The organism is Streptomyces sp. BPTC-684 (assembly GCF_030028635.1).
In the GTDB taxonomy this organism is placed as follows: Bacteria; Actinomycetota; Actinomycetes; order Streptomycetales; family Streptomycetaceae; genus Streptomyces; species Streptomyces noboritoensis.
This window is the reverse complement of record NZ_CP124863.1, coordinates 2,765,343-2,879,767: the sequence shown is the minus strand read 5'-3', so window position 1 is coordinate 2,879,767 and position 114,425 is coordinate 2,765,343. Positions and strand designations below refer to the sequence as shown.

Below are 114,425 nucleotides of genomic sequence, written 5' to 3'. Positions count from 1 at the left end.
AGCCGGCGGGCGGAGCGCTCGGCCTCGGTCAGCAGGTACGTCTGCGCCTCCAGCGGGGTGAGGAGGCCGAGGAAGAAGACGCGCAGCAGGGAGTCGCTGCGGCGGGTGCGGGAGGGCTCGGTCTCGATGAGCCAGTGGCGCAGCTCGGCCCGGCCCGGGTCGGTGATGGCGTACTCCTTGCGGCCCCGGGGGCCCTCGGCCGCCACCTCGACCAGGCCGGAGTCGGCGAGCTTGCCCAGCTCGCCGTAGACCTGGCTCTGGGTCGCCGACCAGACGTGGGAGAGCGAGGTCTCGAACAGTTTCATCAGGTCATAGCCGCTGGCCGGACGTTCGGCCAGCAGGCCCAGGACCGCGTGACGAAGGCTCATGACCCTCACTTTACATTCCACTCTTGACACATCAATGCAGGAACCTCTATTTTTGACATGTCGAAGTTGGAATGTGGAGCGGGTGAGAGCCCGGTGAAGGGGGACTCCCATGAACTACCTGCGCGGATTCATCCCGTGGATCGTCTTCGCCGCCGTCGGCAGCGAGCACTGGCAGTGGGGCGCGGTCGCCGCACTCGCCGTGGGAGCCTGGCTGTTCTCCATCGACCGCAAGCGCGGCGCGGCGGCCGACTCGCTGATTCTGGAGCAGTCCACCATCGCCTTCTTCGCCGCGCTGAGCGTGGTGGCCTTCGCGGCGCCGGACAGCGGACTGCGGGAGTACGGCGGGGCGCTGGCCACCGGGTGGCTCGCCCTCACCGCCTGGGCGACGCTGGCCGTCCGGCGGCCCTTCACCACCGGGATAGCCAAGCGGCAGGCGCCGCGCGAGGTGTGGGACAACCCGGTGTTCCTGCGCATCAACGTGGTGCTGACCGCGGCCTGGGCCACCGCCTTCACCGCCACCGCCGCCGGGCTCGCCGTCGTCCATGCCGAGTCGCTGGGCAGCGCCGCCGCGATAGCCGTGCAGGTCGCCGGGTTCGCGGTGCCCGCGCTCTTCACCGCCGAGTACCCCGAGCGTGCCCAGCGCGCCGCTCAGGCCGCCAAAGTGACCGCAATCACGCAGTGATGACGATCAGTTAGGTTTGATCCACAGGCAAGTGCGGTTATCCACAGGGCTTGTGGCTAATCTGTGGACAACGGCCGGGTCGAGAGAACGTCCAACGTACGGGACTGGACCTCCCGTTCGGCCGCTGCGGAGATGAACGCGGCGACGTTCTCCGGGCCGACCAGGGCCTGTACGGCCCGGACCGTGTGCGCGGGCAGGGTGACCGGCCCGGGGTCGGGATCGGCCGGGGCGGCCGGGGTCGTGGCGCCGAGGTGCTGCTGGAGGTGCCGGGTGGCGAACAGGCGCATGGCCCGGGCCAGTTCGGCGTCCACGGTCTGCTGGGCGAGCGGGCGCAGCCGACGCACCAGACCGGCGGCCTCCGCGGCCTCCGCGTCGGTGGGCGGACGGTGGCCCAGATAGCGGGCGAAGACGTGCTCGGTGGTGAAGTCGAGGAAGCGGGCGGCGATGTGCTCCACCTGGCCGCGCAGCTCGCGCAGATGCCCGGAGATGGCGTCCAGGGGGACCCCGGCCGCGTGCAGCTCGGCGGCGACCGCCAGCTCCTGCGGGCTGGGGACCAGGAACTCGCGGTCGTTGCCGGGGATGCGCTCCAGGATGCCCAGTTCGACCGCTTCGGCGACGGCCTCGTCGTCGGGCTCGCCGCCGAAGGTGGCATCGAGATCGTCCCGGGAGATCCGGGCGGCCTCCTCGTCGGTCCAGGGCCCGTTGACCTCGGCGACCAGGCCGAGGACACCGCCCAGGCCGCGGCCCGCGTCCCAGGCCTCCAGGAGTTCCTTGATGGAGGCCAGGGTGTAACCGCGGTCGAGCAGATCGGCGATCTGGCGCAGCCGGGCCAGATGGGTCTCGCCGTACACATTGGACCGGCCGCGCCGCTCCGGCCTGGGCAGCAGGCCCCGGTCCTGGTAGGCGCGGATCGTACGGACCGTGGCGCCGCTCGCATGGGCCAGGTCCTCGATGCGGTACTCGCAGGAGGGGAGGGAGTGTGGAGCCGCTTGCTGCGGCGCAGGCGGGACCGCCTGCTGAGCCGGTGACCGGACCGGCGCCGCCGATGGCTGTGTTGCTGGCTGCCCGGACAAACCGTCTCCCTCTACCCCAGGGCGGCGCGGCCGACCGCACCCGCTGCCACACGGGCCGCCGGCGAGGTCGCGAGATATTCGACGGCCTTGCGCAGGGAGCCCTCCTGCGAGGGATGGTACGACCGCCGGAAGTAGCGGGGTATGGCCGCGCCGAGCTCCTTCCAGCTGGGCAGCAGCCCGCGCCGTACCGCCCGGTTGTGCTCGCGCAGCGAGTAGCGCAGCCGGCCGGCGAGCTGGGGGTCGTGGCGGATCAGATAGGAGGCGCCCCAACCCCACAGCCAGAGCAGCACCGGGGCGACCACGACCATGCCCTCCACCCGGCGGGCATAGCGGGGCAGGCCCTCGCCGCCGCAGTGCTGGTACATGTCAAAGGCGACGGCGCGGTGTTCGACCTCCTCGGCACCGTGCCAGCGCAGCAGGTCGAGCATGATCGGGTCCGAGCCGGCCCGGTCGAGGGCCTCGGCGTGCAGCACCCAGTCCCCCAGGACCGCGGTGAACTGTTCGATCGCGGCGATCAGCGAGAGCCGGAAGCGCAACCACTCCTGGGTCGGTATCGGCGCGCCGAACGGGGGCCGCTCACCGAGGAGTTTGTCGAAGAGGAAGTCGACGTGGCGGGTGTAGGCGGCGGTGTCGAGGCGCTGCTCGGCGAGGTGGTCGAGGACGTAGGCGTGCTGGACGCTGTGGGTGGCCTCCTGGCCCATGAAGCCCTTGACGTCCTTGAGCAGCACCGGGTCGGTGACCAGCGGAAGGGCTTCCTTGAAGACCTTCACGAACCACCGCTCGCCCGCCGGCAGGAGCAGGTGGAGGACGTTGATGACATGGGTGGCGGTGGGCTCGTCCGGTATCCAGTGCAGGGGGGTCTCGTGCCAGTCGAACGAGACCCGCCGCGGGGTGATCCTGTAGTGCTCCGGGCCCGCGCCCTCCAGGCGCTCCGTGCTCACAGCGGCGGCTCCAATCGGGCGATCGCGCGCAGGGTGCGGGGCGCGAAGCGGGACATGAGGTGGGCGCCGCGGGCCTCGGGCGTCACCGGCACCACGGCCTGGTTCTTCACGACCGCGCGCAGGATCGCCGTGGCGACCTTCTCCGGCGGGTAGTTGCGCAGGCCGTACAGCCGGGCGGACTTCTTCTGGCGGCGCTTCTCCTCGGTCTCGTCGACCCCGGCGAAGCGGGCGGTGGAGGTGATGTTGGTGTTGACGAAGCCGGGGCAGATGGCGCTGACGCCGATGCCCTGCCCGGCCAGTTCGGCGCGCAGGCACTCGCTGAGCATCAGCACCGCCGCCTTGGTGGTGGAGTAGGCGGGCAGCGCCTTGGAGGGCTGGTAGGCGGCGGCCGAGGCGGTGTTGACGATGTGGCCGCCCTGGCCGCGGTCGGCCATCTGCTTGCCGAAGATCCGGCAGCCGTGGATGACGCCCCACAGATTGACGTCGAGGACCTTCTTCCAGTCCTCGGTGGTGGTGTCGAAGAACGAGCCGGAGAGGCCGATCCCGGCGTTGTTCACCAGGACGTCCACGATGCCGTACTCGGCGGCGACCTTCTCGGCGAGCTTCTCCATGGCCTGCTCGTCGCTGACGTCGACCGTCTCGGCCCAGGCCTGGGGGGCGCCGATGAGCCGGGACATGTCGGCGGTCCGGGCCGCCCCCTCCGCGTCCCGGTCCACGGCCACGATCCGCGCCCCGGCCTCCGCGAACGCGAAGGCGGTGGCCCGGCCGATGCCGCTGGCCGCGCCGGTGACCAGGACCAGCTGGCCGCCGAAGCGGTCCGCGTACGGGCCGGTGGCCACGGCGTCCTGGGCCGGGACGCCGTCCTCGTTGGCGGTGACGAACTCGGTGATCCAGGCGGCCAGGCGGTCGGGCCGGGTGCGCGGGATCCAGTGCTTGGCGGGCAGGGTGCGGCGGACCAACTGGGGCGCCCAGAGCTCCAGTTCGTCGTAGAGCCGCTCGGAGAGGAACGCGTCGCCGGTCGGCGTGATCAGCTGCACCGGCACGTGCGCGTACGCGTCGGCGCGCGGGCGGCGCAGCCGGGCCCGGACGTTGTCCCGGTAGAGCCAGGCGCCGTGCGCCGCGTCCTGGGACAGGGACGACGTGGGGTAGTCGCCGGAGGGGACCTTCTCCACCCGTTCGAGGATCTTCGGCCACCGCTTGCCGAGCGGGCCGCGCCAGGCGAGCTCGGGGAGGACCGGGGTGTGCAGCATGTACACGTACCAGGACTTGGCGCCCTGGCCGAGCAGCTGGCCCACCCGGCGCGGGGTCGGGCGGGTCATCCGGTTCTTGATCCAGTGCCCGAAGTGGTCGAGGGACGGGCCGGACATCGAGGTGAAGGAGGCGATCCTGCCCTCGGTGCGCTTGACGGTGGCGAACTCCCAGGCCTGTACGGACCCCCAGTCGTGGCCGACCAGGTGCACCGGCCTGTCGGGGCTCACCGCGTCGACGACCGCCAGGAAGTCGTCGGTCAGCTTCTCCAGGGTGAAGCCGCCGCGCAGCGGGGCCGGAGCGGTCGAGCGGCCGTGGCCCCGTACGTCGTACAGCACGACGTGGAAGCGCTCGGCCAGCCGACCGGCGACCTCCGACCAGACCTCCTTGCTGTCCGGATAGCCGTGCACGAGCACCACGGTCGGCTGCTGCGGGTCGCCGAGTTCGGCGACGCACAGCTCGATCCCTCCCGTGCGCACCCAGCGCTCGCGCGCGCCCTCCATGCCGTTGCCCGCCGGCTCTCCCACGCTCACGCCGTCTTCTCCTCGGCCCAGCGCCGCACATGCGGCAGATCGTCGTCCAGCCAGAACGCGCTCTGCTCGGGGTCCTTGGAGTCGGTGACGACCAGGACCTCCTCGAACTTCGCGCCCGTACCCCGGAACCCGAGGTGCGGCTCGACCGCCCACAGCCCCGGCCGGGGCGGGTGGTCGGAGAACTTGTAGGGGCTCCACAGCGGCGACCAGCCGTCGCGGTGGCCGTGCAGCGCGTCGCTCGCCAGGCCCTTGAGGGACTGGGTGCCGAACCCGAACACATTCGGCGACCAGCGGCGCTCCTTGACCTGGTCGACCTTGTGGGCGATCACGCCGAACGGGTACGCGCGGTGCCGGTTGGCGTAGCCCTGGCGGACCATGAGCCGGTCCACGTCCTCGTAGATCTCGCGCAGCGGGCGCCGCTCGCGGACCTCGCGCAGGATCAGCTCGCGGTGCGCCTCCAGATCGGCGAGGAGCCGGTCGTGCACGGGGTTGAGGCCCAGACAGCCCGAATAGCCGATGTCGGCCGTGAAGCCCTTGTAGACCGGGGCCATGTCGAGGATGAACGGCATCCCCGCCTCCAGCCTCCGGTTGGTGGGGAAGAACTGGAGCGGGATGCGGAAGTTCACGAACGCCGTACGGTCCCCGAACCACGCGAACGGCAGGTGGAACCAGTCCCGCACACCGCGCTCGCGCAGCCACTCCCGCTGCATACGGGCCGCCTCGCGCTCCGTCACGCCCGGCTTGAGCTGGGCCGCGACGGCCTCCGCGCACTCATAGGCGAGCCGCTGCACTTCCCTGAACCCGCTGAGCCGCGCGTCGAGTTCCGTCTTGACCGCCGTTGGCATCGCGCCCACACCCCTGTCGCCGTACGCGTGCGTAACTTGACACTGATGAATGTGACAATGCCCGGCGGCTACGTCAAGGGTTCCGGGCCCACCTGTGGACGACGAGCCCGTTGTGGAAAACCCGATCCCCCTACGGCGGGCGTTTCTCAGGGTCCCGTCACTCTTCCGTAGGGGGCATCCAAGGGTCCGTACCTCTGGAGTCGGACACGGATACAGCCGCCTGGTCTGACGATCGATGTGGTCTGCGCCACTACCTTCGAAGGGTGAATGTGATCGCGACCGAAAGCCTGAGCAAGCGGTTCCCCCGGGTGACCGCGCTTGACCGGCTCTCCTTGGACATCGGGCCCGGTGTGACCGGCCTGGTGGGTGCCAACGGAGCCGGCAAGTCGACGTTGATCAAGATCCTCCTCGGCCTCTCCCCGGCCACGGAGGGCACTGCCGCGGTGCTCGGCCTCGACGTCGCCACCAGCGGCGGCGCGATCCGTGAACGCGTCGGCTACATGCCGGAGCACGACTGCCTGCCGCCCGACGTCTCGGCCACCGAGTTCGTCGTGCACATGGCGCGCATGTCGGGCCTCCCGGTGACCGCCGCCCGCGAGCGCACCGCCGACACCCTGCGCCACGTGGGCCTCTACGAGGAGCGGTACCGCCCGATCGGCGGCTACTCGACCGGGATGAAGCAGCGCGTCAAGCTCGCCCAGGCGCTCGTCCACGACCCCCAGCTGGTCCTGCTCGACGAGCCGACCAACGGGCTCGACCCGGTCGGCCGCGACGAGATGCTCGGCTTGATCCGCCGCATCCACACCGACTTCGGCATCTCCGTCCTGGTCACCTCGCACCTGCTCGGCGAGCTGGAGCGCACCTGTGACCACGTAGTGGTCATCGACGGCGGCAAGCTGCTGCGGTCCAGCTCCACCAGCGACTTCACCCAGACCACCACCACACTCGCGGTCGAGGTCACCGACTCCGACGCGCACCCGGACGGCACCGAGGCCGTGCGCGGCGCGCTTCTCGCGGCCGGCATCACGCTCCACGCGGGCGTGGAGGAAGGCCTGCCGGGCGCCGGGCACATCCTGCTCGTGGAGGCGGCGGGCGAGGAGACCTACGACGTGGTGCGCGACACCGTCGCCGGGCTCGGCCTCGGGCTCGTACGGATGGAGCAGCGCCGCCATCACATCGCGGAGGTCTTCAAGACCCCGGCGCAGGCCCCGGAGCCGGTCTCCGAGCGTGCCGCCGCCGCTGTGTTCGATCAGCGACCTCCGGCCGCGGGCGCGACCGCCGCCGCACAGCAGAACGGAGGCGGCAGCCATGGCAGCTGAGGCCGCAGGGACTCGGATGACGCAGAACCAGATCGCCCAGACCCAGATCCACAACATCGGCTACCGCAACTACGACGGCCCGCGCCTGGGCCGGGCGTACGCACGGCGCTCGCTCTTCTCGCAGTCGCTGCGCGGGGCGTACGGACTGGGCCGCAGCGCCAAGTCCAAGGTGCTGCCGATGCTGCTCTTCGCGGTGATGTGCCTGCCCGCGGCCATCATGGTCGCGGTCGCCGTCGCCACCAAGGCCAACGACCTGCCGGTGGACTACACGCGCAACGCGATCCTGATGCAGGCCGTCATCGGCCTCTTCATCGCGGCGCAGGCCCCCCAGACCGTCTCGCGCGACCTGCGGTTCCGCACCGTGCCGCTGTACTTCTCGCGGCCCATCGAGCGCGTGGACTACGTCCTCGCCAAGTTCGCGGCGATGGCCTCGGCGCTCTTCATCCTCACGGCGGCGCCGCTCGTCGTGCTCTACGTGGGCGCGCTGCTCGCCAAACTCGACTTCGCGGACCAGACCAAGGGGTTCGCACAGGGACTGGTCTCCGTGGCGCTGCTCTCGCTCCTGTTCGCCGGCATCGGCCTGGTGGTCTCGGCGCTCACCCCGCGCCGCGGCTTCGGTGTCGCGGCCGTCATCGCCGTCCTGACCATCTCCTACGGGGCGGTCTCCGCGGTCCAGGGCGTCGCCTTCGACCAGCAGTCCACCGGGTCCATCAAGTGGTTCGGGCTCTTCTCCCCCATCACGCTCGTCGACGGGGTGCAGACCGCCTTCCTCGGCGCGACCTCGGCCTTCCCGGGCCGTGAGGGGCCGGGCGCCGGAGCCGGCGCGGTGTATCTGCTCGTCGTCCTCGCGCTGATCGCCGGCTCGTACGCCGTCCTGATGCGCCGCTACCGGAAGGTCGGACTGTGACGACCATCGACATCGACCACACCTCCCGCTGGTTCGGCAACGTGGTGGCCGTCAACGACGTCACCATGTCGATCGGCCCCGGGGTGACCGGACTGCTCGGCCCCAACGGCGCCGGAAAGTCCACGCTCATCAACATGATGGGTGGTTTCCTCGCCCCCTCGACGGGAAGCGTGACGCTCGACGGGCGCCCCATCTGGCGCAACGAGGACGTCTACCGGCAGATCGGCATCGTCCCCGAGCGGGAGGCGATGTACGACTTCCTGACCGGCCGCGAGTTCGTCGTCGCCAACGCCGAGCTGCACGGACTCGGGGCCAAGGAGGCCCAGCGGGCGCTCGCCACGGTCGAGATGGAGTACGCGCAGGACCGCAAGATCCAGACGTACAGCAAGGGCATGCGCCAGCGCGTGAAGATGGCGTCCGCGCTGGTCCACGACCCCTCGGTGCTGCTGCTCGACGAGCCGTTCAACGGCATGGACCCGCGCCAGCGCATGCAGCTGATGGAGCTGCTGCGGCGGATGGGCGCCGAGGGCCGCACCGTCCTGTTCTCCTCGCACATCCTCGAAGAGGTCGAGCAGCTCGCCGCGCACATCGAGGTGATCGTGGCCGGGCGGCACGCGGCGAGCGGTGACTTCCGCAAGATCCGCCGGCTGATGACCGACCGCCCGCACCGCTATCTGATCCGCTCCAGTGACGACCGCGCGCTCGCCGCCGCGCTGATCGCCGACCCCTCGACGGCCGGGATCGAGGTCGACCTCAAGGAGGGCGCGCTGCGCATCCAGGCGGTCGACTTCGGGCGGTTCACGACACTGCTCCCGCAGGTCGCGAAGGCGCACGGGATCCGTCTGCTCACCGTCTCGCCGTCCGACGAGTCGCTCGAATCCGTCTTCTCCTACCTCGTAGCGGCCTGAAAGGAGCTGTGAGCGTCATGTACAACCCCACAGTCGCCCGGCTCACCTACCGGGCCCTGCTCGGCCGCCGCCGGGCCGCCATCCTCTGCGTGCTGCCGGTCCTGCTGATCGTCATCTCGGCGGCGGTACGGTCCTTCAGCGGCGCCGACGACCAGGTCGCGGCCGATCTGCTCGGCGGGTTCGCGCTCGCCACGATGGTCCCGCTGATCGGTGTCATCGCGGGCACCGGAGCCATCGGCCCCGAGATCGACGACGGCTCGATCGTCTATCTGCTGGCCAAGCCGGTGAAACGCCCGACGATCATCTTCACCAAACTGATCGTGGCGATCGCGGTGACCATGGCCTTCTCGGCTGTCCCCACCTTCATCGCCGGAATGATCCTCAACGGCAACGGCCAGCAGATCGCGATCGCCTACACGGTCGCGGCCCTGGTCGCCTCGATCGCGTACGCGGCGGTCTTCCTGCTCCTGGGCACGGTCACCCGGCACGCGGTGGTCTTCGGCCTGGTCTACGCGCTGGTCTGGGAGAGCCTGTTCGGCAACCTGGTCCCGGGCGCGCGCACGCTGAGCGTCCAACAGTGGTCGCTCGCCCTCGCCGAGCGGATCGGCACGAACGGCTTCATCACCTCGGACGTCGGCCTGCCCGTCGCCGTCGTCCTGCTGACGGCGGTCACGGTCCTGGCGACCTGGTACGCGGGCCAGAAGCTGCGGACGCTGAAGCTGGCCGGGGAGGAGTGACCCCGGGAGCGGGCGTCACCCTCCCGCGACCCGGGCGGCGGTCCTCGGGCCCCGCCCGGGTCATCATCGAGGGATGACGACGCTTCACGGTCCGGGCACGCGCCGGACCCCCGAACCGGCCCGGCCGGTGCGGGCCTGGGTGCGCTCCTCGCCGGGGACGCACATCTGGCTGCTGGTCATCGCGATCACCAGCATCGTCATCGAACTGTCCAGCCAGGGCCTTGAGCACTATCTGCTGCACCGCAACAGCAGCAACATCCACGAGCTCACCAGGCACCCCGCCCAGTCGCTGTTCACCAGCGCCTTCTGGATCGAGAACCCGTCCTCGTTCCTGCTGTACCTGGTGCTCTTCGAGCTCGTCCACGCGCCGGTGGAGCGCTGGATCGGCACCGTGCGGTGGCTGGTCGCGGTCGCCGCCGCCCATGTCGCGGCCACGCTGGTCAGCCAGGAAGTGGTGCTGTGGAGCATCAAGAACCACGAGGTGCCCAAGCGGATGGCGCACGTCGTGGACATCGGGGTCAGCTACGGGCTCGCCGCTTCGGCGGGTCTCCTCGTGTACCGGCTGCCGCGGCCGTGGCGGTGGCTCTACCTCGCCTGTGTGGTCGCGTTCTTCGGGATCCCGCTGCTGACGGGTGGCACCTTCACGGACATCGGGCATGGGGTCGCGCTGGCCATCGGGCTGGCCTGCTGGCCGCTGACCAGGGGTAAATCAGTGGCTTCGAACGGACGTGCGGTGCACAGTGGTTGAGGGCCCCAGGGCCGACCGCTTCGAGCGCGCTACGGCGCGGGTCACCTTGGGGTACGGGATCGGTAAGGGGCGTCCACCCATGGCGGACGCCCCTTACATCACAGCTTTTCGCGGGCCACATCACAGCTCGCGCGGACGCGCTCACGCGCCCAGCAACTGCTCCAGGACCACCGCGATCCCGTCGTCCTCGTTGGACGCCGTGATCTCGTGGGCGACGGCCTTCAGCTCGTCGTGGGCGTTGGCCATGGCCACGCCGTGCTCGGCCCAGCCGAACATCGGGATGTCGTTGGGCATGTCGCCGAAAGCGATCGTGTCCGTCGACCGGCAGCCGAGCCGGCGCGCGGCCAGCGACAGGCCCGTCGCCTTGCTCAGGCCCAGCGGAAGCAGCTCCACCACGCCCTCGCCCGCCATCACCACGTCGACCAGGCTGCCGACGACCTGGCGCGCGATCCGCGCCAGCGCGTCGTCACCGAGCTCCGGGTGCTGGATGTAGACCTTGTTCAGCGGCGCCGACCACAACTCGGCGACCTGGTCGAAGGCGACGACCGGCAGCGAGCCCTCCTGGACCCGGTAGCCGGGGCCGACCAGCACCTCGCCGTCGAGCCCGTCCCGGCTCGCGGCCAGCGCCAGCGGGCCGACCTCGGCCTCTATCTTCGACAGAGCGAGCCCGGCCAGCTGGCGGTCCAGCGTCACCGAGGTCAGCAGCCGGTGCTCGCCCGCGTGGTAGACCTGTGCGCCCTGGCCGCACACCGCGAGCCCCTGGTACCCCAGGTCGTCCAGGATGTGCCGGGTCCAGGGGACCGCGCGGCCGGTCACCACGATGTGGGCCGCGCCCGCCGCGGTGGCCGCGGCGAGCGCTTCACGGGTGCGCTCCGAGACGGTCTCGTCGGAGCGCAGCAGCGTCCCGTCCAGATCGGTCGCGATCAGCTTGTACGGGAACGGCTTTCCCGGGGCGGTGCTCACTTGGCGATGGGCTCCAGCACCTCGCGGCCGCCCAGGTACGGGCGGAGCACGGCCGGGACGTGCACGGAGCCGTCGGCCTGCTGGTGGTTCTCCAGGATCGCCACGATGGTGCGCGGCACCGCGCACAGCGTGCCGTTCAGCGTCGCCAGCGGCTGGACCTTGCTCTTGCCGTCGGCGTTGTCGCGCATGCGCACGGACAGCCGGCGCGCCTGGAAGCCGTCGCAGTTGGAGGCGGAGGTCAGCTCGCGGTACTTGCCCTGCGTCGGGATCCACGCCTCGCAGTCGTACTTGCGCGAGGCCGAGGCGCCCAGGTCACCGGTGGCCACGTCGATCACCTGGAAGGGCAGTTCGAGGCCGGTCAGCCACTGCTTCTCCCAGTCCAGGAGCCGCTTGTGCTCGTTCTCGGCGTCGTCCGGGTGGACGTACGAGAACATCTCGACCTTGTCGAACTGGTGGACCCGGAAGATGCCCCGGGTGTCCTTGCCGTACGTACCGGCCTCGCGGCGGAAGCACGGCGAGAAGCCCGCGTAGCGCAGCGGCAGCTTCTCCGCGTCGATGATCTCGTCCATGTGGTACGCGGCGAGCGGGACCTCGGAGGTGCCGACCAGGTAGTAGTCGTCCTTCTCCAGGTGGTACACGTTCTCCGCGGCCTGGCCGAGGAAGCCGGTGCCCTCCATGGCGCGCGGGCGGACCAGCGCGGGGGTGAGCATCGGGATGAAGCCGGCCTCGGTGGCCTGCGCGATCGCCGCGTTGACCAGGGCGAGCTCCAGGAGCGCGCCGACGCCCGTCAGGTAGTAGAAGCGCGAGCCGGAGACCTTGGCGCCGCGCTCGACGTCGATGGCGCCCAGCGCCTCGCCGAGCTCCAGGTGGTCCTTGGGCTCGAAGCCCTCGGCCCCGAAGTCGCGGATGGTGCCGTGCGTCTCCAGGACGACGAAGTCCTCCTCGCCGCCGACCGGCACGTCCTCGTGGACGATGTTGCCGAGCTGGAGCAGGAGGTGCTTGGCCGCCTCGTCCGCCTCGTTCTGCTCGGCCTCGGCGCTCTTGACGTCGGCCTTGAGCTGCTCGGCCTTCTGCAGGAGCTCGGCGCGCTCCTCGGGCGAGGCCTTGGGGATGAGCTTGCCGAGCGCCTTCTGCTCGGAGCGCAGCTCGTCGAAGCGGACGCCGGACGACCTGCGCCGCTCGTCGGCTGAGAGCAGGGCGTCGACGAGCGCGACGTCCTCTCCACGGGCGCGCTGGGAGGCGCGAACACGGTCGGGGTCCTCACGGAGCAGGCGAAGGTCAATCACCCCTCCAGGCTACCGGTGCGGATCCCTGGCACCCCACCGGATATCCCCGCCGCGCCCGTTCCGCGTGTCGGTTTGCCCGAATTGACCGTATTGAGAAATGTGGTGGAGAAATTCCGGGGCGGGCGTCAATAAAGCCCGCCCTTTTCCCTGAAAAGAGGTGCTTTCCGGACTTCGGTTGACCGGACTCCCTTGCACCCCAAGGGACTTGTCCACAGAAGCGCACAGGCCGGGAAAGTTATCCACAGGGTGTGGGGAGTTCTTGTGGACCGCCCGGAAGATCCCTTCCCTGACGCGGTGCGGGGCCGAGGATTCCCAGTTCAAGCCTCTCCCACACACTCATTCGGGTGGGAATTGCTCGCTCTAAAGAGTTCATCAAGGGAATTGGGGTGACATCGCCCGTGCTGATCTCCTGTGGATGGATGCGTCGTCACTAGAGGTATTTGTCGACTCTGTCCAGTTGCGTTGTCGACTTACCCACAGGTCGAGAAGAGAGCCTGTGGATAACTTTGTGGACAGTGAAAATCAGCAGGTAGGACTGCGGGAGGGTCGGTGGAAAACCCGCCCGGGCATGACTCGCCCCGGGCGCGGCTCACCTCTGGCCCCGGCCCGCCGGGGCAGCGCTCAGGCCCGGCCGTCCTGGCTGCGCGCCAGCCACTCCGCCGCCGCCACGAACTCGGCGTCCGAGGTCCCCGGCCGCGCGGTGCGCACTTCGTCGGCCGTCACACCCGCGCGCGGGTACGAGCCGAGGAAGCGCACCTTCGGGCAGATCCGCTTCAGCCCCATCAGTGCCTCGCCGACGCGCCGGTCAGAGATGTGGCCCTCGGCATCTACCGCGAAGCAGTAGTTGCCGATGCCCGCACCCGTCGGCCGGGACTGGATGAGCATCAGGTTGACCCCGCGTACGGCGAACTCCTGGAGCAGTTCGAGCAGCGCGCCGGGGTGGTCGTCGCCCAGCCAGATCACCACGGACGTCTTGTCCGCACCGGTCGGCGCGGCCGGCCGGGCCGGGCGTCCCACCAGCACGAACCGCGTCTCCGCGTTCTCCGCGTCGTGGATCTCGGTGACCAGCGGTTCGAGCCCGTACGTCGCCGCCGCGAACTCGCCCGCGAACGCCGCGTCGAACCGGCCCTCCTGGACGAGGCGGGCGCCGTCCGCGTTGGACGCGGCCGACTCCCACAGCGCCTCGGGCAGATGCGTGCGCAGCCAGTTGCGCACCTGCGGCTGGGCCACCGGGTGCCCGGTCACCGTCTTGATGTCCGACAGCTTCGTCCCCGGCCGCACGAGCAGCGCGAAGGCGATCGGCAGCAGCACCTCGCGGTAGATCATCAGCGGCTCGCCGGAGGCCAGCTCGTCCAGGGTCGCGGTGACCCCGCCCTCCACCGAGTTCTCGATGGGCACGAGCGCGGCCGCGGCCTCCCCGTTGCGTACCGCGTCGAGCGCGGCGGGCACGGACACCATCGGCACCAGCTCACGGGTCGCCGCCTCCGGCAGCGTGCGCAGCGCGGCCTCGGTGAAGGTGCCTTCGGGACCCAGATAGGTGTATCGCGTGGCGGACATACCCGTCACCCTAATGGCCTGCCGTCACGGGCGAGGGCCGTCTCGAACGGTCAGGACCCACCGGCCACGGCTCACGACTCCAGCAGCAGCTGACCCACGTACTCGCCCGCGCGCGGGCCGCCGGGCACCGCGAACAGGCCGCTCGACTCGTGCCGGATGAACGCCGAAAGGGCGTCGCCCCGGTCGAGCTTGCGCTGCACCGGCACGAAGCCCCGCAGCGGGTCGGCCTGCCAGGCGACGAACAGCAGGCCCGCGTCCGGCACCCCGTCCGCCGAGATCCCGTCGTGGTACGAGAAGGCGCGCCGCAGCATCGCCGCGCCGCCGTTCTGCTCGGGCGCGGAGATCCGGGCGTGCGCGTTGTCCGGGATGACCAGCTTGCCGTCCGGGCCGAACTTGTCGAGCTGCATCGCGGTCGTCTCGGTACCCCCCGAAAGAGGGGCGCCGTTCGCCTTCTTGCGGCCGATCACCTGCTCCTGCTGGGCGAGGGGCACCTTCTCCCAGTCGTCGAGCAGCATCCTGATCCGGCGCACCACCGCGTACGAGCCGTTGGCCATCCACGCCGGCTTGCCGCTGTCCGGGACGAAGATCCGCTTCTCGAAGTCGCGGTCGGCGGGCTTGGGGTTGCCGGTGCCGTCGATCTGGCCCATCAGATTGCGGGCCGTCATCGGCTTCTTCGTGGCGCCGGGCGTCCGGTTGAAGCCGTTCATCTGCCAGCGCACCCGGGCCGCCGCGCCCGCGTCCTTCTGGAGCGCGCGCAGCGCGTGGAAGGCCACCAGGGCGTCGTCCGCGCCGATCTGCACCCACAGATCGCCGTTGGAGCGCTTGGGGTCCAGCCGGTCCGAGGAGAAGTCCGGCAGCGGGTCCAGCTCGACCGGGCGCTGCGCCACCAGGCCCGTACGGTCGAAGAAGGTGCGGCCGAAGCCGAAGGTGACGGTGAGCGAGGACGGGCCCGCGTCCAGCGCGACCCCGGTGTCCGCGCCCGTCGGCTCGCCCGCCATCAGCGCCTTCGCCGTCGCCGACCAGCGCCGCAGCAGCGCCGCCGCCTCCTTGCGCCCGGCGCCGGGTGCGAGGTCGAAGGCGATCAGATGGCCGCAGGCCTGAAGCGGAGTGGAGATCCCCGCTTGGTGTTTCACGTGAAACGCGACCTCGGTGGCGCCGACCGAGGACAGCTCGGGAGCCCCCGACCCGTCCGACTCGACGGCGGCGTGGATGAGCGCGCCGCCCGTCGCACCCAGCGCGACACCGGCCGCGCCCGCCGCTCCCACCGTGCCGAGCAGGCGCCGACGGGTCATGTCGACGGGCGCGTCGGTGCCGTCGGTGCTCTGGTTGATCTCGTTGATCTGGTCGGTCATGGGGTCCGTACTCAGCCGATCTTGATGTTCTTGTCGACGGTGACCTGGTCGATGTCGGAGGTCCGCACGGTCACGGACACCTGCCAGTCGCCCGGCATCGGGAGCTGGACGCCGGTCGCGCTCCAGTGTCCCCGGGTGATGCGCTCGGGCGCGACGGGCAGCGGGCCGATCGCCTTGGCGGTCAGCGTGAACGCGACCTTCACCTCCGGCGCGTCCAGCGGCTTGGCCGCCGCGTCGTCCGTCCACACGTGCATCTCGTTGGCGCCGGTGCGGCCCGGGTCCAGGGTGAGGCGGACGGTGCCCTTGCCGTTCTTGCCGCCGGTGTCGAAGGGGATGCGGATGCTGATCGGCCGGTCCGGCACGGCCACCTGGGTGGTCGACTGGGCGGCGGCCGCGGCCTCCTGCGTACGCCCCGGTTCGGTCGACGACAGGATCGTCGCCACGGCGAGCACCGCCACCGCGACCCCGGCCTCGGTGAGCACCGAGCGCCGCAGCCCCGACCGCTGCGGGTCGGCGTCGCGGATGCGCTTCTCGCGGGCGATCGTCATGGCGGCCTGCTGGCGGGCCAGCTGCTGGGCGCGCTTGCGGTCGGCCGGGCTCTTGGCGTCGTCCGGCACGGTCACCGGCTCCGGCTCCTCGGAGAGCTCCGGCTCGGCCGCCCGCCGCTCCACGATGGAGGCCGCCTCGGCCTCGGGGGCCGCGTGCTCGGAGAGCTGCCCGGTCCAGCGGCGCGAGATGTACGCGGCGGAGAGCAGCACCGCGATCAGCCCGACCTTCACGAGCAGGATCTGCCCGTAACCGGTCCCGGTCAGCGCGGACCAGGAGCCGACCTGGCGCCAGGCCTGGTAGACGCCGGTCGACGCCAGGACGGCCACGCTCCAGAAGGCGATCCGGGAGAACCGCCGCACCGCCGCCCGCTCCACCGAGGGCGTCAGGTGCAGCGCCACGAGCAGGGTCGCGAGCCCGCCCAGCCAGGTCGCCACGGACAGCAGGTGCACCACCGCGACGGGCATCGCGAGCGCCGTCTGGATGCCGGTCGAGGCGTGCTCGGCGAGTGCCCAGGTGGCGGCGATGCCCGCGGCCACCACGAAGCCGCCGATGGCGAGCCCGTAGGTGAGGTCCTTCTTCTCCTCGTTCTCGCGCTTGGCGTACGCGCCGAACAGTACGGAGATGAACAGCGCGGCGGCGCTGAGCAGCAGCAGCCGGGAGCTGAGCGCGGCACCGGACTTGGTCTGCAGGACCGCCTTGAGCCCGTCGAGGTCGAAGGCGTCCGCGAGCTCCCCGGAGCCGGTGTAGGGGGTCCGCAGGAGCAGCAGCGCGATGGTGGCCGCGGTCATCGTCAGCCAGCCGCCGACGACGAGCCGCTGCACCGGGCGCACCGAGGCGCCCCGCTGCCAGCAGGCAAGGACGAAGGCGCCGCCGCCGGTGAAGAGGATGAAGCCGGCGTACGCGGCGTAGCGCATGGTGTCGTAGAGGGCGCCGACCAGACCGCCGCCGACGTCCGGGGCGGACAGCGAGACGGTGGTCTTGGAGGGGGCTCCGATGGAGAACGTGAAGGCGCCCGCGACCGGGTGGCTGTCGGCCGAGACGGCCTGCCAGGCCACGGTGTAGGTGCCCTTGGGCAGTCCGTCGCGCAGGCTCACTCCGTACTTCACGATGGAGCCGCTGCACAGGTTGAGCAGTTCGCCGGTGTCGGCGCGCTTGCCGTTCGGGTCGAGGACCCGGATGGACTTGTCGTCCATGGCGACCTGCTCGGAGAAGGTGAGGTCGACGTCCTTGGGGGCGGAGGCGACCACCGCCCCGTCCTTCGGGTTGGTCGCGGTGACCGCGGCGTGCGCCGAGGCGGGGGAAGCGGTCGCGAACACCGCGCCGAGCAGGGCGGCCGCGACGAGCAGCAGCCGGGCCAGGGCGGTTCCGAAGCGTGGGGCGGTGGCCGTCATCGTCTGTTCAGTCCCTCATCCCTCAGTGGTGCTTCGGGTTGTAGGTGGATTCCTTGACCGGCAGTTCGACCCGGACCGTGCCGACCTTCTCGAAGTGCAGGTCGACGGCGACCTTGTCGCCCTGCTTCGGCTTCTTCTTCAGGCCCATGAACATGATGTGGTTGCCACCGCGTTCGAGGTCGAGCTCGCCGCCCGCCGGTATGTCGAAGGTCTTCACCTCCCGCATCTTCTGGTCCTTGGTCGCGTGCATCGTGACGTCGTCGGAGACGTCGCTGGTGACCTTGGTCAGCTTGTCCGCGGTCTTGCTGTCGTTCTTCACGACCAGGAAGCCGCCGGCCATGTCCGCGCTCACCGGTTCCGGCATGAACGCCTGGTCGATCTTCAGGTCGGGCTTGCCGTCGGAGCTGTCGGACGAGCAGCCCGCCAGCGCCAGTCCGGCGGTCAGGGCGATGACGGAGGTGAGGGTGGTGCGGCGGTTCACGGGTTTTCTCCAAGAATGATCTTCGGCAGGTCCTTCGTGTAGTCCTCTGCGGTGGCGGTGTCGCCGTACAGGACGTACCCCTGGTCGGTCTTCGGCGAGAAGGCGATGACCTGGGCGCCGTGCATGGACACGACCTTCCCGTCCTTGTCCTTCGTCGCCGGGTCGATACCGATGCCGATCGAGCGGGCCCCGGCCTGGATGGTCGGGAAGTCACCGGTCAGGCCGATGAACGACGGGTCCTGCGCCTTGAGCCACTTGCCGAGCGACTCGGGGGTGTCCCGGTCGGGGTCGGTGGTCACGAAGACGACCTGGAGCTTGTCCTGGTCGGCCTTGGGCAGGTGCTTCTTGGCGATGGCGATGTTGCTCATCGTCAGGGGGCACACGTCGGGGCAGTTGGTGTAGCCGAAGTAGATGAGGGTCGGCTTGCCCTTGGTCCGCTCACGGAAGTCGAACTTCTTGCCCTGGGTGTCGGTCAGGACGAAGTCAGGCTTGGTGAACGGCCGGTCGAGGACGGTGCCGGCCTTGTTGCTGGTGTCGGCGGAGACATCGGTGACGGGGCTCTTGGCCTTGTCGTCGCTGTCACCGCACGCGGTCAGTGTGAGCGCCGCCGCCACCGCGAAAGCGATGGCAGCAGGCACGTACTTGGTGCGCATGGGAAAAGTTTCCGGTCGGGGGGAGGGGCCTGGCGGGATTACGCGTCCCGGCGGCGTCCGGCGAGCACGCCGAAGGCCACACCGGCGACGCCGACGACGATGCCCACGACGCCGAGTGCGCGCGCGGTGTTGTCGTTGTCCTTGGAGTCCGAGGCGGCCTCGGTCTTCTTGTCGTCGTGCCCGGCCATGTCGTCGTCCTTCTTGTCGTCGGACGCGGGCGCGGCACCGCCGTGGTGGTCAGCGGTGGCGGCGGACAGCGCGAGAACCGGCGCCGGGTTCTCCGGCTCCTCGGCGCCCTTCTTCTGCTCCTCGATCCAGCGGGAGACATCGCCGTTGTCGTACGTCTGGACGGCCTTGAAGACCAGCTGGTCGGTGTCGGTGGGGAGCGCGCCGATGGAGAGCGGGAACTTCTGGAAGTAGCCGGGGGCGATCTTGCCGCCGCTCCAGGTCACCTTGGTGACGGCCTCGTTGATCTGCTTGCCGTGCATGGTCAGCGGCTTGTCGAGCTTGGACTTGGTGACCTCGATGTTCCAGCCCGGCAGCGCCTCCGGCTGGACGGACGCCAGCGGGTGGTCGGCCGGGAAGCTGACCTCGAGCTTGATCGTCGAGGCGTTGTCGCGCTCGTTGGGCACCTTGAAGTTGACGACGGCGTAGCCGCCCTTCGCGGCCGTTCCCTCGGGCTGTACGCCGACGTGCGCGAGGGCAGGGCCGGCCAGCATCAGGACGGACGAGCCGGCGACGGCACCGACGACGGCGATACGGCGGGAAACGTTCATGGCGGAGACACTCCAGTCAGCAGGAAGGTCAGTGGTGACGGTCCGGAGCGCGGATGCGCGCGGACTCCACGGACCACTCCTGGGACGGGTGTCGTCTGGCTTCTTACGGAGTGGGCCGCGTCAGGCTGCGAGGGCGTATACGGCGGGCGGCCCGCGCCTGATCACCGAGTGCTGGAGTGCTTCCCCGGCCGGCGGCAGGGGAGTGGCGAGCCGGCCGAGCGGAAGGCGCGGGCCGTGCCCGGGCGCCCCCGGCAGACCGGCGAGCAGAGCTCGTACGAACCCGAGAGCGGCGCGCAGCGAACGTGCGCACGCCCCTTCGGCGGCGGTGGTGGCGGCCTGGGCGGAGAGCCGCACCAGACGGAAGAGCGCGGCCTCGCCGCGGCGCAGCAGCCAGCCGGTCAGCAGCGCGGCAAGCAGATGGCCGAGAAGCATGGGGAGCGACGGGAACAGTCCGGCCAGGACGCTGTGCGTCGAGGCGGAACCGGTCATCCCGGGCATTCCGGCCATGGGGCCGTGTGCGGCGGAGGTGGCACCGGAGGGCGGGCGCAGGCCCGCGTCGGTGACGATCCGTCGCGCGTCCGAGGCCGTCAGCTGGGCCGACGCGGCCGGGCCGCAGACCAGCTTGGCGGCGAGCCGCAGCAGCGAGGTGTCGCCGGTGGCCCCGTTGCCGGAGGCGGCGGCCGTGTGCTGGCCGATGCCGAACAGGGAGTGCAGCCCGAGCTGCCCGGCGGCCAGGGCGCCCGCGATGGACGGCAGCGTGCGCTCCCGTCCGGCGAGCGGCGCGGCGACCGCGAACACCCCGAGGAACCCGGCGAGCAGCGTCCACCAGGGGACCGTCGCACAGGCGGCCAGGACGTGCCCGAGCGCGGACAGCACGACGCAGACCGCGGCGAAGACCGCGGCCCTCAGCAGCCGGAGACCGGCTCCTGCGTCGGTGTGTCGGGCGTGTCGGGCAGACATGGCGGGGCCATCATCGCACCAGCCTTACCCGTCCCATACGGCAGGTCCACAAGGTGCCGTATTCCTGTGATGATCACATTCTTCCCCGGCTGTCCGAAACCGGACGGGTGGCCGGTCGCCGCGCCCATACACCGGTACGGGGAGCGCCCACATCCGCCGAATGAGCGCTATCACGTCAAGTCCGTGCTTACGAACCACGGGTTGCGGCAATACGTAGGGGTATGTCGAGCCGCAGCCAGGAGGCCGGAGCATGAGCATCTGGTGGTCACTCCATTTGCGGCGCGAGGCCGCGAGCGTTCCGCTCGCACGTCGTCTACTGCTCGGCACCATGGAGACCGCGGGCGTCGATCCGGACATCTCCTACGACCTGTCGGTCGCACTCGGCGAAGCGTGTGCGAACGCGGTCGAGCACGGTGGGGACGAAGGGTCCGGCACCTCGGCGGCGTACCGGGTGACCGCGTATCTGGACGGCGAGAAATGCCGTATCGAGGTCGCCGACTCGGGGCCGGGCTTTCCCGTACGACGAGGCCGTCGCACCGCAGCACGGATGAACAGCACATTGGGCTCCGCCATGGCGGAGCACGGCAGAGGACTCTGTCTGATCGAGCAGCTCGCCGACCACGTCCACTTCGGCAACCGGCCGGGCAGAGGCGCCGTGGTGAGCTTCGACAAGATCCTGAAGTGGCGGGAGGGCGCCCTCCTCAACGTCTCGTGACCACGACGCGGGCGTGAGCGGCGGTACGAGAAGAGCCCGGCCACCCCGAGGGGCGACCGGGCTCCGGCACTCGCGGCGGCGTCAGCCCTGCTTGACCCGCGCCATCCACGCCTCGACCTCGTCGGCCCGGCGCGGCAGCGAGGCCGACAGGTTCTCGTTGCCGTCCTCGGTCACCAGGATGTCGTCCTCGATCCGGACGCCGATGCCCCGGTACTCCTCGGGCACGGTCAGGTCGTCGGCCTGGAAGTACAGACCGGGCTCGACGGTCAGGCACATGCCCGGCTCCAGGTCGCCCGCTACGTACGTCTCGGTGCGCGCGGCGGCGCAGTCGTGGACGTCCATGCCGAGCATGTGGCCGGTGCCGTGCAGGGTCCAGCGGCGCTGGAGGCCGAGCTCCAGGACCTTCTCCACGTCCAGGTCGCCGAACAGGCCCCACTCGACGAGCTTCTCGGCGAGGACGCGCTGGGCGGCGTCGTGGAAGGCGCGGTAGGGGGCGCCCGGCTTCACCGCGGCGATACCGGCCTCCTGGGCCTCGTACACCGCGTCGTAGATCTTCCGCTGGAGCGGCGAGAACGTGCCGTTGATCGGCAGCGTGCGCGTGACGTCCGCGGTGTACAGCTCGTTGGTCTCGACGCCGGCGTCGAGCAGGAGCAGCTCGCCCGGGCGCACGGCGCCGTCGTTGCGCACCCAGTGCAGGGTGGTGGCGTGCGGGCCGGCCGCGCAGATCGAGCCGTAGCCGATGTCGTTGCCCTCGACGCGGGCGCGCAGGAAGAACGTTCCTTCGATGTAGCGCTCGCTGGTCGCCTCGGCCTTGTCGAGCACCTTGACGACGTCCTCGAAGCCGCGCGCGGTGGCGTCGCAGGCCTTGCGCAGCTCGGAGACCTCGAAGGCGTCCTTCACCAGGCGCGCCTCGGACAGGTACTCCCGCAGCTCCTCGTCGCGCTCGGCGGTGACCTTGTCGGTGAGCGCCGCCTCGATGCCGGCGTCGTGGCCGCGCACGTTGCGGACCGGGCCGGTGGCCTCCTTGAGCGCGGCGGCCAGCTCGCGGACGTCCTTGGCCGGGATCCCGAGGAGCTGCTCGGCCTCGCCCAGCGAGTGGCGCCGGCCGACCCACAGCTCGCCCTGGCCGTCCAGCCAGAACTCGCCGTTCTCCCGGTCGGAGCGGGGCAGCAGGTAGATCGTCGCCCGGTGGCCGTCGCCCTTGGGCTCCAGGACCAGCACGCCGTCCTGCGTCTGGTCGCCGGTGAGGTACGCGTACTCGGTGGAGGCGCGGAAGCTGTACTCGGTGTCGTTCGAGCGGGTCTTCAGATTGCCCGCGGGGATCACCAGGCGCTCGCCGGGGAAGCGCTCGGACAGCGCGGCGCGGCGGTCGGCGGTGTGCGCGGCCTGGGCGATCGGCTCAAGGCCGTGCAGCTCGGTGTCGGCCCAGCCGGACTTCATGTTCTCGGCCAGCTCGTCGGACACGCCCGGGTACAGGCCGTTCTTGCGCTGCTTGATCGGCTGCTCTTCCGACTCTTCCGGGGTCTCCGGGGTGAGCTGCTCGGCCACGGTCTGCCTCCACTTAGTACGACATTGGACCTCCGTCCATCGTACGGGCGGGTGGAAAAGGGTCCAGGGCCGTAGGGCCTGTTACACCCCGTAGGCGACCGCTACCGGGGCCGAGGCCGTCCGCGGCCTGCGCCACGGCCCCTTCCAGGCCCGCGGAGCCGCCCGGGCCGCTACCCGAAGCGGGCCGCGAGCAGCACCACGTCCTCGCCGCAGCCCGACGCGTCGAGCCCGTCCGGCAGCACGGTCCGCAGGACGTGGTCGGCGATCGCGCCCGGGTCGTCGCGGGCGGCCCTCGGAACGCTCGCGGCCGCCGCGTGGAGGCGGGCGAAGGCCCGGTCCATCGGGTCGCCGGTGCGGTGGAGCAGCCCGTCGGTGTACAGCAGCACCGTTTCTCCGGCCGCGGGCCGGATCTCCACGCTGGGCGCCTCCCAGCACGCCAGCATCCCCAGCGGCGCGGAGAGCGAGGTCTCCACGTACTCGGTGCGGCGCTCGCCGACGATCAGCGGCGGCGCGTGCCCGGCCCCGGCGAGGACGATCTTGCCGCGCGTGGGCTCGCAGTACGCGAAGAGCGCGGTCGCCGAGCGGGCAGGCTCGGTCAGCCGCAGCAGCAGTTCGAGGTCGGAGAGGACGGCGACCGGGTCCTCGCCCTCCATCACCGCGTACGCCCGCAGGCTGGCGCGCAGCCGGCCCATCGCGGCGACGGCGCTCGGCCCGGACCCGGTGACGGACCCGACCGCGAGGCCGAGCGCGCCCTCGGGCAGCGGCAGCGCGTCGTACCAGTCGCCGCCGCCGCGCGGCCCGGTGCGGTGGCGGGCGGCGAGCTGCACCCGGGCCACCCGGGGCAGTCTGCTGGGCAGCAGCTCCTCGGTGACGGTGGCGAGCCGGGTGCGCGCGCGGTCCAGCTCGACCAGCCGGGCCACGTGCTCGGCGGCCTGGCGCAGATAGAGCCCGACGAGGTGGCGGCGGCGCTCGGGCGGCTCGGCGGGCTCGTCGTAGAGCCAGACCGCCGCGCCCATGCGGTCGCCCGCGTCGGTGGTGAGGGGCAGCGCGTAGCTGGCGGCGTAGCCGAGCCGGGCGGCGACCTCGCGGTGGCGCGGGTCGGGGCCGGGGCCGCTGCCCGCCTCGCCGACCAGGTCGGAGCCGCCGTCGGCGTCGGGGAGGCCGTCGAGGATCCTGCCGTACGGGGTGGCGCTGCGCGGGACCGTCTCGATGTGGCCGAGGTCGGCGTGGGCGAGGCCGAGGCCGGTGGTGACGGCGGGGCCCAGACCGTCGGCGGGCTCCAGGACGACCAGGCCGCGCCGGGCACCGACCAGCGCGGCACCGGCCCGCAGCAGCTCGTTGAGGGCGTCGTCGAGCACGTAGGTGCGGGAGAGGCGCTCGGTGAGTTCGTGCAGCGTGGTGAGGTCGGAGACCCAGCCGGCCAGCCGGTCCTGGATCACTGCTCCGGGGCCCGTGGGAGAGGCGGGGGTGGATGTGGGCAGAGGCGCAGAAGTGTGCGCGGGGGGCGGGACGGCTGGATCGATTCCAGCCACTTTCGGCAGGTGTGGGGCGCTCATGGCAGTCGGCTTTCCGACCGGTCGATTCCGCTCAATAGCATCGCAAACCCCCATGTCAATCTGCGCCGCCATCAATGCATCCAGATGTACACGCACAAGTAAGGGGATGTCCAGCATTGTCATAGCGGGATTGTTGGTGTCCGGGGGGTGTTCAACTTGGCGGAAAAATGCCCCCTGTGGCCCATCTCTGGGGTCGACTGAGGGCGTTCAAGAGCGCGTCATATCGAGCGGGTTGGGTACGTACTCGGTGATGGCCAGGGGCAGTTGACGGTGTCCCGGAACCCGGCGGCGGGCCAGGGCGTCTTAACAGCCGACGGCCGCGCCCCATCCCCGAGTGGCGGGGTTTTTGCACAAGGGACGGCAAGCGCCACGCGCACGCCACCCCTCGCCATGCGTTTAATGGTCACAGCCCACGCTCGGTCCTGACGGGTTACCCGTACCGCAGGCTCGCAGAGCTCATAGAGCATGTACGCGCAGTGAAGTGATGCACACATGGTGTGATGTGGACCTCGGCGTTCAACGGAAAGGAACGAGCGCTCATGCGCGAGATCCTCGGAAGGCGACGCAGGCTCCGGTTCCGGCGCAGTGAAAGGGCTGCTCAGCTTGGCGCCGCGCTGACCTGCGCGACCGAGTGGAAATGGCCCGTACTCCCAGGTGTGGGACTCAAGGCGGCCGGCGGCCGCGGTGACCGGGGCCGCGGCTGTGCCTGTCCCGACCCCGATTGCGCCGTCCCGGGGGCGCACCCCTTCGACCCGGGGCTCCTCGCGGCCTCGACCGACGAACGCCTGGTGCGCTGGTGGTGGACCAACCGCCCGGCCGCCCCCGTGCTCCTTGCGACGGGCGGCACGGCCCCGTGCGCGGTGAGCCTCCCGGCTGTCGCCGGGGCGCGGGCGCTCGTGGTCCTCGACGAGATGGGCATCCGGCTCGGCCCGGTGGTGGCGACGCCCACCCGGTGGTCGCTGCTTGTGGCTCCGTACTCGATGGAACGTCTGGGTGACCTCCTCTACTCCAAGGACTGGGTGCCGAGTTCGCTCCGCTTCCACGGAGAGGGCGGATATCTGGTGCTGCCCCCGTCCGAGACGGGCAAGGGGCAGGTGCGCTGGGAGCGGGCTCCGCTGCCGGGGTCGGCCAGGCCCTGGCTGCCGGACGTGGAGGCGGTGGTGGACGCGCTGGTCGCGGCGTCGACCAGCGCACCGGACGGCGGGTCCCGGCTCGCGTACTGACAGCGCGGGGGCGGGTGGTGTTCGCGCGTGGGGTCGGTACGTCGGCCGGCTCGCGCACCGAGCCGGTGACCCGGTCCGCGTACTGGGCGTACTGGGTCAGCGAACGGGACGGGCGCTGAGTTCCCGCCGGAGCCCGGTGTCACTCGTTCGGGTGTGAGAGCGCCCCACTTGTACGGGAAACGGGCGCTCGGATCACCGGGCGCCCGGTTTCCGTCGCTATCTTCGGCCCACCGCAGGAATTCCATGGGATGGGTGGGCCGCCGTGAACCTCCGCATGATCGGTATCGGGGCCGTGGTGGTGTTCACGGTGCTGCTGCCGCTGGCGGCTTCGGCCGGACCGGCCGAAGAGCCGGAGCCGACGGGGGCCGAGTCCGCGGGCGGCGATCCCGCCCGGACGGATCCCACCCGTGCCGAGGCGGCCGACTCCGTGGGGGCGGACTCCGTGAGGCCTGACTCCGATGGGCCCGATTCCGTTCGGTCCGGTGGCTCCGGCTACGTAACGGACGACTCCGTACCGGACGATGCGAAGCGGGTTCCTCACGCGCGCGTGGGCGATGCGTCCCCCGAGCCGGCCGCCCACTGCGGGCCCGAACTCGTCTCGCCCGACGGCGTCGAGGCGCAGACCTGTGTGCTGACCGAGGGCCACGACGCCTGGGCGCGCACCTACTACCGCAATGCCACGGGCGGACGGTTGCGCTCGGTGCTCACCCTGATGGGGCCGGGCGGCCACACCGTACAGACGAACTGTGCCGTCGGTGCGGGAGATCAACCGGGGGTGTGCGAGACGCCGAGGGGGCCCGTGAGGGGAAAACCTGGCGCGTACTCGGCGGTCGCGGAGTTCGCCGGAACGGGCGATGACGCGCCTCTGCTGCTGCGCTCCGGGTCCAATGCGGCCGACGGTGCGGCGCTCAACTCGGCGGCGGGCGCGGCTCGTTGAGAGGCAAACGGCCACGTGGGCGCGTGCGGCGAACCGGAAGAGGAAATGGAAGGGCCCGATCGCTGGCGACGGGGGATGCACCAGCGACCGGGCTCTTAGAACGGTAACAAGAGATCTGTCATTCGCAAATTCGATCTCGGTTATTCGGACACCGATTTATCTGCGACCACCGGGAGTTGTGACGCGGGTCACCTGTCCCGTGACAGGAATGGTCACGCTCAGCTCAAGGTCACCTGGCGGTTGGTGAGGCCGCCTCGCGCCCTGCGCTCCTCCGGCGTGAGCGGCGACTCGTCCGCCAGCGCCGCCGCCAGACGCTCCGCGAACGCGGCGGCGGGCTTCTCGCACTCCTCGGCCGTCATCGAGCTCGGCAGGTCCCAGACCGGCACGGTCAGACCGTGCGCCCGGAACGAGCCGACGAGCCGGGTGCCCTCGCCGAGCGAGGAGGTGCCGGCCGCGTGCAGCCGGGCGAGCGCGTCCAGAAGGCGCTCCTCCGCGTGCGGCATGACCCACCGCAGGTGGTTCTTCTCGGGCGTCTCGCACCAGTAGGACGAGTCGACCGACGTGAGCCGTACGGTCGGGATCGCGGCCGCGTTGGCGCGCTCCAGGGAGGCGGACACCTCGGGGGTGGCGTTCTCCGAGTCCGGCACCCAGAACTCGAACCCGCTGTGCACGGCGGGCTCGAACGCGGCGGCCGGGTCCAGCAGGTCCTGGAGGCGGGGACCCTGCGGGTCGACGCGCTGGGCGGCGACCGGCGTACCCGGCTCCGCCGTCAACGCGCGCGTGAGCGTGTCCGCCAGGTCGCGGCTGATGTCGCCGGACGGCGTGTCGTTCTGCAGGCCGAGCAGCACCGAGCCGTCGTCGCGGCGCAGCGCGGGCCACGCCATCGGCAGGACGGTCGCGAGCGTCACGGACGGCACACCCTCGGGCAGCCCGCCCTTGAGGGTGAGTTCGACGGTCGCGGCGGGGACCAGCTCGCGCAGCGCGACCCAGTCGCACTCGCCCGCCAGGCCCTCGAACGGGCGCTGGACCAGCTCGGTCACGGCGTGCGAGGCGGCCCGGCCGTGGCAGGCCTTGTAGCGGCGGCCGGAGCCGCACGGACAGGGCTCACGGGCCCCGACGACCGGCACCTCCCCGTCCTTGAGCTGCGGCGCGGCGGCCTTCGTCTGGGGGCGCTTCTTGGCCATGGTGTGGCTCTCTCCCGACTGCGGTGGTGCGGTGTCGCTGTGTCGGGCGCGAGCCTAGCCGTACGGGTCGGCACACGGCGTGCGGCTCGGTGCAAGTCGTACGGCGCGGTCCGCGTACGGGGGTGGGTGCGGGCCTCACGGGTGGGCCCGGGCGCGGCGCGCGGGGTTCGTGGTGCGAGGCGGCCCGGCGAGCGGGGTCCGGCCGTGTGAGGTGCGCGGCTGCTCGGCCCGGCGGTGGGCGCGCGGCCAGGTCCCCGACGGCGTCCTGGGCTCAGTCCAGGTCGTCGAAGGCGTCCGCGAATTCCAGTCCCGGCATCGCCACGCGCGCGACGAAGTCGTCCGGGGCGGGCCCGCGGCCGTTCTCGCGCCCCTGCGCCAGGTCGTACCCGGCGGTGATGATCACCCAGACGGTCACCTCGCCGGACGCGCTGTCCCGTACGCCCCAGTCCTGGGCGAGCGCGCTGATGATGTTCAGACCGCGGCCCCCGCGCGCGGTGACCGAGGGTGTGGCCGGAATCGGCCGGGTCGGGCCGCCGCCGTCGGTCACTTCGACCGTCAGCCGGCCCGCCTTGTCGATGCGCCAGGCGGCCCGCACGTCCCCGTCGCCCACGTCCGCGCGCCCCAGCGGTCTGCCGTGCCGACAGGCATTGCTGAGCAGTTCGGAAAGGACCAGTACGGCATCGTCCACGACCGGCTCGGACACCCCGCTGCCGAGCAGTTGCTCACGCATCCGGTGTCTTGCCTTGCCCACGCCCGCAGGGCCGTGGGGCACGGCCATGCTCGACGACGTGGGCACCTCCTGTGCCACCACCAACGCCACCCCCGAGACCTCCTTCACCCCCACGCCACGGTGTGGATGCCCCAATGGACTGGACCGGAAACCGGCCAACCGGTGTCCGGTGACGCACTCGTAACGATCGAATACGGACCGAACGCGCCGGTGCACTCCCTGTCACCAGTATTACTGGTGACACGAGTGGGGAGGACGACTACGTAGGCGGCGCTCCCAGGGCGCTTTTGCGGCGCTTCGAGAGGTCCCGGGGGTGCCCCGCGTACGTGTCTCAGAGGCGGCCCAACTGACGCAGGACCTGCTTCGGGCGGTTGGTGATGATGGCCTCGACCCCGAGGCGTACGCACAGTTCGACATCCTCCGGCTCGTTCACCGTCCAGACGTGGACCTGGTGGCCCGCCGCGTGCAACCGGTCGATGTAGCCGGGGTGATTGCGGACGATCCGCATGCCGGGGCCCGCGATCCGCGCACCCGCGGGCAGCCGTCCGTCGCGCAGCCGGGGCGACAGGAACTGCATCAGGTAGACGGTCGGGATGTCCGGCGCGGCCGCGGCGACGCGGTGCAGGGAGCGCGCGGAGAAGCTCATGATGCGTACGGGCGAGGTCTCCCCGGCCGGCGGCGGCTCGGTCAGACCGAACCGCTTGAGCAGTTGGAGCAGCCGGTCCTCGACCTGCCCGGCCCAGCGGGTGGGGTGCTTGGTCTCGATGGCCAGCTCGATGCGGCGGCCCGCGTCGGCGACGAGCTCCAGGAGCCGTTCGAGGGTGAGGACGGAGGTGAAGGACGGGTCGCCCCAGTCCGGGCTCTCCTCGCTGTCCTTCCAGGAGCCGAAGTCGAGCGCCGAGAGCTCGGAGAGCTCCAGGGCGGAGACGGCGCCGCGGCCGTTGGAGGTCCGGTTGACGCGGCGGTCGTGGACGCAGACGAGATGGCCGTCGGCGGTGAGCCGGACGTCGCACTCGAGGGCGTCCGCGCCGTCCTCGATGGCCTTCACGTATGCGGCGAGGGTGTGCTCGGGCGCGTCCTCGGAGGCGCCGCGGTGGGCGACCACCTGGACGGAGGCCCGGTGGGGCGTATGACTGTCGTGCTGCCGTGCTTGGGTCACCGCGTCATCGTGCCACTGCGACGGGGGTGAGGGGCGGCTTGAGGGCGGGCGCCCTGCTGCCGGGAGCACGAATACACAGCTCCTGCTTACAGTGGCCTGACAGCTTGTGGGAAAAACTGAGCGCTGACATGTCCACACGTCCGCACCGTGCGGTACGCGATTGTCGGACCCCTGGCGCACCATGGTCGGTGTCGCGTCCCCAAGCCGAAATCTACCGACCCCGAGACTGAGTGGAACCGAGGAGAGAGAGCTGTGAGCACCGAGAACGAGGGCACCGCGGTCCCGGCCGTCCCGCCTGCCCCGTCGTCAGCACCGCCCGCGCCTCCCGCCCCTCCCGTGACGTCCCAGGAGGCCGCGGCGCCGTCCCCGGCGACCGAGCCCGCGGCCACGCACGCGACGCCGGAGCCGGCGGCCGCGCCGGAGACGGCGAGCGTGCAGGGGTCGACCTCCGTACAAGCGCCGACCTCCGTACAGGAGACGGCCCCCGCGCAGGAGTCCGCGCACCAGGCGCATGAGCCCGTCACGGCGCAGCTGCCCGGCCCGGTGCCGGCCGAGCCGTACGGCGGGGCGCCCGCCACGCACGCGCAGGGGCCCGCCGGCGGCTGGCCGACGCCCCCGCCCGCGCTGCCCGCGTACGGCGGCGGAGGCGGCGGCCCGGTCTGGGGCGCGCCCGTGCCCGAGCCGCAGGGTCCGCGCCGCCGCGGCGGACTGGTCGCGGCCGTCCTGGCGGCCGCGCTGGTCGCGGGCGGCGTCGGCGGTGCCATCGGCTACTGGGCGGCGGACCGCGAGGACGGCTCCGGCGGCTCGACCACGGTCTCCGCGTCCGACACCCCGAAGGACTTCAAGCGCGACCCGGGCACGGTCGCGGCGGTCGCCGCGAAGGCGCTGCCGAGCGTCGTGACGATCCAGGCGGAGGGCAGCGACGGCGAGGGCGGCACCGGCACCGGATTCGTCTACGACCGGGAGGGCCACATCGTCACCAACAACCACGTGGTGGCCTCCGCCGCCAACAGCGGCAAGCTGTCGGCGACGTTCTCCAACGGCAAGAAGTACGACGCCGAGGTGGTCGGCCGGGCGCAGGGCTACGACGTGGCCGTCATCAAGCTCAAGAACGCCCCGTCCAACCTGGTTCCGCTCGCCCTCGGCAACTCGGACCAGGTGGCCGTCGGCGACTCGACCATCGCGATCGGCGCGCCCTTCGGCCTCTCCAACACGGTCACCACGGGCATCATCAGCGCCAAGAACCGCCCGGTGGCGTCCAGCGACGGCGCCAACTCCAGGGCGTCGTACATGAGCGCCCTGCAGACCGACGCCTCCATCAACCCGGGCAACTCGGGCGGCCCGCTGCTCGATTCGCGCGGCGCGGTCATCGGCATCAACTCGGCCATCCAGTCGGCCGGCAGCGGCGGCTTCGGCCAGTCGCAGGCGGGCTCGATCGGCCTGGGCTTCGCGATCCCTGTCAACCAGGCGAAGAACGTGGCGGAGCAGCTGATCAAGACCGGCAAGCCGGTCTACCCGGTGATCGGCGCGACCGTCACCATGGAGGAGAAGGGTCAGGGCGCCAAGATCTCCGCGCAGGCGTCCGGTGGCACCCCGGCCGTGGTGTCCGGCGGCCCGGCGGACAAGGTGGGCCTCAAGCCCGGCGACGTCATCACCAAGTTCGGCGACACGGTGATCGACAGCGGCCCGACCCTGATCAGCGAGATCTGGACGCACAAGCCGGGCGACCAGGTCCAGCTGACGTACAAGCGCGACGGCAAGGAGTCGACGGTCACGGTCACGCTGGGCGAGCGCACGGGCGACAGCTGACCACCACCGACGCGGCAACTGCCATGGAGGCCCGGCCGTCCCCCGGCCGGGCCTCCGCACCAGGATGCCCCCTCCGCTAGGCTGTAGCAGCCCCGCCGCCGGTCGGCCCGGGGCAAGGGTGGGTTGCCCGAGCGGCCTAAGGGAACGGTCTTGAAAACCGTCGTGGCGCGAGTCACCGTGGGTTCAAATCCCACACCCACCGCGTGTATGGGCCGTATGGCCCGTGAAAAAAAGAGGTGCCCCGGAAGTCCGGGGCACCTCTCTTTCGGTCCTGGGTGTGATCCGTGGCGCCTCTCTCCGCCGAGTCTCTACGGCGAGGCACTCGGCCCGTACGGATCAGACGCGGCCCGCGGCGCGGCGGCGGCGCAGCAGGGTGAAGCCGGCGGCGCCGAGGGCCGCGGCGCCCGTGCCGCCCGCGTACAGCGCGGTCCTGTCACCGCCCTGCTCCTTGACCTCGGCACCGGCGGCGACGCCGCCCTTGGGGACGGTCTGGCTGCCCGCCGTGTGGGCGGACGGGGCCGGGGCGGGCGTGGTGGTCGTCTTGGCCGGGGTCGCCGTCGCGCAGCCCTTGGGCAGGGACGGGAACGCGCTCATCCGGTAAGGGGTGTTGCCGCCCTGGGTGCGCTGGCCCAGCTGCGGCGCCGCGGTGTTCGCGTCGACGATCTTGACGCCCATGTCGGGGCTGGCGGGGTGGGCGCGGTCCGCGGTGGCGAGCACCTTGCTGCCGTACCGCAGCTGGGCCTTCGGGCCGGTCGGGCCGTTGGTCAGCTTCACCGAGGAGCCCGCGCCGAAGACGCTGGGGACGATCCGGGTCACGGTGCAGCCGGAGCGCGTGCTGATGAACTCCGAGGAGAGCTTGCCGGTCGAGCCGCTGAGGACCACGTACATCCCGTGGACGTACGCGTCGAGGAGCTCGCCGCCGGCCTCGGTCTCCAGGATCTTGACCGCGTGGCCCTTGGTGGTGAACTCAGCGCGGTAGTGCCCCGGGGCGAACTTGTGCACGTGGACCGTCTCGCCGTTGACCAGCTTGTACGAGGTGTCGCCGCCCAGGTCGGTGCCGCAGCCCGCGGGAAGCTTGGGGAACGGGGTGTTCTTCGCCGCGTGCTCACCGCCCTTGGCCCACTGGGAGAACGTCGGAACGGCCAGGCTCGTTCCCGTGACGGCGATACCGGCCGCCGCGTCCTTCGTGCGGGCCTTGTCGACCATGGCGACGACCTTGCCCTTGCCGTCCTTGAGCTCGGCCTTCGGGCCCGACTCGGCGCGGTTGGTCAGCGTCACCGACATGCCCGTGCGCACCGAGGGGACGGTCGCGACCGACGTGCACTTCTCGGGGGCGGAGGCCGCGGCGCCGGCCGGCGTGGCGGCGAGTGCGGCGGACGGGGTGAGGAGGGCCCCGGCGAGTGCGACGGTGGCGATCGCGGCGTGGACGGTGACGCGGCGGGAGGTGTAGGTCGACATGAACGACTCCATGAAGCTGGACGGCCATCTGGGCCGGAGTGAGTGAGGAGGCGGAGAGTCGCAATGCCGCCCCCTCTGTCGGGTGGGGCCGTTGAGGCTGGGCGGTGGCTGCGGAAGAAAATCTATGCAGCGGCTGTGAGGGAACCGTACGGGCCATGTCACGGGCGTGTGACAGAGGATCAGCCCGCTGACCTGCTTCGATGCCGTGTGAACACGAGGTGCCGACAGCTGGACGGGTAAGGGACTCGCCCTATGGGCAACGCCCCTTACAGGCATACCTACTTGTGCGACACCCGCACTCCTGCGTACGCCTTCGCTTCGTATCTCTACGTACGTACGACTGCCCTCAGTACGCCGTCGTCAGCCGTGCCGCCGACGCGATCGTCGCCCGTGCCTCCCGCTCGGTGAGGCCGGTGCGGATCGCGGCGGCGGTGAGGCGGTCGGCCAGGGCGTCGCCGATGCCGTTCTCGTAGGCGCGGCAGGCGGCCCAGAAGAGGCGGGTGTTGCGCTGGCCCTCGTGGGCGGCGAGGACGAACTGCACCAGGCCGTGGCCCCGGTCCGTGCCGTACGCCCGGGAGTGCTGGGCACGTGCCGGGGGCGTGAGCAGATCGAGGAGCGCGTCGGGGCAGGGAGCGGGCGCCAGATGGGCCGTGCCCGGGGCGAGCCGGTAGACGCCGTTGCCGGTCAGCGAGCCGGGGCCGACCAGATAGCCGCCCGCGCCCCGGACGTCGATCCCGGGCGCGAGGCGGCTCGCGGAGTTCGGGACGACCCGGTCGGGCGGACCCGTCAGCCAGATGTGCCGCCCGCCGCTCGGAGTGATCACCACGACGGTCTCGGGGATCGTGAACAGATGCCGCAGCGCCAGGTGTTGGAGGGCCGCCACGGACTCGGGCGGCGGGTCGGCGGCGAGCGGCATGAAGGGCGACGGCGGCGACGGCCGCAGCGCCCCCGGCTCGCGCTGGGGCGGGACCGATGCCCCTGCCGCCGTCCCTGTCGGCGAAACCGGCTTCATCGTGTCCAGGTCGATCCCGATGAGGTGGTGCGGCGGCCGCCCGCAGGCGATGCCGTACCCGGTGGCCCAGGGCGCGGCCGCGAACAGCGCGCGTACGGCCGCCGGGTCCGTGGTCGCGTCGTGCACCCCGTGGCCCGGCAGCCCGCACTCGCCCCGGCAGAGCGCGGGCTGCGGCTCGTCGTGGTGCGGCGAGCGCAGCGCGGGGAGCTTCGAACGGGACAGCGGAATGACGGGGAGCCCGCGCTCGGCGACGGAGAGAGCGTGGGCGAGGGCCAGGGTGGAGGCATGCCGGTCGATGGTGGCCATGCCTTCCATGTTCGTACGAGTGTTCGAAAAAGGGAAGCGGGAAACGGCTCGGGTTCGAGCGGGGGCGGGGAGCACGAGAGGGGCGGGTGCGACCGGACGGATGTGGGGCGCGGGCTGACCGGCTGTGAGGGCTCGGTCCGGGCGAATACGGGCTCGGACGGGGCGGGAGATGGGTGTGTGCCAGGTGGGGTACGGGCGTCCGTCACCCGGGTGACAGGAGAGTGGCGCGGAAGATTGGCCGAAAATGCGCTGAAACGGTTCTCCTCCCTTGAGGGCCGGTGTGTGGCGCGGTGCACCTGGGTCGGCGGGAGGGCTCTGGGGTTTTGGAGGCGCGTTGGTGGTTTATCGACATGTCCTCACGCTTGCGGGCGAAACGCGTCGACTGGGCTGGTTCGACGGGGATTCGGTGGGCAACTCTGATCTCGCGACGTCGCAACAGCGTCCGGGGCGGTCGGCCAACTTCCCTGGAACAAGCCGTACTTCTGGTTCCTGGAGGAATAGACATGGCACACATCCGTACCGCCCGCGTCATCGCCGCCGTTGCCGCCCTGCCTCTCGCAGTGGGGCTCTTCACGGGGGTGGCCGCCGCGGACAACGGCGCCTTCTCGGACCACGGATCGAATGCGGCGGTGGCGACCGTCAGTGGGAGCGGCGTCGGGCACGACAACAACGGGAACTCGTCCACCACGCAGCAGCAGGCGGTGGGTTCCGGCGCCTCGAACCAGAGCAACACCGCCCAGGTGAACGGCTCCGCCTTCACGGCGATCCGTCAGGACAACGTGGCGGTCAACTTCACCAACCTCTGGTGAGCCGGGGCCCCTCGGGGTCGGGGTCAGTGGGGTGAACGACTGCCCGGGTGGCGGCGCTGCGGCGCGGCTACCCGGGCGGTTGTGTGTCCGGGTGGCACGGGCGCGGGCACAGGTGAGGCCGTACGCATGGGCACCGGCATGAGCATTGACAGGGCAGCCGCATCTGACGGACAGTCAGAAACCCTGATCCGTATCGTACGTCCGGACTCCGGAGGCCGCCGCCGTGCACCTCGCCCCGACCGAACGCCAGCAGCGCCTGCGCGCCGAACTCCGCGCGTACTTCCGCGCCTTGATGCCGGACGGCGCGGGCAGCGCGGGCGGCGCCTCACATGGTGGCGATCCGGAGGGCGGAGGTCAGGACGGCGACGATCCGGCAGCGCAGCGCGCCCTGCTCCGGCGCATCGGTGCCGACGGGATGCTGGGGCTCGGCTGGCCCGTCGAGTACGGCGGTCAGGGGCGCGGCCCCGACGAGCAGTTCGTCTTCTTCGACGAGGCGTACCGCGCGGGCGCCCCCGTCTCGATGGTCACGCTGAACACCGTGGGACCGACCCTGATGCGGTACGGGACCGAGGAGCAGAAGGCGTACTTCCTGCCCCGGATCCTCGCCGGCGAGCTCGTCTTCGCCATCGGCTACAGCGAGCCGGAGGCCGGGACCGACCTCGCCTCGCTGCGGACCCGGGCCGTACGGGACGGCCGGGACTGGCTGATCGACGGCCAGAAGACCTTCACCTCCAACGCTCAGAACGCCGACTGGATCTGGCTCGCCTGCCGCACGGACCCGTCGGCGCCGAAGCACCGGGGCATCTCGATCATCCTGGTCCCGACCGACGCGCCGGGCTTCTCGTGGACCCCGATCGGCACCGTGGGCGGCCTGACCACGACGGCCACGTACTACGACGGGATCCGCGTCCCGACCGGGAACCTGGTCGGCGAGGAGAACTGCGGATGGGGGCTGATCACCAACCAGCTCAACCACGAGCGGGTCGCGCTCGCCGCGATCGGCATGCAGGCCGAGGATTTCTACGAGGCGGCGCTCGCCCGCGCCCGTACCCCCGATCCGGTGACCGGGCGGCGCAGGGTTGACGAGCCGTGGGTGCGTTCCAGGATCGCCGAGACGCATGCCCGGCTGGCGGCGAATCGCCTGCTCAACTGGCGTTTGGTGGGGGATGTGGGGACGGGTTCGCTGGCCCCCGGCGACGCGAGCGGCGTGAAGTTCATGGGAACCGAATCGGCCGTCGAGGTGTATCGAATGTGCCAGGAGATCACGGGGGAAGCGGCGCTGGTGCGGCGGGGTTCGCCGGGCGCCGTGGGGGACGGGGAGCTGGAGCGGATGAACAGGGCGGCACAGATCAATACGTTCGGGGGCGGGGTGAGCGAGGTGCAGCGGGAGATCGTCGCGACGATGCGGCTCGGGATGAAGAGGGGGCGTAGGTAGGTGAGCGAGAAGGTGTCCGCGAGCCCGGAGGCGCGAACCGCAGGTTCGGAAGGGCGACTTATGGATCCGGAGGCGCCCCCTACAGGTCTGGAGGGGCGACCTGCAGGTCCGGAGGGGCGGAATGCGCGCGGGGAGGCGCCGTCCGTGCGCCCCGACCCGGGCGGCCTGTACGGGCGCCTGAAGGCGTACGAGGGGAGGTCGGCGGCGAACGAGGGCGTCGGCAAGGACCTGGTCAACGAGCCGATGATCAGGCACTGGTGCGAGGCGATGGGCGACACCAACCCGGCCTACCGGGGGCCGGACGCGATCGCGCCGCCGACCATGCTCCAGGCCTGGACGATGGGCGGCCTCTCGGGGCACTCGGACCGCTCGGGGGCCCACGACGAACTGTTCGCGCTGCTCGACGGCGCGGGCTTCACCTCGGTGGTCGCGACCGACTGCGAGCAGGAGTACGTACGGGAGCTGCGCCCGGGCGACCGGATCACCTATGACTCGGTGATCGAGACGGTCTCGGAGCGGAAGACCACCAAGCTGGGGACGGGCCACTTCATCACCACGCGGATGGACGTGCGGGCGAACGGCAAGCTCGCGGGCAGGCACCGCTTCCGGATCCTCAAGTACGCCCCGGCGCGCCGCAAACCGCAGGGGCGGCGGCCGAGACCGGTCGTCAACCGGGACAACGCGGGGTTCTGGGACGGAGTGGCCGCGCACAAGCTGCTGATCCAGCGCTGCACCGGCTGCGGTGAGCTGCGCTTCCCCTGGCTGCCGGGGTGCAACGGATGCGGGGCGGCCGAGTGGGGCACGGTGGAGGCGAGCGGCGTCGGGACGGTGTTCTCGTACGTGGTGATGCACCACCCTCGATTCCCGGGGTTCGCCGTTCCCGAGGGCACCGAAGCCGCCGCCGGGGAGACCGGCCCCGACGGCGACGGTTCGGGGCCGTACGCGGTGGGGCTGATCGAGCTGGCCGAGGGCGTGCGGATGATCAGCAATGTGGTGGGGGTCCCGTACGACAAGGTGCGGATCGGGATGCCCGTGCGGCTCGAATTCCTGCGGGTGGACGAGGAGTTGGAGCTGCCGGTGTTCCGAGGGGGTGAGGGTGGCTGATGGACTTCACCCCCACCGAGGAGCAGTCGGCCGTCCGTGAGCTGGCCGGGGAGATCTTCGGGGACCTCTCCACCCATGAGCGCCTCACCGCCGCCGGGACGAGGACGGACACCGAGCTGTGGAAGGCGCTGTGCGGCGCGGGGCTGCCCGCGGCGGTCGAGGAGACGGGGCTGCTCGGGCTTGTCCTCGCCCTGGAGGAGCAGGGCCGGACCACTGCCCAGGTGCCCTTCGCGGTGAGCTGTGTCTACGGAGTCCTGGCGCTGGCCGCCCACGGCTCCGGCGAACAGCGCGACCGGCTGCTCCCGGCCCTGCGGGACGGCACCGCGGTGGCGACCGGCGCTTTCCCCGCGCACAGCGGCGTACGGGCCTCGGCGGACGGGGGGCCGACGGGGAAGCTGACCGGAGTGGTGCCGGTGGTCCCCTGGCTGCGGGATGCCACGCACGTCCTGGTGCCGGACGCGGACCGGGCGCTGTGGTGGATACGGACGGGAGCGCCCGGGACGGGGACGGAACCGGTCGAGACGACCGCGCCCTGGTCGGCCGGGCGGCTCACGCTCTCGGGAGCGCGGGGCGAGCGGGTCGGCGGGCCCGGGCCGGGCGCGTACGAGGACGTGCTGGCGACCGCCCGTACCGCCTTCGCCGGATTGCAGACGGGGGTGTGCGCGGGGTCGCTGGCCCGGGCGGTGGAGCACACCGGCACCCGTGAGCAGTTCGGGCGGCCGCTCTCGACCAACCAGGCGGTCCTGCTGCGGGCGGCCGACGCGTACATGGAGACCGAGGCGATACGAGTGACCTCGTACGAGGCGGCCTGGCGGCGCGACCGGGCGCTGCCGTACCGCACGCACGCGCTGACGGCGGCCTGGTGGGCATCCGAGGCGGGCCGAAGGGTCGTCCACACCGGCCAGCATCTGCACGGCGGACTCGGCGCCGACCTGGAGCACCCGGTGCACCGGCACTTCCTCTGGGGACGCCAGATCGACGCGTATCTGGGGTGCGGCGCGGAACTGCTGGACGAACTGGGCGGATTGATCGTCGACGGGCAGGACCGGCAGGACGGACAGGACCGAGAGGAGGGCGCGGCATGAAGGCGGGCGACGAGCTGCCACCGCTGGAGATCCCGATCACCCGGACGCTGATAGTCGCCGGGGCCGTGGCCTCCCGCGACTACCAGGACGTGCACCACGACGCGGTGCTCGCCCAGGAGAAGGGGTCCCCGGACATCTTCATGAACATCCTGACCACCAACGGCCTGGTCGGGCGGTACATCACCGACCACTTCGGTCCCGAGGCGCGGCTGCGCTCGGTGCGGATACGGCTGGGGGTGCCCAACCATCCCGGCGACACGATGACCTTGACGGGCACGGTCACCGCGGTGGATGCGGGCACGGCCGAGGTGCGGGTGGTGGGGGCGAACGGGCTGGGCCACCACGTCACCGGGACCGTGACGGTCGCCCTCCCCCGGGCCGGGGCGAGCGGTGCCGGGGAGGCGGCGGTATGAGCGTCCGGCGGGCCGACTCGCTCGGCGGGAAGGCGGCGATCGTCGGGATAGGGGCGACCGAGTTCTCCAAGGACTCGGGCCGCAGCGAGCTGAAGCTGGCCGTGGAGGCGGTGCGGGCCGCGCTCGACGACGCCGGGCTCACCCCCGACGACGTCGACGGCATGGTCACCTTCAGCATGGACACCAGCCCGGAGATCACCGTGGCGCAGGCGGCCGGCATCGGCGAGCTGTCGTTCTTCTCGCGGATCCACTACGGCGGCGGCGCCGCGTGCGCGACCGTCCAGCAGGCGGCGCTCGCGGTGGCCTCGGGGGTGGCGGAAGTGGTCGTCTGCTACCGGGCGTTCAACGAGCGCTCGGGGCGGCGGTTCGGGTCCGGGGTGCAGCAGCGGGAGCCGTCCGCCGAGGGGGCGGCGCTCGGCTGGTCGCTGCCGTTCGGGCTGCTCACCCCGGCCTCCTGGGTCGCCATGGCCGCGCAGCGGTATCTGCACGCGTACGGTCTGACGCCCGAGGCGTTCGGGCACGTGGCCGTCGTCGACCGGCGCCATGCGGCGACCAACCCGGCGGCGTACTTCTACGGCAGGCCGATCACGCTCGCCGAGCACGCCGCCTCGCGGTGGATAGTCGAGCCGCTGCGGCTCCTCGACTGCTGCCAGGAGACGGACGGCGGCCAGGCGATCGTCGTCACGACGGCCGAGCGGGCGCGGGATCTGCGCCGCCCGCCCGCCGTGATCACCGCGGCCGCGCAGGGGGCGGGCCGCAGACAGGAGGGGATGACGAGTTTCTACCGGGACGGTCTGACCGGGCTGCCCGAGATGGAGGTGGTCGCACGCCAGCTCTGGCGGACGTCCGGGCTCACTCCGGCCGAGATCGACGTGGCGATCCTGTACGACCACTTCACCCCGTTCGTGCTGATGCAGCTGGAGGAGTTCGGGTTCTGCGGGCCGGGGGAGGCGGCCGATTTTGTGGCGGCGGACGCGTTGGCACTGAACACGCACGGGGGGCAGCTGGGGGAGGCGTATCTGCACGGGATGAACGGGATAGCGGAAGCGGTCCGGCAGGTCCGGGGGCTGGCGGTCAATCAGATACCGGGCGCCGGGCGGGTGCTGGTGACGGCGGGTACGGGCGTTCCGACGTCGGGGCTCGTGCTGAGCGCGGACGGCTGAAACCTCCTTACACGGAAGGATGATCCTGTCCACGGACGGCTGAGGCGCGGGGCCGAGCGGTGGCCGGGAGAACCTGACGGCCTTTCACTCGCCGTATGCGCAGCCTTACATCGATCCGGCCCTGGTACCTGGGCATCGTCACGCCACCGCTCGCCGTGGCCACCACGCTCGCCGCTCTGCTCACGCTGAGCCCACCCGCGTCGGCCGCGCCGGCGCCCGACGGCCCGGCCGTGGCCGCCGCGCCGGAAGCGGCCTCGGACGTCGTCTCGGGCGTCGCCTCGGACGCCGACGCTGCCGCCGCGCCCGACGCCGCTCCGGCGGACGCGGTGGACAGCCCTGCGGTGCTGGCGCGGGCCGTGCAGTTCAAGGGGGCGGCGTTCGACACCTGCCAGGCGCCGCCGCTGGCGACGATGAAGGCCTGGCGGTCCTCGTCGTACCGAGGGGTCGGCGTCTACTTCGGGGGGCGCGGGCGCGGCTGTCCGAACCAGCAGCACCTCAGCCGGAGCTGGCTGGCGAGTGTGGACGGGATGGGCTGGCGGGTGCTGCCGATCTTCGTCGGCTCGCAGTCGCCGTGCGTGCGGTCGGCGGCGAAGCGGAAGGTGCGGATGGGCAGCCGTTCGGCGGCCCAGGGGCGGACAGAGGGGAGGCAGGCGGCCGACGCGGCCGGGAAGCTGGGCATCCGGCAGGGCAGCGCGCTCTATCTGGACATGGAGGCGTACGACGCGGGCAACGCGGGGTGCGCGCGGACCACGCTGGAGTTCGTCCGTGCCTGGAACCGCGAGGTGCGCGGGCAGGGCTTTCTGCCCGGGTTCTACAGCAGCGCCGCGTCGGGGGTGCGGCACATGGAGCAGGCCAGACGGGCAGGGCAGTCCGACCTGCCGTCGGTGATGTGGTTCGCGCGGTGGGGCTCCGGGTCGTCCCTGCACGGGGAACCGACCCTGCACGCGGACGCGTGGCGGCCGCACCGGCGCATCCACCAGTACGCGGGAAACGTGACCGAGACGCACGGCGGGCGCCGGCTCGTGGTGGACCGGAACACGGTGGACGCACCGGTCGCGCGGTTCCGACCCTGACGAGCCCCGGGGCGTCCTCCACCTTCAGGAGGTGCAGCGACCCCTACCCGTACAACCTGAGAGGGATCCAGCTTCGCGACCTGGGGCCGATCCGTGGCGTAGCGGGCGCTCCTAGCGTGGAGGTATGACCACGCCTGTCTGCAACAGCGCCTCCCGGGCGGCGACGCCGTACCCGTCGTTCGCCTCGTACATGCGGGCCCGAGGCCCCGTGCTGCTGCGCACCGCACGCTCGCTGACCGCGAACCCGAGCGACGCCGAGGACCTGCTGCAGACGGCCCTCACCAAGACGTACGTCGCCTGGGACCGGATCGAGGACCACCGCGCCCTCGACGGCTATGTGCGCCGTGCGCTCCTCAACACCCGGACCTCGCAGTGGCGCAAGCGCAAGGTGGACGAGTTCGCCTGCGACGAGCTGCCCGAGCCGGAGACGGTGCCGGAGCCGGACCCGGCCGACCAGCAGGTGCTGCACGACGCGATGTGGCGCGCCGTGATGAAGCTGCCGGACCGCCAGCGGGCGATGGTCGTGCTGCGGTACTACGAGGACCTGAGCGAGGCGCAGACCGCCGAGGTGCTGGGGGTCTCCGTCGGCACGGTGAAGAGTGCGGTCTCCCGGGCGCTGGGCAAGCTCCGCGAGGACCCGGAGCTCGCCCCCGTCCGCTGACCGGATGCCTGGTGGCCGATACCGGGCGGCCGATAACCGGTGCGGGGGCCCCGCGCACCGCGTGACCTTGGTCTCGTGGGTGATTCATTACCTCCGGGTAGTGACATACCGCGTGGTACGTGAGCAGAATCGGCACACCCCTATCGCCACGTGGCGCACCGTAGCGCCCACCGGGAGGCCGCCGTGCTGAGCACCATGCAGGACGTACCGCTGCTGATCTCGCGGATCCTGACCCACGGGTCCACGATCCACGGCAAGTCGCAGGTCACGACCTGGACCGGCGAGCCGGAGCCACGGCGCCGCAGTTTCGCCGAGATCGGCGGGCGGGCCGCACAGCTGGCACACGCCCTGCGCGAGCTCGGCGTCGAGGACGGCCAGGCGACCGCCACCCTGATGTGGAACAACGCCGAGCACGTCGAGGCGTACTTCGCGATCCCCTCCATGGGCGCGGTGCTCCACACGCTCAACCTGCGGCTCCCGGCCGAGCAGCTGATCTGGATCGTCAACCACGCGGCCGACCGCGTGATCATCGTCAACGGTTCGCTGCTGCCGCTGCTCGCCCCGCTGCTGCCGCATCTGCCGACCGTCGAGCACATCGTGGTCTCCGGACCCGGCGACCGTTCGCTGCTCGACGACATCGACGGCGCGGGACCGCAGGTGCACGAGTACGAGGAGCTGCTCGCGGGCCGCCCGACCTCGTACGACTGGCCGCAGCTGGACGAGCGCACCGCCGCTGCCATGTGCTACACCTCCGGCACCACGGGCGACCCCAAGGGCGTCGTCTACTCGCACCGTTCGGTCTATCTGCATTCGATGCAGGTCAACATGGCCGAGTCGATGGGGCTCACGGACAAGGACACCACCCTGGTCGTGGTGCCGCAGTTCCATGTGAACGCCTGGGGGCTGCCGCACGCGACCTTCATGGCCGGCGTCGACATGCTGATGCCGGACCGCTTCCTGCAGCCCGCGCCGCTCGCCGAGATGATCGAGCGCGAGAAGCCCACGCACGCCGCCGCCGTGCCGACCATCTGGCAGGGGCTGCTCGCCGAGGTCACCGCGCGCCCCCGGGACCTCTCCTCGATGGTGAGGGTCACCATCGGCGGCGCGGCCTGTCCGCCCTCGCTGATGGAGGCGTACGACAAGCTGGGCGTCCGGCTCTGCCACGCGTGGGGCATGACGGAGACGTCGCCGCTGGGCACCATGGCCAACCCGCCGGCCGGGCTCACGGCCGACGAGGAGTGGCCGTACCGGGTCACCCAGGGCCGCTTCCCGGCGGGCGTCGAGGCACGGCTGGTCGGTCCCGGCGGGGAACTCCTGCCCTGGGACAACGAGTCGGCGGGCGAGCTGGAGGTCAAGGGCACCTGGATCGCGGGCGCGTACTACGGTGGCGCGGGCGGCGAGGACTTCCGCCCCGCCGACAAGTTCAGCGAGGACGGCTGGCTGAAGACCGGCGACGTCGGTGTGATCAGCCCCGACGGCTTCCTGACGCTCACCGACCGCGCCAAGGACGTCATCAAGTCGGGCGGGGAGTGGATCTCCTCGGTCGACCTGGAGAACGCCCTGATGGCGCACCCCGAGGTCGCCGAGGCCGCGGTCGTCGCCGTCCCCGACGAGAAGTGGGGCGAACGCCCGCTCGCCACGGTCGTACTGAAGCCGGGCGCGACCGCCGACTACGCGGCCCTGAAGGACTTCCTCTCCCGGTCGGTCGCGAAGTGGCAGCTGCCGGAGCGGTGGACGATCGTCGAGTCGGTGCCGAAGACGAGCGTCGGGAAGTTCGACAAGAAGGTGATCCGCAAGCAGTACGCGGACGGGGAACTGGACGTCACGGAGCTGCGCTGACGAGTGGCCCGGTGAGGTCGGCCACGTTTCACGTGAAACATGGCCGACAGGGTGGGCTGGGGTGTGTTTCACGTGAAACACACCCCAGCCCACTCCTCGTTGGCGTCGGTCAGGGCGCCACCGCTCCCGACGGCGCCGGTCAGTTCGCGCCGGTCAGTTCGTGCCGATCTTCGCGAGCAGGTCGACGATCCGGCCCTGGACCTCGGCACTCGTCGAGCGCTCGGCCAGGAACAGCACCGTCTCCCCCGCCGACAGCTTCGGCAGCTCCGGCTGGTTGAGGCCCGCCGAGGTGTAGACGACGAGCGGGGTGTGGTTCAACTGCCCGTTCGCGCGCAGCCAGTCGACGATCCCGGCGCGCCGACGGCGTACCTGCATCAGGTCCATCACGACCAGGTTCGGCCGCATCTGGCCCGCCAGCGTCACGGCCTCGGTGTCGGTGGCGGCGCGGGCGACCTGCATGCCGCGCCGCTCCAGGGTGGCCGTCAGGGCGAGGGCGATCTCCTCGTGCTCCTCGATCAGCAGGACCCGCGGCGGGTGCTGCTCGCTGTCGCGGGGCGCGAGGGCCTTGAGGAGTACGGCGGGGTCGGCGCCGTACGCCGCCTCGCGCGTCGCCTGGCCGAGCCCGGCCGTCACCAGCACCGGCACCTCGGCGGCGACGGCCGCCTGGCGCAGCGACTGGAGCGCGGTACGGGTGATCGGCCCGGTCAGCGGGTCGACGAAGAGCGCGGCGGGGAACGCCGCGATCTGGGCGTCGACCTCCTCGCGGGAGTGCACGACCACGGGCCGGTAGCCGCGGTCGCTCAGCGCCTGCGAGGTGGAGACGTCGGGCGCGGGCCAGACGAGCAGCCTGCGCGGATTGTCGAGCGGCTCCGGCGGCAGCTCGTCGTCGACGGGCCGCGGGTGCGGGCGGTTGGCGACCTCGACGGCGCCTCCGGGCCCGTCCAGCGGCTCGGGCCCCTCGGCGCCCTCGTCCGGCGCTCCTATGGCGTACGCGCGCCCCTGGCCCTCCGAGGGGGGCGAGAGCAGCGACGTGGGGGACGGGCCGGGGCGCTCGGCCTCGGCGGCTCCGGCCGGGCGTTCGCCCTCGGAGGGCGTACCGAGCTTGCGGCGCCGCCCTGAGCCGGAGGAGCCGGTCTGCTGGGCGAAGGGCACGCCCTGGCCGAGCGTGCGCACGCTGATGGAACGGCCCTGGGAGGCGTCGTCGGGCGCGGGGGCCGCCTCGGCGGGCAGCGGCTGCCGGGCGGGCTGCGGTACGGCGCCGGGGCCGCCCGCCGTCTCCGGCCCGTTCGCCGGAACCGCGCCGCCCACCGCCCACGCGGGCGGCTGCTCCACGGGGTGCGGCTGCGGCGGGGTGTGCTCGTCGGCGGCCTCGTTGCGTACGGCGTCGTGGCGCCCGCGACCGGCGGCCGGGCGGGGCTGACCGGCCTGGGAGGCCTGCGCGGGCCCGTTCGCGAGCGGGCGGTGGGCCGGGGCCGGGGTGGCAGGGCCACCGCTCTGGCCGGGGCCGTTCGCCAAGGGGCGATGAGTCGGGGCCGAAGGGGCCGGGAGGGGCTGGTGGGGGTCGGGGACCCCGGGGCGGTTCGGGTCCACGGGGATGCCGGTGCCCTGGCCGGGCGCCGCTCCAGGGAGCCCGAGGGGCCTGCCGGGCCCGCTTGCCGGGGGCCGCTCGGCGTCGGCCGGGCCGGAAGCAGGGCCGGACGCCGGGCCGGTGGCGGGGAAGCCCTCGGGCCTGGCCTGGCGGTCGGCCTCGGCGGGCGGGAGCGCGAACGCCGTGCGCACGGCCCCCTCCTCGGCCTCCGGGGCGGCCGCGAGAGCCCTGCGGGCCCGACGGCCGCCGGGCTCCGCGTCGGCGGTGTGTGCGTCACCGGTGGGGGCGTCGCCGCTGCTGGCGGGCAGGGCCCGGCGGGCGCGGCGGCCCGAGGGAGCGGCCGGGTCGGCCGCCATGCCCTGGGGCGGAACGGTCTCGCTCAGCGCGGCCGGCCGTCCGGCGCCGGGCTGGCGGGCGCTCTCGGCTGCGGTGACGACAGAACCCTCAGAGGGCAGGGCGGGCGCGGCGCCGTCCTCGGCCGGGCTGGGCCGCCCGCGCCGCCGCCCCGTGCCCGAGGAGCCACCGGTGTCGCCGGACGGTCCGGTACCCGGGCCGCCTGAAGTCCCGTCGCCCGGGCGGCTGATGGGGCCTGAGGGTCCGGCGCCGGGGGCGTAGGGGTGCGCGCCGCCCGTGGAGCCCTCGGGCCCCGGCATACCGGTGGCCGGGCCGTTCGGGGTCCCGCCGGACGGGCCGCCGGGGCCGAAGGGGTGAGCTCCGGGGGAGCCTCCGGGCGTACCGCTCGAAGGGCCTTGGGGTGCGCCGCCGGACGGACCGGCGCCGGGCGCACCCAGCACTCCGCCGGGCCCCGGGCCGCCGGAGGGTCCCGCACCCGGGACGCCCTGCCCCGTACGGGAAATCCCGCCGGAACTCCCAGCGGAGCCCGCGCTCCCGCCGGAACCCGCGCCGCCGCCCCCGCTCTCGCCCGCCTGCTGCGCGGGGATGCGTTCAAGGGCCGCCGGGGACGCGGCGGACGGGTCGGTCCGCTGGTCCTCCTGGGCGCGTGCCCGGCGGCGGCCGGTCGGGGACTTCTCCTCCTCGACGGGGCTCTCCAGGAACGCGTCCGTGGAGGCCCGCCGGGCGCGGCGGCGCCCCGAGCCGGTCGGCTGCTGGGCGGGAACCACCGCGACCTCGGCCGCGGCGGGCTCCGGAACCGAGCCCGCGCCCTCCCCCAGCGGCACCTCCAGGACGTAAGCGCTGCCGCTCATGCCCGGCACCTCGACCGTCTGGAGCACACCGCCGTGGGCCCGCACGATGCCCTGGACGATGGGCTCGTGGACGGGGTCGCCCCCGGCGTACGGCCCGCGCACCTCGATGCGGACGACCTCGCCGCGCACCGCCGCCGCGACGACGACCGTGGAGTCCATGTAGCCGCCGGCGGCGACCGGCGCGTTGCCCGTGGCGTCGACGCCCGCGACGTCCGCCACCAAGTGGGCGAGGGCCGTGGAGAGCCGCGCGGGGTCGATCTCGGCCTCGATCGGGGGCGCGTGGACGGCGAATTGGGCCCGGCCGGGCCCGATCAGCTCGACTGCGCCCTCGACGCCCGCCGCGACCACGGTCCCGACCAGCACCTTCGCCTTCTTCAGCTCCTCCGTACCGGAGTCGAGCCGCTGGAAGGCCAGCACGTTGTCGACGAGGGTGGTCATCCGGGCGTAACCGGCGGCCAGATGGTGCAGGACCTGGTTGGCCTCGGGCCACAGCTGGCCCGCGTCGTCCGCCGCCAGCGTGGACAGCTCGCGGCGCAGCTCGTCCAGCGGCCCGCGCAGCGAGCCGCCGAGCACCGAGAGCAGCTGCTGGTGGCGCGCGGCCAGCGCGTCGTAGCGGGCGGTCTCGCGCTCCAGGACCTCCGCGTGCTTCTTGGCCTGGTCCTCGTACGGGCGGCGGTCGGTGAACGTCATCACCGCGCCGACCAGCAGGTCCCCGTCCCGTACCGGCGCGGTCGTCAGGTCGACGGGCACGCCCGCGCCGCTCTTCGTCCACAGCATCTGGCCGCGTACGCGGTGCTTGCGGCCGGACTTCAGCGTGTCGGCGAGCGGGCTCTCCTCGTACGGGAACGCCTCGCCGTCGGCGCGCGAGTGCAGCACCAGCGGGTGCAGCTCCTGGCCGCCGAGGTCGCTGGCGCGGTAGCCGAGGATCTGCGCGGCGGCCGGGTTGACCAGGACGACGCGGCCCTCGGTGTCGGTGCCGACGACGCCCTCCGCCGCCGCGCGCAGGATCATCTCGGTCTGCCGCTGCGAACGGGCCAGCTCGGCCTCGGTGTCGACGGTTCCGGAGAGGTCGCGGACGACGATCATGAGGAGTTCGTCGCCGGAGTAGTGCGCGCCGCTGCTTCCGTAGGAGGAGGACGGCGAGGCGTACGCGTCGCGTCCGTCCTCCAGGTTGGCGCTGGTCACCTCGACGGGGAACTCGCTGCCGTCGGTGCGCCGGGCCACCATCCGGGTCGGCTTGGTGCGGCCCTGCTCGTCCTCGGTTTCGGGGCGGCGCATCGAGCCCGGGATGAGCTTGGAGTCGAACGAGGGCAGCAGGTCGAGCACGCCCCGCCCCACGAGCCCGGTCCCCGGAGACTCGAACATCTCCAGGGCGATGGTGTTCGCGTTGACGACCGTGCCGTTGCAGTTGACGAGCACCAGCCCGTCCGGAAGGGCGTCAAGTATGGCTGCGAGGCGAGCAGCGCCTCGGGATGGCCTGCTGCTCACGACGACGCTTCCTCCCTGAACCACTGCACCTTGCGGCCTGTCACTGGGAGGGAGTCTAAAGGCAGGGGATGTGCGAGCGGCGGCGGATGAGGGGGAGCTCTCACCAATGTTCTGTGACCACGGCGTATGCCGGGAGATTGCGCCGACGGGGTGGGGCGCACCCGGCGCCCCTGCCGGGGCCGCGTGCTTCGGGCGCCCCGTCGGCGCGCTCACCGTGTGACCGTCCGAGCCCTCACCGAACCTTCACCCGACGCTCACCTGGCTCCGGGGAGGACCGGCACGAACGCGTCCCACCGCGCCATCTCGCAGCCGTTGCGCCGGTTGTACGTGGCGTCGACGGGCCGGCCGGCCCAGGTGCCGGTGACCCGGGCGGTGGAGTCGCCGCCGTAGATCATCGTGCACTTGGCCCTCGGCGAGACGGGCGCGAAGGGGTCCTTGCCCCAGGTGGTGAGCCGGTCGAGCCGGTCGCACGCCTGCAGGACCTGCGGGTGGTTGCCGCCGGCCGGGTGGCACTCCAGCTCGTACGTGCCGTCGGTCTCGCCGTTGTGGGCGACGGTGACCGTGAGGTGGTCGTGGCCGCCGCCACCGCCGCCGTCGAGGAGGGGGAGCGGGGGCAGCGGCAGGGGGGCGGCTAAGGCCGTGGGCGAGGCGGCGAGGGCGGCCGTGGCGGTGGTGGCGAGCGCGGTGACGACGAGGCGACGCAGCATGCGGGGCTCCACGAAGTGGACGGGGTGGGTCCGGCCCCACCGAGGTGAACGGATTCGCCATGCCTAACGCGCGGGGGCGCCGGGCGTTGCGCACGGGCTCGGGGGCCCGCCCCTGGAGTCCTCCGCGTCCTGCGCCGAGTCGGCCCCGGAGTCGGCCCCGGAGCCGGTCGCCGAGCCGGTCCATGAGTCCGTCTCCGAGTCGGTCCCGAGCCGTCTCCGGCGGCCGGAAATCGCGGGTCGCCTAACGCTTTGCTCTGGCCCCCACCTGCCTAGTACCGTGGGGTGCGATTGGTGACGCGGAGCAAGGCTGTGTCATCATCTGCACGCACCACTCGCGCACGCGGGGGGTTGTGCTGGAGGCGTCGCCTAGTCCGGTCTATGGCGCCGCACTGCTAATGCGGTTTGGGTCTTAAAGCCCATCGAGGGTTCAAATCCCTCCGCCTCCGCCAGCTGAACCCGAAGCCCCGGCCCCACGGCCGGGGCTTCGGCCGTTTCCGGGCGGGCCCGGTCGTTCCTGGGCGGGCTGCGCCTTCCCCGGCGCCGGTCCGCGCCGCGCGGCCCCGCGAGGCCGACTCCGGCCGCCGATTCGGTGACCCCGGTCACATTTCCCCTGTTACGGGCACGTCGCGCCCGCCGGGCCCTCTCCCCCGCCCCAGCCCCCTCAGGGGCGTTTTCGCAGGTCAGATGGGGTGCGGTCAATGGATTTCGCGTCACGGCGCAGGTCATGTAATGTTGTTCCCGCAACGCCGACCGGGAAGAAAAAAACCGGGAAGCAACGCAACAAGCACTCGTAGCTTAACGGATAGAGCATCTGACTACGGATCAGAAGGTTGCAGGTTCGAATCCTGCCGAGTGCACAGCCGAAAGGCCCCCCGGAGAGATCCGGGGGGCCTTTCTCGTATGTCCGGCCCCGGCCCGTCCCCCGGCCCCGGCCCGTTGTCAGTGCCCCCCGCTACCGTCGTAGACATGGCTGGGGTGTGGCGCAGTGGTGGGGTTCGGTGGGGGGAGGACGGGCCTGGGCTGGTGTGGGTGGGGGAGCGGGGGGAGCGGCGGGGCAGTCGGATCGCGTTCGGGGGTGAGGTCGGGTTCCGGGTCGTGGGGGAGCGGAGATGTGTGGGGGCGCGGGGGAATCCCTGCCCCGGGGACGTCGTCGTGGCGCGGGGGAGTGCTCAGGCGCGGTGCGGCGAGTGTGCCCGGCTCGATCGGGTGCATTCCGTCGCCGCCGACGGGGTGCCTGATGATCCTCGGGTCTACCGGGTCTATCTGGCGTGGTTCGGGCCCGGGCTCGTCAAGGTCGGGATCACCGCCGAGGAGCGGGAGGGCGCGCGGCTGAGGGAGCAGGGGGCCGTCTGCTTCTCCTGGCTGGGGCGCGGGCCGCTGATGGCCGCCCGACGGTGCGAGGAACTGCTGCGGGCCGCGCTGGGGGTGCCCGATCGCGTCTCGTACGAGCAGAAGCGGGTCATCCGGGCCTCGCTTCCCGGTCCCGGCGAGCGTGGTGACGAGATACGGGACATGCACGCGCGGGCCGTCGGGCTCGGCGGGTGGCCCGAGTCCCTGGAGGCCGTGGCGTGCCGGGTCGTCGACCACGGGCGGCTGTTCGGGCTCGACGGCCTCGTGCCCGCGCACGGGGTGGTGCGCGAGCTGGTGCCCGACGGGGTCGTCGGCGGGCGCGTTCTCGCCGCCGCCGGGCCCGATCTCCACCTGGAGACGGCAGGGCGCGTCGTCGTCCTGGACACGCGGCTCATGAGCGGGTGGGGGCTCGGGGCCGCGCCCGCCGGTGGGGGGATCACCGTGCCCGTCCGGGCACTGCGGCCTCCCGACGTGCAGGATCAGCTCTTCTGAACCCCGGGGAACCCTGTCGTATCCCCCCGGCGGTCCCTTTGGTCAAGACTTGGATCCCCTTTGGATCCCTTCGAGTAAGGGGTATGGACACGTTCACCGATGACAGCGGAGGGTGGGGCGCATGAGCGATCAACTTGTGGCCGGTATCGAACCGCCTTACTACGCCGTCGTGTTCACCTCCCTGCGCACCGAAGGCGACCGGGGGTACGGCGAGACGGCCGACCTCATGAAGCAGCTCGTCGAGGAGATACCGGGCTACCTCGGATACGAGAGCGCGCGCACCCCGGGCGGCATCGGCATCACCGTCGGGTACTTCCGCGACGAGGACGCCATCGCCGCCTGGCGCTCCCGCCTGGAGCACCAGAGCGCGCAGAAGCGGGGGCGTGCCGAGTGGTACGAGAGCTACAGCGTCCACGTCGCCAAGGTCGAGCGGAGCTACGGCTTCCAGCGCCCGGCCGGCCCGGACACCGCCCATGCCGACAGCTGAGGCCGAGGCTGAGGCCGAGGCCACCCTCGTGCGGGCCTTCTGGGCCCGCCTGGGGCTGCCCGGGCTCGTCGACGTGCACACGCACTTCATGCCCGAGCGCGTGCTGAAGAAGGTCTGGGCGTACTTCGACTCGGCCGGGCCGCTCACCGGGGTGGAGTGGCCCATCGCGTACCGGGAGGAGGAGGCGCGGCGCATCGAGCTGCTCGCCGACTTCGGCGTCACCGCCTTCACCTCGATGCTGTACCCGCACAAGGCGGACATGGCGCGCTGGCTCAACGGGTGGGCCGTCGACTTCGCGCGCCGCACCCCCGGCTGTCTGCACACCGCCACCTTCTTCCCGGAGGAGGGAGCGGGCGCGTACGTCGGGGAGGCGCTCGACGCCGGGGCCCGGGTCTTCAAGGCGCACGTCCAGGTGGGGGGTTACGACCCCAACGACCCCCTCCTGGACGCCGTGTGGGGCGCGCTCGCCGAGGCAGCCGTGCCCGTCGTCGTCCACTGCGGCTCCGGGCCCGCGCCCGGCAAGCACACCGGGCCCGAGCCCATCGCGCGGCTCCTTGCCCGGCACCCCCGGCTGCGGCTGATCGTGGCGCACCTGGGGATGCCGGAGTACGCCGACTTCATGGCGCTCGCCGACGCGTACGAGGGGGTCATGCTCGATACGACCATGGCGTTCACGGACTTCAGCGAGCGGTTCGCGCCCTTCCCGAAGGACGCGCTGCCCCGGCTGCGCGACCTGGGCGACCGGGTGCTGCTCGGGTCGGACTTCCCCAACATCCCGTACGGCTATCTCCACCAGCTCGAAGCGCTCGAACGGCTCGGGCTCGGCGACGACTGGCTGCGGGGCGTCTGCCACGGGAACGGCACCCGGCTGTTCGGTCTCCCGGGCGCCGGCCGATAAGCGGGTCACCGCCCTTTCTCAGGAAATTCACAGGAACGCGCAAGGACGTTCTCAGGGGACGCTCACAGGGTGGTGGGCATGACCACCACCTCCCCGCAGGGGCGTACCGAATTGCTGAGGCCGGACGGGACCGCCGTCCGGGTGCTCGTCGTGGACGACGAGGCGGCGCTCAGCGAGCTGCTGTCCATGGCGCTGCGTTACGAAGGGTGGGAGGTGCGCAGCGCCGGGGACGGGGCCGGTGCGGTGCGGACCGCCCGGGAGTTCCGGCCCGACGCGGTCGTCCTCGACATCATGCTGCCCGACATGGACGGGCTCGCGGTGCTCGGGCGGCTGCGCCGCGAACTGCCGGACGTGCCCGTGCTGTTCCTCACCGCCAAGGACGCGGTCGAGGACCGGATCGCGGGGCTCACCGCCGGCGGCGACGACTACGTCACCAAGCCGTTCTCGCTGGAAGAGGTCGTGGCCCGGCTGCGCGGGCTGATCCGCCGCTCCGGCAGCGCGACCGTACGGAGCGAGTCGCAGCTCGTCGTCGGCGACCTCACGCTCGACGAGGACAGCCACGACGTGACCCGGGGAGGGGTGAACATCCACCTGACGGCCACCGAGTTCGAGCTGCTGCGCTATCTGATGCGCAACCCGCGCCGGGTGCTCAGCAAGGCGCAGATCCTCGACCGGGTCTGGTCGTACGACTTCGGCGGCCAGGCCAACGTCGTGGAGCTGTACATCTCGTATCTGCGGCGGAAGATCGACGCGGGCCGGTCGCCGATGATCCACACCCGGCGCGGGGCCGGGTACCTCATCAAGCCCGGCGAGTGAGCCGGATGCGTTCGCCGCGCGCCCCGAGGCGGCCGCGCCGGTGGACGCTGCGGACCCGGCTCGTCGTCTCGGCCGTCGCCCTGATCGCCGTCGTCGCGGCCGTGATCGGTACGGTCACGGTCATCGGGATGCGCTCCAACCTCCAGCGGCAGCTGGACGACTCGCTGCGGCCCGCCGTGGGGCACGCCGCCCAGCGCGGCCCCTCGCCCTCGTCCTCCCTCCTGGCCGACGGCGGCCTGCCGCCGGTGTTCGTGGCCGGGCCGGGGCAGCCGCTCGGTACGGTCGGGGCGCGCACCGGGCCCGACGGGCAGCTGGTCAGCGGCGCCCGGAGCATCCGGGGCGAGCCTGGCGAGCCGCGCTCGAACGTCACCTCGCTCACCGCCGAGCAGGTGCGCGCGCTCGGCTCGGTGCCCAAGGACGGGCAGGTGCACACGTTCTCCGTGCCCGGCCTCGGCTCGTACCGGGCGGCCTGGTCGAGGGACGGCTCCGCCGTCCTCGGCTTCCCGCTCAAGGACGTCGAGTCGACCGTCGACAACCTGGTCCTCGTCATCGTGTGGGTGACCGCCGCAGGGCTCGTCGCCGCCGGGATCGCGGGCGCCGCCATCGTCGGCGTCGCCCTGCGCCCGCTGCGCCGGGTCGCCGCGACCGCCACCCGGGTCTCCGAACTGCCGCTCCACAGCGGCGAGGTGGCCCTGCACGAGCGCGTCCCGGACGCCGAGGCCGACCCGCGTACCGAGGTCGGACAGGTGGGCGCGGCGCTCAACCGGATGCTGGGGCACGTCGGTTCCGCGCTGGCCGCGCGGCAGGAGAGCGAGACGCGCGTACGGCAGTTCGTCGCCGACGCCAGCCATGAGCTGCGCACCCCGCTCGCGTCGATTCGCGGGTACGCCGAGCTCACCCGGCGCGGTACGGAGGAGGTCGGGCCCGCGACCCGCCACGCGCTCGGGCGCGTCGAGGCGGAGGCCCAGCGGATGACCGGGCTCGTGGAGGACCTGCTGCTGCTCGCACGGCTGGACGCCGGACGCCCGCTCTCGTACGAGAGCACTGATCTCTCACCGTTGGTCGTGGACGCGGTGAGCGACGCGCGGGCGGCCGGGCAGGGGCACCAGTGGCGCCTGGAGCTGCCGGAGGTGCCCGACGACCCGGTCTCCGTCCTCGGCGACGGCGCCCGCCTCCACCAGGTCCTGGTCAATCTGCTCGGCAACGCGCGTACCCACACGCCGGACGGCACCACCGTCACCGCGCGCGTGGCGCGCCGGGGCGCGTGGGCGGTGCTCGAAGTCGAGGACGACGGGCCGGGCATCCCGCCCGCGCTGCTGCCGCACGTCTTCGAGCGGTTCGCGCGCGGCGACGCCTCCCGGTCCCGGGCGCACGGCTCGACCGGCCTCGGCCTCGCCATCGTGCAGGCGGTGGTGGCCGCGCACGGCGGTGGCGTCTCGGTGCGCTCGGCCCCGGGCAGCACGGTCTTCAGCGTCCACCTGCCGGTCCCGAGCACCTCGGCCACCCGGCCCGCGAAGACCCCCGCTCCCGTACCCGTCCCCCACTCACAGCCTGCCCACAGTCGCACCACACAGGTGTGACAGCGGTCCTCGCGAGGGTCGGTGGCATGCGAACCGACATCTCCGTGGGGACCCTGCCGGCACGGGAGCACCTGCCCGTCGGTGCGGCGGGCGGGCCCGTACTCGACGTGGTGGTCCCCGTCCACAACGAGGAGCGGGACCTGGAGCCGTGCGTGCGCCGGCTCAGCGAGCACCTCGCACGCACCTTCCCGTACGCGTTCCGGATCACCGTCGCCGACAACGCCTCCACCGACCGCACGCCCGAGGTCGCGGCGCGCCTGGCCCGCGAGATCGAGGGCGTACGTCACGTCCGGCTGGAGGCGAAGGGGCGCGGGCGGGCGCTGCGGACCGTGTGGTCGGCCTCGGACGCGCCCGTGCTCGCGTACATGGACGTCGACCTCTCGACCGATCTGAACGCGCTGCTCCCGCTGGTCGCCCCGCTGATCTCGGGCCACTCCGACCTCGCGATCGGCTCCCGCCTCAGCCGGGCGTCCCGCGTGGTGCGCGGGCCCAAGCGCGAGTTCGTCTCCCGCGCGTACAACCTGATCCTCAAGTCCTCGCTCGCGGCCCGCTTCTCGGACGCCCAGTGCGGGTTCAAGGCGATACGCCGCGATGTGGCCGAGCGGCTGCTGCCGATGGTCGAGGACACCGGCTGGTTCTTCGACACCGAGTTGCTCGTGCTCGCCGAGCGGGCCGGGCTGCGCATCCACGAGGTGCCGGTGGACTGGGTCGACGACCCGGACTCGACCGTCCACATCGTGCGGACGGCGACCGACGACCTCAAGGGCGTGTGGCGGGTCGGGCGCGCCCTCGCCGTCGGCGCGCTCCCTCTCGACCGGCTCGCGCGCCCGTTCGGCGACGACCCGCGCGACCGGGCGATCAGCGGCGTACCGGGCGGGCTCGCCCGCCAGCTCGTCGGCTTCTGCGTGATCGGCGCGCTCTCCACCCTCTTCTACCTCGGCCTCTACTCCCTCTTCCGGACCGGCACCGGGCCCCAAGCGGCCAACGCCGCCGCCCTGTTGGTGTCGGCCGTCGCCAACACCGCCGCGAACCGGAGGCTCACCTTCGGCGTACGGGGACGGGACCGCGCGATGCGCCACCAGGCGCAGGGGCTCGTCGTGTTCGCCATCGGGCTCGCCCTCACCAGTGGCTCGCTGGCGGCCCTGGGCGCCGCGAACAGCGACCCCTCGCACTCCACCGAGGTGGCGGTCCTGGTGGCGGCGAACCTGGCGGCCACCGTGCTGCGCTTCCTGCTCTTCCGCGCCTGGGTCTTCCCGGACCGCGCCACCACGTCGACCTCCCATGCGAAGGACGCCACCCGATGACCACGACCTCCTACCCGGCCGGCGCGCACGAGGGGGTCGCCGCGGCCCGGCACAAGGCCGCCGCGGGCCGCCTGTGGCGCGGCCGCACCACCGACCCGGCCTGGGTGCGCCCCGCCTTCCTCGGCCTCCTCCTGCTCACCCTCCTCACATACCTCTGGAACCTCAGCGCTTCCGGATACGCCAACTCCTTCTACTCGGCGGCCGTCCAGGCGGGCGGCGAGAGCTGGAAGGCGATGTTCTTCGGCTCGCTGGACTCCGCCAACGCCATCACCGTCGACAAGCCACCGGCCGTGCTGTGGCCGATGGCGCTGTCGGTGCGGCTCTTCGGCCTCGGCTCCTGGCAGATCCTGCTGCCCGAGGTGCTGATGGGGGTCGGCACGGTGGCGGTCCTTTACGCGGCCGTACGGCGCCGGTTCAGCCCGGCGGCGGGGCTGATCGCGGGCGCGGTGCTCGCGCTCACCCCGGTCGCCGCGCTGATGTTCCGCTTCAACAACCCGGACGCGCTGCTCGCCCTGCTGATGACCGTGACCGTCTACTGCGTGCTGCGCGCGCTGGAGGGCGCGCGGACGAAGTGGCTGGTGTGGGCGGGGGTGGCCGTCGGCTTCGCCTTCCTGACGAAGACCCTCCAGGCCTTCCTGATCCTGCCGCCGCTCGCCGTGCTGTACGCGGTGTGCGCGCCCACGACCGTACGCAGGCGCCTCGGCCAGCTCGCCCTGTCCGGGCTCGCGACGGTGGTATCCGGCGGCTGGTGGGTGGCGGTCGTGGAGCTGTGGCCCGCGTCCTCGCGCCCGTACATCGGCGGCTCGCAGCACAACTCCTTCCTTGAGCTGACCTTCGGCTACAACGGCCTCGGCCGGATCAACGGCGACGAGACCGGCAGCGTGGGCGGCGGTGGCGGCGGCCGGGGAGGCGGCGGCTGGGGCACGACCGGCCTCGACCGGATGTTCGGCGCCGAGGTGGGCGGCCAGATCTCCTGGCTGCTGCCCGCCGCGCTGCTGCTGCTCGTCGCGGGCCTGGTGGTCACCTGGCGGGGCGAGCGGACCGACACGGCCCGGGCGGCGTTCCTGGCCTGGGGCGGGGCGCTGCTGATGACCGCCGGGATCTTCAGCTTCATGGCGGGGATCTTCCACCAGTACTACACGGTCGCCCTCGCCCCCTACATCGCCGCGCTGGTCGGCATGGGCGCGACCGTGCTGTGGGAGGAGCGGACCCGGCTCGCGGCGGCCGCGACGCTGGGCGCGTCGGTGGCACTGACGGCCTGGTGGTCGTACGTGCTCCTCGGCCGCACGCCCGACTATCTGCCGTGGCTGCGGTGGGCGGCGCTGATCGGCGGCCTGGCGGCGGCGGTCGGGCTCGCGCTCGCGGGGCGGCTCGACCGCAGGCTGGCGCTCGGCGCGGCCGGGGTGGGGCTCGCGGCGTCGCTGGCCGGGCCGTTCGCGTACACGGTGAGCACGCTCCAGACCGGCCACACCGGCTCGATCGTCACGGCGGGTCCGGCGGGCGCGTCGATGGGCGGGCGGCCCGGTGGCGGGAGGCTGGGGATGGGCCCGGGCGGCGAGTTCGCGGCTCCGGGCGGCCCCGCGCAGGCAGGCCAGGGCCAGGGGCCGCAGGGCGGCGGGATGGTTCCGCCGGGCGGCCGGAACGGTATGCCGTCCCGGCTTCCCGGCGGCGTCGGGCAGATGCCCGGCATGGGCGGCGAGCGCGGCGGGCCCGGCGGCATGGGCGGGCTGCTCAACGGCGCCCAGGTGAGCGCCAAGGCGAAGTCCCTGCTCAAGACGGATGCCGACCGGTTCACCTGGGTCGCGGCGGCCGTCGGCTCGCAGAACGCGGCCAGCTACCAACTGGCCACCGAGAAGCCGGTGATGGCGATCGGCGGCTTCAACGGCAGCGACCCGTCGCCCACGCTCGCGCAGTTCAAGAAGTACGTGGCCGAAGGGAAGATCCACTACTTCATCGCCGGGGGCGGGGGCGGGGGCAGCTCCATCGCCACCTGGGTGGCGGCCACCTTCACCAAGGTGACCGTCGGCAGCGCCACCTTCTACGACCTGACGGCCCCCGCCAAGTAGTGGCCGTCGCTGGGGCGGTGGTCCGGGAACGACCCGGACCACCGCCCTTCCGCATGCGCCGGGGAAATGCGCTTTACACCGTACAAGAGTCTCCTTTACGGTGTACGGCAACGTCCCCATACGCTGTACAACTCCTCAAGGAGCCCGCATGACGGCCACGGCCGCCGACACATCGGCCACCCCCACAGGGCACCCGCAGCGCTGGCTGATCCTGGGTGTCATCTGCCTGGCCCAGCTCACCGTGCTGCTCGACAACACCGTGCTGAACGTCGCGATCCCCTCCCTGACCACGTCGGTCGACGCCTCGACCGCGGACATCCAGTGGATGATCAACGCGTACTCGCTCGTCCAGTCCGGACTGCTGCTCACCGCGGGCAGCGCGTCCGACCGCTACGGCCGCAAGAAGATGCTGGCGGCCGGGCTCGCGCTGTTCGGCATCGGCTCGCTGGCGGCCGGACTCTCCCAGAGCGCCGGGCAGTTGATCGCCGCCCGCGCCGGAATGGGCGTCGGCGGTGCGCTCCTGATGACCACCACGCTCGCCGTCGTCGTGCAGATATTCGACAACGAGGAGCGGGTGAAGGCCATCGGCCTGTGGGCCACGGTCAACTCCCTCGGCTTCGCCGCCGGGCCGCTGATCGGCGGGCTCATGCTCGACCACTTCTGGTGGGGCTCGATCTTCCTGATCAACATCCCGGTCGCGGCGATCGGCCTGGTGGCCGTCCTTGTCCTGGTCCCCGAGTCGAAGAACCCGCTGGGCGACCGGCCGGACCTGCTCGGCGCGCTGCTCTCGACGGTCGGCATGGCCGGAGTGGTGTACGCGATCATCTCGGGCCCGGGCCACGGCTGGACGTCGGCGCACGTGCTGGCCTCGGCCGGGGTGGGCCTGGTGTTCCTGGTCGCGTTCGCCCGCTGGGAGCTGTCCATCCCGTACCCGATGCTGGACATGCACTTCTTCCGCAACCAGAAGTTCACCGGTGCGGTCGCGGGCTCGATCCTGGTCGCGTTCGGCATGGGCGGCTCGCTGTTCCTGCTGACCCAGCACCTCCAGTTCGTGCTCGGATACGGGCCGTTGGAGGCGGGTCTGCGCATCGCGCCGCTGGCGCTGAGCGTGATCGTGCTGAACGTGGCGGGTGTGGGCGCGCGGCTGATGCCCAAGCTGGGCACGCCGAGGACGATCGCGGTCGGCATGGCGGCGAACGCGGCCGGACTCGCGGCGATAGCGCTGCTCGGCGGCGAGCACTACAGCGGCATGCTGCTCGGCCTCGTGGTGATGGGCGCGGGCATCGCCGTCTCGATGCCGGCCATGGCCAACACCCTGATGAGCGCGATCCCGCCGGAGAAGGCGGGCGTGGGCGCGGGCGTCAACGGCACGCTGGCGGAGTTCGGCAACGGGCTCGGCGTGGCCGTGCTCGGCGCGGTCCTCAACTCGCGCTTCGCGGCGCTGGTCCCGTCCGTGGTGGGCGCGGCCTCGCTCCCGGCGGCCCTTGCGGCGGCGGGTGACGACGCGGAGCGCTCCCGGATCTCGGACGCGTTCGCCTCCGGCCTGGAGACCAGTCAGCTGGTCGGGGCGGCGGCGGTGCTGGCGGGAGGTCTGCTGGCGGCGGCGCTGCTCGCGCGGGCGGAGCGGGCTGACGCGACGGTGGAGCCTGTGCCTGCGGCATAGCATCTACGGGGCGGACGGCAGCATTCCGCGGTTCTGCGCCTGCCGTGCGCCCCACTCGACTACCGCCGCAGGAAACGCCGTACGACTGTCGTACGTATACGTACAGACAGCCCGACGACCCACGAGGAGGGCACGCCATGGTGTCGGCAGCCGACCGCGCGAAGAATCCGACGCGTACCAGCGTGTGGCTGGAGCGCGGCAAACCGGCGGGCCGCGTCCGCCGGAGCGACCAGCCGACGGCGACCTCCCTCGACCGGGACAGGATCATCGCGGAGTCGGTGCGCCTGCTGGACGCGGACGGCCCGGCGAAGTTCTCCATGCGCCGCCTGGCGGGCGAGCTCGGCGTCACGGCCATGTCGCTGTACTGGTACGTGGACACCAAGGACGACCTGCTTGAGCTCGCCCTGGACTCGGTGTTCGGGGAGTTGCGGGTGCCGGACGTGGAGGGGGCCGGGGCGGACGCGGACTGGCGGGACCAGTTGCGCGAACTCGCCGTGAGCTACCGCTCGGTCATGGTCCGCCACCCCTGGGTGTCGCCGCTGGTCGGCCGCTACCTCAACATCGGGCCGCGCTCGATGGAGTTCGCGAACGCCGCGCAGAAGATCCTCAGCCGCTCGGGGCTGCCCGCACACGGCGTCACCGGCGGCCTCTCCGCCGTCTTCCAGTTCGTCTACGGCTTCGGCACGATCGAGGGCCACTTCGTCGCGCGCTGCGCGGAGGCCGGGGTCACCCAGGACGAGTACTTCGCCCAGGCGATGGGCGCGCTGCGCGAACGCCCCGACTTCCACGAGGCGATGGAGCTCTCGGAGGAGCTGATGGAGGCGCGGGGCGGGGACACGGTGGAGGAGATGCGGGAGCGGGACTTCGTGTTCGCGCTGGATATTTTGATCGCGGGGATCGAGGCGAAGCGGGCGGTTTGACGGGGGGTTTGCCCCCCACCCCGCCCCTTCCCTAAACCCTCCGGGGGTGGGTGGGGGGGGTGAGGTGGCTCTCCCGGGGGCTACGCCCCCGGCCCCCCGAGCGGGGCCTGCGGCCCCTGCACCCCGCTTCGGGGCTCCGCCCCGGGTCTCCGTTCGCCTGCAGGTCGTGTGTGGCTGATCGCGCAGTTCCCACCGGCCCTAGGTGGTTAGGGGCGCGGGGAACTGCGCGACCAGCCCCCACCGGCCCGCACACGAACACCGGACCCAGGGGCGCAGCCCCCGGCCGCCCGCCAGAGGGCTTTCGGGAAGGGGTGGGGTGGGGCAAAAAGCGGGGCGGCAGGCCGTCCCCTGCCTGCCGCCCCCTGTCGGGTGCCTCCGCTCGGGGCACCCGAGTTCGGTTACTCCGCCGCCGGCGTCTCAGCCGCTCGCGACGACTTCAGCGCGACCTCCTTGATGAACAGGGTCACGAAGAAGGCGAGCAGCGTGCACGGCGCGGCGTAGAGGAAGACGTCGGCCACCCCGTGGCCGTACGCGCTCTCCATCACCGTGCGCAGCGGCGCCGGGAGCTTGTCCAGGTCGGGGATGCCGCCGCCGCCCCCGGCGCCCAGGCCCGCCGCCTGCGGGCCGAGGTCGGCCAGGCCGTCCTTGACGTAGTGCGTGACCCGGTTCGCCATCACCGCGCCGAGCGCGGACACGCCCACCGCGCCGCCCAGCGAACGGAAGAACGTCACCACGGACGACGCCGAGCCGAGGTCGGCAGCCGAGACCTGGTTCTGCGTGCAGAGCACCAGGTTCTGCATCATCATGCCGATGCCGAGGCCCATCAGCGCCATGTAGATCGCGAGCTGCCAGTACGCCGTGTCGTACCGCATCGTGCCGAGCAGCGCGAGCCCCGCCGTGACCAGGACGCCGCCGCTCACCAGCCACGCCTTCCAGCGGCCGGTCTTCGTGATGACCTGGCCGGAGACCGTGGAGGAGATGAACAGGCCGGCGATCATCGGGATCGTCAGCACGCCCGACATCGTCGGGGACTCGCCGCGCGCCAGCTGGAAGTACTGGCTGAAGAACACCGTTCCCGAGAACATCGCCACGCCCACGAAGAGCGACGCCAGCGAGGCGAGCGTGATCGTGCGGTTGCGGAACAGCCGCAGGGGGATGATCGGCTCGGCCGCCTTCGACTCCACGTACACGAACACCGCGCCCAGCAGCACCGAGCCGCCGACCATCGCCGCCGTCTGCCAGGACACCCAGCCGTACTTGTCGCCCGCGAACGTCACCCACACCAGCAGCAGCGACACCGCCGCGCTGATGAAGAACGCGCCCGACCAGTCGACCTTCACCTCGCGCTTCACGACCGGCAGCTTCAGGGTCTTCTGAAGGACTATCAGGGCGATCACCGCGAACGGGACGCCTACGTAGAAGCACCAGCGCCAGCCCAGCCAGTCCGTGTCCGTGATCACGCCGCCGAGCAGCGGGCCGCCGACCGTCGCGACCGCGAACGTGGCACCGAGGTAGCCGCTGTACCGGCCGCGCTCACGCGGCGCGATCATCGCGGCCATGATGATCTGGGCGAGCGCCGACAGGCCGCCGACGCCGATGCCCTGGACGACGCGGCAGGCGATCAGCATGCCCGCGTTCTGGGAGAGCCCGGCTATCACCGAGCCGCTGACGTAGATGATCAGGGCTATCTGGACCAGCAGCTTCTTGCTGAACAGGTCGGAGAGCTTGCCCCACAGCGGTGTGGTCGCGGTCATCGCGAGCAGCGAGGCCGTGACCACCCAGGTGTACGCGGACTGGCCGCCGCCCAGATCGCCGATGATCTGCGGAAGGGCGTTGGAGACGATCGTCGAGGACAGGATGGCGACGAACATGCCGAGCAGCAGCCCTGACAGCGCCTCCATGATCTGCCGGTGAGTCATCGGCGCGCCGCCCTCGGAGGGGTGCCCTCCGGGTGCGGCGCGGCCGTCCCGCACACCGGCCGGTGTGGATGTAGCCATGAACTTCCTTCTCCTCTAAGCCTGTTGGGCGGCGGGTGTACGGGCGAGGGGCTCCTCGCGGCAGTCGAAGCTCTCTCTGAGCCGCGCGAGCATGACGTTCAGCTGCCCGACCTCTTCGTCGGACCAGTCGCGCAGGGTGCGGGCGAACATCTCCGCCGTGCGCCGCCCGAGCTCGTCGAGCATGGCGCGGCCGGCGGGGGTGAGCCGCAGGATCCGGGACCGCTTGTCCAGCGGGTCGGGGTCGCGCTCGATCCAGCCGCGCGCGGCCACGTGTGCGACGTGACGGCTCGTCACCGACATGTCCACATCGAGGAGTTCGGCGAGCCTGCTGATCCGCATCTCGCCGTGGCGGCCGAGGAGCGTGAGTACGGCGGCGGACCCGGCGGGGCACTCGGCCGGCAGGATCCGCCCGAGCCCGCGCTTGACGGCCCCGATGGCGCTGAGCTGCCGGGCCAGCTCCTCGTAGTGGCTGTGCGCGGCCATCGGGCCCCTCCTCATGAGATTCGATGATCTCGTTGCTTAGGGCAACCATAGGATTGATTGGTTGCTGAAGGCAAGCGAATGGGGCGGGGTGGGGGCAAAGTAAAGGCAAAGTGTTCGCATATGGGAAGTCAATGCGCAGGTGGGAGGGGGTGGGCGGCCCTCGCGTGCGGTGTGCGTACGCCGTGAGCGTGTCGTGTGCGTGCCCGGGCGTGCGGGGGCGGGGGTTGGGCGGAACCCGGGACTTCGCTAGGGTCCCGTGCATGGCACACAACACCCCGGGCCCCGAGGGCAACTACGACCCCGCGGGCAGCACGCAGATGTTCCGCGCCTTCGTCGACGAGGGCGCGCCGCAGGGCCGCCAGGCGGCGACCCCGGCGGCGGCGCCGGCCGGTCCGCGCGTCGGCCTGATCGTCGGCATCGTCGTCGTACTCGCCGTCCTCGCGGGCGTCGCCTGGCTCGCGCTGGGCTGACCCCTCCCGCACCTCCTGTCGAGACCCGTTCTCGCTCAGCGCCAGTCGGCGGTGACCGAGCGGGTCTCGATGTGCATTCCGAGGGGTACGCGCCAGGCGTCCACGCAGACGGTGTACGTACGTGACGTCTTGGCGTTCGCGGGTACGGGTGCGAGGGGCTGGGTGGAGGTGATCGTCGCCCAGTCGATGCCGAGCAGGCCGATGATGTGGGTGGCGAAGGTGAGCGTTCCCGATTTCACGGGGGTGCCGCCGGTGTTGCGGAGCGGGACGGTGACGGTCTCGCACCAGCGGGTGGGGGTGGGGGTTCGGGTGGGGGTGCCTAGGGTTAGGGCGGCGGGGGTGGGGCTTGGGCTGCCGCCGGTGCCGCCCGTGGTGCTTGTGCCGCCGCCCGTGCTGGCTCCGCCTTCGGATGTGCTTCCGCCGCTTGCTGAGCCGCCGCCACTTCCGCCGCCGGACGTGCCTGTGCCGCCACTCGTGGCTCCGCCTCCGGCTGTGCCGCCGCCGCTTCCGGGCGTGCCGGATCCGCCCGTGGTGGTGCCGCCGCTGGCTGCGCCTGCACCGCCTGCGCTGTCCGTCCCGCCGCCGCTGTGGGCATTCGTGCCGCTTGGGGCTGGGGGTCCCCCCTGCTCCTTAAGAGCTTGGGGGAGGGTGGGCACGCGGCTTTCCCCGTCCCGCCGGGCTGCGCTACCCCCGCCCCCCGCCCCGTCCAGCGGAACCAGCTCCACCTTGCCGTGAGGCGGCACCGCCTTGTCCGACGGGGCCTCCGTGCCCACGGCCACGTAGGGCTTGCCTCCCTCCCCGCCGCAGGCGGCCAGCGTGCCGCCCAGCGCGAGCGTGGCGGCCGCCGATACGCCGATCAACGCAGCACGTCGCATCGCGCCAGTGTTGCTGACGAACCGTCAATTGTGAACCCCGGAACGGGGCTGAGGGCGGGGAGGGGGCGTGCCCAGCACTGAAAGGGCGCCGCTGCGCCCACCCGTGCCGCCCCTAGCGGCACGATTGCCCGCAGCTGGGGGAAGGGAGGGGGGACGCGGGGCCCGCCGGGCCGCGCAAGCGTGGCCCCGCGCGGGGCGATCGGGGCGGTGGGGCGCAGCCAAGGCCGCGCCCGCGCGAAAGCGGACAGGCGGGGCACTCGGCGCGCCGCCCCGCGAGCGATGGTGGGCCCGGCGCACCGTCCCCGCGGGCGTCCGCCGCGCCCCCCTAGTCCGCGATCAAGCCCTCCCGTAGCTGTGCCAGCGTCCTCGTCAGTAGGCGGGAGACGTGCATCTGGGAGATGCCGACCTCCTCGCCGATCTGGGACTGGGTCATGTTCGCGAAGAAGCGGAGCATGATGATCTGGCGTTCCCGGGGCGGGAGTTTGGCCAGGAGGGGCTTGAGGGACTCGCGGTACTCCACGCCCTCAAGCGCCGCGTCCTCGTAGCCGAGGCGGTCCGCCAGCGAGCCCTCGCCGCCGTCGTCCTCGGGGGAGGGGGAGTCCAGGGAGGAGGCCGTGTACGCGTTGCCGACCGCGAGGCCGTCCACCACGTCCTCTTCCGAGACGCCCAGGACCGCCGCCAGCTCCGGGACAGTCGGGGAGCGGTCGAGCTTCTGGGCCAGTTCGTCGCTGGCCTTCGTCAGGGCGAGGCGCAGCTCCTGGAGGCGGCGCGGGACCCGTACCGACCAGCTCGTGTCGCGGAAGAAGCGCTTGATCTCACCGACCACCGTCGGCATCGCGAACGTCGGGAACTCCACGCCCCGTTCGCAGTCGAACCGGTCGATCGCCTTGATCAGACCGATCGTGCCGACCTGGACGATGTCCTCCATCGGCTCGTTGCGGGAGCGGAAGCGGGCCGCCGCGTACCGCACCAGCGGCAGGTTCAGCTCGATCAGGGTGTCGCGTACGTACGTACGCTCCGGGCTCTCCGCGCTGCCCAGCGCGGCCAGCCGCAGGAACAGGGAGCGGGAGAGCGTGCGGGTGTCCAGCGGTTCGTGGGACCCCGTGGACCCCATCGTGCCCGTCGCCTCCCGTCGGGGGGCGGTGACGGAGACCGCCGGAACGGCGGTGTCGAGCGCCTCGGGGGAGCCGGGCACGGCACGGCTGTCGATGGCTTCCGAGCTCTCGCGCACATCGGGCGCGGGCACGCTCTTCATGAGCGTGAGCACCTGCACCTTCGAGCTGCCCTGTTCTGCGGACATGCCACCCCCTTGAGGTCGCGGACGGTCGCGGTGGCCACGACCATCGGAGGAACGCAGCCTCCACCTGAATACCGGAGGCGGGGCTGCGGCAAACGCGGTTCCAGCAGAATGTCACATGTCGGCAACACGCTGTAGTGACATGTCGACAAGTCAGGCGTGGATCCGTGCAGTTAGCAGGGGGTGTGCCGGTTCTACCGCCGGATTGTTCACCCGGACGTGGATCACTCGATCCGGTTACGCCTCGATTCGATTTGCGGATCGAAGCCGCGCGAAGCTCCTGGCCAGCAGCCTGGACACATGCATCTGGGACACGCCCAGCTCCTGGCTGATCTGGGACTGCGTCAGATTGCTGTAGTAGCGGAGCATCAGGATCCGCTGCTCGCGTTCGGGCAGTTGTACGAGGAGGTGGCGGACCAGATCGCGGTGCTCGACCCCGGCGAGGGCCGGGTCCTCGTAGCCGAGCCGGTCGAGCAGGCCCGGCAGGCCGTCGCCCTCCTGGGCCGCCTCCAGGGAGGTCGCGTGGTACGAGCGGCCCGCCTCGATGCAGGCGAGCACCTCGTCCTCGCCGATCTTCAGCCGGTCGGCGATCTCGGCGGTGGTGGGCGAGCGGCCATGAAGGGTCGTCAGGTCCTCGGTGGCGCCGTTCACTTGGACCCAGAGCTCGTGCAGCCGACGCGGGACGTGGACGGTGCGCACGTTGTCGCGGAAGTACCGCTTGATCTCGCCCACCACCGTCGGCATGGCGAAGGTCGGGAACTGCACCCCGCGCTCCGGGTCGAACCGGTCGATCGCGTTGATCAGCCCGATCGTGCCGACCTGGACCACGTCCTCCATCGGCTCGTTGCGGGAACGGAAGCGGGCCGCCGCGTACCGCACCAGCGGCAGGTTCGCCTCGATCAGCGCCCCGCGCACCCGGTGGTGCTCCGGAGTGCCCGGCTGCAGGCCCTTGAGCTGCCCGAAGAGGATCTGGGTGAGCGCCCGGGTGTCCGCGCCCCGGCTGGTCCGCACGGGGGCCTGTACGGGGGTCCGGTGGCTCTCGGGGGGCTCCTGGGGCTCGTTCTGGGGTGGCACTTGAGGTGCGGTACTGGCCGGCACGGTCAACGCCACCCCTTTGCGGTCACTGCGTGGTTGATGTCGTGGTCAATGTCGTGGTCAAGTCGCGGTCAACTTCGGTCGAACCATCGTCGACTCATCCGTCAAAAGCGGTCATAGCATCACAAGACATGTCCACTGTGTGCAAGCACCGTATAACCACGTGTTGAGGGCAAGTTGGGCATCTGGCCCCTGCGGCGGCCGCCCCCGGGCATACGAAAGGCCCCGCACCACTCAAGTGCGGGGCCTCGTCGCGTACCGGCTCAGAACGGGTAGTCGGCGATCACCCACGTGGCGAACTCGCGCCACTGCGCGGCCGCGGCCTGGTGGGCCGGGTGTTCGAGGTAGCGCTTCAGCGCGTCCGCGTCCTCGACCGCCGAGTTGATGGCGAAGTCGTACGCGATGGGCCGGTCGGTGATGTTCCAGGCGCACTCCCAGAACCTCAGCTCGGGGACGAGCCCGTCCAACTCCTCGAACGCCTTCACTCCGGCGGCGACGCGGGCCTCGTCGCGCTCCACGCCTTCGTCGAGCTTGAAGAGGACCAGATGGCGGATCATGTGTGCTCCTTGCCGTACGTACGTGTCAGCGCCCCCGCCGATCGTACGAGCAGGCCTTCGCGAATCAGCGGACCAGCTCGGTCATGAACTGGCCGATCCCCTTCGCGGCGGAGGAGATCCCCTCGAACCCCGTCTGGACCATCCCCGCGGCCTCCACGGGCGAGGTGATGATCGTGTACAGCACGAAGACGACCGCGCAGTAGAGAAGGACCTTCTTCACGTCCACGTGCGTGCACCCTCCCCGGCTCCCCTGTGCGCTCGCGTGAGTCTAACCAACACCACTTCCGCCGTCCTCACCCCGTCTTTAAGGACCAAGGACCCCCGGATCGGGGCCCTTCGCCGGACGTTACGGACGTGACGCGGGAGCAGGATGGTTCCAGAGCCCGGCGGATCTGGCAGGAATCCGAAGGGCCGGAACAGGGCCTCACTGCGGGGCCCGCGCCGCGAGCTTCCCCCTGAACGCGGCGCGGGCTTGCAGGCCCGTTCTCGTCGGGGGGAGCGGCTTGTCCCCCCGATGCCGCTTCCCCCGTCCCAGCCGCGAAAGCCCCGGTCGTCCTCGACCGGGGCTCTCGCGTGTGCGGGGGTCCTCAGGCGTACGCAAGAAGGGCCCCGACGCTGTCGGGGCCCTTCTGAGAGCGGTAGCGGAGGGATTTGAACCCTCGGTGACTTGCGCCACACTCGCTTTCGAGGCGAGCTCCTTCGGCCGCTCGGACACGCTACCGAGAGAGAGCTTAGCCCAAGGTGGCCCGTGGTTCGAAATCCGTATGCGGCGACCGGGGTGAGACGTGGGTCACGGCCCGCCCGGAGCCTTGCCGGAGCCCGGTGAGCGGTCCCGGAAGAAGGCCGTCAGCCGCCGGGAGCACTCGTCCTCCAGGACGCCCTGGATCACCTCGGGGCGGTGGTTGAGGCGCCGGTCGCGCACCAGGTCCCACAGGGACCCGGCCGCGCCCGCCTTCTCGTCGCGCGCCCCGTACACGACCCGTTCGACCCGGGCCTGCACCAACGCGCCCGCGCACATGACGCAGGGCTCCAGGGTCACCACGAGCGTGCAGCCGGTCAGTCGCCACTCGCCGGTCTTCTGCGCCGCCCGCCGGAGCGCGACGATCTCCGCGTGCCCCGTGGGGTCGCCGGTGATCTCGCGCTCGTTGTGGGCGGTGGCGAGCACCTCGCCGGCCGCGGACAGCACGACGGCGCCGACCGGCACGTCGCCGGCCAGCGCGGCCCGCCCGGCCTCCCCGAGGGCGGTGCGCATCGGCTCCGCCCAGGGGTCGCGTACGGGATCGTGCGCCTCGGCCACTAGCGCACGGCCTCCAGCACCTCGGCCGCTCCCAGCGCGTCGGCGATCTCCACCAGCGCGTCCGAGTCGAGCGTGAGCAGCTGGCCCTCGCTCACGCCGAGGTCGGCGAGGATCGCGGTGTCCCCGAGCGGGCCCGCGGGCACCGGGTCGAGGGCGTCCACGGCTTCGTCGTCCGGGTCCTCCTGTTCGTCGAGGTCGCCGTCCTCCGTACCGTCGAGGTCCAGCGCGTCCAGGTCGTCGGCGCTGTCGTCGGAGGCCGGATCGCGGCCGAGCAGTTCGTCGGTCAGGAGGATTTCTCCGTACGAGGAACGGGCGGCGGCTGCGGCGTTGGAGACGTAGATGCGCGGGTCCTCCTCGCCGTCCACGCGGACGACGCCGAACCAGACATCCTCCTGCTCGATGAAGACGAGCACCGTGTCGTCGGCCCCGTCGGCCGTGGCCTCCCGGGCCAGGTCGGCGAGGTCGGACAGGGTCTCCACATCGTCGAGCTCTGTGTCGCTCGCTTCCCACCCGTCTTCGGTGCGCGCGAGCAGTGCGGCGAAGTACACCGTGACTCTCCCACTGGTCATAGGCGTGCCGGTTGGGGGTCCCCCCGGCCGTGGCTTCACTGGAATCGTTGCAGAAACAACGCCGTTGCGAGAGTTCTTCCGCGGTTGCGTTTCTCCGGTCGCCCCGCTGGCCGGATTCTCAGGTCACCAGCGGAAGGTTCGCATGCGCATGGCCTGGCGCATACGGGCCGCGCGGGCGCGGCGGGGCTGGACGCGGTCGCGCAGGGCCTTCGCCTCGTGCAGCTCGCGCAGGAACTGGGCGCGCCGGCGGCGCCGCTCGGCGGCGGTCTCGGGTCGCGCGTCGTCCGTGCCGTCCTGCTGGTCCGTGTCCTTGTCCGTCATGAGTGGGCACCGCCCCGGGGGTGTGTCGGTCCCTGGTCAGTCCCTCCCACCTTCCCTCGGGTGGGTGGTTTGATGCCAGCGCGGACGGCGCGGGCGGGCCGTTCGCCCGGTTACTGTGGGGTTATGCGTCTCCACGTCGTCGACCACCCCCTGGTCGCCCACAAGCTCACCACCCTGCGCGACAAGCGCACCGACTCGCCGACCTTCCGGCGCCTCGCCGACGAGCTGGTCACCCTGCTCGCGTACGAGGCCACGCGCGACGTGCGCACCGAGCAGGTCGACATCGAGACCCCGGTGACCCCGACGACGGGCGTGAAGCTGTCGTACCCGCGTCCGCTGGTCGTCCCGATCCTGCGGGCCGGTCTCGGCATGCTGGACGGCATGGTCCGGCTGCTGCCGACCGCCGAGGTGGGCTTCCTGGGCATGATCCGCAACGAGGAGACCCTGGAGGCCTCCACGTACGCGACGCGCATGCCGGAGGACCTCTCCGGGCGCCAGGTGTACGTCCTGGACCCGATGCTGGCCACGGGCGGCACGCTGGTCGCGGCGATCAAGGAGCTCATCAAGCGCGGCGCGGACGACGTGACGGCGGTCGTCCTGCTGGCCGCGCCCGAGGGCGTCGAGGTCATGGAGCGCGAGCTCGCGGGCACGCCGGTCACTGTCGTGACGGCGTCGGTGGACGAGCGGCTCAACGAGCACGGGTACATCGTGCCGGGGCTCGGGGATGCGGGCGACCGCATGTACGGCTCGGCGGAGTAGCGCGAGCTGCTGTTCGTCTGCGGGTGAGTGGGGGCTGGTCGCGCAGTTCCCCGCGCCCCTTTTTGGGCCGGTGTTCGTCTGCGGACCGTGGTGGGTTGCTCGCGCAGTTCCCCGCGCCCCTGAGATGCGCCCCTGCGGGGCGCCCAGGGGATTGCCGCGCAGCGGCATTTTCAGGGGCGCGGGGCTGTGACATTTGCGGCTCCGCCGCGTGGGCGCGACCAGCCCCCACCGGTCCGCAGACGAACGGAGTCCGGGGCGCTCAGCACTTGCCGGGCTGCTGCGTCGGCTTGGTCAGGGCTGCGAGCGCCGTGGACGCCTGCTGGGCCGGGTCCAGGGTCTGGAACGTCGAGCCCAGGATGAGGTCGACGTCCGGCGTGGTGCGGGCGTCCGTCTTCTGGGCCGCGCCCTTCAACTGCGTACTCAGGACCGAGAACGTGCCCCGCGTCGCCCCCGGCGCACCCAGCAGTATCCCGTTCCCGGTGACCTTCTTGTCGTACTCCGCCGGCGCGTTCCCCACCTTGCCGATGGCGAAGCCGCGCTTCTTGAGTTCGTCCGCCGTCTCCTTGGCGAGCCCACCCCGCGGCGTCGCGTTGTAGACGTTCACCGTGATCTGCGCGGGCTTCGGCAGCGCGGCTGCCGCCGCGGCCGCCGTGGACGGCGACGCGCTCGGCGCGCAGTCGTGCTTCGCGCCCGCCGTCTCCTTCTTCGCGTCGTCCGACCCGCCGAAGACGTCGATGAGCTGGATCGTCCCCCAGCCGATCAGGCCGAGGGCCACGACGGCGGCGACCGCCGCGAGCAGGAGTCGGCCGCGTCGGCGGGGGCGGCGCATCCTCGGGTACTTGTCACCCGTGATGCGGTACTTTCCGCCCATGCCGGGGGGAGTGAGCATGCTCATGTGCGCAGCGTAGTGCGGCCCGGTGGCGATGCCTACTAAATGATCAATGGATGGCGCCCGTATGCGCGGTAAAGGGCCCGAAAGGATCAGTAAGGATCACTCCGGACGGGCGTCCCCGGCCGCCGAAGAGGGGGCCGGTCGGCGCGAAGGGGAGCCGGTCAGTCCATTTCCAGTACGCGCGCGTGCAGCACCTGGCGCTGCTGGAGCGCCGCGCGCACCGCGCGGTGCAGCCCGTCCTCCAGGTAGAGGTCGCCCTGCCACTTCACGACGTGGGCGAAGAGGTCGCCGTAGAACGTGGAGTCCTCTGCGAGGAGGGTCTCCAGGTCGAGCTGGCCCTTCGTGGTGACGAGCTGATCGAGCCGGACCGGGCGCGGCGCGACGTCCGCCCACTGCCGGGTGCTTTCCCGGCCGTGGTCGGGGTACGGCCGCCCGCTTCCGATGCGCTTGAAGATCACACGGAAAGCCTACCGGGCAAGCGGCTCCGGGCGCAGCCATGGTGCGTGAGTGCGATCCTGGGCGGAGTGCCGCAAACCCGACATTGGGGGCTCGCCATGACCGACAGCGACGAGACGCCGGGCGCGGCGCGGGACATGACGCCGGGTCCGGAGCCGGACGTGACGCCTGGTGCGGAGCCGAGCGCGGCTCCGGGCGCGAAGCCCGGCGCGGAGCCGGACGTGGCGCCCGCCGGACCCCCGCCCGCGACCTCCTCCGTCTCCCTCCCTCCCCCCGTCGCCGAGATCGCCACCGGGTACGCCTTCACCGGTCCCGCCATGGAGCTCGGCTCCGTGCTGTGGGACGGGCAGTGCCACGCCGACGCGCAGGTCCGGATCCCGCTCGCCATGCTCAACCGGCACGGTCTGGTCGCCGGAGCCACCGGTACCGGCAAGACCAAGACGCTCCAGCTCATCGCCGAGCAGCTGTCCGCGAACGGCGTGCCGGTCTTCCTGGCCGACGTGAAGGGGGACGTCTCCGGGATCTCCGCGCCCGGGCAGGACAACCCCAAGGTGCGGGAGCGGGCCGGGCAGGTCGGGCAGACGTGGGAGGCGGCCGGTTTCCCCTGCGAGTTCTACGCGCTCGGCGGCATCGGCACGGGCATCCCGCTCCGCGCCACGGTCACCAGTTTCGGGCCCGTACTGCTGTCGAAGGTGCTCCAGCTCAACCAGACGCAGGAGCAGTCGCTCGGGCTGATCTTCCACTACGCCGACTCCAAGGGCCTTGAGCTGTACGACCTGAAGGACCTCAAGGCGGTCACCGGCTTCCTGGTCTCGGATGTCGGCAAGCCGGAGCTGAAGGGGATCGGCGGGCTTTCGTCCGTGACGGCCGGGGTGATCCTGCGGGCCATCACTGCCTTCGAGCAGCAGGGTGCGGCTGAGTTCTTCGGGGAGCCGGAGTTCGACGTCACCGAGCTGCTGCGGCTGGCGCCGGACGGGCGCGGGCTCGTGTCCGTACTCGAACTGCCCGCCGTCCAGGACAAGCCGCAGCTCTTCTCGACGTTCCTTATGTGGCTGCTCGCGGAGCTGTTCAACGGGCTGCCGGAGGTCGGGGACGTGGACCGGCCCAAGCTGGTCTTCTTCTTCGACGAGGCGCATCTGCTGTTCAGCGGGGCGTCGAAGGCGTTCCTGGAGTCGATCACGCAGACGGTGCGGCTGATTCGCTCGAAGGGGGTCGGCGTCTTCTTCGTGACGCAGACGCCGAAGGACGTGCCGGCGGATGTGCTGGGGCAGCTGGGCAACCGGGTGCAGCACGCGCTGCGGGCGTTCACGCCGGACGACGCGAAGGCGTTGAAGGCGACGGTGCGTACGTTTCCGAAGTCGCCGTACGACTTGGAGTCGACGCTCACCGGGCTCGGCACGGGGGAGGCGGTGATCACGGTCCTGAGCGAGTCGGGGGCGCCGACGCCGGTCGCGGCGACGCGGCTTCGGGCGCCGCGGTCCTTGATGGGGCCGGTGCCGGGGGAGGACCTCGACCGGCTGGTCAAGTCCTCGCTCTTGTACGGGCGTTACGCGGAGGCGGTCGATCGGGAGTCGGCGTTCGAGAAGCTGTCGGTGGAGGAGAGGGGGCGGGAGGCGGCGGCTGTGCAGGCGGCTCTGCCGGAGGGGAAACCGGAGGGGAAGAAGGAGGACAAGTCCCTGGCGGAGCAGGTGGTGGGGAGCGGGATCTTTCGCTCGCTGGCGCGGTCTGTGGGGACGCAGCTGGGGCGCGAGATCACGCGCTCGCTTTTCGGCACGCGCCGCAGATAGCCCCGTGGGCTGCGCCCCCGGCCCCCGTTCGTCTGCGGGCCGCATGTGGCTGGTCGCGCAGTTCCCCGCGCCCCTTTTTGGCCCGGTGTTTGTCTGCGGGTTGTGCTGGGTTGCTCGCGCAGTTCCCCGCGCCCCTAAGAATGCCGCTGCGCGGCAATCCCCGGGGCGCCCCGCAGGGGCGCTTCCAGGGGCGCGGGGAACTGCGCGAGCAACCACCGACGGCCCGCAGGCAAACCCCGGGCCCTCACTTCCGCGGCTTCGCCGCCTGCGCCTTCATTTCCTGTTTGTGCGCCCGCACCTTCGCCAGCGTCTCCGGGCCCGTGATGTCCGCTACCGAGCGGTGGCAGTCGGGTTCGCCGTAGGGGCCCGCCGCCTCGCGCCAGCCCGGCGGGCGGACGGCGAGCTGCTTGCCCAGGAGGGCCAGGAAGATGCGGGCCTTCTGGTCGCCGAAGCCGGGGAGGGCCTTGAGGCGGGTCAGCAGCTCCGCGCCCGTCGGCGCGTCCCGCCACACCGCCTCCGCGTCACCCCCGTACTCCTCCACCAGGAAGCGGCAGAGCTGCTGGACGCGCTGCGCCATGGAGCCGGGGTACCGGTGCACGGCCGGTTTCTGCTTCAGGAGGTCCGCGAAGGCGTCCGGGTCGTAGGACGCGATCGCCGCCGCGTCGAGGTCGTCCGCGCCCATCCGCGTCGCGATCGTGTACGGGCCCGCGAAGGCCCACTCCATCGGGATCTGCTGGTCGAGGAGCATGCCGACCAGCGCGGCCAGGGGGCTGCGGCCCAGCAGCGCGTCGGCCTCCGGCTGCTGGGACAGGTGCAGCGTGTGTGTCGGACTCGGTGCCATATACCGATGATCGACGGGGTGCCCGCGCTTCGCACCCGCCCGTCACCGTTTCCCCGTGAACTCACACTTTCGTATGACTGGTGCAACCGTTCGGAATGTTCACCCGGACGGCGGGTAGTGCTGGGGCCGACCAACTGGTGCCATCAGGAGGGGAAGCCCAGTGACCCAGCCGTTCGTCCTGCCGGATTTCTACATGCCGTATCCGGCACGGCTCAATCCCCATCTCGAAGCCGCGCGGGTGCACTCCCGCGCGTGGGCCCGCGAGATGGGCATGCTGGAGGGGTCCGGCATCTGGGAGCTGAGCGACCTCGACGCCCACGACTACGCGCTGCTGTGCTCGTACACCCACCCCGACTGCGACGCGGAAGCCCTGTCCCTCGTCACCGACTGGTACGTGTGGGTCTTCTTCTTCGACGACCATTTCCTCGAACAGTTCAAGAGGACTCTCGACCGGGACGGTGGCAAGGCCTATCTGGAACGGCTTGGCGCCTTTATGCCCATGGATCTTGATGAGGGGTTCCCCGAGCCCACCAACCAAGTCGAGAAAGGGCTCGCCGACCTGTGGGCGCGGACCGTTCCGCGTATGTCCTACGGCTGGCGGGAACGGTTCGCCGAGTCCACCCGCAACCTCCTCAACGAGTCCATGTGGGAGCTCGTCAACATGAACGCGGGGCGCATCGCCAACCCCGTCGAGTACATCGAGATGCGCCGCAAGGTCGGCGGCGCGCCCTGGTCGGCGGGGATCATCGAGTACGCGGCGAACGCCGAACTCCCGCCCGCCGTCGCCGCCTCGCGCCCGCTGCGGGTCCTCACCGACGCCTTCTCGGACGGCGTCCATCTGCGCAACGACCTCTTCTCGTACCAGAGGGAGGTGGAGAAGGAGGGCGAGCTCAGCAACGGGGTTCTCGTCCTGGAGACCTTCCTCGGGTGTTCCACCCAGGAAGCCGCCGAGACCGTCAACGACCTCCTCACCTCCCGGCTCCAGCAGTTCGAGAACACCGCCCTCACCGAAGTCCCGCCGCTGTGCCTGGACAAAGGGCTCAGCGCGGAGGAGTGCGCGCGGATCGCCGCGTACGTGAAGGGGCTCCAGGACTGGCAGTCCGGCGGGCACGAGTGGCACATGCGCTCCAGCCGGTACATGAACGAGGAGGCGCAGGAACGCAGTTCGCTGTTCGGCGGGGTGCTCGGCACCTCCGCGCTGGACATCAAGAACCTCTTCGGGCGCCCGGCCGCGGCCCGGCTGCGCAGCCACGCCCATGTGCCGTTCGAGCGCGTCGGGCCCTCCCTGCTGCCCGACTTCGACGTCCCCTTCGAGCTGGAACTCAGCCCGCACCACGCCGAGGCCCGGGACCTCTCGGTCGCCTGGGCACACCGGATGGGCCTGCTGAGCGATATCTGGGACGAGCAGAAGGTCCTCGGGTACGACCTGGCGCTCTGCTCGGCCGGGCTCGACCCGGACGCCACCCTGGAGGAGCTGGAGCTCCACGCGGAGTGGCTGACCTGGGGGACGTACGGGGACGACTACTACCCGCTGGTGTACGGGCGTTCGCGCGATCTCGCCGGTGCGCGGGTCGCCCATGCGCGGTTCCTGGACATCCTCGACACGGACCACCCGGAGGCGGGGACCGCCCTCGCGGCGACCCCGATGGAACGTTCGCTCGCCGATCTGTGGGCGCGCACGGCGGGCCCGATGTCCGCGTACGGACGCCGGACCTTCCGCCGCGCGGTCGAGGTGATGCTGGAGAGCTGGCTGTGGGAGCTGCACAACCAGGGCCAGCACCGCATCCCCGACCCGGTCGACTACATCGAGATGCGGCGGCGCACCTTCGGCTCCGACCTGACCGTGACCCTGAGCCGGATGCGGCACGCCGACACGCTGCCGCCGGAGATCTTCCGTACGGGCACGATGAGCGCCCTGGAGAACTCCGCGATGGACTACGGGATGCTGATCAACGACTTCTTCTCGTACCAGAAGGAGATCGAGTACGAGGGCGAGGTGCACAACCTGCTCCTGGTCGTGCAGCGCTTCTTCGACTGCGACTACCCGGCCGCCGTGCGGATCGCCGACGACCTGGTGCGCTCGCGGATGCAGCAGTTCCTCCACATCAAGAAGACCGAGATCCCGCTGCTGTACGAGGAGTTCGGGCTCGACGCGGACGGGCGGGCGGCGCTCGACGCGTATGTGAAGGAGTTCGAGGACTGGATCGCGGGGATCCTCCACTGGCACCGGAACGTGCGCCGCTACAGCGAGGAGTCGCTGCGCGGCGGCTCGCTGCCGAACGTGGTCCCCTCGGTGCTCGCCTCCTCCGGGCCCGGCACGGCCGCGCTGCGGCTCGCCCAACTGGTGGCGCAGCCGACGCACGCCCCGGTAGCGGGGCTCAGCGGGGCGTGATCGACTTGCGGGCATGGGCCATGACCATGGACCTCCCACCGGCACCCTGAGCGGTACGTTCCGCAGCAGGCTGCTGTGGACCATCGGCATCAGCGCGTCGATCACCGTCATCCAGGTGGTCGGCGCGCTGCTCTCCGGCTCGCTCGCGCTGCTCGCGGACGCCGCGCACAGCCTCACCGACGCGGTCGGCGTCGCGCTGGCGCTCGGCGCGATCACCCTGGCCCAGCGCGCCCCCACGCCCCGGCGCACCTTCGGCTTCTACCGCGTGGAGATCTTCTCGGCCGTCCTGAACGCCCTGCTGCTCGTGGCGATCTTCATCTGGGTGCTGTGGTCGGCGATCGGCCGGTTCAGCGAGCCGGTGGAGGTCAAGGGCGGGCTGATGTTCGCGGTCGCGGTGGGCGGGCTCGCGGCGAACCTGGTCGGCCTCTGGCTGCTGCGGGACGCCAAGGACCAGAGCCTCAATCTGCGCGGCGCCTATCTGGAGGTCCTGGGCGACGCGCTCGGCTCGGTCGCGGTGATCGTCGGCGGTCTGGTCATCCTCCTGACGGGCTGGCAGGCGGCCGACCCGATCGCCTCCATCGTGATCGGCCTGCTGATCGTGCCGAGGGCGTACGGACTGCTGCGCGACGCCCTGCACGTCCTGATGGAGGCCGCCCCGCAGGACATGGACCTGGCGGAGGTGCGGCGGCACCTCCTTGAGGAGCCCGGCGTGCTGGCGGTCCACGATCTGCACGGCTGGACCGTCACCTCCGGGATGCCGGTCCTCACCGCCCATGTGGTGGTCTCCGACGACGCGCTGGCCGACGGGTACGGGGACCTCCTCGGGCGCCTCCAGCGGTGCGTCGGCGACCACTTCGACGTGGCCCATTCCACGATCCAGCTGGAGCCCGAGGGACACCCCGAGACGCCCGGTGCACTGCACAGCTAAGCGCTCCGCTGGAAGTGCGGGTATTCGACTGCGGGCCGTCTGTGGCTGGTCGCGCAGTTCCCCGCGCCCCTTTGGGGCACGCGGCACCGCGGTACGCCCTTGTCACATCCGGGCCCGGCGCGTCGTCCTAGGGACATGGACATCGCCATTGCGGGAGGGACGGGGACGCTGGGAAGCCGCGTCGCCGAGGAGCTGCGCACACGGGGGCACCGCGTGCGGGTGCTGAGCCGTAGGTCACCGGAATACCGGGTCGACCTGACCACCGGGGAGGGACTGATCGACGCCCTTGCGGGGTGCGACGTCGTGGTGGACGCGGCCAACGGCCACGGGACCGCCAAGGGGGCGGCCCGCACGCTCGTGGACGGGTCGCGGCGGCTGCTCGCCGCCGCGCGCGCCGTGGGCGTACAGCACCACGTATGCGTCTCGATCGTGGGCTGCGACATGGTGCCGATGGGATACATGCAGGTCAAGGCCGAGCAGGAGTGGGTCGTACGGGAGGGCAGGGTGCCCTGGACGATCGTGCGGGCCACCCAGTTCCACGAACTGCTCGCCTCGACGCTCGCGTCGGCCGCCAAGTGGGGCGTGGTGCCGGTGCCCCGGGCGCGGCTGCGCACGGTCGCCTGCATGGAGGCCGCCTGGGTAGTCGCCGACGTGGCGGAGGGGGTGCCGCACCGGGGGCGGATCGAGGTCTGCGGGCCCGAGGACACCGACGTCCGCGAGATGGCCCGGGTCTGGCGCAGCGTCACCGGGCGCAAGGCCGTGCTGATGCCGATGCCGCTGCCCGGCCGGATGGGCCAGGCGCTGCGGGCGGGCGCGCTCACCGTGGAGCGGCCTGACGTGCGCGGCACCATGTCGTTCGGGGAGTGGCTGCGCACCGAGCAGGTCTGGGCGAGCGTCGCGGGGCTGCGGTGAGCGGGGCGCGCGGGCCGCTGTCCAACGAGGACGGACTGGCCCGGGCCTTCGAACGCGAGCGGCCCCGGCTGCTGCGGGTCGCCTATACGACGACGGGGTGCCTGGCGGAGGCGGAGGACTGCGTCCAGGAGGCGTGGCTGCGGCTGCGCGGCCTCAAGGACCCGGGCGCCGTACGGGATCTGCGCGCCTGGCTGACGACGACCGTGGGGCGCCTGGCCCTGGACGCGCTGGGCAGCGCGCGGGTGCGGCGCGAGCGGTACGTCGGCACCTGGCTGCCCGAGCCGCTGGTGGAGCACGCGCCGGACGAGCAGGACCCCGCCGACCGGGTCACGCTCGACGAGTCGGTGTCGATGGCGTTGATGATCGTCCTGGACGAGCTGTCGCCCGCCCAGCGCACCGCGTTCCTGCTGCACGACGTGTTCGGGCTGCCCTTCGAGGAGGTCGCGGGCGTGGTGGGCCGCACCCCGGCGGCCGTACGCCAGCTGGCCTCGCGGGCCCGCCGCCACGTCGACGGCAGCCGCCCGCACCACCCCGCCGGGTACGCCCGCCAGCGCGAGCTGGTCAGCGCCTTCGGCCAGGCCTGCCAGGAGGGGGATCTGGAGCGGCTTGTCTCGCTGCTCGACCCCGAGGTGGTCTGGCGCGGCGACGGCGGCGGCAAGGTGACCGCGCTGCACGGCATCGTGCGCGGCGCGGACAACGTGGCGCGCGGCATCGTCGCCCTCACCCGGGTGCACGTCCCGCCGGACGGGCTGCGCCTCGCGCACGTCAACGGCGCGCCCGGGCTTGCCCTGTACCACTGGGACGGCGCCCGCACGATCGTGGCGATCACCGTGGACGGTGGCCGGATCACGTCCGTGGACGCCATCCGCAACCCGGACAAGCTCACGCACGTACCGGATGCGTAAGCGCTCCGCTGGGAGTGCGGTTGTCCGACTGCGGGCCGGTGGGGGCTGATCGCGCAGTTCCCCGCGCCCCTGGGGCCGTTTTGGGATCCGCCTGTTCTTCATCGTTCGCGCCCGTGCCACGCCGACCGGCCCGGGCAGCCCGTCGAGCCCCCTCCGGCTGGTCACCCCGTGATCAGCCGGAGGGCGGCCAGTGCGCCGATGCCGAAGGCGATCGTGAGGTAGAAGTTCCGGGTGCGCCAGGCCAGGTAGAGGGTGGGGACCGCCAGCCAGAGGCCGTAGTTGGACCAGCCGAGGTCGAGCGACCCGGACGGGACGAACAGCGACGGCGCGAGCAGTGCCGCGATCACCGCCGCCGGGACCTGCCGCAGCCACACCACCACCGGGCGGGGCAGCGAGGCCGCCGCCAGGAACAGGGTGGGCAGCAGCCGGGGCCCGAAGGTGACGGCGGCCATCCCCGCGATGGTGAGGGCGAGGGTGAGCTGGCTCATCGGACTCCTTCGGTCGTACGTTCCTTGCCCTCGGCGGGTGCGATCGCCAGGCCGAACGTGGCCGCGAGGGCCGCCGCGACGAGCACCGCCCAGTACTGGAGGCCGAGCAGGGTCAGCACGGTCGCGCCGCCGCCCGCCACCGCCGCGACCGCGAGGCCGCGCCGGTCGGTGACGATCCCGGCCGCGAGCAGGGCCATGAACATGGCGGGCAGCGCGTAGTCGAGGCCGAGCGCGCGGACGTCGCTGACCAGGTCACCGGCGAGCACCCCGGCCAGCGTGCCCGCGACCCAGGAGGCGTGCACGGCCAGGTTGAAGGCGAACACCTCGGCCTTGGGGCGGTCGGGCCGCTCGGCGTACTGCGCGGAGTGCACGGCGAACGCCTCGTCGGTCAACTCGTAGGCGAACAGCGCCTGTTCGCGCCGCCGCCACCCCGCCAGGCGCGGGGCGACGGCCGCCGAGAGCAGCAGGTGCCGCAGGTTCACCACGAAGGTGGTGAGCACGATGGCGTACGGGGCCGCGCCCACGCCGATGAGCTGGAGCGCGGCGAACTGGGACGAGCCGCCGTAGACGAAGAGGGACATGGCCACCATCGCCCACCCTGGCAGCCCGGCGGTGTGCCCCAGCACCCCGAACGCGAAGGCGACGGGGACGTAGCCGAGCATCACCGGGACCGCCTGCGCGAGGCCGGCCGGAACGGGGGCTGGGGGATGCGCAGCCCGGCTAGAACGGGGTGCCGCTGCGCCCACCCTCCCCCAAGCTCTCGGCTTCGCTCGAGCAGGGGGGACCCCCATCGCCCCAGCGGCACGATTGCCCGCAGCGGCGCGGGTATCTACAGGTCGCATTCGTACGTCCTCTCCCCCACCGCCGGGCGGAAGCCCACGCCCGTCCACAGGGCGGCCGCCGCCGGGTTGCCGTCGAGGACGGCCAGGAACACCCGCCGCACGCCCCGGCGGCGGAACGCGGCCAGCGCGTCCTCCGCCATGACGCGGGCGAGACCGGCCCGGCGGTGCGCGGGGGCGACCACCGCGTGGCTGATGCTGCCGCGCACCCCGAAGCTGCCCGCGAGCAGCGCCGCGACGACGTGGCCCGCCGGGTCCCGTACCACCCGGCACAGGTCGGCCGAGTGGGCCAGGTGGCCGCGCAGGAGCGCCTCGTCCTCCCACTCGCAGTACGCGGTCTGCGGGGCTGCCCGCAGCAGTGCGATGACGTGGGGGACGTCGGCCGGGGCCATGGGTGCGGAGGCGGCGGGGGCCGCGGGGGCCCCCGCCTGCGGCGCGAGGGCCAGTACCGCCGCGCTCATCAGACCAGCGTCTCGTACGGAGAGCCCGGCAGCGAGAACGAGATCGCCAGGACATCGCGGTAGCCGCCCTTGTCCTCGCCCGCGCTCAACCCCGTGACGTGGTGCTTCATCGCGCGGTCCTCGAAGATGAGCGAGTCGAGCGGGGTCAGGAACGTCGCCTTGGCCAGCGGCTCCTCCTCCCAGGTGAACACGGTGCTGTGGCCGCCCTCGACGTCCACGCGCGAGATCAGGTGCAGCCCCGCCCACGGGTAGCCGTCGGAGTGGATGCCCTCGGGGACCAGCTCGTTGTACTGGCCCGGGTTGATCTCGATCCGGATCTGGTGGATCTGGCACTGCCAGGCGCGGTCGCGGTACTCGTCCTCGATCGGCAGGTTGTCGAAGTCGTAGCGGACCAGCGCCTGGAAGAGCGGGTTGCGGTACGTCGACTCCTCGACGTCCCCGAAGTGGCGCACCACACCGCCGACGAACGAGTTCATCTCCTCGCTCTGGAAGTACGCGACGTGGTCGAGCGGGGCCAGCTCGCCGGTGGCCGGGACGTAGGTGAAGTCGCTGTAGCGGCGGGTGCGCACGGCGCGGTCGCCGCCGCCGAAGTGCTCGTCCGGGGTGAGCCGGCCCCAGGAGGCCTGGAGGCCGTCGAAGGCGGCGGCGAGCTCGGGGCTCAGGGTCAGGTCCCCGGCCGACACCAGCGCGTACCGCTGCCCGCGCAGTTGCTCGCGCAGGTCGGGGCCGACGGAGGTGATGGTCTCGGGGGCGGGTATCAGGGCAGCAGCTGTGGTCATGTTCCGTTCCTTACGGGTGGGTTGGGCAAGCAGAGGGAGGGTCAGCGCAGGCCCAGCGACTCGTACGTGGCGTCGAGCTCCGCCACGTCGAGCCCGGCCGCCTCGCGGACCAGGCGGATCGCCCGGTAGATCTGGTTGATGTGCGCGATGTCGTGGCCGATGACCTTGCGGATCATGACCTCCATCGTTTCGCCGCCCTGCTCGCCGTGGCGGCCGGTGCGCTGCCAGTCCTCGGCGGGCAGCGCCGCGAGCAGCGCCACGTTGGAGGCGCGAAGCCCGGTCCAGGCGTCGAGCATCTGCCGGAACGGCAGCCGGGGCAGCGGGGCCCACAGAGCCTCGTCGTAGCCGGGGTAGACCGGGTTGTCCTCGGTGGCCACCAGGCGCCAGCGGAAGCCGTAGACGATGTCGACGTCGAAGAGGTGGCCGACGATGAACGCGGCCGGCCACTCGCCCTCCTCCGGGACGGTCTCGGCGAGCTCGGTGGGCAGGTCGGCGAAGAGCTGCCGGGCCCACACGGGCGTCTTGGCGAGCACGTCGAACGGGTCGCGCTCCCCGGCGACTTCGAGCAGCGCGGTGACGTACGCGGCGGGGTCCTCGGTGGCCGAGGGGATGTCGATGCGGTGGACGGTGGAGGTGGTCATGGTGGTACCAAGTGCCTTTCCTGGATGGGGTGCTGGGTGAGGTGTGTCGTACGTCAGGTGGTGGCCTTCACCGGCTCCTGGGCGGCCGCCGCCGGGGCTTCGTCCCGTACCCGGGAGCCCGGCTTGGCGCCGAGGACCAGCAGGGCGCCGACGCCCGCGACCGCGCCGCAGACGGTCCAGTGCACCGGCGGGGACACGCTGTAGAGGAGGCCGCCGACGGCCGGGCCGAGCGCGCCGGCCAGGGTGTGGGCGATGCCCTCGGCGCCCTGGTAGCGGCCGCGCAGATGGGCGGGCGAGAACTCGGCGGGGTACGCGTTGGCGATCGGGGTGTAGACCGTCTCGGCGACCGTCCAGATCACCACGGTCAGCGCGAGCAGCCACACCGCGCTCATCGCACCCGTCAGCGCCATGCCGACGCCGAGCAGCAGCAGCCCGGCGGCGATGACCCGGCGCGGGTCGCGGCGCTCGGTGTGCTTGGTCAGCGGCAGCTCGATCACCACGCACAGCAGCGCGTTGAGGCCGAGCAGCAGGCCGTAGGCGCCGTTGCCGAAGCCCGCGTCGGTGACGTGCAGCGGGAGCGTGGCGGTGGACTGCCCGTACACGAAGGTCGCCGCGACCATCGAGCCGAGGAAGAGGAGGTAGGGCCGGTCGGAGAAGACCTCGCGGTAACCGCCCTTCGGCGCCGGGGAGTCGGCGGCCTGCGGGGCCGGGAGGCCCGCCGGGAGCGTGAGCAGCGCCAGCGTGCCGAAGGCGAAGGAGAAGAGCGCGTCGCCGAGGAAGACGTAGGTGTACGAGTAGCCGCTCAGCAGACCGCCGACCAGCGGGCCGACCGCCATGCCGACGTTGATGGCGAGCCGCAGCACGGCGAACGCCGTCACCCGGCGTTCCTCCGGGACCGTGTCCACAAGCAGTGCGCCCGCCGCCGGGCGGTAGAGCTGGGCGAAGACGCCGACCAGGCCGACCAGCGCGGTCGTGGTGAACAGGCCGTCGGTCAGCGGCACCGCCGCCGTCGCGGCGCTGGAGCCGAACATCGAGACCGCGATGGCGGTGCGCCGCCCGAAGCGGTCGGCGACCGTGCCGCCCACCGCGTTGCCGACGAAGGCGCCGAGCCCGACGACGCCGAGGGCCACGCCCGCCTGGAAAGCGGAGAACCCCTTCGACACCAGGAACAGCACCAGAAACACATTGAGGAAATTGCCGAATTTGATGAGGAACATTCCGGCGAAGATCACCCAGGCACTTCTGGGGAGTTCGCGCAATCGTCGGCGCAGGGGCTCGTCGCTCGCCGCCATGGCGGGGCTCCTTCCGGGGGACACCGGGGTCGGGGGGAGGTGATGGCCCCATGAAAGCCGCCGGTCAGAGCGGTGCCCAGAGGAAAGCGGTGGCATGAAACGGCCCGGCACGATCGTGCCCGCGCCCCGGTCCCGGGGCGGTTCTGCGTCATTCGTGCCGGGCACGGTTGTGCCAGCGGGAAAGCATTTCCAGGGCGGAATTCCTGCCGCAGAGTTCTGGCCATGACCGATCACCTGCTTCTCGTCGTCGGCGGCCGGATACAGACGCTGCGCAAGGCGGCGGCGCTGGGCATCCGCTTCGTACTGATCCAGCACAAGGACCAGTTCGTGCCGGAGGCCGCACAGCTCGCCGAGGCCGTCCTCATCGCCGACTACACCGACTGGAACACCACCCGCCCGCTCGTCGAGGCGGCCCACGAGGCCTACGGGTTCACCCGCGTCGTCTCGATCACCGAGCCCGGCCTCGTCCCGGCCGGACGGATCAGCGACCACCTGGGGCTCGGCGGCACCTCCGAGGAGGTCGCGGAGCTGCTGCGCGACAAGCACGCGATGCGCGTCCACCTCGCCGCGTCCGACTCCGCCGAGGTGCGAGCGCTCTCGGTGGCCGCCGCCGAGGTCCGAAGCGCCCAGGACCTGGTGGAGTTCGGGGCCGCGCACGGCTACCCGTTCGTCCTCAAGCCCGTGGACGCGACCGCCAGCCTCGGTGTCGTACGGATCGACGGGCCCGACCGGGCCGAGGCCGCCTGGGCCGAGGTGGAGGCGCTGCGGGCCCGCACCGACCTCCAGTGGGGCGCGTTCTTCACGATCGGCCGGTTCATCGCCGAGCAGTACATCTCCGGGCCCGAGTACAGCGTGGAGACGTTCTCCTTCGCGGGCCGCCACGTCGTGCTCGCCGTCACCGAGAAGCTGACCGGCGGCGAGGGGTTCATCGAGCTGGGGCACGCCCTGCCGGCCCGGCTCGACCCGGCCGCCGAGCGCCGGATCGAGGAGGCCGTCGCCCGCTTCCTGGACGCGGTCGGGCTCACCGACGGCGCCGCCCACACCGAGCTGCGGCTCTCGCCGTCGGGCCCGCAGATCATCGAGAGCCACAACCGGATGGGCGGTGACCGGATCTTCGACCTGCTGGACGCGGCGTTCGGCATCGACCTCGAAGAGTGGATCGTGGCCTGGCAGTTCGGGCTGATCCCGGCGCTCACCGAGCGGCCCGTCCCCCGTACGTCGGCCGCGACCCGCTTCCTTTCGGCGCGGCCCGGCACGGTGGTGGAGATCCAGGGCGCGGACGAGGCCAGGGCGCTGGAGGACGTCATCGACGTGGAGACCACCGTCCGCCCCGGCGACACCGTGGGCGAGCTGCGCGGCAACTGGGACCGGGTCGGCCAGGTGCTCACCACCGGCGCCGACACCGCCGCCGCGATCGCCACGGCCGAGCGGCTGACCGAGAAGGTCACCGTGGTCACCGAGGGAGCGGGCGCGTGAAGATCCTGCTGATCATGCGGAACACCTACGCGTGGCACCGCGAGCACATCGAGACGCTTGAGCGGATGGGGCTGGAGATCCATCTCGCCACCCAGGTCGCCGCCGCCTCGTACGACGGCCGGTTCGCCTCCGTCGTACGGCTCGAAAAGGGCCTGGAGACCGAGGAGTTGGCCGAGGTCTGCGCCAAGGCGGCCGTCGACCTCGGGATCGCGAACGCCCTCACCTTCTACGACAGCGACATCGTGGTGACCTCCCGGGTCAACCAGCTGCTCGGCCACGCCTGGCCGCGCCCCGAGGCCGACGAGATCTCCCGCGACAAGCGGCTCCAGCGGGCCTTCCTGGAGCGGCACGGGCTGCCGGGACCGCGTTCGGCGGCCGTCGCCGGTGTCGGGGCGGGGCTCGCCGCCGCCGAGTCGTTCACGTACCCCTTCATCGTCAAGCCCAGCGCGCTGGCCGCCTCCATGGGCGTCAGCCTCGTCCACGACCGGGACGGCCTGGAGCGGGCGCTCGTGGACATCACGAAACTCGTCGAGCAGTGGGGCGGCTACTTCCCCAGCGACGGCCCCGACATCGCGCTCCTGGAGGACTTCCTGCCCGGCAAGGAGGTCACCCTCGACGGGGTGGTCGTCGCCGGGCGGTTCCACCTGGTCGGGGTCACCAACAAGATGCAGATGCCGGGACCGTACTTCGAGGAGGACTTCTACACGCTGCCGTTCCGCACCCCCGAGGAGGAGCCGGAGCTGGTGGCCGTGGCCGAGGGGATCGTGGCGGGTCTCGGCGTCGAGCACTGCCTGTTCAACGCCGAGTTCCGGCAGGACGCCGAGGGCCGCTACCGGGTCGTGGAGTTCGCCACCCGGATGAGCGGCGGCCAGAACTACCGCAATCTGCGCGAGGTCCACGGCATCGACGCGGTCCGCCTCTACGCCAAGGCCGTGCTCGCCGGGGACGACCCCGCGGCGCGCGCCGCGATCCTCACCGGCGAGGTGCCGCGCGCCGCCGTCCCGCGCGCCGCCACCTGCATCAAGTTCGCCTACCGGACCGGCACGCTGGTCCGCAACAACCCCGGCGACGCCTTCCACTCGCCGTACTTCCGCTCGTACATCCCCGCCTCCCGGCCCGGCGACCGGCTGCGGCGCGCCCCCGAGGGCTGGTACGAGATCGCCGGCTCGCTCGCGGTGGCCGCGCCCTACCGGGAGAGCGCCGACATCGACCGGGTCGAGCGGATCGCCGCCGACCTCGACGAACGCCTGGACGTCGTGGTCGTACCGGCCACTTCAGCTGCCTGACCTGCGAGAACGAGCGAGAACAAGCGGAAAGAGCTCTACGTGCACGCCACCGACCCCGTGTTCCGCATGGGCATCACGGAACCCACCGCCATCGACCCCTACAAGGCCCAGGAAGGGGAGGGAATCCTGGTCTGCAAGGCCCTGTTCACCGGGCTGCTCGCGCTCGACGAGGACGGCGGGCTCGTCCCGGCCACCGCCTCCTCCTGGCACAGCGACGCGACGGCGACCACCTGGACCTTCACCCTGCGCACCGACACGGTGTTCAGCGACGGCGAGCCGGTCACCGCCCACAGCTTCGTCCGGGGGTGGACCCGGGCGCTCGACCCGGCGGCCAACACCGAGACCGCCTACCACCTGGCCGGGGTCCGCTCCTTCCGCGCCGAGAGCGACGACACGCTGGTGGTCGAACTGGCCGAGCCGGACGTCGAGTTCGACCTCAAGACCCTCCAGCCCGTCTTCAGCCCGGTGCCCAGCGGCGCGGGCCCGGCGCTGAACCCGGTCTACAACGACCTGCCGGTCGGCAACGGCCCCTTCAAGATGGCCGGGCCCTGGCGCCACGGCGAGTCGATCCACCTGGTCCGCAACGACCTCTGGTCCGGCCCCGCGCCCGAGGTCGAGGAGGTCAGGATCGACATCCTCGACCCGGTCACGGCCCTGGACGACGAGTACGAGCGGTTCCTCGACGGCACCTACGACTACGCCCGCATCCCGCCCGCCCGCACCGCCGAGGCCGCCGCCCACCACGGCTTCCTGGAGCAGGAGGGCGCGGGGCTCTTCTACCTCATCCCGTTCTGCCACCGGGCGCCGATGGACTCGCTCGACGCCCGCCGGGCGCTGTCGGCCGCCATCGACCGGCAGGGCCTGATCGACACGTACTTCCAGGGCCACCGCACGGCCGCCCACTCGCTGCTCTCGCCCTGGTTCGGCAAGGCCCACACGCCTCGTACGGAATTCGGCGAGGACGAGGACTGGACGGCGTACGACCCCGGGCGGGCCAGGGCCGCCGCCCTGCGCGCCGGGCTCCCGCCGGGCAGCCGCGTCGACTTCGCGTACAACACGGGCGCGGGCCACGACGACTGGGTGCGCGCGCTCGCCGACGGGCTGCGCGAAGTCCTCGGCTGGGACGTCGAGCTGCTCCGCACCGACGCGCGCGGCCTGGTCGATCACCGCACCTCGCTCGCCGCCGCCGGGTTCTGCCGGGCGGGCTGGGCCTGCGACTACCCGACCCCCGACAACATGCTCTTCCCGCTGCTGCACTCCTCGTGCACCGCGCCCGACGCGGAGGGCAGCGCCCACGGCGACAACGAAGGCCGGTACGTCAACGCGGAGTTCGACGCCCTGGTGGCGCTCGGGCGCGCCTCCACCGACCCGGCCGAGCGCGCCGGCGCCTGGCGGCGCGCCGACCGCACGGCCATGGCCGACCTGGCCCTGATCCCGCTCTGGTACCGCACCGACCAGCGGGTGCACGCCGCCGACCGGATCGCGGGCCTGCGCATCGACTTCGACGGCAACCCCACCCTGACCACTGTCACCTCAAGGAGCACCACACGATGAGCGCCGCGACCATGACGACCCCGGTGTACGACATCCTCGGTGTCGGCTTCGGGCCGGCCAACCTCGCCCTGGCGATCGCCCTGGAGGAGCGCGACTCCCCGCTCACCGCCCGCTTCCTGGAGGCCCGCCCGACCCCCGAGTGGCAGCCCGGGATGCTGCTCGACGGCTCCGACATCCAGAACCACCCCAGCCGCGACCTGGTCACCCTGCGCAACCCGCGCAGCCGTTACAGCTTCCTCAACTACCTGCACGAGCAGGGCCGGTTGCTGCGCCACCTGAACCTGCCGTCGGAGTTCCCGCTGCGCAAGGAGTACGCCGGGTACATCCGCTGGGCCGCCTCCTTCTTCACGCACCTGGTCGACTGCAACCAGCGGGCCGCCACCGTCGAGGTCGTCGAGGCGAACGGGGAGCGGCTGTACGAGGTGACCACCATGGCGGGCGACCGCTATCTGGGCCGCACCCTGGTCATGGGCCCGGGCCGCACCCCGTACGTCCCCGCCCCCTACGACTCGGTCCGCACCCCGCGCGTCTTCCACCTCACCCAGTACCTGCCCCGCCTCGCCGAGCTGACCGGCCAGGGCCGCGAGCCGGAGGCGGTCGCGGTCATCGGCGGCAGCCAGAGCGCGGTGGAGCTCGCCCTGGACCTGAGCCGCCGCTTCCCGCGCACCAAGGTCACCACGTACACCCGCTCGCACTCGCTGCGGCTCAAGGACACCAGCCCGTTCAGCGAGGAGGGCTACTTCCCCGAGTTCACCGACTACTACTTCCAGGCCTCCCGCGAGGGCAAGAAGGCGCTGGACGCCTATATGCACGGCACCAACTACTCCTCCGCCGACGGCGACGTGCTGCGCGAGCTGTACCTGACCATCTACGAGCAGGAACTCGACGGCGAGCAGCGGGTGTTCGTGCGCGGCAACCACGAGGCCGTCGCCGTGCGCGAGGACGGCGAGCGGGTCGCGCTCGACTTCCTGGAGCGGCACACCGGCGAGCGCGTCACCGACACCGTCGACTTCGCGGTCCTGGCCACGGGCTTCCGCAACATGGGCCCGGCGCCGCACGAGGAGCTGTGCCCGCCGCTGATGGCGCCGCTCGCGGACCGGTTCGCCGCCGAGCCGGACGGGCGGCTGCTCGTCGACGCCGACTACGCGCTGCGGCCGGTCGCGGACGGGGTCCCGCCGCTCTTCCTCAACGGGCTGTGCGAGTCCAGCCACGGCATCGGCGACGCGGGTTCCTTCAGCCTGCTCTCGCTGCGCGCCGCCACCCTCGCCGACGCCCTGGCCGCCCGGCTCACCGCCTCCGCCACCGACCGCAGCGCCGCCCTCGCCGCCGCCTGACCGGAAAGACAGACGATTCCCATGACCGCCACCGTCGACCACGCGGCGCCCGGCCACACCGGCCCGCGCGTCACCGGCTCCCTGCCGGGCCCCCGCAGCGCCGAACTGCTCGGCCGCCAGGCCCGCCGCGAGTCCAACTCCCGCTCCTACCCGCGCAAACTGCCCATCGCCATCCGCAAGGGCCGGGGCAGTTACGTCGAGGACCTGGACGGCAACGTCTTCCTGGACTTCCTCAGCGGCGCCGGCGTCCTCTCGCTCGGCCACAACCACCCCGAGCCGCTGGCCGCCGCCCACCGCCAGCTCGACGAGTTCGTGCACGGCCTGGACTTCCCGACCCCGGTCAAGGACGAGTTCACCGAGCTGACCATCGGGATGCTGCCGGAGCCGATGCGCGAGCGCACCCGGATCCACTTCTGCGGCCCCACCGGCGCCAACGCCGTCGACGCGGCCCTCAAGCTCTGCAAGACCGCCACCGGCCGCGAGGAGGTCATCACCTTCCAGGGCGGCTTCCACGGCGCCACCATGGCCGCGATGAGCGTCACCGGGCTCGTCGAGCAGAAGGAGCCGGTACGCGGCCGGATGCCGGGGGTGCACTTCTTCCCGTACTCCAACTGCCACAGCTGCCCCCTGGGCCTCAAGCGCGACAGCTGCCAGGTCAACTGCGCGGCCTTCCTGGAGCGCGCCCTGACCGACGTCAACGGCGGCATCACGCTGCCCGCTGCCGTCATCATGGAGCTGGTCCAGGGCGAGGGCGGGGTGATCCCGGCCGAGGTCGAGTTCGTCCAGCGGGTGCGCGAGGTGACCCGGCGGCTCGGCATCCCGCTGATCGTCGACGAGGTGCAGTCCGGCTGCGGCCGCACCGGCACCTGGTTCGCCTTCGAGCAGTACGGCATCGAGCCGGACGTGGTCTGCGCCTCCAAGGCGCTCAGCGGCATGGGCCTGCCCGCCGCCGTCATCCTCTACGACGAGAAGCTGGACACCTGGGCGCCCGGCGCCCACACCGGCACGTTCCGGGGCAACCAGCCGGCCTTCGCGGCCGGGGTCGCCACCATGAAGGTGGTGCGGCGCGACGGCGTCCTGGAGAACGTCCGGGCCCGCGCCGACCAGCTGATGGTCCACCTCCAGGGCCTGCGCGCGCTCAGCCCGTACGTGGCCGACGTGCGCGGACTCGGCCTGATGACCGGCGTCGAGCTCACCGACCCGGCCACCGGCCGGCCCGCCACCGTGCTCGCCAAGCGGGTGCAGTGGGAGGCGGTCAGCCGGGGCCTGATCCTGGAGCTGGGCGGGCGCGACGACTGCGTCGTACGGATGCTGCCGCCGCTCAACTGCACGGCCGACGAGATCGACGCGGCGGGCCGCATCCTGCGCGAGGCGCTCACGGCGGCGCTGGCGGCGCTCGCGGCCGGGGGTGCCCGATGACGGACCTCCAGGACCTGGTCGTCGCCGGTTTCGGGCCCTCCGGGATCGCGCTCGCGGCCGCCGTCGAGGACCACGACGACGCCACCGGCGGCGCCCCGCTCGCCGTCCGCTATCTGGAGAAGGCCGCCGACTCGGCCTGGCAGCCCAACCTGGTGCTGCCCGGCACCGACATCCAGCACCACTTCCTGCGCGACTTCGCCACCCCGCGCGACGCCCGCTCGCGCTTCACCTTCCCCCACTACCTCCAGCAGAGCGGCCGCTTCTACCCGTTCACGCTGATGGGCGGCTACGTCAGCCGCATCGAGTGGTCGGACTACGTGCAGTGGGCGGCCCGCCAGGTGCGCGGCCCGGTGGACTACCACCGCGAGGTGATCGCGGTGGAGCCGCTGGCCGACGCCGACGGGCGGGTGCGCGCCGCCCGGGTGACCGCCCGCGACACCCGCGACGGCTCGCTGCACACCGTCGAGGGCCGCAACGTGGCCCTGGCCACCGGCCACGAGGCGTATGTGCCGGACACCTTCCGCCCGTACCTCGGCGAGCGCGTCTTCCACGCCTCCCGGCTGCTGCCGTCGCTTGCCGCGCTCGGGCCGCTGCGGCGGGTCGCGGTGATCGGCGCGGGCCAGACGGCCGGCGAGATCGTGCTGCACCTGGCCGCCCAGAACCCGGACGCCGAGATCCACTCGGTGGTACGGCACGCGGGCTTCCGGATGTACGAGCTCGGCCACTTCAGCAACGAGGTCTACTTCCCCGACGAGACCGACTACTTCTACGCCCTGGAGGGCGAGCAGCGCGAGCGCGCGCTCGGCCAGGCCCGCGCCACCAACTACGCGGCGGTCGACCCGGACGTGTCCACCGCGCTCTACCAGGCCGTCTACCAGGACCGCTTCACCGGGCGCGAGCGCCTGCACATGCACAAGCGGACCGAGATCACCGGTGTGGACGTCGACGGGGAGCGGGTGCTCCTGGAGACCGAGGAGGTCTTCACCGGCGAGCGCGGCCGCATCGAGGCCGACGCCGTGGTGGTCTGCACCGGCTACCGCGAGGCCGCCCTGCCGTCCCAACTGGCCGCGTTCACCCCGTACTTGAGGCTGGACGAGCGAGGCCGCCCCGAGGTGACCCGCGCCTACCGGGCCGAGACCACCGACGACTGCGAGGTGGGCCTCTACCTCGACGGCCTCACCGAGTGGCGGCACGGCATCGGCAGCGCCACCTCCTTCAGCCAGATGGCCGCCAAGGCCGACACCGTCCACCGCGACCTGCGCAGCCGCCTGCGCGCGCCCGTCGCCGTATAAACCCTTCGATTGGACCCGTACGCATGCACATCTTCAGCGCTCACGACGACGACATGGTCTTCGAGGAGCCGTACAACGTCAGCGGCCGGCGGATCTTCCCCTGGCCCGAGGCCGTCGAGGAGCCCGGCTGGGGCGGCGCCTGGGTGGACGTCGCGCCCGGCGCCACCTCCACGCCGCACGACCACGACGAGAACGAGATGTTCTTCATCGTCGAGGGCAGCGGTGTGATGCGGATCGGCGAGGAGCGGCGGCGGGTGCGGGCCGGGGAGACGGTCTTCATCACCCCGTTCCAGGACCACGACCTGACCAACGACGGCGACACCAAGCTGCGGTTCGTCACCATCTGGTGGGGCGGCGCCGAGGCGGTCGCCCGCGAACGCGCCAAGTGGGCGGCCGAGTTCGGCATCGCCGAGGGCGCAGGGGCCGGCGCATGAGCCCCATCGTCCACGCGCACGCCGACGCCGTCGTGGTCGGCGGCGGGGTGATCGGCGCGGCCATCGCCCACCAGCTCGCCCTCGCGGGCCTCGGCCGGATCGTCCTGTGCGACCAGGGCCGGGTCAACGCCCAGGGCGCCACCTCCCGCTCCGGCGGACTGCTGCGGCTGCACCACACCGCACGCGCCGACACCCGCCTCGCCGCCCGCAGCCTGCCCGTCTTCGAGCAGTGGTCCGACGTCATCGGCGGCGACTGCGGCTACCGCCGCACCGGCTTCGTCATGACCGTCGGCGAGAACCACGCCGACGACCTGCGGCACAACGCGGCCGCCGCCACCGAAGCGGCCGGCTACCGCCGGGTCGAGGTCATCGACCCGGCCGAGCTGAAGGAGCTCTACCCCGGCCTTCGCACCGAGGGCGTGGCGCTCGCCGCGTACGAGCCGGAGGGCGGCTACGCCGACCCGATGGCCGCCTCCGCCTCGCTGCTCACCGCCGCCTACCGGCTCGGCGTCTCGCCGTCCGAGGGCATCCGGGCGCTCAAGGTCCTGGAGCACGCGGGCACGGTCACCGGGGTGCTCACCTCCATCGGCCGCATCGACGCGCCGCTGGTGGTGCTCGCCGGGGGCGCCTGGGGCTCGGCGCCCGCCGAGTACCTCGGCATCCACATCCCCGTCACCGCCCGCCGCATCGGCCTGGCCCAGGCCGAGCTGCCCGGCGCCGGGCGGCGCGGCTCCGCCGCCTCCGTACCGACCTGCATCGACGACACCACCGGCAGCTACTTCCGGCCCGACGGCCTGGACCGCTTCTACTTCGGCGTGCCCAGCAAGCCCGACACCGAACTCGGCCGGGACGTCGAGCCGTTGACCGAGGCCGAGCTGGAGTCCGCCCTGAACGCCATCGCGGACCGGGTGCCGGCCGCGGCCGCCGCGCCGCTCGCGGGCACCCGCTCCGGCCTCGACGGCTACACCCCCGACAAGCGCCCGGTGGTGGGCGCGGCCGGACCCGACGGGCTCTACCTCGCGCTCGGCTTCAGCGGCGGCGGCTTCAAGCTCGCCCCCGCCGTCGCGGAGCTGGCGGCCAAGGAGATCACCGAGGGCGGCGCCGTCCCCGGCAAGGCGGTCCAGGAGCTCCTGGAGCCCTACCGCCCCCAGCGGTTCCTGGCGGGCCGCCCGATCCGGCCGGAGGCGCCGTATGACCACATGTGAGCGCAAGCGGGGCTGGCGGGCGGTGCTGCGCGAGGACGTCGAGACCGTCCTCGCCAAGGACCCGGCCGCCGGATCCCGCGCCGAGGTCCTGCTCTACCCGCACATCCACGCCCTGTGGACCTACCGGGTGGCGCACTGGCTCTGGGGGCGCGGCCACCGCGTCGCCGCCCGCGCCCTGTCCCTGTTCGCCCGCGCGGTCTCCGGGATCGAGATCCACCCGGGCGCGCGGATCGGCCGCCGCTTCTTCATCGACCACGGTACGGCCGTGGTCATCGGCGAGACCGTCCGCATCGGGGACGACGTGATGCTCTACCACCAGGTCACGCTCGGCTCGGTCGGCTGGTGGAAGGACCTGCGCCGCCCGTCCGGGGCCCGCCGCCACCCCGTGATCGGGGACCGGGTGGTCATCGGCACCGGCGCCAGCGTCCTCGGCCCGGTCACCGTCGGCCCGGACTCGCGCATCGGCGCGCACTCGGTCGTCCTGGACGACCTGCCCGCCCGCAGCCGGGTGGTCGCGGCGACCTCGGACGCGCTGCCACCGCTGGAAACGCCCGCGGAAACGTCCGTGGCGACGCCCCTGGAAACCCGTCTCTTCTCCGACTTCTCCGAAGGAACCCCCACCTCATGACCTCGTACGTCGTCACCAGCGCCCCGCCCAACCCCAACGGCGACCTGCACCTGGGCCACCTCTCCGGCCCGTTCCTCGGTGCGGACGTGCTCGCCCGCCATCTGCGCCAGACCGGCCACGACGTGCACTACGTCGGCTACTCCGACGAGCACTCCTGCTATGTGCCGCGCAGGGCCGCCGAGATCGGCTCCACCGCGTACCCCACGGCGAAGCTCTTCGGCGACCGCATGGAGGAGACGCTCTCGCTCGGCGCGATGCACCACGACTGGTTCACGCGCCCGCTCACCGACGACACCCACACGGCCTTCGTCCAGCGCTTCTTCCTCGAACTGTGGGAGTCGGGCGCCCTGGAGGTCCAGGAGCTCCCGGTCTTCCACTGCGCCGACTGCTCGCGCTATCTGTACGAGGCGGAGGTGCGGGGCGAGTGCCAGTTCTGCGCCGAGCCGTCGGACGGCGTGTACTGCGAGGCGTGCGGCCTGCCGCAGGACCCGGCGGGCCTGGCGGCACCGAAGTGCACGGCGTGCTGGAAGACGCCGGAGACGACGACCCTGCGCCGGATCGTCTTCCCCCTGGAGAACTACCGCGAGCGCCTGGAGTCCTACTACGCCTCGGCCCAGGCCAAGGCGGAGTGGCGGCCGAGGCTGCGGGAGTACCTGGACGGCCTGTTCGCGCGCGAGCTGCCCGCGACGCCGATCAGCCGCGAGGCGTCGTACGGCGTCCCCGTCCCGCTGCCCGGCTGGGAGGGCCACATCCTCGACACGTGGTTCAGCGGGATCTGGGGCTACGCGGCGGCGACGGCGAGGCTGACGGAGGCGAACGGCGACGCGGAGGGCTGGTCGGCGCTCTGGACGGACCCGGCCACCCGGATCGTCAACTTCATCGGCTTCGACTGCTCGTTCTCGCACGCGGTGCTGTGGCCCGCGCTGCTGCTCGCCCAGGGCGAGCTGACACTGCCGTCCCAGGTGGTGATCAACGAGTTCTACCGCCTGGAGGGCGACAAGTTCTCCACCAGCCGGGGCCACGCGATCTGGGGCGGCGAGTTCCTGCGCCGCGTCAACGCGGACGCGCTCCGCTTCCACCTGTGCCTGACCGGCCCCGAGCGGGAGCAGAACAACTTCTCCATGAAGGAGTTCGCGGACACGGTGAGCACGGTGCTGGCGGGGGGCCTGGAGCGGTGGACGGACACGGTCCTGGACCTGCTGGCGCAGGACTTCGGGTCGCGGGTGCCGGAGGGGGCGGCCGTGCCCGAACGCGCGCAGTTGGAGGGCGAGATCGCGGCGGCGCTCGGCGCGGAGTCCTTCTCCCCCCAGCGGGCGGCGGCGGCCATCGCCACGGTGGTGGACCGGGCGACGGACGACCTGCGCGAGCTGGCGCTGCTGCGGGCGTCGGGCCCGCGCGAGCGGTACGCGGCCCGGCTCGCCGCGCACGCCGAGCTGCTCGCGGCGGTCGCGGTGACGGCCGCGCCGCTGATGCCGGGCTGGTCGGCGTTCCTGGCGGGCCACCTGGGCCTGCCGGTGGACCAGGCGACGCGGATGCCGAGCTGGTCGGCGCCGGCGGGCCCGCTGCTGCCGGCCGGGAGCCCGGTTCCGGCGGCGGTCCCGCTGTTCTTCCACGAACTGTCGTGAGACGGACGCTGGGTTCGGTCCTGGGCCTGGGCACCCTCCTGCTCCCGGCGGCCCTGGCCCCGGTCTCCCCGTGGACGGTCCTGCTGGTGTCGGTGGTGCTGGCGGTTTGGTGCGCGGTGGTGGCGCGATCGGGCGGCACGGCGGCCGACGGCCCGTTGGCGTTCGTACGGTCCCGGCTCGGCCCCGGCGCGGCGCGCCTGCTGTCGGGGCTGTACTTCGCGGGGATCGCGTGCGGGCAGGCGGGGGTGGCGCTGGGGGCGGGGGTGTTCGCGGGGGTGTGCCCGTACGGGGTGGCGGTCTTGGTCCTGCTGACGGCGGCGGTGTGCGCGACGCGTGAACTCCCCTTGTCCGTACGCCGGTTTCGCCTCCCGGCGGTGCTGGTCCTGGCGGGGGCGTGGTGGCTGTCGGGCGGGACGGGGACGGCGCCGACGGCCTCGCCCGCGGCGGCGGTGGTGGTGCTGTTCGGGTGGGTGGGGTTGGAGGGGGCGGTACCGGCCGCCGGGCCGCGCGTTTTCCCCCACCCCGCCCCTTCCCGAAAGCCCTCCGGCGGGCGGCCGGGGGCTCCGCCCCGGACCCCGTTCGTCTGCGGACCGTGCTGGGTTGCTCGCGCAGTTCCCCGCGCCCCTGAATGCGCCCCGGGATGCCGCGCAGCGGCACTCAAGGGGCGCGGGGAACTGCGCGACCAGCCACATGCGGTCCGCAGACGAAGCATCCGGCCGACCGCCCAGGCCACGCGGCGGAGCCGCAAATGTCACAGCCGGGAAGGGGCGGGGTGGGGGCTCCTCCTCGGGCTCGGCGGCGCCACCGGCGTCTACCTCCTCCTGCTCTCGCCCCCGGCCCACCTCATCCCCCCGGCCGCACTCCTGCGCCCCGCCTCCACCACCCTCTGCCTCCTCTACTGCTGGACCAACCTCCGCGCCACCGGAGCCCATTGGGCCGAGGCCAGCCGGAAGAGACCCAGCCCCCTCCCCGCCGCAGCCCTCGCCCTCGGCGCGCTCGGCACCGGGCTCCCCCTCCCCGTCCTCCTCCTCGCCCCCGGCGCCGCAACCGCCGGCATCTACCTCCTCATCGCCCTCGCGGCCCTCTTCCCAAGGAGTTCACGTCATGTCGAAGACCAGCAAGGTGCTGCGCACCTCGCCCGCTGACCCGGCCGTCGCCGCCGCCCACTTCCACCGCCGCTTCACCTTCGAGGCCGACGTCGCCGACGTGCACGCCGACATCGAGGCCGGCGCCGACCGCTTCGTGCTCGTCGACAGCCGGGGCGCCGACGCGTGGGCGCAGGGGCACATCCCGGGGGCCGTGCACCTGCCGACCGACGACATCCCCGCCCGGGCCGCCGAGCTCGTGCCGCCCGGGAGCGTCGTCGTCACGTACTGCTGGGGTCCGGGCTGCAACGGCGCGACCCGGGCCGCGTACGCCTTCGCCAGCAGCGGGTACCAGGTGAAGGAGATGCTGGGAGGGTTCGAGTACTGGGCGAGGGAGGGGTTCCCGGTGGAGGACGACGGTGGGGTGCGGCGGGGCGCGCCCGACCCCCTCACCGCCCCCGTCACCGGCGCCGCCTGCGGGTGCTGACCCCGGCGCCGTACGCCTACAACAGGCCGTACTCCGCCGCCCGCTGCCCCAGCTGGAACCGGCTCTGCGCGTTGAGCTTCTCCATCAGCTCGGAGATGAGCCGCCGTTCGCTGCGCAGGGAGATCCCCAGGCGCCGCGCGGCGGCCTCGTCCGTATAGCCCTGGGCGAGCAGCCGCAGCAGTTCGCGCGGCTGCGAGCCGGGGTCGTCGAGGCTGCGGCGCGGCGGCTCGCCGAACGGCGTCGCCGTCTCCCACACCGCGTCGAACAGCGCGCAGAACGCCGCCACCGCCCCCGGCTCCCGCAGCAGCACCGCCCCCTGCGCGGAGTCGGCCGGGTCGATCGGCACCATCGCGGCCTCCCGGTCGCAGATGTACATCCGCATCGGCAGCGCGGGCACCGTCCGCACCCCGCCGCCGCGTTCGGTGAGCCAGCGCGCGTGCTCGAAGCTCGCGGGGTCGTTGCGGATGGAGTCCAGATAGATCGTGCGGATGCGCACCCCCCGGGCGAGCAGCTCCTGGGACAGCGGCTCGCTCGCCTTGTACGACTCCGGGCTCTGCGCCCCGCCCGGCATGAACGCCACCGACTCGGCGCGGATGCGCGAGCTGAGCTCGGTGAGCTTGGCGCGTACGGCCCCGATGCCCTGGAACCGTTCCGCCTCGTGCGTCTCGCGGGCCGGGTGGAGCTCGGCGTACTGCGAGAGCAGCGCGCTGGCGGCGGCCTGGCTCTCGGCGAGCGCCCGGTGCCGCTGGGCGATCTCGGCCTGCTGATGGGCGAGCAGCGAGTCGAGCGCGGCCTTCGGGTTCACCGCCCGCAGCCGCCCGTCGCTGCGCCAGGACGGGGCCAGGAGCGAGAGGCGGGTCAGTTCCTCCAGGTCCGAGCGGACTTCGTCCTCGGGTCTTCCCAGGGTGTCCACCACCCCCGGAACCCCTAGTTCCGGCTGTCTGAGAATCAACCGGTACAGCGTGTCGGATTGTTCGGTCAGCCCAAGTGGAACGAGCACGGATTTCCCCCCCGGCGCGTGTGTGGAGCGGCTCGCACATGGAGCGCACCGACAGCGCTGGCGGCGGGGGAAGAAGCCCCGGAGTGACCCGGCGCCCGTGCGGCCTCCCCAAAGGGCGATCTTTGTCGAGTGGATTGTGCAGACCACTCGCCGCCTGCACAAACGCCGTCCATTACGCGGACAGTCACGGTCATGACCGTCCGTCACTACGGGGCTGACGTTGCTGTGAGCCCCCTGTGCGACTCAGGGGAGGGGCTTCGGTTACCCCCGGGTGGCACGGTCGTGTCAGGGTCCTTTGTGCCAGCCGAAATCCGCGACACGGGCCCTGCGCGCTCGGCACGATGGTGCTCGCCGGAAGGGAAAGAAACCGGCCAAACCGACCACATCGAAGAAGAGGGTTTCCCATGCGCCGCAAGGTCGTCTCCACGCTCCTCACGGTCACCGCCGCCGCCCTGCTCGGCCTCTGCGGTGCCACCCTCGCGGCCACCCCCTCCCACCAGGCCGTCACCGCCGCCCCCGCCGAGCCGGGCTGGGACTCCGCGGGCGTCTGACCAGCGCCTCGCGCAACGCCGAGGGGCCCGGACCGTACGAAAACGGTCCGGGCCCCGGTGCTTTGGATCAGGCGTTACCTGTGCGCTCCCCTCGACCGCCGCGACCTCAGGCCCAGTGCGCCCAGGCCCACCGCGAGGGCCACCGCCCCGGCCGCCGGGATCAGCAGCCACAGCACGTCGCCCGCGCCGGTCGGCGGGAGCTCCGGGTCGGTGGGGGAGGGGCTCGGCGTCGGGGACGGGGGCGTGTCGCCGTAGTCGTTGGTGTAGGTCACCGTCGACGAGCCGGTGGCGCGGACGGTCCCGTCCGCCTCGCCGTCGCTGTCGGCCACCGTCACCTTCGCCCCGGCCGGCGCGTCGGTCTCCTTGACCGTGCAGGTCGCACCCTTGAGCACGGTGATCTTCCGGCTGCCGCCCGCTTCCAGTGCGAACTCGCGGTCGGCTTCCGGGAGGTCAAGCGGTGCGCCCCGCACCTCGCAGGCGACCGTGAAGGTGAACGGGCCCTTGCCCGCGCCCGCCGTGCCCACCACCCGCTTGGCCACGGTCAGTTCGGCCGCGTCGAAGACGTTGGTCGCCGTGACGGTGACGGCGTCGTTCTCGCCGCCGCCGATCACCACCGCCCGGCCGGGCTCGCCGTGGTCGACGGACGACGAGGTCGCGCCGCCGTCGTCGGCCTCCTCGGCCCAGCACCGCGCGCCCTTCGGCAGCGGGAAGCCGAGGTCGTCGACGGTCCGCTCGCCCGAGCCGGTGATCTCGTACCGGCGCCGGTCCACGACCGTTGTGCTCTGGCCCTTGGCGGTCTCGACCGTGCAGGTCAGGAGTAGGGCGTAGGTGCGGTCCTCGCCGAACCGGGACGCCGAACCCGTCACCTTCTTGGTCAGCTTGAGCGTGCCGGTGGCGTAGGTGTTCCTGGCCGTGACGGTGAGGTGCGGGCGGTCCTTGGTGACGATCGCCGCCGTGGCGTGGCTGCCGTGGTCCACGGTCGTCGAGGTGGCGCCGCCGTCGGCCGTCTCCTCGGCCCAGCAGCGGGCGCCGAGCGGTAGCGGGGTGTCGATGTCCAGGGTCTGCCCGGCGGCGAGCGCGTACCGCTTGCGGATCACGAAGGCGACCAGCGGGTCGCCGTCCGCGTTCTCGCCCTCGCGCACACAGGTGACGCGGAAGGCGAACTCCTTGGCGTACGGGGCGTCGTCCGGCGCCCCGACCACCTGCTTGACCAGCGAGAGACGGCCGGTCGAGAAGGTGTTGGCCACGTCGACCGCCACCGTGGCCGGGGCCCCCTCGCCGATGGTCACCGGGCCCACCGGCGCCGGGGCCGCGTCCGCGCCCGCCGGGTCGACCTCGGTCACCGTGCACTCCGCGCCGACCGGCAGGTCGTCGATCACCGCCGTCAGCCGCGGCGCCTTGACGGTGGCCGTGCGGATCACCGCGTCCCGGTGGCCGTTGAACGTACAGGCCACCCGGAAGCGGAAGGTGCGGTCGGCGAACTGGGCGCCCGTGCCCTGGATCCGCTTGACGATCTTCAGCGCGCCCGTCTCGAAGGCGTTGGTGACCGTGAGCCCGGCCGTCTCGTCCGGGACCGATCCGATGACCGCCGTCTTCGGGTCGCTCGACCCGGTGGCGGTGACGACGACCGAGGTCGCGCCCCCGCCGCCCGGCTCGGTGGCGGTGCAGCGCGCGCCCCGGGGCAGGGTGTCGACGGACTGCTCGCCGCCGCCGTCGAAGCTCAGGTCCTTGGGGAAGCCGGTGAGGCGGTTCCCGTTGAAGGAGCAGTCGACCCGGACCGTGAACGGCCCCTTGCCCACCTCACCGGCCGCGGGCCCGGTCACCGCCTTGCGGACCTTGAGTGAGGCGTTGGTGTACGTGTTGGTGATGGTGACGTGCTGGCCCTCCTCGTCCGGGGTCGCCGGGGTGATGGTGACCTCCGAGGCGTTCGCCTCGCCCAGGCTGGAGCTGTGCGCGCCCGCCGAGTCGGTCTCCCACACCTTGCAGCGGGCCCCGGCCGGGACCCCGACCAGCGCCATCGGCGTGTACAGCGTGACCTCGAAGGTGCCGTCGCGGACGGTCACCGGCCGGCCGCCGGTGGGCGTCACCGTGCAGCGGTACGCGAGGGTGTACGGGCCGAGCGGCACTCCGTCCGGCGGGTTCTCGGCGACCTTGTCGACGCGCAGGTTGCCGAACCGCATCCCGACGCCGACCTTGGGCGGCTCGGTCGTCGGCAGCACCTCGGGGTGCCCGTTCCGCAGGACGGTCTCGGAGTGCGCGAAGGAGTTCCAGGCGATCGCCGGGGCGCCCGGCCGGTCCAGGTCGACCGGCGACGCCATCGGCATCCGCACGAACACCTCACCGCCCGGCGCGAGCGGCTGCGGGAAGCCGATCCGCAGCTCCGCGCCGCTCGCCTGAGCCGTGTACGCCGCGTCCCACTCGGCGTGCGCGCAGTCCCGCCGGGGCGTGGCGATCAGGTCGGAGCAGGCGTTGGCGACGGTCGCGTACCGGGTGGTGAGGGTGCCGGTGCCGATCAGCGCGGGCGGCCCGGCGAGCCGGGGGCGGGGGTTCCACTCGGTGCCGCGCTGCTGGTTGCCGAGCAGCACCCCGGTGTCGCCCTGGTACGGGAAGATGTCGAGCAGCCGGATCTCCGTGGTCGGGTCGGTACCGGAGTTGACCGCCCGGATCAGGTAGTCGAAGTGCTCGCCGGGCTGCACGAGCGCGGTGCACGGGAACTGCGTGTAGGTGCGCCCGCCCTGCTTGAGCACCGGGCACGCGGGCGAGTCCAGCGGTACGTACTGCCTGGTCACCGTGTTGTAGAAGGCCAGCTCCGCGTTGCCCGCCACCCACTTGGTGGCCTCGAAGGCGGTGCCCGCGAGCGTGGTGATCTCGGCGCGCGAGGTGCAGTAGCGGCCCTTGCCGTACGCCTCGCCGTCCACCACCTGGCCGTCGCGCGGCGAGTTGATCAGGCAGGTGAGGTCCTGGCGGCCCTCGGAGCCGGCGCCGAACTCGTTCTGCGCGACCGAGTCGCCCGGCACGCCCGGGGCGAGCTTCACCTGGAACGTGATCCTGATTTCGGTGCCGGGCAGCATCGTCCAGGACGGCCAGCGCCAGCGCGGTGCGGTCACCCGGCCGTCGGGGCCGCGCCCCGGCTCGTACACCGGGTCGGGCGGCGGGGGAGTCCCGGCCGGGACCGTATAGCCGACCTTGAACGGCAGCCCGCGCTCCCCTGCGTACGCCTCGTCGAAGCGCAGCAGGTCCGGGACGGGGTCGGCGACGACGAGCCCCGGGACCGGGCCGGTGCCGGTGTTGCGCACGGTCAGGGTGAACGGGGCGGTCTCACCGGGGCCGATGCGCGAGTCCGGGGTCTTGGCCACGTCGAGCTGGGCCGTGCCCTGCTTGACCTTGAGGGTGGCGGTGGTGTCCCCGAAGTCGAAGAGGGTGCCGGGCTGCTGGAGCCGGGATTCTCCCGCGCCGCTCGCGGTGTCGCTCAGCTCGTCCGGGATCTCGGTGGTCGGCGCCGAGCGCAGGAACTGCCGGGCCGCGACCTTGAAGCAGACGGTGACCGGGCAGGCGTCGGCGCGGCGGGCCGGGCCCGGGGTCAGGACGTATCCGCCGGTCGAGCTGGTGAACGTCCAGCGCAGGCCGCGCACTTCGGCCGCGCTCACCCCGGCGGGCAGCCCGGGCGTACTGGACCCGGTCGTGGTGCCGTCGATGAACACCGGCGGGGTGGCGGCGCACCCGGTGGTGCAGGCGTCGACCCGCACCCGGTCGGCGCCCGGCGGGAAGGTGACCCCGCCCAGGCGCACGAAGTCGACGGCGTCGTAGAAGTCCGCGTCGACGTCGGTGACGACCAGCTGCCTGAGGTTGACGTTGCCGGTGTTCTCGGCGCGGATGCGCACGTCCGGCTCCTGGCGCGGCACCCCGGGCAGGGTGCGGGCCACGGTGGAGGGGGCGAGGGTCTTCTGCACCGAACCGGCGGCGTTCGCGGGCTTGGTGGTGCTCTCCTCGGCGGTGCAGTAGTCGCCGCCCACGGGCTTGCCGTCGGAGGTGATCCGCGCGCAGTTGCGGAAGGACACGCCGTCCGCGACGCCGTCGCGCCGCACCACCTCGACCTCGACGATGATCCGGCCGTTCTGCGGCGGCAGCCCGCCGTCGGCGAGCCGGGCGCGCACCCCCTTGGCGCGGGTGAGCAGCGCGGTGTCGGCCTCCTTGTACGCGACCCACGCCCCGGCCACCGGGTCGTACACCTCCAGGAGCACCGGAAGGCCGGACGGATAGCGGTAGCGGACCGAGAGCCCGGTGAGGCGGACGACGTCGAAGGGGTTGCCCGCGGCGGTCGGGTCGGCCGGGTCGGTGATCGCGGGCTTCACCATCTCGGTGGTGCCCGCGTTGGCCAGGTCGAGGGTGTAGGTCACCGGGGTGCCCGGCGGGAGCTCGTTCCGGTCGACGGTCTTGGAGCCGCGGATGTCGGTGCGCGGGTTCTGCGGGCGCAGCGCCTCGCAGGCGGTCCCGGCCCCGGCGCCCGCCCCGTCGACGGGGTTGGTCGCGGCGACGTCCGCGCAGTTGGCGACCCCGTCCCGGGCGTCCTCCTCGGTGGCCTTCTTGTTGAGGATCCCGTGCAGCGCGAGCTTGCCCTGGGCGTTGGTGGCGATGGTGCCGCTGCCCTTGGCGTCGGTGCCGCGGAAGGTGACCGAGACCTGCCGGGGCGGGCTGCCGGACGGGCAGCCGGTGGCGGGCAGGTCGTGCCGTACGGGCGGCTGGGTGAGCTGCACCGGCGCCGGCGTGGAGCCGTCGCGGCAGACCACCGTGACGGTCGCCGAGGTCGCCCCGGCCGGGAACTCCACCCGCAGCCTCGCCGCGTCGAACTTGTCGAACTCGCTGACCGCCGTCGTCGACGGCTCGGTGATGGTGAGCGTGGCGACCGGGAAGGAGGAGGTGTTGCGGGCGCCGAGGACCATCGAGACGGGCGGGTCGGTGCCGATGACGGCGGTGCCGTCGGCCGCGTAGTTCCCGTCGGTGTCGGAGAAGTAGCCCTTGGTCCCCTGTACGGTCGCGATGTTCGGCAGGATGTCGAAGGAGGCGCAGGCCTGCGGGCCGGTGACCGCGCCGGAGACGGTGTCCCGGGCGGTCGTGGTGGCGCAGTTGTCCACCCGCTGCCGGGTGGTCGGCGCCAGCGGGTCGCCGGTGGAGCGCACGGTGTCGCGCAGCTTCAGCCGCAGCCCGACCGAGCCGCCGGTCGCGTCGTACGGGAGTTTCGCCCCCGAGGCGGCCGTGAACTCGAACCGCACCCCGGTGATCTTCGCGGGGTCCACCCCGTTCGGCAGGGGCACATCCGGCCCGGGCCCGACGGGCCCCGCCACCAACTCCCCATCGGTACACGGCGATCCGACCGGCTTGGTGCACATCAGGACCCGCACCCGGTCGGCCCCGGCCGGGAAGCGGTCCACCGGGCCGACCCCGGTCACGTCGAAGTCGTCGAAGACGGCCGGGGTGGTGTCGGTGACCGCGAGCCGGGTGACCTCGGCGGAGGTGGAGGAGCCGTTGCGTACGCCGAGGGTGATCAGCGACTCCTCGCCGGACTGCGCGACCGCCGAGCCGTCCGTCCACTTCTTGGTGGTGGCCGGGCGCACCTCGCGCGGGATGCGGACGGTCACATCGGCGCCGGCGGTCGCTTCGGCCGCGTTGTCGGCGTCGATGGTCGCGGAGTTGGGGACGGTGGAGCCGTCCGCGAGCGTCGTCTCGACGGGCACCCGCATGCCGATCACGATGTTGCGGTTCACCCCGGCGGGCAGCCCGGTGGACCCGGCCGGGTTGGTGAGCGACTCGGTGAAGCGGATCGTGAGCCTGCGTGTGGCCGCGTCGTACGCCACCACCCGGCCGTCCGTGGTCTTCGGCAGCGAGGTGATCTCGAACTCGGCGGGCAGCACGTCCTCGATCACCGCGTTCACGCACGACGTGGTGAGCGAGGAGCACGACGCGGTGAGGCTGTACGTGAAGACGCCGCCGGGCTCCAGGGGCATGGTCGCCCCGGCGACCTTCTTGACGATGCCGACGTCGGCGTCGTCCACGGCCCGCGCCGCGCCGGGGGTGAGGGCGCCGAGGCTGCCCATCACCGCTGAGACGACGACGGCCAGGGACAGGCCGAGCCGAAGGAATCGCTGCCGCACACCCGCTCCTCAGACACACCGGGGGACATCCGGGCGCCAGAATCACAGAGCGGGTGAACGGATTTGCAGTTTAATGAGAAAAAGATGAGGAGTCGTCACTGATTGGGCGAATAGTCCTACCGGAGTGCCGCTTCCGCGAGTGCGCGCACCACCAGGGGGACCGCCTCGGCCCGGTGCTCCCGGTGCACCACGAACCGTACGGACCCGGTCGTCAGCGGCAGGACGAGCACACCCCGCTCCGCGAGCCGTTCGCGCAGGTCGTCGGGGTCGCGGCCGGGCAGCCGCACGGTCACGATGTTGGTCGGGCACGGGGGGTCGCCCACCACCGCCCCGGGCACCCCGGCCAGCCCCTCGGCCAGCTGCGCGGCGAGCGCGTGGTCCTCGGCCAGGCGGGGCACCCGCGCCAGCCCCTCCAGGGCCGCCGCCGCGAGCACGCCCGACTGGTGCATGGTGCCGCCGAGCAGCAGCCGCAGCTCCCGGGCCCGCGCGACGAACTCCGCGTCCGCGCACAGCAGCGACCCCACCGGCGCGCCGAGCCCCTTGGCCAGGCAGAACGTCACGCTGTCCGCCGGGGCCGCCAGCTTCTCCAGCGGCACCCCGAGCGCGACCGCCGCGTTGGCGAGCCGCGCCCCGTCCAGATGGACGTGCGCCCCGCGCTCCCGGCCGAGCCCCGCGAGCCGGTCCACCTCGGCCGGGTCGAGCGCGTTGCCGGTGTGCATCATGCAGGTGTTCTCCAGGGCCACGATCCCCGGCCGCCCGGCGCCCGCGCGCAGCGCCGCCGCCAGCGCCCTCGGGTCCGGGGCGCCGTCGTCGCGCTCCGGCAGCGCCACCAGCTCCACTCCGGCGAACCGCCGCATCCCCTCGGCCTCCATCAGCGCGATGTGGCTCTGGGCGCCCACGAGCAGCCGGGTGCCGGTGCCGGGCGCGGCCGCCAGCACCGCGACCAGGTTGGCCATGGTGCTGCTCGGCAGGAACAGCGCCGCCCCGGTCCCGAGCAGCCGCGCGCCCTCCTCCTCCAGCTCCCGTACGCAGGGGTCGTCCCCGTAGGCGTCGTCGCCCACCTCGGCCGCGGCCATCGCCGCCCGCATCGCCGCGTCCGGGGCGGTACGGGTGTCGCTGCGGAAGTCCAGGAAGACGGACACGGTCAGCTCCCCTCCAGGTCCGGGGCCGGGTGGCCGATCCAGACGGCCCGGGTGTGCGTGTACTGCTCGGCCGCGTGCACCCCCAGCTCACGGCCGTAGCCGCTCTGCCCGATGCCGCCCACGCTGATGTGCTCGTCGGTGTCGCCCCAGGTGTTGAACCAGAGCATCCCGGCCCGCAGCCGCCGCGCGAACCGCTCGATACGCCCGCCGTCCGCCGTCCACACGGACGCCGACAGGCCGTACTCGGTGTCGTGCGTCAGAGCCAGCGCCTGCTCCTCGGTACGGAACGAGCGCACCGCCAGAACCGGCCCGAACAGCTCCTCGCGCCAGGCCCGGAGCGTGCCCGGCACCTCGTCGAGGACGGCGGGAGAGACGTAGTACCCGCCGCTCAACTGCCCGTCGAGCAGCGGTCGTACGTCCTTCTGGCCGGGCGGCAGCAGCGCCGGGACGCCGTGGGCCACCGCCTCCTCGACCGCCGACGCGACCCGCTCCACGGCCCGGCGGGTGATCAGCGGGCCGAGCTCCGTGTCCGGGTCGTCGGTGGGGCCGACGCGGCGCGCGAAGGCCCGCGCGGCCACCTCCCGTACGAAGTCGTCGTGCACGCTCTCGTGGACGATCAGCCGGGAGGCGCCGACGCACATCTGGCCCGAGTTCCCGGTGAACGCCTCCACCGCCGCGGCCGCGGCCGCCTCCAGATCGGCGTCCGGGAAGACCACCAGGGGGTTCTTGCCGCCCAGTTCGAGCGAGACGCGCTTGACCGACTCGGCGCAGCGCGCGGCCACCTCGCGGCCCGCCGCCGTGGAGCCGGTGAAGGAGACGGCCGCGACCTCGGGCAGCGCGCACAGCAGCCGGCCCACCTCGGCGCCGCCGTACACCGCGCCGAGCACGCCCCCGGGCAGCACCCGCCCGCCGAGCTCCACCAGCAGCCGCACGCTCAGCGGGGTCTCGGGCGCGGGCTTCACGACGGCCGTGTTGCCGTACGCGAGCGCGCCGCCCACCTTCCAGGCGGCCATCAGCAGCGGGTAGTTGGAGGGGACGACCGCCGCGCACACGCCGAGCGGGATCCGGTCCGTGTACGCGCGCGTGCCCGGGCCCGACGGGTGCGTCTCGCCCGACGGGCGCAGCGCCTGCCCGGCGAACCAGCGCAGTGAGCGCACCGCGAAGTCGACCTCGCCGCCGATCCGCGCGACCGGCTTGCCCGCGCCGCGCCGCTCCAGCTCGACGAAGTCGGCCCGCCGCTCGTGGACCGCGTCGGCCAGCTCGTGCAGCCGGTCCGCGCGGTGGCGGGGCCCGGCCGCGTACCAGCCGTCGAACGCGCGCGCCGCCCGCCGCACCTCCTCGGCGCACTCGGCGGGCGTGCTGTCGGGGAGGCGGCCGTGGACCTGGCCGGTCGCGGGGTCGTACAGCTCGCGCCCCGCATCGCTCGCGGACGGGCCGGAGGTCACAGGACGGCCCCCTCTCCCGTCAGGGGCGCGGCGGCCAGGACCTCCCGTACCCGGGCGAGCGCGAACTGCTTGTCCAGGCCCTCGCGGGCGCTGCTCAGGAGCCTGGCCTCGACCCCGGCGGCCACGTCGTGCCACATCGCGTCGAAGGGACCGACGCCCTCGTCTACGTACGCCAGGTAGAGCGTCCGCCCGGCCAGGCCGATCTCCTTGGCCTGCGCCGGGTGCTTCTCGCGCTGCGGCGGGAACGGCATCCGGCCGCCGCCCGGGCGCTGGAGGGTCAGCCGCAGCTCGTCGCCGCCCGTGGAGGTGTAGATCACCTCCAGCTCGCGGGAGCCGTCGGCGTCGGCGAAGACGGCCGCGCTGTCGGCGGGGAAGCCGCCGAGCAGGGCGGGCAGCCGCTGGGCCGCGAGGAAGGCGGCCAGCTCCTCCGGGGCCACCCAGTCGCCCTCGTGCGGGCGGGTGCGGCGGTGGAAGGTGAACAGGCCGGTCGGCACGGACACCATGTCCACGTCCTGGTGGCGCGCCCAGTAGCTGAGCTCGCCGAACGGCGTGCCGATCACGCGGGCGGGCGCCCCGGGCACGGCGGGCCGCAGCGAGCGGTAGAGCTCCACCAGCTCCTCGCCGGTGAACTCCCCTTCCAGTACGGACAGTTCGACGGTCGTCCGGCTCATCCGTGCCGATGCCGCCGCGTGCCCCAGGTAGTCGGTGCCGAGCCACACCACCCGGCCCTCGCCGATCGGGAAGGTGAGGGTCTCGCTGCCCCACAGCGCCGGGTGGTCGGCCGCCGGGAACGCCCAGTCGTACAGGAACTGCTTGAGCCGCAGCCGTCTGCCGCCCCCGCCGATCTCGGTGCGGAACGCGGCCGGGTTCGCCTTCGACCACGGGGTGCGGCCGGAGTCCTGGCCGGTGCGGCCGGGCGGCGCCTCCTTGCGCAGCGTGGTGGTGGCGCTCTCGCACCCGGCGGGCAGCCGCTCGGGGTGCCACACGGTGAAGTTGCACCACTCCTGCGCCTCTTGGGGCCCCAGGTGCGGCGGTACGTCCTCCAGGGCGGTCGCGTCGTGCACGGTCCGCCAGTGCCAGCGTTCGGTGGAGGCCATCGTGGTGTTTCCTACTTCCCTGTTCCGGCCAGCCAGGCCGAGGCGGATGCGAGGTACATGAGCTCACCGGTGCCGAGCGCGGCCTTCAGCGGCCCGGGCGGCTCCGGCAGCCCGAAGGGCATGCCCTGCTCGTCCGCGAGCGCCCGCAGGGCCTCGCGGTACGACGGGTCGGACGGGGCCGGGAAGCCCTGTTTGCGGCGGTGGACCACGGACGGCGGCAGCAGCCCGCCGAGCGCCTTCTTCAGCAGGTCCTTGTGGCTGCCGGGCTTCCCGGTGCTCTTGAGGTGCTCGGGCGAGCGGAAGGCGAGCTCGGCGAGCGCCACGTCCTGGAAGACCGGCCGGTCCTCCAGGGTGTACGTGGACGAGGTCAGGTCGACCATGTCGTTGACGTACACCAGGAAGCGGCGCATCAGATGGTGGCGGCCGCGCTTGAGGGGGTCGAGGGTGTCCGGCGCGCGGTACTCGCGCAGCACCCGCTCCCACACCCGCTCCCTGATCCCGCCCATGTCCACGTCGAGCTGCCCGGCGAGCCACTCGACGAGCTCACCCCACAGCGGCCGCTCGTCGGGGTAGAGCCGGTGGGTGAGGTAGTGGCGGCCGTGCAGATGCGTCGGCGCGTCCGGGGCCACCACGGGGAAGTAGCCGCCGTCCTGGTAGCCCCACATCTCGTCGGCGCCGTGGCCGGAGTAGACGACCACCTGACCCTCGGCCGCGATCCGCTCGTACAGCTGGTACATGGCGAGCTCGGCGCCGTGCAGCATCGGCCGGGCGAGCCGCCCGGCCACCTCCGGGATCAGCTTCACGGCGTCGCGGCGCGACAACTCGACGACGGTGAGCGGAACTTGATGGGTCGCGGCCACGGTCCTGGCGTGCGCGACGTCGCTGTCCGAGCCGCCGATGCCCTCCTCGTACCGGACGACGTACGGCCGCAGCGCGACGCCCTGGGTGTGCAGCGCGGCGAAGATCGCGGAGCTGTCGACGCCGCCGCTGAGCACGGCCGCTCGGGGCACGTCGGCGGCGGCCCGCAGGGCGACCGCCCGGTCGAAGGCGGCCCGGATCTCCTCGGCCCCGACCGGCTCGTCCGCGAACGGGACCTGCCAGTACCGCCCGGTCCGCACCCGCGCGCCCTCGACCACCAGGTACTCGGCGGGCTGGAGCGCGTGCACCCCCGTCAGCCAGGTCCGCTCGTCCGCCGCGTCCATCCGCACCCAGGACCGCAGCACGAACTCGGTGCGGTCCACCTCCGGCGCGATCAGCCCGGTGGCGAGCAGGGCCTGCGGCTCGGAGGCGAAGAGCAGACCGCCCGCCGTGCGGCAGTAGACCAGCGGCTTGACCCCGAAGTGGTCGCGGGCCAGCGCGGTGCGGCCGGTGCGTTCGTCGTGCCAGGCCAGCGCGAACATGCCGTCCAGGCCCGCGAGCACGGGCGCGGGGTCGCCGGCCCCGCTCACCTGCTGGAGCACGAACTCGGTGTCGCAGTGCGTGCGCCGGGGCCACGGCTCGGGCAGCGGCGTCCGCGACCCGTACACCTCACCGTTGGAGACCAGCGTCACCCGGCCGTCCGGCGACGCCATCGGCTGGTCGCCGGCGGCCGAGCGGTCGCGCACCGCGAGCCGTACGCAGGCGAGCATCACCGTGCCGTCCGGGGAGACCCACGGCTCGGCGGCCGACTCGCCCCGGTGGTGCAGCGCTTCGGTGAGCGTCCGGCCGAGCGCGGCCAGCCACGGCCGCTCGCGCGGCCCGTCCAGGCTGATGAAGCCCGCGATCCCGCACATTCAGTCCCCCCGTCCGCCCGCGCGCCACACCCGGCCGAGCAGGGCCAGGGAGGTCAGGAAGCGGTGCTCGATGCCGTGGTGGCCGCCGTCGTGCTCCTGGTACTCGTGCGCGATGCCCCGCTCCCGCCAGACGGCGTGCAGCGCCCGGGCGCCCCAGTGCATGTGGTAGTCGTCCCGCAGCCCGGTGTCGAGGTAGAGCAGCCGCAGTGCTTTGAGCCGATCCGCGTGCGCGGAGGCCATCCGTACGGGGTCGTGCCGCAGCCAGCGCTCCCAGACCTCCGGGCGGAACACGCCCGTGCGCGGGTCGCAGGGCAGTGCGTCGGCGGGCGTGGTGCCGGGCTTGTCGGCGTAGCACATGCCCATCGCGAGCAGGCTCATGGCGACCATGAACGGGGTGTCGTGCGGCCCCGACTCCCTTTTCTCCAGCAGCCGTTCGACGCCGCCCGCCGCCTCCAGGGTGTCCAGGACGCCCGGCAGCAGCGGCAGATAGCTGTGCTCGAACCCGGCGTCGGGGGTGTGCGCCAGGACCGCGCCGAACAGGTCGGTCCGCATCGCGGCGACCACCGCCCCGTACCCGCCGCTCGACTTCCCGCCCACCGCCCGCCACCGGGGCTCGGCCAGCGTCGGGAAGCGCCGGTCGACCTCGGCCACCACCTCGCCGAGGTAGCCGAGGTAGCGGCCGCAGGCGGGCGAGTCGATGTACTGCGAGCCGCCGTACGCCGTGGTGGCGTCCGGGACCACGATCAGCGCGGCCGGTATGTCGCCGCGCGCCATGGCCCGGTGGATCCGGTCCGCCGGGGCCTCCCCGAACGCCAACGCCCGTGTCGTCAGGGTCGGGTGGACGCCGAAGCCCGGCAGCCAGTACACGACGGGGTGGCGCGCCGACTCGTCGTACCCCGGCGGCAGCAGCACCTCGATGCGGCGGGCCGCCGGGTCGCCGAGCGGGTTGTCGCGCAGCCGGGCGCTGGTGTGCTCGACGAGGACCCGCGTCCCCAGCGGTTCAGGCATGCGCGACCGGCCCCCGGTCGGTGTCGGCGGCGCTCAGCGCGCGGTCGACCCGGCGGGTGTAGTACGCCGGGTGGTGGAAGACCGCCGAGAGCAGATTGCTGTTGCTCGCCCACAGCCCGTACGAGCTGCCGAAGAGCAACTCGCTGTCCAGGAGCGCCTGGAGGGTGCTCGCGGCGATCTCGGTGTAGCCGTTGTCCTGGCTGAGGTGGTCCCGGGCGGGGCCCGGGCCCAGACGGCTGATGCGGCCGCTCACCGGCTCCAGGAGGTAGGCGTGCGTGGAGCCGTTGTCGTCGTGGAGCGAGATCGTGTGGGTGGCGCCGCTGTCGAGCGCCCGGTACCAGAAGTCGGTGCCGACCACGAGCTCCATCACCTCGGCGAGCAGCCGGTGCGAGCTGCGGGTCTGGCGGCCGACGCGGTCGCGCTCGGGGTCGAAGGCCGGGACCTCGGCGTCCGGGTCGAGGGCGACCTCCGCGTACACCGCCTCGAAGTCGTAACCCTGTGGCACCTGCGGCCCGTTGTGCAGTTCGGCCTTGCCGCCCGCGACCTCCAGGACCTGGCCGGGCCCCCACAGCAGCCCCTCGCGGCCCAGCTCGCGCAGCCGGCCGAGCGCCTCCCAGGGCGTGAACGGGAAGATCGTGCGGTTGCACCAGCCGTAGTCCTGCTCCCCGTCGCCGCTGACCTTCCAGCCGAAGGAGGACGGGACGGTGACGGCGGCGCCCAGCGTCTCCACGTACCGGTCGAAGTTGGCGACCGCGCGGGCCCGCACCGCCTCGGGTTCGACCAGCGGCCTGCGCTCGGTGAGCACCCCGGGCGGCGAGACGCTGTGCGCCGGGACGAAGGCGACGTCGATCGGGCGCGCGTCGGGGCCCGTGAAGTGGCGGACGGTCGACTCGTGCAGGATCGAGTCGCCGCAGAGCATCACCACCGCCTCCGCGGTCTCCACCAGCACGCTCATCTCCGGGAACGGCACGTTCGAGACGAAGGTGCGCAGCACGACGTCGCCCAGGTGCACGGTGTTCCCCGGGGTGACCGGCGTGAGCCGCTCGAAGCCGAGCCTGCGCAGGGTCCACGGGATCGCCTGGTGGCCCAGGCCGGATGCGGTGAAGCGGGGTGGGACCTGGCCGACCGGGAAGATGCACTCGGTCTCGGCCGCCCGGTGCGGGCTGTCGTCGAAGTCGACCTCGCCGTCCTCCAACAGCCGTGTCAGCGACGGGAAGTGGTGGTGGTCGAAGTGGTGGTGGCTGAGGACGATGTGGTCGACGCCGCCGTCCAGGACCTCGGCGAGCCCGTCCGGCAGCGCCGGGTGGTGCTCCCAGAAGCGGTCCAGGCGCTGGGTGAGCCACGGGTCGACGAGGATCCGCCGTCCGCCGGTCTCGATGAGGACGGCCGCGTGGCCGAGGGAGGTGAGCCGCATCGGTCGCCCTCTCATTCCGCTTCGTAGACGCAGCGGAACCCGACCTCGTTGTGCAGATCGGTGATCAGGTCCTTGCCCCGGTAGAACGTGGTCAGACAGGCGGGCGGGGAGGTCCAGGTGCCGCCGCGCAGCACGTGGAAGGCGTCCTTGCGGTTCATGAACTCCATCGGGTGGCGGCCCTTGAAGAACGGGTCCATGTCCTCGCCCGTGTAGAAGTTGGTCCGGGTCAGCTCCCAGACGTTCCCGGACATCTGGAGCACGCCGTACGGACTGGCGCCCCCGGGAAGGCCGTCGGCGGGCAGCACCGGGTGTGCGGGCGTGTCGTCGTGGGTAGTGGTGACCAGCAGCGCCTCCAGCTCGTCCAGGTCGGCCACCTGCCGCCCGTAGGAGCGCTCGACGTAGTTCACCCGCTCCGGATCCCAGGTGTTCCCCCACGGGTAGGTCCGGCCGTCCGTCCCGCGCGCCGCCTTCTCCCACTGGAGCTCGCTCGGCAGCGAGCCGCCCGCCCAGTTCGCGAACGCCCACGCGTCGTACCAGTCGATTCCCACCTGCGGCATTTCCGGCGCGTTGAACCGGGGGTCGTGGGAGTGCGCCGGACGGTGATTCCGGCCGTCCTCGGGCTGGTCCGGGTGGTCGAACACACCGCTTTCCCCGGCCTCTTCCAGGAACTGCGCGTAGCGGGCATTGGTGACGGTGGTGCGGTCGATGGAGTAGGCGGGCAGCTCGACCGCCCGCAGCGGATTGTCGCCCTGCTTCATACGGAAAGGGCCGCTCTGCGCGGACGCGGTTCCCGCAAGAAAAGGACCAGCCGGTATCAGAAGCGCGTCCTCGGTTCTGCGCGGCCGCGCCGCATGGGTGCGTATGCGCGCACGCATGTCCGTGAAGTATTCGTCCTCCAGGCGCCGCAGCTCTTCCGGGTCCCGGGTGCCGAATATGATGAGCAGGGCCCGCTTGGTGAACGCGGCGCCGCAGCCGACCGGTTTACGGGAGAAGTCCTCGCGGGCAAAATTGCTCGGCCACCCGGAAATGCGGATGAGATCGGGAACGGCCGCCTTGATGCGGTACCGGGTGATGACCTTCAGGGAGGCGAAGGCGACCCAGTCGACCGGGTCGTGGGTGCCGCCGGCGATCGCCGACGCGGCTGCCGGGTCGTCCCGGTGGTGCTCCGCGAGCAGCCTCACGGCGGCCGCCCGCACCGGCCACTCCGGGTGCTGGACGGCCAGCCCGACCAGCAGCGGGATGCCCTTGGCGTCCCGGCCGCGGCGGTCGGCGAGCTCCACCACGGACTGGACCGACTCCCAGTACCGCGTGTCGTCCGACCCGTCCACCTTCAGAAACTCGGGCGCCAGTTCCACGGTCGTGGATGGCAGGTTGCCGACCACAGTCGTTCTCCCCTCCGGGCTGAGGGGCCGCCCGCACTGGAGGGTGCGGGCGGCCTTTTCATCTTGTTCGCGCCGCTAAAACGGGACTACCACTTCGTGGTGTCCTGCTCGTTGTCGCGCGTTCCCATGAAGTCCTTTTCCGACATCAGAAATCAGCCTCCTCCCACATAGGAAATGACAAGACCGCCGGCAGTGATCGGACAGCAACCGCTTGCCGACCCAAAACATGTTCCGTGCCCTCTGCGGG

Annotated in this window: 98 protein-coding genes, 4 tRNA genes and 1 pseudogene (1 of these 103 only partly in view); 51 read left to right on the top strand and 52 right to left on the bottom strand. The window is 72.3% G+C overall.

From position 1 onward, the window contains the following. A protein-coding gene (locus QIY60_RS12810) for a PadR family transcriptional regulator (protein ID WP_283142527.1) crosses the window boundary here: on the bottom strand, positions 1-368 show its 5' portion. Its footprint begins 154 nt before the window's first position; only the first 368 of its 522 coding nucleotides appear in the window; it begins with the start codon at positions 366-368; its stop codon lies off the left edge, out of view. A 109-nt stretch (positions 369-477) separates the two neighbouring features. Between QIY60_RS12810 and QIY60_RS12805 the strand changes: the two genes are divergently transcribed. Continuing rightward, positions 478-1,050 carry a hypothetical protein gene (locus QIY60_RS12805; protein WP_283142526.1) on the top strand — a complete coding sequence of 191 codons (573 nt, stop codon included), beginning with the start codon at positions 478-480 and terminating at the stop codon, positions 1,048-1,050. A 56-nt stretch (positions 1,051-1,106) separates the two neighbouring features. Here the strand turns inward: QIY60_RS12805 and QIY60_RS12800 are convergent, their stop codons facing one another. From QIY60_RS12800 to QIY60_RS12785, 4 genes are all read right to left on the bottom strand, one after another. Beyond that, entirely contained in the window at positions 1,107-2,003 is an 897-nt protein-coding gene (locus tag QIY60_RS12800; RefSeq protein WP_283145912.1) for a MerR family transcriptional regulator, read from the bottom strand. Positions 2,004-2,134: 131 nt separating this feature from the next. Beyond that, positions 2,135-3,064 (bottom strand): metal-dependent hydrolase, encoded by a 930-nt coding sequence (locus QIY60_RS12795; RefSeq protein WP_283142525.1) that lies wholly within the window; start codon positions 3,062-3,064, stop codon positions 2,135-2,137. Beyond that, positions 3,061-4,815, bottom strand: a complete 1,755-nt coding sequence (locus tag QIY60_RS12790; protein ID WP_283145911.1) for an SDR family oxidoreductase — start codon at positions 4,813-4,815, stop codon at positions 3,061-3,063. Before QIY60_RS12790 ends, QIY60_RS12795 begins: the two co-directional genes overlap by 4 nt. Before the next feature lie 26 nt (positions 4,816-4,841). Then, complete coding sequence (locus tag QIY60_RS12785) at positions 4,842-5,690, bottom strand: M24 family metallopeptidase (RefSeq protein ID WP_283142524.1); 849 nt, start codon at positions 5,688-5,690, stop codon at positions 4,842-4,844. Positions 5,691-5,959: 269 nt separating this feature from the next. Here QIY60_RS12785 and QIY60_RS12780 point away from each other — a divergent pair, with 269 nt between their 5' ends. The 5 genes from QIY60_RS12780 to QIY60_RS12760 all read left to right on the top strand — a co-directional run bounded on the left by QIY60_RS12780 (position 5,960) and on the right by QIY60_RS12760 (position 10,309). Continuing rightward, complete coding sequence (locus tag QIY60_RS12780) at positions 5,960-7,009, top strand: ABC transporter ATP-binding protein (RefSeq protein ID WP_283145910.1); 1,050 nt, start codon at positions 5,960-5,962, stop codon at positions 7,007-7,009. Positions 7,010-7,025: 16 nt separating this feature from the next. Then, positions 7,026-7,916, top strand: coding sequence for an ABC transporter permease subunit (locus QIY60_RS12775; protein ID WP_283142523.1), 891 nt, complete (start codon positions 7,026-7,028; stop codon positions 7,914-7,916). Next, complete coding sequence (locus QIY60_RS12770; protein ID WP_283142522.1) at positions 7,913-8,824, top strand: ABC transporter ATP-binding protein; 912 nt, start codon at positions 7,913-7,915, stop codon at positions 8,822-8,824. Before QIY60_RS12775 ends, QIY60_RS12770 begins: the two co-directional genes overlap by 4 nt. A gap of 17 nt (positions 8,825-8,841) precedes the next feature. Continuing rightward, positions 8,842-9,561, top strand: coding sequence for an ABC transporter permease subunit (locus tag QIY60_RS12765; RefSeq protein WP_283142521.1), 720 nt, complete (start codon positions 8,842-8,844; stop codon positions 9,559-9,561). A 73-nt stretch (positions 9,562-9,634) separates the two neighbouring features. Then, positions 9,635-10,309, top strand: a complete 675-nt coding sequence (locus QIY60_RS12760) for a rhomboid-like protein (protein ID WP_283142520.1) — start codon at positions 9,635-9,637, stop codon at positions 10,307-10,309. A gap of 141 nt (positions 10,310-10,450) precedes the next feature. On the opposite strand, the gene QIY60_RS12755 is transcribed toward QIY60_RS12760, so the two are convergent. The 9 genes from QIY60_RS12755 to QIY60_RS12715 all read right to left on the bottom strand — a co-directional run bounded on the left by QIY60_RS12755 (position 10,451) and on the right by QIY60_RS12715 (position 20,277). Continuing rightward, complete coding sequence (locus tag QIY60_RS12755; protein WP_283142519.1) at positions 10,451-11,272, bottom strand: HAD family hydrolase; 822 nt, start codon at positions 11,270-11,272, stop codon at positions 10,451-10,453. Continuing rightward, positions 11,269-12,558: a serine--tRNA ligase gene (gene serS, locus QIY60_RS12750; RefSeq protein WP_283142518.1), complete on the bottom strand. Its 1,290-nt coding sequence runs from the start codon at positions 12,556-12,558 to the stop codon at positions 11,269-11,271. Before serS ends, QIY60_RS12755 begins: the two co-directional genes overlap by 4 nt. A 621-nt stretch (positions 12,559-13,179) precedes the next feature. After that, on the bottom strand, positions 13,180-14,115 hold the full coding sequence (pheA, locus tag QIY60_RS12745; protein WP_283142517.1) for a prephenate dehydratase: 936 nt from the start codon (positions 14,113-14,115) through the stop codon (positions 13,180-13,182). A 71-nt stretch (positions 14,116-14,186) separates the two neighbouring features. Beyond that, complete coding sequence (gene efeB, locus QIY60_RS12740) at positions 14,187-15,467, bottom strand: iron uptake transporter deferrochelatase/peroxidase subunit (RefSeq protein ID WP_283142516.1); 1,281 nt, start codon at positions 15,465-15,467, stop codon at positions 14,187-14,189. Positions 15,468-15,478: 11 nt separating this feature from the next. Continuing rightward, the gene (locus QIY60_RS12735) at positions 15,479-17,407 is read right to left on the bottom strand and encodes a copper resistance protein CopC (RefSeq protein ID WP_283142515.1); all 1,929 of its coding nucleotides are present in this window, start codon (positions 17,405-17,407) and stop codon (positions 15,479-15,481) included. A 22-nt stretch (positions 17,408-17,429) separates the two neighbouring features. Beyond that, the gene (locus tag QIY60_RS12730) at positions 17,430-17,888 is read right to left on the bottom strand and encodes a copper chaperone PCu(A)C (protein ID WP_283142514.1); all 459 of its coding nucleotides are present in this window, start codon (positions 17,886-17,888) and stop codon (positions 17,430-17,432) included. Beyond that, positions 17,885-18,541 carry an SCO family protein gene (locus QIY60_RS12725; protein WP_283142513.1) on the bottom strand — a complete coding sequence of 219 codons (657 nt, stop codon included), beginning with the start codon at positions 18,539-18,541 and terminating at the stop codon, positions 17,885-17,887. The genes QIY60_RS12730 and QIY60_RS12725 overlap by 4 nt, the downstream gene beginning before the upstream one ends. Before the next feature lie 38 nt (positions 18,542-18,579). After that, positions 18,580-19,317, bottom strand: a complete 738-nt coding sequence (locus QIY60_RS12720) for a YcnI family protein (protein WP_283142512.1) — start codon at positions 19,315-19,317, stop codon at positions 18,580-18,582. 120 nt (positions 19,318-19,437) lie between these two features. Next, positions 19,438-20,277, bottom strand: coding sequence for a hypothetical protein (locus QIY60_RS12715; RefSeq protein ID WP_283142511.1), 840 nt, complete (start codon positions 20,275-20,277; stop codon positions 19,438-19,440). A gap of 250 nt (positions 20,278-20,527) precedes the next feature. Between QIY60_RS12715 and QIY60_RS12710 the strand changes: the two genes are divergently transcribed. Continuing rightward, positions 20,528-20,992 carry an ATP-binding protein gene (locus tag QIY60_RS12710; RefSeq protein WP_067162271.1) on the top strand — a complete coding sequence of 155 codons (465 nt, stop codon included), beginning with the start codon at positions 20,528-20,530 and terminating at the stop codon, positions 20,990-20,992. 81 nt (positions 20,993-21,073) lie between these two features. Here the strand turns inward: QIY60_RS12710 and QIY60_RS12705 are convergent, their stop codons facing one another. Together QIY60_RS12705 and QIY60_RS12700 are read right to left on the bottom strand one after the other, a co-directional pair. Beyond that, entirely contained in the window at positions 21,074-22,540 is a 1,467-nt protein-coding gene (locus tag QIY60_RS12705) for an aminopeptidase P family protein (RefSeq protein ID WP_283142510.1), read from the bottom strand. A 170-nt stretch (positions 22,541-22,710) separates the two neighbouring features. Then, positions 22,711-24,213 (bottom strand): PP2C family protein-serine/threonine phosphatase, encoded by a 1,503-nt coding sequence (locus QIY60_RS12700; protein ID WP_283145909.1) that lies wholly within the window; start codon positions 24,211-24,213, stop codon positions 22,711-22,713. 422 nt (positions 24,214-24,635) lie between these two features. Here QIY60_RS12700 and QIY60_RS12695 point away from each other — a divergent pair, with 422 nt between their 5' ends. Next, complete coding sequence (locus QIY60_RS12695) at positions 24,636-25,319, top strand: bifunctional DNA primase/polymerase (protein WP_101389223.1); 684 nt, start codon at positions 24,636-24,638, stop codon at positions 25,317-25,319. 262 nt (positions 25,320-25,581) lie between these two features. Beyond that, complete coding sequence (locus tag QIY60_RS12690) at positions 25,582-26,256, top strand: hypothetical protein (RefSeq protein WP_283142509.1); 675 nt, start codon at positions 25,582-25,584, stop codon at positions 26,254-26,256. A gap of 218 nt (positions 26,257-26,474) precedes the next feature. Here the strand turns inward: QIY60_RS12690 and QIY60_RS12685 are convergent, their stop codons facing one another. From QIY60_RS12685 to QIY60_RS12675, 3 genes and pseudogenes are all read right to left on the bottom strand, one after another. Further along, complete coding sequence (locus QIY60_RS12685) at positions 26,475-27,440, bottom strand: DUF5926 family protein (protein ID WP_283142508.1); 966 nt, start codon at positions 27,438-27,440, stop codon at positions 26,475-26,477. Positions 27,441-27,711: 271 nt separating this feature from the next. After that, positions 27,712-28,348 (bottom strand): annotated as a pseudogene (locus QIY60_RS12680) (ATP-binding protein). Between the two features lie 153 nt (positions 28,349-28,501). Next, on the bottom strand, positions 28,502-29,329 hold the full coding sequence (locus QIY60_RS12675; protein WP_283142507.1) for a glycerophosphodiester phosphodiesterase: 828 nt from the start codon (positions 29,327-29,329) through the stop codon (positions 28,502-28,504). A gap of 252 nt (positions 29,330-29,581) precedes the next feature. On the opposite strand from QIY60_RS12675, the gene QIY60_RS12670 reads away from it, so the two are divergent. Both QIY60_RS12670 and QIY60_RS12665 read left to right on the top strand, forming a co-directional pair. After that, on the top strand, positions 29,582-31,138 hold the full coding sequence (locus QIY60_RS12670) for a trypsin-like peptidase domain-containing protein (RefSeq protein ID WP_283142506.1): 1,557 nt from the start codon (positions 29,582-29,584) through the stop codon (positions 31,136-31,138). 117 nt (positions 31,139-31,255) lie between these two features. Next, a tRNA-Ser gene (locus QIY60_RS12665) sits at positions 31,256-31,340 on the top strand. A 134-nt stretch (positions 31,341-31,474) separates the two neighbouring features. Here QIY60_RS12665 and QIY60_RS12660 read toward each other — a convergent pair. Together QIY60_RS12660 and QIY60_RS12655 are read right to left on the bottom strand one after the other, a co-directional pair. Continuing rightward, complete coding sequence (locus QIY60_RS12660) at positions 31,475-32,596, bottom strand: hypothetical protein (protein ID WP_283142505.1); 1,122 nt, start codon at positions 32,594-32,596, stop codon at positions 31,475-31,477. Positions 32,597-32,942: 346 nt separating this feature from the next. Next, positions 32,943-33,914 carry a bifunctional DNA primase/polymerase gene (locus QIY60_RS12655; protein WP_283142504.1) on the bottom strand — a complete coding sequence of 324 codons (972 nt, stop codon included), beginning with the start codon at positions 33,912-33,914 and terminating at the stop codon, positions 32,943-32,945. A gap of 503 nt (positions 33,915-34,417) precedes the next feature. Between QIY60_RS12655 and QIY60_RS12650 the strand changes: the two genes are divergently transcribed. The 9 genes from QIY60_RS12650 (at position 34,418) to QIY60_RS12610 (ending at position 43,496) form a co-directional block, all read left to right on the top strand. Then, entirely contained in the window at positions 34,418-34,723 is a 306-nt protein-coding gene (locus QIY60_RS12650) for a hypothetical protein (RefSeq protein WP_283142503.1), read from the top strand. Positions 34,724-34,946: 223 nt separating this feature from the next. Then, a complete protein-coding gene (locus QIY60_RS12645) occupies positions 34,947-36,158 on the top strand; it encodes an acyl-CoA dehydrogenase family protein (protein ID WP_283142502.1) in 1,212 nt (403 codons plus the stop codon). 144 nt (positions 36,159-36,302) lie between these two features. Continuing rightward, the gene (locus QIY60_RS12640; RefSeq protein WP_283142501.1) at positions 36,303-37,262 is read left to right on the top strand and encodes an OB-fold domain-containing protein; all 960 of its coding nucleotides are present in this window, start codon (positions 36,303-36,305) and stop codon (positions 37,260-37,262) included. Beyond that, positions 37,262-38,347: an acyl-CoA dehydrogenase family protein gene (locus QIY60_RS12635; RefSeq protein WP_283142500.1), complete on the top strand. Its 1,086-nt coding sequence runs from the start codon at positions 37,262-37,264 to the stop codon at positions 38,345-38,347. The genes QIY60_RS12640 and QIY60_RS12635 overlap by 1 nt, the downstream gene beginning before the upstream one ends. Beyond that, positions 38,344-38,760 (top strand): MaoC family dehydratase, encoded by a 417-nt coding sequence (locus QIY60_RS12630; RefSeq protein ID WP_283142499.1) that lies wholly within the window; start codon positions 38,344-38,346, stop codon positions 38,758-38,760. The genes QIY60_RS12635 and QIY60_RS12630 overlap by 4 nt, the downstream gene beginning before the upstream one ends. Then, positions 38,757-39,923, top strand: a complete 1,167-nt coding sequence (locus QIY60_RS12625) for a lipid-transfer protein (RefSeq protein ID WP_283142498.1) — start codon at positions 38,757-38,759, stop codon at positions 39,921-39,923. Before QIY60_RS12630 ends, QIY60_RS12625 begins: the two co-directional genes overlap by 4 nt. A gap of 95 nt (positions 39,924-40,018) precedes the next feature. After that, positions 40,019-40,996, top strand: a complete 978-nt coding sequence (locus tag QIY60_RS12620) for a DUF1906 domain-containing protein (RefSeq protein WP_283142497.1) — start codon at positions 40,019-40,021, stop codon at positions 40,994-40,996. 124 nt (positions 40,997-41,120) lie between these two features. Further along, complete coding sequence (locus QIY60_RS12615) at positions 41,121-41,657, top strand: SigE family RNA polymerase sigma factor (RefSeq protein ID WP_101389237.1); 537 nt, start codon at positions 41,121-41,123, stop codon at positions 41,655-41,657. A gap of 183 nt (positions 41,658-41,840) precedes the next feature. Then, positions 41,841-43,496: a long-chain fatty acid--CoA ligase gene (locus tag QIY60_RS12610; protein WP_283145908.1), complete on the top strand. Its 1,656-nt coding sequence runs from the start codon at positions 41,841-41,843 to the stop codon at positions 43,494-43,496. A 153-nt stretch (positions 43,497-43,649) separates the two neighbouring features. On the opposite strand, the gene QIY60_RS12605 is transcribed toward QIY60_RS12610, so the two are convergent. Both QIY60_RS12605 and QIY60_RS12600 read right to left on the bottom strand, forming a co-directional pair. Further along, positions 43,650-47,777, bottom strand: a complete 4,128-nt coding sequence (locus tag QIY60_RS12605) for a PAS domain-containing protein (RefSeq protein ID WP_283142496.1) — start codon at positions 47,775-47,777, stop codon at positions 43,650-43,652. 254 nt (positions 47,778-48,031) lie between these two features. Next, positions 48,032-48,484 (bottom strand): SSI family serine proteinase inhibitor, encoded by a 453-nt coding sequence (locus tag QIY60_RS12600; protein WP_283142495.1) that lies wholly within the window; start codon positions 48,482-48,484, stop codon positions 48,032-48,034. A gap of 355 nt (positions 48,485-48,839) precedes the next feature. On the opposite strand from QIY60_RS12600, the gene QIY60_RS12595 reads away from it, so the two are divergent. The 11 genes from QIY60_RS12595 (at position 48,840) to QIY60_RS12545 (ending at position 60,060) form a co-directional block, all read left to right on the top strand. Then, positions 48,840-48,933 (top strand) — tRNA-Ser (locus tag QIY60_RS12595). A gap of 335 nt (positions 48,934-49,268) precedes the next feature. Beyond that, positions 49,269-49,341, top strand: a tRNA-Arg gene (locus tag QIY60_RS12590). A gap of 43 nt (positions 49,342-49,384) precedes the next feature. Next, positions 49,385-50,326 carry a DUF2797 domain-containing protein gene (locus QIY60_RS12585; RefSeq protein WP_349253915.1) on the top strand — a complete coding sequence of 314 codons (942 nt, stop codon included), beginning with the start codon at positions 49,385-49,387 and terminating at the stop codon, positions 50,324-50,326. Between the two features lie 121 nt (positions 50,327-50,447). Beyond that, a complete protein-coding gene (locus QIY60_RS12580; protein WP_283142493.1) occupies positions 50,448-50,813 on the top strand; it encodes an antibiotic biosynthesis monooxygenase in 366 nt (121 codons plus the stop codon). Further along, a complete protein-coding gene (locus tag QIY60_RS12575) occupies positions 50,800-51,711 on the top strand; it encodes an amidohydrolase family protein (protein WP_283142492.1) in 912 nt (303 codons plus the stop codon). Before QIY60_RS12580 ends, QIY60_RS12575 begins: the two co-directional genes overlap by 14 nt. Before the next feature lie 78 nt (positions 51,712-51,789). Continuing rightward, positions 51,790-52,527, top strand: coding sequence for a response regulator transcription factor (locus tag QIY60_RS12570; RefSeq protein WP_283142491.1), 738 nt, complete (start codon positions 51,790-51,792; stop codon positions 52,525-52,527). A 5-nt stretch (positions 52,528-52,532) separates the two neighbouring features. Continuing rightward, entirely contained in the window at positions 52,533-54,107 is a 1,575-nt protein-coding gene (locus QIY60_RS12565) for a HAMP domain-containing sensor histidine kinase (protein ID WP_283145907.1), read from the top strand. Between the two features lie 26 nt (positions 54,108-54,133). Continuing rightward, positions 54,134-55,411, top strand: coding sequence for a bifunctional glycosyltransferase family 2/GtrA family protein (locus tag QIY60_RS12560; RefSeq protein WP_283142490.1), 1,278 nt, complete (start codon positions 54,134-54,136; stop codon positions 55,409-55,411). After that, positions 55,408-57,477, top strand: a complete 2,070-nt coding sequence (locus tag QIY60_RS12555) for a glycosyltransferase family 39 protein (RefSeq protein WP_283142489.1) — start codon at positions 55,408-55,410, stop codon at positions 57,475-57,477. The genes QIY60_RS12560 and QIY60_RS12555 overlap by 4 nt, the downstream gene beginning before the upstream one ends. A 148-nt stretch (positions 57,478-57,625) precedes the next feature. Further along, entirely contained in the window at positions 57,626-59,140 is a 1,515-nt protein-coding gene (locus QIY60_RS12550; RefSeq protein ID WP_283142488.1) for an MFS transporter, read from the top strand. 137 nt (positions 59,141-59,277) lie between these two features. Further along, positions 59,278-60,060 (top strand): TetR/AcrR family transcriptional regulator, encoded by a 783-nt coding sequence (locus QIY60_RS12545; protein ID WP_283142487.1) that lies wholly within the window; start codon positions 59,278-59,280, stop codon positions 60,058-60,060. Positions 60,061-60,458: 398 nt separating this feature from the next. Here QIY60_RS12545 and QIY60_RS12540 read toward each other — a convergent pair whose 3' ends face one another. Beyond that, on the bottom strand, positions 60,459-62,057 hold the full coding sequence (locus tag QIY60_RS12540) for an MDR family MFS transporter (protein ID WP_283142486.1): 1,599 nt from the start codon (positions 62,055-62,057) through the stop codon (positions 60,459-60,461). A 15-nt stretch (positions 62,058-62,072) separates the two neighbouring features. Then, positions 62,073-62,540 carry a MarR family transcriptional regulator gene (locus QIY60_RS12535; protein WP_283142485.1) on the bottom strand — a complete coding sequence of 156 codons (468 nt, stop codon included), beginning with the start codon at positions 62,538-62,540 and terminating at the stop codon, positions 62,073-62,075. A gap of 260 nt (positions 62,541-62,800) precedes the next feature. On the opposite strand from QIY60_RS12535, the gene QIY60_RS12530 reads away from it, so the two are divergent. Beyond that, a complete protein-coding gene (locus QIY60_RS12530) occupies positions 62,801-63,010 on the top strand; it encodes a hypothetical protein (protein ID WP_101389259.1) in 210 nt (69 codons plus the stop codon). Positions 63,011-63,045: 35 nt separating this feature from the next. Here the strand turns inward: QIY60_RS12530 and QIY60_RS12525 are convergent, their stop codons facing one another. The 9 genes from QIY60_RS12525 to QIY60_RS12485 all read right to left on the bottom strand — a co-directional run bounded on the left by QIY60_RS12525 (position 63,046) and on the right by QIY60_RS12485 (position 69,021). Further along, the gene (locus QIY60_RS12525; RefSeq protein WP_283142484.1) at positions 63,046-63,249 is read right to left on the bottom strand and encodes a hypothetical protein; all 204 of its coding nucleotides are present in this window, start codon (positions 63,247-63,249) and stop codon (positions 63,046-63,048) included. A 961-nt stretch (positions 63,250-64,210) separates the two neighbouring features. Further along, positions 64,211-65,185 carry an RNA polymerase sigma factor SigF gene (locus QIY60_RS12520; RefSeq protein ID WP_283142483.1) on the bottom strand — a complete coding sequence of 325 codons (975 nt, stop codon included), beginning with the start codon at positions 65,183-65,185 and terminating at the stop codon, positions 64,211-64,213. Between the two features lie 234 nt (positions 65,186-65,419). Beyond that, positions 65,420-66,280 carry an RNA polymerase sigma factor SigF gene (locus tag QIY60_RS12515; protein WP_283142482.1) on the bottom strand — a complete coding sequence of 287 codons (861 nt, stop codon included), beginning with the start codon at positions 66,278-66,280 and terminating at the stop codon, positions 65,420-65,422. A gap of 260 nt (positions 66,281-66,540) precedes the next feature. Further along, complete coding sequence (locus tag QIY60_RS12510; protein WP_283142481.1) at positions 66,541-66,834, bottom strand: Dabb family protein; 294 nt, start codon at positions 66,832-66,834, stop codon at positions 66,541-66,543. Between the two features lie 64 nt (positions 66,835-66,898). Continuing rightward, the gene (locus QIY60_RS12505) at positions 66,899-67,060 is read right to left on the bottom strand and encodes a hypothetical protein (RefSeq protein ID WP_180357221.1); all 162 of its coding nucleotides are present in this window, start codon (positions 67,058-67,060) and stop codon (positions 66,899-66,901) included. A gap of 410 nt (positions 67,061-67,470) precedes the next feature. Further along, a tRNA-Ser gene (locus QIY60_RS12500) sits at positions 67,471-67,555 on the bottom strand. 69 nt (positions 67,556-67,624) lie between these two features. Then, on the bottom strand, positions 67,625-68,086 hold the full coding sequence (gene tadA, locus QIY60_RS12495) for a tRNA adenosine(34) deaminase TadA (protein ID WP_283145906.1): 462 nt from the start codon (positions 68,084-68,086) through the stop codon (positions 67,625-67,627). Positions 68,087-68,130: 44 nt separating this feature from the next. Continuing rightward, entirely contained in the window at positions 68,131-68,700 is a 570-nt protein-coding gene (locus QIY60_RS12490; RefSeq protein WP_190091956.1) for a hypothetical protein, read from the bottom strand. A 123-nt stretch (positions 68,701-68,823) separates the two neighbouring features. After that, entirely contained in the window at positions 68,824-69,021 is a 198-nt protein-coding gene (locus QIY60_RS12485; RefSeq protein WP_283142480.1) for a hypothetical protein, read from the bottom strand. A 123-nt stretch (positions 69,022-69,144) separates the two neighbouring features. Here QIY60_RS12485 and upp point away from each other — a divergent pair, with 123 nt between their 5' ends. Then, positions 69,145-69,780: a uracil phosphoribosyltransferase gene (gene upp, locus QIY60_RS12480; RefSeq protein WP_101389265.1), complete on the top strand. Its 636-nt coding sequence runs from the start codon at positions 69,145-69,147 to the stop codon at positions 69,778-69,780. 259 nt (positions 69,781-70,039) lie between these two features. On the opposite strand, the gene QIY60_RS12475 is transcribed toward upp, so the two are convergent. Both QIY60_RS12475 and QIY60_RS12470 read right to left on the bottom strand, forming a co-directional pair. Next, positions 70,040-70,675: a LytR C-terminal domain-containing protein gene (locus QIY60_RS12475; protein WP_283142479.1), complete on the bottom strand. Its 636-nt coding sequence runs from the start codon at positions 70,673-70,675 to the stop codon at positions 70,040-70,042. Between the two features lie 158 nt (positions 70,676-70,833). Continuing rightward, positions 70,834-71,130, bottom strand: a complete 297-nt coding sequence (locus QIY60_RS12470) for a type II toxin-antitoxin system VapB family antitoxin (RefSeq protein ID WP_053725882.1) — start codon at positions 71,128-71,130, stop codon at positions 70,834-70,836. 315 nt (positions 71,131-71,445) lie between these two features. Between QIY60_RS12470 and QIY60_RS12465 the strand changes: the two genes are divergently transcribed. Beyond that, positions 71,446-72,915 carry a helicase HerA-like domain-containing protein gene (locus QIY60_RS12465; protein ID WP_283145905.1) on the top strand — a complete coding sequence of 490 codons (1,470 nt, stop codon included), beginning with the start codon at positions 71,446-71,448 and terminating at the stop codon, positions 72,913-72,915. A gap of 244 nt (positions 72,916-73,159) precedes the next feature. On the opposite strand, the gene QIY60_RS12460 is transcribed toward QIY60_RS12465, so the two are convergent. After that, positions 73,160-73,756 (bottom strand): HhH-GPD-type base excision DNA repair protein, encoded by a 597-nt coding sequence (locus tag QIY60_RS12460; RefSeq protein ID WP_283142478.1) that lies wholly within the window; start codon positions 73,754-73,756, stop codon positions 73,160-73,162. A gap of 160 nt (positions 73,757-73,916) precedes the next feature. Here QIY60_RS12460 and QIY60_RS12455 point away from each other — a divergent pair, with 160 nt between their 5' ends. The 4 genes from QIY60_RS12455 (at position 73,917) to sigJ (ending at position 78,893) form a co-directional block, all read left to right on the top strand. After that, on the top strand, positions 73,917-76,148 hold the full coding sequence (locus QIY60_RS12455) for a germacradienol/geosmin synthase (RefSeq protein ID WP_283142477.1): 2,232 nt from the start codon (positions 73,917-73,919) through the stop codon (positions 76,146-76,148). A gap of 13 nt (positions 76,149-76,161) precedes the next feature. Further along, positions 76,162-77,076, top strand: a complete 915-nt coding sequence (locus QIY60_RS12450; protein WP_283142476.1) for a cation diffusion facilitator family transporter — start codon at positions 76,162-76,164, stop codon at positions 77,074-77,076. A 135-nt stretch (positions 77,077-77,211) separates the two neighbouring features. Continuing rightward, positions 77,212-77,988 (top strand): NAD(P)H-binding protein, encoded by a 777-nt coding sequence (locus QIY60_RS12445; RefSeq protein ID WP_283142475.1) that lies wholly within the window; start codon positions 77,212-77,214, stop codon positions 77,986-77,988. A 17-nt stretch (positions 77,989-78,005) separates the two neighbouring features. Next, on the top strand, positions 78,006-78,893 hold the full coding sequence (gene sigJ / locus QIY60_RS12440; RefSeq protein ID WP_283145904.1) for an RNA polymerase sigma factor SigJ: 888 nt from the start codon (positions 78,006-78,008) through the stop codon (positions 78,891-78,893). 161 nt (positions 78,894-79,054) lie between these two features. On the opposite strand, the gene QIY60_RS12435 is transcribed toward sigJ, so the two are convergent. From QIY60_RS12435 to QIY60_RS12410, 6 genes are all read right to left on the bottom strand, one after another. Beyond that, positions 79,055-79,381 (bottom strand): AzlD domain-containing protein, encoded by a 327-nt coding sequence (locus QIY60_RS12435; RefSeq protein ID WP_283142474.1) that lies wholly within the window; start codon positions 79,379-79,381, stop codon positions 79,055-79,057. Beyond that, complete coding sequence (locus tag QIY60_RS12430) at positions 79,378-80,043, bottom strand: AzlC family ABC transporter permease (protein WP_283142473.1); 666 nt, start codon at positions 80,041-80,043, stop codon at positions 79,378-79,380. The genes QIY60_RS12435 and QIY60_RS12430 overlap by 4 nt, the downstream gene beginning before the upstream one ends. A 167-nt stretch (positions 80,044-80,210) precedes the next feature. After that, the gene (locus QIY60_RS12425) at positions 80,211-80,681 is read right to left on the bottom strand and encodes a GNAT family N-acetyltransferase (protein WP_283142472.1); all 471 of its coding nucleotides are present in this window, start codon (positions 80,679-80,681) and stop codon (positions 80,211-80,213) included. Then, complete coding sequence (locus QIY60_RS12420) at positions 80,681-81,460, bottom strand: 2OG-Fe dioxygenase family protein (protein WP_283142471.1); 780 nt, start codon at positions 81,458-81,460, stop codon at positions 80,681-80,683. Before QIY60_RS12420 ends, QIY60_RS12425 begins: the two co-directional genes overlap by 1 nt. A 41-nt stretch (positions 81,461-81,501) precedes the next feature. Continuing rightward, positions 81,502-82,101, bottom strand: coding sequence for a DinB family protein (locus tag QIY60_RS12415; protein ID WP_283142470.1), 600 nt, complete (start codon positions 82,099-82,101; stop codon positions 81,502-81,504). 53 nt (positions 82,102-82,154) lie between these two features. Next, positions 82,155-83,393: an MFS transporter gene (locus QIY60_RS12410; protein ID WP_283142469.1), complete on the bottom strand. Its 1,239-nt coding sequence runs from the start codon at positions 83,391-83,393 to the stop codon at positions 82,155-82,157. Positions 83,394-83,615: 222 nt separating this feature from the next. On the opposite strand from QIY60_RS12410, the gene QIY60_RS12405 reads away from it, so the two are divergent. The 12 genes from QIY60_RS12405 to QIY60_RS12350 are packed head-to-tail and all read left to right on the top strand — an operon-like array spanning position 83,616 to position 97,218. Next, on the top strand, positions 83,616-84,869 hold the full coding sequence (locus tag QIY60_RS12405) for an ATP-grasp domain-containing protein (protein WP_283142468.1): 1,254 nt from the start codon (positions 83,616-83,618) through the stop codon (positions 84,867-84,869). After that, positions 84,866-86,155, top strand: coding sequence for an ATP-grasp domain-containing protein (locus QIY60_RS12400; RefSeq protein ID WP_283142467.1), 1,290 nt, complete (start codon positions 84,866-84,868; stop codon positions 86,153-86,155). The genes QIY60_RS12405 and QIY60_RS12400 overlap by 4 nt, the downstream gene beginning before the upstream one ends. A 39-nt stretch (positions 86,156-86,194) precedes the next feature. Beyond that, complete coding sequence (locus QIY60_RS12395) at positions 86,195-87,709, top strand: ABC transporter substrate-binding protein (RefSeq protein ID WP_283142466.1); 1,515 nt, start codon at positions 86,195-86,197, stop codon at positions 87,707-87,709. After that, positions 87,706-89,043, top strand: coding sequence for a SidA/IucD/PvdA family monooxygenase (locus QIY60_RS12390; RefSeq protein WP_283142465.1), 1,338 nt, complete (start codon positions 87,706-87,708; stop codon positions 89,041-89,043). Before QIY60_RS12395 ends, QIY60_RS12390 begins: the two co-directional genes overlap by 4 nt. Before the next feature lie 21 nt (positions 89,044-89,064). Then, on the top strand, positions 89,065-90,462 hold the full coding sequence (locus tag QIY60_RS12385; RefSeq protein ID WP_283142464.1) for a diaminobutyrate--2-oxoglutarate transaminase family protein: 1,398 nt from the start codon (positions 89,065-89,067) through the stop codon (positions 90,460-90,462). Continuing rightward, positions 90,459-91,754, top strand: coding sequence for a SidA/IucD/PvdA family monooxygenase (locus QIY60_RS12380; RefSeq protein ID WP_283142463.1), 1,296 nt, complete (start codon positions 90,459-90,461; stop codon positions 91,752-91,754). Before QIY60_RS12385 ends, QIY60_RS12380 begins: the two co-directional genes overlap by 4 nt. A 23-nt stretch (positions 91,755-91,777) precedes the next feature. Then, complete coding sequence (locus tag QIY60_RS12375; protein WP_283142462.1) at positions 91,778-92,188, top strand: cupin domain-containing protein; 411 nt, start codon at positions 91,778-91,780, stop codon at positions 92,186-92,188. Continuing rightward, a complete protein-coding gene (locus QIY60_RS12370; protein ID WP_283142461.1) occupies positions 92,185-93,393 on the top strand; it encodes an FAD-binding oxidoreductase in 1,209 nt (402 codons plus the stop codon). The genes QIY60_RS12375 and QIY60_RS12370 overlap by 4 nt, the downstream gene beginning before the upstream one ends. Then, the gene (gene epsC / locus QIY60_RS12365; protein WP_283142460.1) at positions 93,380-94,021 is read left to right on the top strand and encodes a serine O-acetyltransferase EpsC; all 642 of its coding nucleotides are present in this window, start codon (positions 93,380-93,382) and stop codon (positions 94,019-94,021) included. Before QIY60_RS12370 ends, epsC begins: the two co-directional genes overlap by 14 nt. Next, positions 94,018-95,646, top strand: a complete 1,629-nt coding sequence (locus tag QIY60_RS12360; RefSeq protein ID WP_283142459.1) for a class I tRNA ligase family protein — start codon at positions 94,018-94,020, stop codon at positions 95,644-95,646. The genes epsC and QIY60_RS12360 overlap by 4 nt, the downstream gene beginning before the upstream one ends. After that, on the top strand, positions 95,643-96,791 hold the full coding sequence (locus QIY60_RS12355; protein ID WP_283142458.1) for a hypothetical protein: 1,149 nt from the start codon (positions 95,643-95,645) through the stop codon (positions 96,789-96,791). Before QIY60_RS12360 ends, QIY60_RS12355 begins: the two co-directional genes overlap by 4 nt. Continuing rightward, positions 96,751-97,218 (top strand): rhodanese-like domain-containing protein, encoded by a 468-nt coding sequence (locus QIY60_RS12350; protein ID WP_283142457.1) that lies wholly within the window; start codon positions 96,751-96,753, stop codon positions 97,216-97,218. Before QIY60_RS12355 ends, QIY60_RS12350 begins: the two co-directional genes overlap by 41 nt. 16 nt (positions 97,219-97,234) lie before the next feature. On the opposite strand, the gene QIY60_RS12345 is transcribed toward QIY60_RS12350, so the two are convergent. Continuing rightward, complete coding sequence (locus QIY60_RS12345) at positions 97,235-98,134, bottom strand: LuxR C-terminal-related transcriptional regulator (RefSeq protein WP_283142456.1); 900 nt, start codon at positions 98,132-98,134, stop codon at positions 97,235-97,237. A gap of 488 nt (positions 98,135-98,622) precedes the next feature. Between QIY60_RS12345 and QIY60_RS12340 the strand changes: the two genes are divergently transcribed. Then, complete coding sequence (locus QIY60_RS12340) at positions 98,623-98,769, top strand: hypothetical protein (protein ID WP_283142455.1); 147 nt, start codon at positions 98,623-98,625, stop codon at positions 98,767-98,769. Between the two features lie 74 nt (positions 98,770-98,843). On the opposite strand, the gene QIY60_RS12335 is transcribed toward QIY60_RS12340, so the two are convergent. The 8 genes from QIY60_RS12335 to QIY60_RS12300 all read right to left on the bottom strand — a co-directional run bounded on the left by QIY60_RS12335 (position 98,844) and on the right by QIY60_RS12300 (position 114,178). After that, entirely contained in the window at positions 98,844-104,918 is a 6,075-nt protein-coding gene (locus QIY60_RS12335; protein ID WP_283142454.1) for a DUF5979 domain-containing protein, read from the bottom strand. Positions 104,919-105,034: 116 nt separating this feature from the next. Continuing rightward, positions 105,035-106,060, bottom strand: a complete 1,026-nt coding sequence (locus QIY60_RS12330) for a GntG family PLP-dependent aldolase (RefSeq protein ID WP_283142453.1) — start codon at positions 106,058-106,060, stop codon at positions 105,035-105,037. A gap of 2 nt (positions 106,061-106,062) precedes the next feature. Further along, positions 106,063-107,505, bottom strand: a complete 1,443-nt coding sequence (locus QIY60_RS12325) for an aldehyde dehydrogenase family protein (protein WP_283142452.1) — start codon at positions 107,503-107,505, stop codon at positions 106,063-106,065. After that, positions 107,502-108,602, bottom strand: a complete 1,101-nt coding sequence (locus tag QIY60_RS12320; RefSeq protein ID WP_283142451.1) for a hypothetical protein — start codon at positions 108,600-108,602, stop codon at positions 107,502-107,504. Before QIY60_RS12320 ends, QIY60_RS12325 begins: the two co-directional genes overlap by 4 nt. A gap of 11 nt (positions 108,603-108,613) precedes the next feature. Next, positions 108,614-110,374, bottom strand: coding sequence for an asparagine synthetase B (locus QIY60_RS12315; protein WP_283142450.1), 1,761 nt, complete (start codon positions 110,372-110,374; stop codon positions 108,614-108,616). Next, complete coding sequence (locus QIY60_RS12310; RefSeq protein WP_283142449.1) at positions 110,375-111,382, bottom strand: alpha/beta hydrolase-fold protein; 1,008 nt, start codon at positions 111,380-111,382, stop codon at positions 110,375-110,377. After that, positions 111,375-112,796, bottom strand: coding sequence for an MBL fold metallo-hydrolase (locus QIY60_RS12305; protein WP_283142448.1), 1,422 nt, complete (start codon positions 112,794-112,796; stop codon positions 111,375-111,377). Before QIY60_RS12305 ends, QIY60_RS12310 begins: the two co-directional genes overlap by 8 nt. An 11-nt stretch (positions 112,797-112,807) precedes the next feature. Beyond that, positions 112,808-114,178 (bottom strand): SUMF1/EgtB/PvdO family nonheme iron enzyme, encoded by a 1,371-nt coding sequence (locus tag QIY60_RS12300; RefSeq protein WP_283142447.1) that lies wholly within the window; start codon positions 114,176-114,178, stop codon positions 112,808-112,810. Positions 114,179-114,425 lie beyond the last annotated feature (247 nt).

Bases quoted from the DNA above. Each gene is read 5' to 3' on its own strand.
- QIY60_RS12415 (WP_283142470.1), bottom strand. From the start codon at position 82,101: ATGACCACCTCCACCGTCCACCGCATCGACATCCCCTCGGCCACCGAG.
- QIY60_RS12465 (WP_283145905.1), top strand. From the start codon at position 71,446: ATGGAGCTCGGCTCCGTGCTGTGGGACGGGCAGTGCCACGCCGACGCG.
- QIY60_RS12735 (WP_283142515.1), bottom strand. From the start codon at position 17,407: ATGACGGCCACCGCCCCACGCTTCGGAACCGCCCTGGCCCGGCTGCTG.
- QIY60_RS12570 (WP_283142491.1), top strand. From the start codon at position 51,790: ATGACCACCACCTCCCCGCAGGGGCGTACCGAATTGCTGAGGCCGGAC.
- QIY60_RS12585 (WP_349253915.1), top strand. From the start codon at position 49,385: ATGTCCGGCCCCGGCCCGTCCCCCGGCCCCGGCCCGTTGTCAGTGCCC.
- QIY60_RS12310 (WP_283142449.1), bottom strand. From the start codon at position 111,382: ATGCCTGAACCGCTGGGGACGCGGGTCCTCGTCGAGCACACCAGCGCC.
- QIY60_RS12620 (WP_283142497.1), top strand. From the start codon at position 40,019: ATGCGCAGCCTTACATCGATCCGGCCCTGGTACCTGGGCATCGTCACG.
- QIY60_RS12775 (WP_283142523.1), top strand. From the start codon at position 7,026: ATGACGCAGAACCAGATCGCCCAGACCCAGATCCACAACATCGGCTAC.
- QIY60_RS12555 (WP_283142489.1), top strand. From the start codon at position 55,408: ATGACCACGACCTCCTACCCGGCCGGCGCGCACGAGGGGGTCGCCGCG.
- QIY60_RS12385 (WP_283142464.1), top strand. From the start codon at position 89,065: ATGACCGCCACCGTCGACCACGCGGCGCCCGGCCACACCGGCCCGCGC.
- QIY60_RS12410 (WP_283142469.1), bottom strand. From the start codon at position 83,393: ATGGCGGCGAGCGACGAGCCCCTGCGCCGACGATTGCGCGAACTCCCC.
- QIY60_RS12485 (WP_283142480.1), bottom strand. From the start codon at position 69,021: ATGACGGACAAGGACACGGACCAGCAGGACGGCACGGACGACGCGCGA.
- QIY60_RS12600 (WP_283142495.1), bottom strand. From the start codon at position 48,484: ATGCTGCGTCGCCTCGTCGTCACCGCGCTCGCCACCACCGCCACGGCC.
- QIY60_RS12350 (WP_283142457.1), top strand. From the start codon at position 96,751: ATGTCGAAGACCAGCAAGGTGCTGCGCACCTCGCCCGCTGACCCGGCC.
- efeB (WP_283142516.1), bottom strand. From the start codon at position 15,467: ATGACCGACCAGATCAACGAGATCAACCAGAGCACCGACGGCACCGAC.
- QIY60_RS12805 (WP_283142526.1), top strand. From the start codon at position 478: ATGAACTACCTGCGCGGATTCATCCCGTGGATCGTCTTCGCCGCCGTC.
- QIY60_RS12710 (WP_067162271.1), top strand. From the start codon at position 20,528: ATGAGCATCTGGTGGTCACTCCATTTGCGGCGCGAGGCCGCGAGCGTT.
- QIY60_RS12520 (WP_283142483.1), bottom strand. From the start codon at position 65,185: ATGTCCGCAGAACAGGGCAGCTCGAAGGTGCAGGTGCTCACGCTCATG.
- QIY60_RS12715 (WP_283142511.1), bottom strand. From the start codon at position 20,277: ATGTCTGCCCGACACGCCCGACACACCGACGCAGGAGCCGGTCTCCGG.
- QIY60_RS12405 (WP_283142468.1), top strand. From the start codon at position 83,616: ATGACCGATCACCTGCTTCTCGTCGTCGGCGGCCGGATACAGACGCTG.
- QIY60_RS12790 (WP_283145911.1), bottom strand. From the start codon at position 4,815: ATGGAGGGCGCGCGCGAGCGCTGGGTGCGCACGGGAGGGATCGAGCTG.
- QIY60_RS12720 (WP_283142512.1), bottom strand. From the start codon at position 19,317: ATGAACGTTTCCCGCCGTATCGCCGTCGTCGGTGCCGTCGCCGGCTCG.
- QIY60_RS12445 (WP_283142475.1), top strand. From the start codon at position 77,212: ATGGACATCGCCATTGCGGGAGGGACGGGGACGCTGGGAAGCCGCGTC.
- QIY60_RS12420 (WP_283142471.1), bottom strand. From the start codon at position 81,460: ATGACCACAGCTGCTGCCCTGATACCCGCCCCCGAGACCATCACCTCC.
- QIY60_RS12655 (WP_283142504.1), bottom strand. From the start codon at position 33,914: ATGGCCACCATCGACCGGCATGCCTCCACCCTGGCCCTCGCCCACGCT.
- QIY60_RS12340 (WP_283142455.1), top strand. From the start codon at position 98,623: ATGCGCCGCAAGGTCGTCTCCACGCTCCTCACGGTCACCGCCGCCGCC.
- pheA (WP_283142517.1), bottom strand. From the start codon at position 14,115: ATGTCCGCCACGCGATACACCTATCTGGGTCCCGAAGGCACCTTCACC.
- QIY60_RS12545 (WP_283142487.1), top strand. From the start codon at position 59,278: ATGGTGTCGGCAGCCGACCGCGCGAAGAATCCGACGCGTACCAGCGTG.
- QIY60_RS12580 (WP_283142493.1), top strand. From the start codon at position 50,448: ATGAGCGATCAACTTGTGGCCGGTATCGAACCGCCTTACTACGCCGTC.
- QIY60_RS12475 (WP_283142479.1), bottom strand. From the start codon at position 70,675: ATGAGCATGCTCACTCCCCCCGGCATGGGCGGAAAGTACCGCATCACG.
- QIY60_RS12320 (WP_283142451.1), bottom strand. From the start codon at position 108,602: ATGGCCTCCACCGAACGCTGGCACTGGCGGACCGTGCACGACGCGACC.
- QIY60_RS12695 (WP_101389223.1), top strand. From the start codon at position 24,636: ATGCGCGAGATCCTCGGAAGGCGACGCAGGCTCCGGTTCCGGCGCAGT.
- QIY60_RS12370 (WP_283142461.1), top strand. From the start codon at position 92,185: ATGAGCCCCATCGTCCACGCGCACGCCGACGCCGTCGTGGTCGGCGGC.
- QIY60_RS12390 (WP_283142465.1), top strand. From the start codon at position 87,706: ATGAGCGCCGCGACCATGACGACCCCGGTGTACGACATCCTCGGTGTC.
- QIY60_RS12530 (WP_101389259.1), top strand. From the start codon at position 62,801: ATGGCACACAACACCCCGGGCCCCGAGGGCAACTACGACCCCGCGGGC.
- QIY60_RS12615 (WP_101389237.1), top strand. From the start codon at position 41,121: ATGACCACGCCTGTCTGCAACAGCGCCTCCCGGGCGGCGACGCCGTAC.
- QIY60_RS12650 (WP_283142503.1), top strand. From the start codon at position 34,418: ATGGCACACATCCGTACCGCCCGCGTCATCGCCGCCGTTGCCGCCCTG.
- QIY60_RS12360 (WP_283142459.1), top strand. From the start codon at position 94,018: ATGACCTCGTACGTCGTCACCAGCGCCCCGCCCAACCCCAACGGCGAC.
- QIY60_RS12305 (WP_283142448.1), bottom strand. From the start codon at position 112,796: ATGCGGCTCACCTCCCTCGGCCACGCGGCCGTCCTCATCGAGACCGGC.
- QIY60_RS12565 (WP_283145907.1), top strand. From the start codon at position 52,533: ATGCGTTCGCCGCGCGCCCCGAGGCGGCCGCGCCGGTGGACGCTGCGG.
- QIY60_RS12315 (WP_283142450.1), bottom strand. From the start codon at position 110,374: ATGTGCGGGATCGCGGGCTTCATCAGCCTGGACGGGCCGCGCGAGCGG.
- epsC (WP_283142460.1), top strand. From the start codon at position 93,380: ATGACCACATGTGAGCGCAAGCGGGGCTGGCGGGCGGTGCTGCGCGAG.
- QIY60_RS12435 (WP_283142474.1), bottom strand. From the start codon at position 79,381: ATGAGCCAGCTCACCCTCGCCCTCACCATCGCGGGGATGGCCGCCGTC.
- QIY60_RS12765 (WP_283142521.1), top strand. From the start codon at position 8,842: ATGTACAACCCCACAGTCGCCCGGCTCACCTACCGGGCCCTGCTCGGC.
- QIY60_RS12550 (WP_283142488.1), top strand. From the start codon at position 57,626: ATGACGGCCACGGCCGCCGACACATCGGCCACCCCCACAGGGCACCCG.
- QIY60_RS12380 (WP_283142463.1), top strand. From the start codon at position 90,459: ATGACGGACCTCCAGGACCTGGTCGTCGCCGGTTTCGGGCCCTCCGGG.
- tadA (WP_283145906.1), bottom strand. From the start codon at position 68,086: ATGCGCACCGCCCTCGGGGAGGCCGGGCGGGCCGCGCTGGCCGGCGAC.
- QIY60_RS12450 (WP_283142476.1), top strand. From the start codon at position 76,162: ATGGGCCATGACCATGGACCTCCCACCGGCACCCTGAGCGGTACGTTC.
- QIY60_RS12430 (WP_283142473.1), bottom strand. From the start codon at position 80,043: ATGCTCGGCTACGTCCCCGTCGCCTTCGCGTTCGGGGTGCTGGGGCAC.
- QIY60_RS12425 (WP_283142472.1), bottom strand. From the start codon at position 80,681: ATGAGCGCGGCGGTACTGGCCCTCGCGCCGCAGGCGGGGGCCCCCGCG.
- QIY60_RS12535 (WP_283142485.1), bottom strand. From the start codon at position 62,540: ATGGCCGCGCACAGCCACTACGAGGAGCTGGCCCGGCAGCTCAGCGCC.
- QIY60_RS12635 (WP_283142500.1), top strand. From the start codon at position 37,262: ATGGACTTCACCCCCACCGAGGAGCAGTCGGCCGTCCGTGAGCTGGCC.
- QIY60_RS12685 (WP_283142508.1), bottom strand. From the start codon at position 27,440: ATGGCCAAGAAGCGCCCCCAGACGAAGGCCGCCGCGCCGCAGCTCAAG.
- QIY60_RS12510 (WP_283142481.1), bottom strand. From the start codon at position 66,834: ATGATCCGCCATCTGGTCCTCTTCAAGCTCGACGAAGGCGTGGAGCGC.
- QIY60_RS12460 (WP_283142478.1), bottom strand. From the start codon at position 73,756: ATGGCACCGAGTCCGACACACACGCTGCACCTGTCCCAGCAGCCGGAG.
- QIY60_RS12490 (WP_190091956.1), bottom strand. From the start codon at position 68,700: ATGACCAGTGGGAGAGTCACGGTGTACTTCGCCGCACTGCTCGCGCGC.
- QIY60_RS12625 (WP_283142498.1), top strand. From the start codon at position 38,757: ATGAGCGTCCGGCGGGCCGACTCGCTCGGCGGGAAGGCGGCGATCGTC.
- QIY60_RS12725 (WP_283142513.1), bottom strand. From the start codon at position 18,541: ATGCGCACCAAGTACGTGCCTGCTGCCATCGCTTTCGCGGTGGCGGCG.
- upp (WP_101389265.1), top strand. From the start codon at position 69,145: ATGCGTCTCCACGTCGTCGACCACCCCCTGGTCGCCCACAAGCTCACC.
- QIY60_RS12375 (WP_283142462.1), top strand. From the start codon at position 91,778: ATGCACATCTTCAGCGCTCACGACGACGACATGGTCTTCGAGGAGCCG.
- QIY60_RS12760 (WP_283142520.1), top strand. From the start codon at position 9,635: ATGACGACGCTTCACGGTCCGGGCACGCGCCGGACCCCCGAACCGGCC.
- QIY60_RS12660 (WP_283142505.1), bottom strand. From the start codon at position 32,596: ATGTCGACCTACACCTCCCGCCGCGTCACCGTCCACGCCGCGATCGCC.
- QIY60_RS12630 (WP_283142499.1), top strand. From the start codon at position 38,344: ATGAAGGCGGGCGACGAGCTGCCACCGCTGGAGATCCCGATCACCCGG.
- QIY60_RS12785 (WP_283142524.1), bottom strand. From the start codon at position 5,690: ATGCCAACGGCGGTCAAGACGGAACTCGACGCGCGGCTCAGCGGGTTC.
- QIY60_RS12540 (WP_283142486.1), bottom strand. From the start codon at position 62,057: ATGGCTACATCCACACCGGCCGGTGTGCGGGACGGCCGCGCCGCACCC.
- QIY60_RS12560 (WP_283142490.1), top strand. From the start codon at position 54,134: ATGCGAACCGACATCTCCGTGGGGACCCTGCCGGCACGGGAGCACCTG.
- QIY60_RS12575 (WP_283142492.1), top strand. From the start codon at position 50,800: ATGCCGACAGCTGAGGCCGAGGCTGAGGCCGAGGCCACCCTCGTGCGG.
- QIY60_RS12700 (WP_283145909.1), bottom strand. From the start codon at position 24,213: ATGCTGGACATCCCCTTACTTGTGCGTGTACATCTGGATGCATTGATG.